The 109,981-nt window shown below is 72.4% G+C and carries 116 protein-coding genes and 3 tRNA genes (2 of these 119 only partly in view); 59 read left to right on the forward strand and 60 right to left on the reverse strand.

The window, feature by feature from the left end; translation table 11 throughout:
• Both ARTHRO9V_RS14290 and ARTHRO9V_RS14295 read left to right on the forward strand, forming a co-directional pair.
• Positions 1-414, forward strand: the end of a protein-coding gene (locus ARTHRO9V_RS14290) for a hypothetical protein (RefSeq protein WP_159828134.1). Its footprint begins 648 nt before the window's first position; only the last 414 of its 1,062 coding nucleotides appear in the window; its start codon lies off the left edge, out of view; its stop codon occupies positions 412-414.
• 125 nt (positions 415-539) lie between these two features.
• Positions 540-833, forward strand: coding sequence for a hypothetical protein (locus tag ARTHRO9V_RS14295; RefSeq protein ID WP_159828137.1), 294 nt, complete (start codon positions 540-542; stop codon positions 831-833).
• 210 nt (positions 834-1,043) lie between these two features.
• Here the strand turns inward: ARTHRO9V_RS14295 and ARTHRO9V_RS14300 are convergent.
• Positions 1,044-1,134 (reverse strand) — tRNA-Ser (locus ARTHRO9V_RS14300).
• 137 nt (positions 1,135-1,271) lie between these two features.
• Between ARTHRO9V_RS14300 and ARTHRO9V_RS14305 the strand changes: the two genes are divergently transcribed.
• From ARTHRO9V_RS14305 to ARTHRO9V_RS14340, 8 genes are all read left to right on the forward strand, one after another.
• The gene (locus ARTHRO9V_RS14305) at positions 1,272-2,198 is read left to right on the forward strand and encodes an SGNH/GDSL hydrolase family protein (protein ID WP_159828140.1); all 927 of its coding nucleotides are present in this window, start codon (positions 1,272-1,274) and stop codon (positions 2,196-2,198) included.
• Positions 2,199-2,207: 9 nt separating this feature from the next.
• Positions 2,208-3,572, forward strand: a complete 1,365-nt coding sequence (radA, locus tag ARTHRO9V_RS14310; protein WP_159828143.1) for a DNA repair protein RadA — start codon at positions 2,208-2,210, stop codon at positions 3,570-3,572.
• 633 nt (positions 3,573-4,205) lie between these two features.
• A complete protein-coding gene (locus tag ARTHRO9V_RS14315; protein ID WP_159828146.1) occupies positions 4,206-5,342 on the forward strand; it encodes an ABC transporter substrate-binding protein in 1,137 nt (378 codons plus the stop codon).
• On the forward strand, positions 5,342-6,316 hold the full coding sequence (locus ARTHRO9V_RS14320; RefSeq protein WP_159828149.1) for an ABC transporter permease subunit: 975 nt from the start codon (positions 5,342-5,344) through the stop codon (positions 6,314-6,316). Before ARTHRO9V_RS14315 ends, ARTHRO9V_RS14320 begins: the two co-directional genes overlap by 1 nt.
• Positions 6,313-7,200 (forward strand): ABC transporter permease subunit, encoded by an 888-nt coding sequence (locus tag ARTHRO9V_RS14325; RefSeq protein WP_159828152.1) that lies wholly within the window; start codon positions 6,313-6,315, stop codon positions 7,198-7,200. Before ARTHRO9V_RS14320 ends, ARTHRO9V_RS14325 begins: the two co-directional genes overlap by 4 nt.
• The gene (locus tag ARTHRO9V_RS14330) at positions 7,197-8,288 is read left to right on the forward strand and encodes an ABC transporter ATP-binding protein (protein WP_123570997.1); all 1,092 of its coding nucleotides are present in this window, start codon (positions 7,197-7,199) and stop codon (positions 8,286-8,288) included. The genes ARTHRO9V_RS14325 and ARTHRO9V_RS14330 overlap by 4 nt, the downstream gene beginning before the upstream one ends.
• 70 nt (positions 8,289-8,358) lie before the next feature.
• Positions 8,359-8,676 carry a hypothetical protein gene (locus ARTHRO9V_RS14335; protein WP_159828154.1) on the forward strand — a complete coding sequence of 106 codons (318 nt, stop codon included), beginning with the start codon at positions 8,359-8,361 and terminating at the stop codon, positions 8,674-8,676.
• Positions 8,677-8,756: 80 nt separating this feature from the next.
• Positions 8,757-9,776, forward strand: coding sequence for a DUF418 domain-containing protein (locus ARTHRO9V_RS14340; RefSeq protein ID WP_159828157.1), 1,020 nt, complete (start codon positions 8,757-8,759; stop codon positions 9,774-9,776).
• A 66-nt stretch (positions 9,777-9,842) separates the two neighbouring features.
• On the opposite strand, the gene ARTHRO9V_RS14345 is transcribed toward ARTHRO9V_RS14340, so the two are convergent.
• Positions 9,843-10,127 carry a hypothetical protein gene (locus tag ARTHRO9V_RS14345; RefSeq protein WP_056044422.1) on the reverse strand — a complete coding sequence of 95 codons (285 nt, stop codon included), beginning with the start codon at positions 10,125-10,127 and terminating at the stop codon, positions 9,843-9,845.
• Positions 10,128-10,305: 178 nt separating this feature from the next.
• Here ARTHRO9V_RS14345 and glsA point away from each other — a divergent pair, with 178 nt between their 5' ends.
• Entirely contained in the window at positions 10,306-11,244 is a 939-nt protein-coding gene (gene glsA, locus ARTHRO9V_RS14350) for a glutaminase A (protein ID WP_159828163.1), read from the forward strand.
• A gap of 72 nt (positions 11,245-11,316) precedes the next feature.
• Here the strand turns inward: glsA and ARTHRO9V_RS14355 are convergent, their stop codons facing one another.
• The 14 genes from ARTHRO9V_RS14355 to ARTHRO9V_RS14420 all read right to left on the reverse strand — a co-directional run bounded on the left by ARTHRO9V_RS14355 (position 11,317) and on the right by ARTHRO9V_RS14420 (position 20,704).
• A complete protein-coding gene (locus ARTHRO9V_RS14355; protein ID WP_056044418.1) occupies positions 11,317-11,772 on the reverse strand; it encodes an SRPBCC family protein in 456 nt (151 codons plus the stop codon).
• 316 nt (positions 11,773-12,088) lie between these two features.
• On the reverse strand, positions 12,089-12,544 hold the full coding sequence (locus ARTHRO9V_RS14360; protein WP_159828166.1) for an Hsp20/alpha crystallin family protein: 456 nt from the start codon (positions 12,542-12,544) through the stop codon (positions 12,089-12,091).
• Between the two features lie 126 nt (positions 12,545-12,670).
• On the reverse strand, positions 12,671-12,982 hold the full coding sequence (locus ARTHRO9V_RS14365) for a hypothetical protein (protein WP_159828169.1): 312 nt from the start codon (positions 12,980-12,982) through the stop codon (positions 12,671-12,673).
• Positions 12,979-13,572: a hypothetical protein gene (locus ARTHRO9V_RS14370; protein ID WP_159828172.1), complete on the reverse strand. Its 594-nt coding sequence runs from the start codon at positions 13,570-13,572 to the stop codon at positions 12,979-12,981. Before ARTHRO9V_RS14370 ends, ARTHRO9V_RS14365 begins: the two co-directional genes overlap by 4 nt.
• A 1-nt stretch (position 13,573) precedes the next feature.
• The gene (locus ARTHRO9V_RS14375) at positions 13,574-13,909 is read right to left on the reverse strand and encodes a hypothetical protein (protein WP_159828175.1); all 336 of its coding nucleotides are present in this window, start codon (positions 13,907-13,909) and stop codon (positions 13,574-13,576) included.
• Between the two features lie 118 nt (positions 13,910-14,027).
• Positions 14,028-14,327: a hypothetical protein gene (locus tag ARTHRO9V_RS14380; RefSeq protein WP_159828178.1), complete on the reverse strand. Its 300-nt coding sequence runs from the start codon at positions 14,325-14,327 to the stop codon at positions 14,028-14,030.
• Entirely contained in the window at positions 14,324-16,570 is a 2,247-nt protein-coding gene (locus ARTHRO9V_RS14385; RefSeq protein ID WP_159828196.1) for a TNT domain-containing protein, read from the reverse strand. The genes ARTHRO9V_RS14380 and ARTHRO9V_RS14385 overlap by 4 nt, the downstream gene beginning before the upstream one ends.
• On the reverse strand, positions 16,567-16,959 hold the full coding sequence (locus ARTHRO9V_RS14390) for a DUF6507 family protein (RefSeq protein ID WP_159828199.1): 393 nt from the start codon (positions 16,957-16,959) through the stop codon (positions 16,567-16,569). Before ARTHRO9V_RS14390 ends, ARTHRO9V_RS14385 begins: the two co-directional genes overlap by 4 nt.
• Positions 16,956-17,363 carry a hypothetical protein gene (locus ARTHRO9V_RS14395; RefSeq protein WP_159828202.1) on the reverse strand — a complete coding sequence of 136 codons (408 nt, stop codon included), beginning with the start codon at positions 17,361-17,363 and terminating at the stop codon, positions 16,956-16,958. The genes ARTHRO9V_RS14390 and ARTHRO9V_RS14395 overlap by 4 nt, the downstream gene beginning before the upstream one ends.
• On the reverse strand, positions 17,353-18,486 hold the full coding sequence (locus ARTHRO9V_RS14400) for a DUF6177 family protein (protein WP_159828205.1): 1,134 nt from the start codon (positions 18,484-18,486) through the stop codon (positions 17,353-17,355). Before ARTHRO9V_RS14400 ends, ARTHRO9V_RS14395 begins: the two co-directional genes overlap by 11 nt.
• Before the next feature lie 165 nt (positions 18,487-18,651).
• Positions 18,652-18,722, reverse strand: a tRNA-Gly gene (locus ARTHRO9V_RS14405).
• A gap of 166 nt (positions 18,723-18,888) precedes the next feature.
• Entirely contained in the window at positions 18,889-19,401 is a 513-nt protein-coding gene (locus ARTHRO9V_RS14410; RefSeq protein ID WP_159828208.1) for a hypothetical protein, read from the reverse strand.
• Positions 19,398-20,153 carry an Asp23/Gls24 family envelope stress response protein gene (locus ARTHRO9V_RS14415; protein WP_159828211.1) on the reverse strand — a complete coding sequence of 252 codons (756 nt, stop codon included), beginning with the start codon at positions 20,151-20,153 and terminating at the stop codon, positions 19,398-19,400. Before ARTHRO9V_RS14415 ends, ARTHRO9V_RS14410 begins: the two co-directional genes overlap by 4 nt.
• On the reverse strand, positions 20,150-20,704 hold the full coding sequence (locus ARTHRO9V_RS14420) for an RNA polymerase sigma factor (RefSeq protein ID WP_056044391.1): 555 nt from the start codon (positions 20,702-20,704) through the stop codon (positions 20,150-20,152). Before ARTHRO9V_RS14420 ends, ARTHRO9V_RS14415 begins: the two co-directional genes overlap by 4 nt.
• Positions 20,705-20,964: 260 nt before the next feature.
• Here ARTHRO9V_RS14420 and ARTHRO9V_RS14425 point away from each other — a divergent pair, with 260 nt between their 5' ends.
• The 5 genes from ARTHRO9V_RS14425 to ARTHRO9V_RS14445 are packed head-to-tail and all read left to right on the forward strand — an operon-like array spanning position 20,965 to position 23,141.
• On the forward strand, positions 20,965-21,399 hold the full coding sequence (locus ARTHRO9V_RS14425) for an Asp23/Gls24 family envelope stress response protein (protein ID WP_159828214.1): 435 nt from the start codon (positions 20,965-20,967) through the stop codon (positions 21,397-21,399).
• Complete coding sequence (locus ARTHRO9V_RS14430) at positions 21,396-21,587, forward strand: DUF2273 domain-containing protein (protein WP_159828217.1); 192 nt, start codon at positions 21,396-21,398, stop codon at positions 21,585-21,587. Before ARTHRO9V_RS14425 ends, ARTHRO9V_RS14430 begins: the two co-directional genes overlap by 4 nt.
• Entirely contained in the window at positions 21,584-21,952 is a 369-nt protein-coding gene (locus ARTHRO9V_RS14435; RefSeq protein ID WP_159828220.1) for a hypothetical protein, read from the forward strand. The genes ARTHRO9V_RS14430 and ARTHRO9V_RS14435 overlap by 4 nt, the downstream gene beginning before the upstream one ends.
• Positions 21,949-22,539, forward strand: a complete 591-nt coding sequence (locus tag ARTHRO9V_RS14440; RefSeq protein WP_123571015.1) for a DUF6286 domain-containing protein — start codon at positions 21,949-21,951, stop codon at positions 22,537-22,539. The genes ARTHRO9V_RS14435 and ARTHRO9V_RS14440 overlap by 4 nt, the downstream gene beginning before the upstream one ends.
• Entirely contained in the window at positions 22,536-23,141 is a 606-nt protein-coding gene (locus ARTHRO9V_RS14445; RefSeq protein ID WP_159828223.1) for a hypothetical protein, read from the forward strand. Before ARTHRO9V_RS14440 ends, ARTHRO9V_RS14445 begins: the two co-directional genes overlap by 4 nt.
• A 94-nt stretch (positions 23,142-23,235) precedes the next feature.
• Here the strand turns inward: ARTHRO9V_RS14445 and ARTHRO9V_RS14450 are convergent, their stop codons facing one another.
• The gene (locus tag ARTHRO9V_RS14450; protein WP_159828227.1) at positions 23,236-24,216 is read right to left on the reverse strand and encodes an NAD(P)H-quinone oxidoreductase; all 981 of its coding nucleotides are present in this window, start codon (positions 24,214-24,216) and stop codon (positions 23,236-23,238) included.
• Positions 24,217-24,265: 49 nt separating this feature from the next.
• Here ARTHRO9V_RS14450 and dcd point away from each other — a divergent pair, with 49 nt between their 5' ends.
• Positions 24,266-24,853 (forward strand): dCTP deaminase, encoded by a 588-nt coding sequence (dcd, locus tag ARTHRO9V_RS14455; protein ID WP_159828230.1) that lies wholly within the window; start codon positions 24,266-24,268, stop codon positions 24,851-24,853.
• Between the two features lie 370 nt (positions 24,854-25,223).
• Here the strand turns inward: dcd and ARTHRO9V_RS14460 are convergent, their stop codons facing one another.
• Entirely contained in the window at positions 25,224-26,363 is a 1,140-nt protein-coding gene (locus tag ARTHRO9V_RS14460) for an AraC family transcriptional regulator (RefSeq protein ID WP_159828233.1), read from the reverse strand.
• Between the two features lie 176 nt (positions 26,364-26,539).
• Between ARTHRO9V_RS14460 and ARTHRO9V_RS14465 the strand changes: the two genes are divergently transcribed.
• The 3 genes from ARTHRO9V_RS14465 to ARTHRO9V_RS14475 all read left to right on the forward strand — a co-directional run bounded on the left by ARTHRO9V_RS14465 (position 26,540) and on the right by ARTHRO9V_RS14475 (position 29,223).
• On the forward strand, positions 26,540-27,577 hold the full coding sequence (locus ARTHRO9V_RS14465) for an aldo/keto reductase (protein WP_123571020.1): 1,038 nt from the start codon (positions 26,540-26,542) through the stop codon (positions 27,575-27,577).
• Positions 27,578-28,028: 451 nt separating this feature from the next.
• Positions 28,029-28,709 carry a hypothetical protein gene (locus ARTHRO9V_RS14470; protein ID WP_159828236.1) on the forward strand — a complete coding sequence of 227 codons (681 nt, stop codon included), beginning with the start codon at positions 28,029-28,031 and terminating at the stop codon, positions 28,707-28,709.
• Between the two features lie 13 nt (positions 28,710-28,722).
• On the forward strand, positions 28,723-29,223 hold the full coding sequence (locus ARTHRO9V_RS14475; protein WP_052505199.1) for a hypothetical protein: 501 nt from the start codon (positions 28,723-28,725) through the stop codon (positions 29,221-29,223).
• Between the two features lie 136 nt (positions 29,224-29,359).
• Here ARTHRO9V_RS14475 and ARTHRO9V_RS14480 read toward each other — a convergent pair whose 3' ends face one another.
• Positions 29,360-29,965: an amino-acid N-acetyltransferase gene (locus tag ARTHRO9V_RS14480; protein ID WP_159828239.1), complete on the reverse strand. Its 606-nt coding sequence runs from the start codon at positions 29,963-29,965 to the stop codon at positions 29,360-29,362.
• Positions 29,966-30,156: 191 nt separating this feature from the next.
• On the reverse strand, positions 30,157-32,646 hold the full coding sequence (locus tag ARTHRO9V_RS14485) for an ATP-dependent Clp protease ATP-binding subunit (RefSeq protein WP_159828242.1): 2,490 nt from the start codon (positions 32,644-32,646) through the stop codon (positions 30,157-30,159).
• Between the two features lie 195 nt (positions 32,647-32,841).
• On the opposite strand from ARTHRO9V_RS14485, the gene ARTHRO9V_RS14490 reads away from it, so the two are divergent.
• The gene (locus ARTHRO9V_RS14490) at positions 32,842-33,840 is read left to right on the forward strand and encodes an NAD(+)/NADH kinase (protein WP_159828245.1); all 999 of its coding nucleotides are present in this window, start codon (positions 32,842-32,844) and stop codon (positions 33,838-33,840) included.
• A 295-nt stretch (positions 33,841-34,135) separates the two neighbouring features.
• Here ARTHRO9V_RS14490 and ARTHRO9V_RS14495 read toward each other — a convergent pair whose 3' ends face one another.
• The 5 genes from ARTHRO9V_RS14495 to lysS form a co-directional block, all read right to left on the reverse strand.
• Complete coding sequence (locus tag ARTHRO9V_RS14495) at positions 34,136-34,987, reverse strand: serine protein kinase RIO (protein ID WP_123571158.1); 852 nt, start codon at positions 34,985-34,987, stop codon at positions 34,136-34,138.
• A gap of 303 nt (positions 34,988-35,290) precedes the next feature.
• Positions 35,291-36,301 carry a hypothetical protein gene (locus ARTHRO9V_RS14500; RefSeq protein WP_159828248.1) on the reverse strand — a complete coding sequence of 337 codons (1,011 nt, stop codon included), beginning with the start codon at positions 36,299-36,301 and terminating at the stop codon, positions 35,291-35,293.
• A 393-nt stretch (positions 36,302-36,694) separates the two neighbouring features.
• Complete coding sequence (locus ARTHRO9V_RS14505; protein ID WP_056044073.1) at positions 36,695-37,717, reverse strand: sigma-70 family RNA polymerase sigma factor; 1,023 nt, start codon at positions 37,715-37,717, stop codon at positions 36,695-36,697.
• Positions 37,718-38,135: 418 nt separating this feature from the next.
• Positions 38,136-38,426, reverse strand: coding sequence for a hypothetical protein (locus tag ARTHRO9V_RS14510; RefSeq protein ID WP_159828251.1), 291 nt, complete (start codon positions 38,424-38,426; stop codon positions 38,136-38,138).
• A gap of 163 nt (positions 38,427-38,589) precedes the next feature.
• Positions 38,590-40,110 carry a lysine--tRNA ligase gene (lysS, locus tag ARTHRO9V_RS14515; RefSeq protein WP_056044078.1) on the reverse strand — a complete coding sequence of 507 codons (1,521 nt, stop codon included), beginning with the start codon at positions 40,108-40,110 and terminating at the stop codon, positions 38,590-38,592.
• A 222-nt stretch (positions 40,111-40,332) separates the two neighbouring features.
• On the opposite strand from lysS, the gene ARTHRO9V_RS14520 reads away from it, so the two are divergent.
• Positions 40,333-41,058, forward strand: a complete 726-nt coding sequence (locus ARTHRO9V_RS14520) for a sulfite exporter TauE/SafE family protein (protein ID WP_159828254.1) — start codon at positions 40,333-40,335, stop codon at positions 41,056-41,058.
• Between the two features lie 67 nt (positions 41,059-41,125).
• Positions 41,126-42,310 carry a 23S rRNA (uracil(747)-C(5))-methyltransferase RlmC gene (gene rlmC, locus ARTHRO9V_RS14525; RefSeq protein WP_159828257.1) on the forward strand — a complete coding sequence of 395 codons (1,185 nt, stop codon included), beginning with the start codon at positions 41,126-41,128 and terminating at the stop codon, positions 42,308-42,310.
• Positions 42,311-42,419: 109 nt separating this feature from the next.
• On the opposite strand, the gene ARTHRO9V_RS14530 is transcribed toward rlmC, so the two are convergent.
• The 4 genes from ARTHRO9V_RS14530 to ARTHRO9V_RS14545 all read right to left on the reverse strand — a co-directional run bounded on the left by ARTHRO9V_RS14530 (position 42,420) and on the right by ARTHRO9V_RS14545 (position 46,225).
• Entirely contained in the window at positions 42,420-43,241 is an 822-nt protein-coding gene (locus tag ARTHRO9V_RS14530; protein ID WP_159828260.1) for a hypothetical protein, read from the reverse strand.
• Between the two features lie 131 nt (positions 43,242-43,372).
• Positions 43,373-44,725 (reverse strand): alpha-amylase family glycosyl hydrolase, encoded by a 1,353-nt coding sequence (locus ARTHRO9V_RS14535; protein ID WP_159828262.1) that lies wholly within the window; start codon positions 44,723-44,725, stop codon positions 43,373-43,375.
• Positions 44,726-44,816: 91 nt separating this feature from the next.
• Positions 44,817-45,176, reverse strand: a complete 360-nt coding sequence (locus ARTHRO9V_RS14540) for a hypothetical protein (RefSeq protein ID WP_056044444.1) — start codon at positions 45,174-45,176, stop codon at positions 44,817-44,819.
• 50 nt (positions 45,177-45,226) lie between these two features.
• Positions 45,227-46,225 (reverse strand): iron-siderophore ABC transporter substrate-binding protein, encoded by a 999-nt coding sequence (locus tag ARTHRO9V_RS14545; RefSeq protein WP_159828265.1) that lies wholly within the window; start codon positions 46,223-46,225, stop codon positions 45,227-45,229.
• Between the two features lie 132 nt (positions 46,226-46,357).
• Between ARTHRO9V_RS14545 and ARTHRO9V_RS14550 the strand changes: the two genes are divergently transcribed.
• The 4 genes from ARTHRO9V_RS14550 to ARTHRO9V_RS14565 are packed head-to-tail and all read left to right on the forward strand — an operon-like array spanning position 46,358 to position 50,186.
• Positions 46,358-47,419: an iron ABC transporter permease gene (locus ARTHRO9V_RS14550; protein WP_159828268.1), complete on the forward strand. Its 1,062-nt coding sequence runs from the start codon at positions 46,358-46,360 to the stop codon at positions 47,417-47,419.
• Positions 47,416-48,516: an iron chelate uptake ABC transporter family permease subunit gene (locus tag ARTHRO9V_RS14555; RefSeq protein WP_236557061.1), complete on the forward strand. Its 1,101-nt coding sequence runs from the start codon at positions 47,416-47,418 to the stop codon at positions 48,514-48,516. The genes ARTHRO9V_RS14550 and ARTHRO9V_RS14555 overlap by 4 nt, the downstream gene beginning before the upstream one ends.
• The gene (locus ARTHRO9V_RS14560; RefSeq protein ID WP_056044437.1) at positions 48,513-49,310 is read left to right on the forward strand and encodes an ABC transporter ATP-binding protein; all 798 of its coding nucleotides are present in this window, start codon (positions 48,513-48,515) and stop codon (positions 49,308-49,310) included. Before ARTHRO9V_RS14555 ends, ARTHRO9V_RS14560 begins: the two co-directional genes overlap by 4 nt.
• A gap of 42 nt (positions 49,311-49,352) precedes the next feature.
• Positions 49,353-50,186, forward strand: a complete 834-nt coding sequence (locus ARTHRO9V_RS14565; RefSeq protein ID WP_159828271.1) for an SDR family NAD(P)-dependent oxidoreductase — start codon at positions 49,353-49,355, stop codon at positions 50,184-50,186.
• Between the two features lie 106 nt (positions 50,187-50,292).
• Here the strand turns inward: ARTHRO9V_RS14565 and ARTHRO9V_RS14570 are convergent, their stop codons facing one another.
• Both ARTHRO9V_RS14570 and ARTHRO9V_RS14575 read right to left on the reverse strand, forming a co-directional pair.
• The gene (locus ARTHRO9V_RS14570; RefSeq protein ID WP_123570990.1) at positions 50,293-50,637 is read right to left on the reverse strand and encodes a ribonuclease E inhibitor RraB; all 345 of its coding nucleotides are present in this window, start codon (positions 50,635-50,637) and stop codon (positions 50,293-50,295) included.
• 20 nt (positions 50,638-50,657) lie between these two features.
• Entirely contained in the window at positions 50,658-50,810 is a 153-nt protein-coding gene (locus ARTHRO9V_RS14575) for a hypothetical protein (protein ID WP_157485223.1), read from the reverse strand.
• A gap of 240 nt (positions 50,811-51,050) precedes the next feature.
• Between ARTHRO9V_RS14575 and ARTHRO9V_RS14580 the strand changes: the two genes are divergently transcribed.
• The 4 genes from ARTHRO9V_RS14580 to ARTHRO9V_RS14595 all read left to right on the forward strand — a co-directional run bounded on the left by ARTHRO9V_RS14580 (position 51,051) and on the right by ARTHRO9V_RS14595 (position 56,092).
• On the forward strand, positions 51,051-52,538 hold the full coding sequence (locus ARTHRO9V_RS14580; protein ID WP_159828275.1) for an alpha/beta hydrolase: 1,488 nt from the start codon (positions 51,051-51,053) through the stop codon (positions 52,536-52,538).
• On the forward strand, positions 52,535-54,145 hold the full coding sequence (locus ARTHRO9V_RS14585) for a GMC family oxidoreductase (protein WP_159828278.1): 1,611 nt from the start codon (positions 52,535-52,537) through the stop codon (positions 54,143-54,145). Before ARTHRO9V_RS14580 ends, ARTHRO9V_RS14585 begins: the two co-directional genes overlap by 4 nt.
• A 145-nt stretch (positions 54,146-54,290) precedes the next feature.
• Entirely contained in the window at positions 54,291-55,592 is a 1,302-nt protein-coding gene (locus ARTHRO9V_RS14590) for a hypothetical protein (protein ID WP_159828281.1), read from the forward strand.
• Positions 55,593-55,630: 38 nt separating this feature from the next.
• Complete coding sequence (locus ARTHRO9V_RS14595; RefSeq protein WP_159828284.1) at positions 55,631-56,092, forward strand: DUF2809 domain-containing protein; 462 nt, start codon at positions 55,631-55,633, stop codon at positions 56,090-56,092.
• A 141-nt stretch (positions 56,093-56,233) separates the two neighbouring features.
• Here ARTHRO9V_RS14595 and ARTHRO9V_RS14600 read toward each other — a convergent pair whose 3' ends face one another.
• Genes ARTHRO9V_RS14600 through ARTHRO9V_RS14610 form a run of 3 tightly spaced genes read right to left on the reverse strand, consistent with a single transcriptional unit; the run spans position 56,234 to position 60,428 of the window.
• Entirely contained in the window at positions 56,234-58,387 is a 2,154-nt protein-coding gene (locus tag ARTHRO9V_RS14600; RefSeq protein WP_305038408.1) for an iron ABC transporter permease, read from the reverse strand.
• Between the two features lie 8 nt (positions 58,388-58,395).
• On the reverse strand, positions 58,396-59,445 hold the full coding sequence (locus ARTHRO9V_RS14605) for an iron-siderophore ABC transporter substrate-binding protein (protein ID WP_305038409.1): 1,050 nt from the start codon (positions 59,443-59,445) through the stop codon (positions 58,396-58,398).
• Positions 59,446-59,459: 14 nt separating this feature from the next.
• Positions 59,460-60,428 carry an ABC transporter ATP-binding protein gene (locus tag ARTHRO9V_RS14610; RefSeq protein ID WP_201298953.1) on the reverse strand — a complete coding sequence of 323 codons (969 nt, stop codon included), beginning with the start codon at positions 60,426-60,428 and terminating at the stop codon, positions 59,460-59,462.
• A 95-nt stretch (positions 60,429-60,523) separates the two neighbouring features.
• Here ARTHRO9V_RS14610 and bla point away from each other — a divergent pair, with 95 nt between their 5' ends.
• Entirely contained in the window at positions 60,524-61,486 is a 963-nt protein-coding gene (bla, locus tag ARTHRO9V_RS14615; protein ID WP_159828287.1) for a class A beta-lactamase, read from the forward strand.
• A gap of 41 nt (positions 61,487-61,527) precedes the next feature.
• Here bla and ARTHRO9V_RS14620 read toward each other — a convergent pair whose 3' ends face one another.
• The 10 genes from ARTHRO9V_RS14620 to ARTHRO9V_RS14665 form a co-directional block, all read right to left on the reverse strand.
• Positions 61,528-62,319, reverse strand: coding sequence for a uroporphyrinogen-III synthase (locus ARTHRO9V_RS14620; protein WP_043595220.1), 792 nt, complete (start codon positions 62,317-62,319; stop codon positions 61,528-61,530).
• The gene (gene hemC / locus ARTHRO9V_RS14625; RefSeq protein ID WP_159828290.1) at positions 62,316-63,302 is read right to left on the reverse strand and encodes a hydroxymethylbilane synthase; all 987 of its coding nucleotides are present in this window, start codon (positions 63,300-63,302) and stop codon (positions 62,316-62,318) included. The genes ARTHRO9V_RS14620 and hemC overlap by 4 nt, the downstream gene beginning before the upstream one ends.
• Positions 63,303-63,306: 4 nt before the next feature.
• The gene (locus tag ARTHRO9V_RS14630; protein ID WP_159828293.1) at positions 63,307-64,530 is read right to left on the reverse strand and encodes a ferrochelatase; all 1,224 of its coding nucleotides are present in this window, start codon (positions 64,528-64,530) and stop codon (positions 63,307-63,309) included.
• Entirely contained in the window at positions 64,527-65,300 is a 774-nt protein-coding gene (hemQ, locus tag ARTHRO9V_RS14635; RefSeq protein ID WP_082460100.1) for a hydrogen peroxide-dependent heme synthase, read from the reverse strand. The genes ARTHRO9V_RS14630 and hemQ overlap by 4 nt, the downstream gene beginning before the upstream one ends.
• 112 nt (positions 65,301-65,412) lie before the next feature.
• Entirely contained in the window at positions 65,413-65,640 is a 228-nt protein-coding gene (locus ARTHRO9V_RS14640) for a DUF3618 domain-containing protein (protein WP_158612897.1), read from the reverse strand.
• A 47-nt stretch (positions 65,641-65,687) separates the two neighbouring features.
• Entirely contained in the window at positions 65,688-66,137 is a 450-nt protein-coding gene (locus ARTHRO9V_RS14645) for a phage holin family protein (protein WP_054147459.1), read from the reverse strand.
• Positions 66,134-66,382, reverse strand: coding sequence for a hypothetical protein (locus ARTHRO9V_RS14650; protein WP_043595360.1), 249 nt, complete (start codon positions 66,380-66,382; stop codon positions 66,134-66,136). The genes ARTHRO9V_RS14645 and ARTHRO9V_RS14650 overlap by 4 nt, the downstream gene beginning before the upstream one ends.
• 117 nt (positions 66,383-66,499) lie before the next feature.
• Positions 66,500-67,864, reverse strand: coding sequence for an NAD(P)/FAD-dependent oxidoreductase (locus ARTHRO9V_RS14655; RefSeq protein ID WP_236557062.1), 1,365 nt, complete (start codon positions 67,862-67,864; stop codon positions 66,500-66,502).
• A complete protein-coding gene (gene hemE / locus ARTHRO9V_RS14660; RefSeq protein WP_236557063.1) occupies positions 67,861-68,928 on the reverse strand; it encodes a uroporphyrinogen decarboxylase in 1,068 nt (355 codons plus the stop codon). Before hemE ends, ARTHRO9V_RS14655 begins: the two co-directional genes overlap by 4 nt.
• A 121-nt stretch (positions 68,929-69,049) precedes the next feature.
• Positions 69,050-70,063 (reverse strand): NADP-dependent oxidoreductase, encoded by a 1,014-nt coding sequence (locus tag ARTHRO9V_RS14665; protein ID WP_159828296.1) that lies wholly within the window; start codon positions 70,061-70,063, stop codon positions 69,050-69,052.
• Positions 70,064-70,216: 153 nt separating this feature from the next.
• On the opposite strand from ARTHRO9V_RS14665, the gene ARTHRO9V_RS14670 reads away from it, so the two are divergent.
• Together ARTHRO9V_RS14670 and ARTHRO9V_RS14675 are read left to right on the forward strand one after the other, a co-directional pair.
• Entirely contained in the window at positions 70,217-71,503 is a 1,287-nt protein-coding gene (locus tag ARTHRO9V_RS14670) for a glutamyl-tRNA reductase (RefSeq protein WP_159828299.1), read from the forward strand.
• Between the two features lie 55 nt (positions 71,504-71,558).
• Positions 71,559-71,966 (forward strand): NUDIX domain-containing protein, encoded by a 408-nt coding sequence (locus ARTHRO9V_RS14675; RefSeq protein WP_056044139.1) that lies wholly within the window; start codon positions 71,559-71,561, stop codon positions 71,964-71,966.
• 81 nt (positions 71,967-72,047) lie between these two features.
• Here ARTHRO9V_RS14675 and ARTHRO9V_RS14680 read toward each other — a convergent pair whose 3' ends face one another.
• Complete coding sequence (locus ARTHRO9V_RS14680) at positions 72,048-72,953, reverse strand: serine hydrolase (protein ID WP_159828302.1); 906 nt, start codon at positions 72,951-72,953, stop codon at positions 72,048-72,050.
• A gap of 5 nt (positions 72,954-72,958) precedes the next feature.
• Positions 72,959-74,923: a M13 family metallopeptidase gene (locus ARTHRO9V_RS14685; protein WP_159828305.1), complete on the reverse strand. Its 1,965-nt coding sequence runs from the start codon at positions 74,921-74,923 to the stop codon at positions 72,959-72,961.
• Positions 74,924-75,041: 118 nt separating this feature from the next.
• Here ARTHRO9V_RS14685 and ARTHRO9V_RS14690 point away from each other — a divergent pair, with 118 nt between their 5' ends.
• Together ARTHRO9V_RS14690 and ARTHRO9V_RS14695 are read left to right on the forward strand one after the other, a co-directional pair.
• Positions 75,042-76,307: a uracil-xanthine permease family protein gene (locus tag ARTHRO9V_RS14690; RefSeq protein ID WP_159828308.1), complete on the forward strand. Its 1,266-nt coding sequence runs from the start codon at positions 75,042-75,044 to the stop codon at positions 76,305-76,307.
• 32 nt (positions 76,308-76,339) lie between these two features.
• Positions 76,340-77,674, forward strand: coding sequence for an MATE family efflux transporter (locus tag ARTHRO9V_RS14695; protein ID WP_159828311.1), 1,335 nt, complete (start codon positions 76,340-76,342; stop codon positions 77,672-77,674).
• A 48-nt stretch (positions 77,675-77,722) separates the two neighbouring features.
• On the opposite strand, the gene ARTHRO9V_RS14700 is transcribed toward ARTHRO9V_RS14695, so the two are convergent.
• Together ARTHRO9V_RS14700 and ARTHRO9V_RS14705 are read right to left on the reverse strand one after the other, a co-directional pair.
• Positions 77,723-78,802: a LacI family DNA-binding transcriptional regulator gene (locus tag ARTHRO9V_RS14700; protein ID WP_123571134.1), complete on the reverse strand. Its 1,080-nt coding sequence runs from the start codon at positions 78,800-78,802 to the stop codon at positions 77,723-77,725.
• Between the two features lie 64 nt (positions 78,803-78,866).
• Positions 78,867-79,529, reverse strand: a complete 663-nt coding sequence (locus tag ARTHRO9V_RS14705; protein ID WP_159828314.1) for a hypothetical protein — start codon at positions 79,527-79,529, stop codon at positions 78,867-78,869.
• A gap of 135 nt (positions 79,530-79,664) precedes the next feature.
• On the opposite strand from ARTHRO9V_RS14705, the gene nucS reads away from it, so the two are divergent.
• The 4 genes from nucS to ARTHRO9V_RS14725 all read left to right on the forward strand — a co-directional run bounded on the left by nucS (position 79,665) and on the right by ARTHRO9V_RS14725 (position 82,741).
• Complete coding sequence (nucS, locus tag ARTHRO9V_RS14710; protein WP_056044151.1) at positions 79,665-80,360, forward strand: endonuclease NucS; 696 nt, start codon at positions 79,665-79,667, stop codon at positions 80,358-80,360.
• A 129-nt stretch (positions 80,361-80,489) separates the two neighbouring features.
• Complete coding sequence (locus tag ARTHRO9V_RS14715) at positions 80,490-80,741, forward strand: hypothetical protein (RefSeq protein WP_159828317.1); 252 nt, start codon at positions 80,490-80,492, stop codon at positions 80,739-80,741.
• Positions 80,742-80,765: 24 nt separating this feature from the next.
• Complete coding sequence (locus tag ARTHRO9V_RS14720; RefSeq protein ID WP_056044155.1) at positions 80,766-81,443, forward strand: HAD hydrolase-like protein; 678 nt, start codon at positions 80,766-80,768, stop codon at positions 81,441-81,443.
• On the forward strand, positions 81,440-82,741 hold the full coding sequence (locus ARTHRO9V_RS14725) for a CynX/NimT family MFS transporter (protein WP_236557064.1): 1,302 nt from the start codon (positions 81,440-81,442) through the stop codon (positions 82,739-82,741). The genes ARTHRO9V_RS14720 and ARTHRO9V_RS14725 overlap by 4 nt, the downstream gene beginning before the upstream one ends.
• Before the next feature lie 51 nt (positions 82,742-82,792).
• Here the strand turns inward: ARTHRO9V_RS14725 and ARTHRO9V_RS14730 are convergent, their stop codons facing one another.
• On the reverse strand, positions 82,793-83,701 hold the full coding sequence (locus ARTHRO9V_RS14730; protein WP_159828320.1) for an SDR family oxidoreductase: 909 nt from the start codon (positions 83,699-83,701) through the stop codon (positions 82,793-82,795).
• Positions 83,702-83,964: 263 nt separating this feature from the next.
• On the opposite strand from ARTHRO9V_RS14730, the gene ARTHRO9V_RS14735 reads away from it, so the two are divergent.
• On the forward strand, positions 83,965-84,879 hold the full coding sequence (locus tag ARTHRO9V_RS14735) for a cation diffusion facilitator family transporter (RefSeq protein ID WP_159828323.1): 915 nt from the start codon (positions 83,965-83,967) through the stop codon (positions 84,877-84,879).
• A 113-nt stretch (positions 84,880-84,992) separates the two neighbouring features.
• Here ARTHRO9V_RS14735 and crcB read toward each other — a convergent pair whose 3' ends face one another.
• From crcB to ARTHRO9V_RS14750, 3 genes are read right to left on the reverse strand one after another with little or no spacing between them, the layout of a single operon-like run.
• A complete protein-coding gene (gene crcB, locus ARTHRO9V_RS14740; protein WP_159828326.1) occupies positions 84,993-85,370 on the reverse strand; it encodes a fluoride efflux transporter CrcB in 378 nt (125 codons plus the stop codon).
• On the reverse strand, positions 85,367-85,804 hold the full coding sequence (locus ARTHRO9V_RS14745) for a CrcB family protein (protein ID WP_159828329.1): 438 nt from the start codon (positions 85,802-85,804) through the stop codon (positions 85,367-85,369). Before ARTHRO9V_RS14745 ends, crcB begins: the two co-directional genes overlap by 4 nt.
• A 13-nt stretch (positions 85,805-85,817) precedes the next feature.
• Positions 85,818-86,336 carry a universal stress protein gene (locus ARTHRO9V_RS14750; RefSeq protein ID WP_056229464.1) on the reverse strand — a complete coding sequence of 173 codons (519 nt, stop codon included), beginning with the start codon at positions 86,334-86,336 and terminating at the stop codon, positions 85,818-85,820.
• A gap of 94 nt (positions 86,337-86,430) precedes the next feature.
• Here ARTHRO9V_RS14750 and ARTHRO9V_RS14755 point away from each other — a divergent pair, with 94 nt between their 5' ends.
• Entirely contained in the window at positions 86,431-87,114 is a 684-nt protein-coding gene (locus ARTHRO9V_RS14755; protein ID WP_159828332.1) for an SOS response-associated peptidase, read from the forward strand.
• A gap of 105 nt (positions 87,115-87,219) precedes the next feature.
• Here the strand turns inward: ARTHRO9V_RS14755 and ARTHRO9V_RS14760 are convergent, their stop codons facing one another.
• From ARTHRO9V_RS14760 to ARTHRO9V_RS14785, 6 genes are read right to left on the reverse strand one after another with little or no spacing between them, the layout of a single operon-like run.
• Positions 87,220-87,801, reverse strand: a complete 582-nt coding sequence (locus ARTHRO9V_RS14760; protein WP_056044171.1) for a hypothetical protein — start codon at positions 87,799-87,801, stop codon at positions 87,220-87,222.
• Entirely contained in the window at positions 87,798-91,745 is a 3,948-nt protein-coding gene (gene eccCa / locus ARTHRO9V_RS14765; protein WP_159828335.1) for a type VII secretion protein EccCa, read from the reverse strand. Before eccCa ends, ARTHRO9V_RS14760 begins: the two co-directional genes overlap by 4 nt.
• Positions 91,742-92,728: a hypothetical protein gene (locus ARTHRO9V_RS14770; RefSeq protein ID WP_159828338.1), complete on the reverse strand. Its 987-nt coding sequence runs from the start codon at positions 92,726-92,728 to the stop codon at positions 91,742-91,744. Before ARTHRO9V_RS14770 ends, eccCa begins: the two co-directional genes overlap by 4 nt.
• Positions 92,725-94,047, reverse strand: a complete 1,323-nt coding sequence (locus tag ARTHRO9V_RS14775) for an EsaB/YukD family protein (RefSeq protein WP_159828341.1) — start codon at positions 94,045-94,047, stop codon at positions 92,725-92,727. Before ARTHRO9V_RS14775 ends, ARTHRO9V_RS14770 begins: the two co-directional genes overlap by 4 nt.
• Positions 94,044-94,373, reverse strand: a complete 330-nt coding sequence (locus ARTHRO9V_RS14780; protein WP_055975719.1) for a hypothetical protein — start codon at positions 94,371-94,373, stop codon at positions 94,044-94,046. The genes ARTHRO9V_RS14775 and ARTHRO9V_RS14780 overlap by 4 nt, the downstream gene beginning before the upstream one ends.
• Positions 94,370-95,293, reverse strand: coding sequence for an FHA domain-containing protein (locus tag ARTHRO9V_RS14785; protein ID WP_159828344.1), 924 nt, complete (start codon positions 95,291-95,293; stop codon positions 94,370-94,372). The genes ARTHRO9V_RS14780 and ARTHRO9V_RS14785 overlap by 4 nt, the downstream gene beginning before the upstream one ends.
• Positions 95,294-95,649: 356 nt before the next feature.
• On the opposite strand from ARTHRO9V_RS14785, the gene ARTHRO9V_RS14790 reads away from it, so the two are divergent.
• From ARTHRO9V_RS14790 to ARTHRO9V_RS14840, 11 genes are all read left to right on the forward strand, one after another.
• Positions 95,650-95,991, forward strand: a complete 342-nt coding sequence (locus tag ARTHRO9V_RS14790; protein ID WP_307785006.1) for a WXG100 family type VII secretion target — start codon at positions 95,650-95,652, stop codon at positions 95,989-95,991.
• Between the two features lie 12 nt (positions 95,992-96,003).
• Positions 96,004-96,312, forward strand: coding sequence for a pore-forming ESAT-6 family protein (locus ARTHRO9V_RS14795; protein WP_043595262.1), 309 nt, complete (start codon positions 96,004-96,006; stop codon positions 96,310-96,312).
• 9 nt (positions 96,313-96,321) lie between these two features.
• Positions 96,322-97,413: a DUF6177 family protein gene (locus tag ARTHRO9V_RS14800; protein ID WP_159828347.1), complete on the forward strand. Its 1,092-nt coding sequence runs from the start codon at positions 96,322-96,324 to the stop codon at positions 97,411-97,413.
• Complete coding sequence (locus ARTHRO9V_RS14805) at positions 97,403-97,792, forward strand: hypothetical protein (protein ID WP_056228040.1); 390 nt, start codon at positions 97,403-97,405, stop codon at positions 97,790-97,792. Before ARTHRO9V_RS14800 ends, ARTHRO9V_RS14805 begins: the two co-directional genes overlap by 11 nt.
• Positions 97,789-98,145: a DUF6507 family protein gene (locus ARTHRO9V_RS14810; RefSeq protein WP_055975732.1), complete on the forward strand. Its 357-nt coding sequence runs from the start codon at positions 97,789-97,791 to the stop codon at positions 98,143-98,145. The genes ARTHRO9V_RS14805 and ARTHRO9V_RS14810 overlap by 4 nt, the downstream gene beginning before the upstream one ends.
• Entirely contained in the window at positions 98,145-100,586 is a 2,442-nt protein-coding gene (locus ARTHRO9V_RS14815) for a DNA/RNA non-specific endonuclease (RefSeq protein ID WP_159828350.1), read from the forward strand. Before ARTHRO9V_RS14810 ends, ARTHRO9V_RS14815 begins: the two co-directional genes overlap by 1 nt.
• Positions 100,576-101,058, forward strand: a complete 483-nt coding sequence (locus ARTHRO9V_RS14820) for a hypothetical protein (protein WP_159828353.1) — start codon at positions 100,576-100,578, stop codon at positions 101,056-101,058. The genes ARTHRO9V_RS14815 and ARTHRO9V_RS14820 overlap by 11 nt, the downstream gene beginning before the upstream one ends.
• A gap of 54 nt (positions 101,059-101,112) precedes the next feature.
• Positions 101,113-101,637 (forward strand): T6SS immunity protein Tdi1 domain-containing protein, encoded by a 525-nt coding sequence (locus ARTHRO9V_RS14825; RefSeq protein WP_148053679.1) that lies wholly within the window; start codon positions 101,113-101,115, stop codon positions 101,635-101,637.
• A gap of 431 nt (positions 101,638-102,068) precedes the next feature.
• The gene (locus tag ARTHRO9V_RS14830) at positions 102,069-102,293 is read left to right on the forward strand and encodes a hypothetical protein (RefSeq protein WP_159828356.1); all 225 of its coding nucleotides are present in this window, start codon (positions 102,069-102,071) and stop codon (positions 102,291-102,293) included.
• 23 nt (positions 102,294-102,316) lie between these two features.
• On the forward strand, positions 102,317-102,808 hold the full coding sequence (locus ARTHRO9V_RS14835; RefSeq protein WP_052505276.1) for a hypothetical protein: 492 nt from the start codon (positions 102,317-102,319) through the stop codon (positions 102,806-102,808).
• Positions 102,805-103,263, forward strand: coding sequence for a hypothetical protein (locus ARTHRO9V_RS14840; protein WP_056228025.1), 459 nt, complete (start codon positions 102,805-102,807; stop codon positions 103,261-103,263). The genes ARTHRO9V_RS14835 and ARTHRO9V_RS14840 overlap by 4 nt, the downstream gene beginning before the upstream one ends.
• Positions 103,264-103,295: 32 nt before the next feature.
• Here the strand turns inward: ARTHRO9V_RS14840 and ARTHRO9V_RS14845 are convergent, their stop codons facing one another.
• Complete coding sequence (locus ARTHRO9V_RS14845; protein ID WP_159828358.1) at positions 103,296-103,895, reverse strand: hypothetical protein; 600 nt, start codon at positions 103,893-103,895, stop codon at positions 103,296-103,298.
• A gap of 94 nt (positions 103,896-103,989) precedes the next feature.
• Positions 103,990-104,073, reverse strand: a tRNA-Leu gene (locus tag ARTHRO9V_RS14850).
• Positions 104,074-104,181: 108 nt separating this feature from the next.
• On the opposite strand from ARTHRO9V_RS14850, the gene ARTHRO9V_RS14855 reads away from it, so the two are divergent.
• The 6 genes from ARTHRO9V_RS14855 to ARTHRO9V_RS14880 all read left to right on the forward strand — a co-directional run.
• The gene (locus tag ARTHRO9V_RS14855) at positions 104,182-104,895 is read left to right on the forward strand and encodes a DUF3662 and FHA domain-containing protein (protein WP_043595272.1); all 714 of its coding nucleotides are present in this window, start codon (positions 104,182-104,184) and stop codon (positions 104,893-104,895) included.
• Positions 104,892-105,413: an FHA domain-containing protein gene (locus tag ARTHRO9V_RS14860; RefSeq protein ID WP_159828360.1), complete on the forward strand. Its 522-nt coding sequence runs from the start codon at positions 104,892-104,894 to the stop codon at positions 105,411-105,413. The genes ARTHRO9V_RS14855 and ARTHRO9V_RS14860 overlap by 4 nt, the downstream gene beginning before the upstream one ends.
• Positions 105,414-105,419: 6 nt before the next feature.
• Positions 105,420-106,667: a PP2C family serine/threonine-protein phosphatase gene (locus ARTHRO9V_RS14865; RefSeq protein ID WP_056044202.1), complete on the forward strand. Its 1,248-nt coding sequence runs from the start codon at positions 105,420-105,422 to the stop codon at positions 106,665-106,667.
• A gap of 85 nt (positions 106,668-106,752) precedes the next feature.
• The gene (locus ARTHRO9V_RS14870; protein ID WP_043595278.1) at positions 106,753-108,108 is read left to right on the forward strand and encodes an FtsW/RodA/SpoVE family cell cycle protein; all 1,356 of its coding nucleotides are present in this window, start codon (positions 106,753-106,755) and stop codon (positions 108,106-108,108) included.
• Positions 108,108-109,583, forward strand: coding sequence for a penicillin-binding protein 2 (locus ARTHRO9V_RS14875; protein ID WP_159828363.1), 1,476 nt, complete (start codon positions 108,108-108,110; stop codon positions 109,581-109,583). The genes ARTHRO9V_RS14870 and ARTHRO9V_RS14875 overlap by 1 nt, the downstream gene beginning before the upstream one ends.
• Positions 109,580-109,981: the 5' portion of a protein kinase domain-containing protein gene (locus ARTHRO9V_RS14880; RefSeq protein WP_056044207.1), read on the forward strand. The gene runs 1,377 nt beyond the window's last position; the window shows 402 of its 1,779 coding nt (coding positions 1-402); the start codon lies at positions 109,580-109,582; the stop codon falls past the right edge of the window. The genes ARTHRO9V_RS14875 and ARTHRO9V_RS14880 overlap by 4 nt, the downstream gene beginning before the upstream one ends.

The raw sequence follows: 109,981 nt of genomic DNA on the forward strand, positions 1-109,981 counted from the left end.
TCGGATGACCGCCGCCAGCTAGCCGTGGACGCCAAGCACGCACCCACCGGGCAGGAGACCGCACACTTGTTCAGCGTCCTGCTTCATTGTATAAAAACACTTGCCGACTTCAATCGGAATCGTCGGAGCATGCCGCACGAGGGTGCGCACTTAGACGACATTCCCCGAGCCAAGGAAGTGGTCTGGGGCCTGTGGCACGCTACGAGGCAAGCCACTGGCCTGGACTTAGTTGAACTGGCGGAGCTCGTCCGCGCCGGGAGCGCAGCGCTGTCCACCTCTGACGTACCGGGACATCGCGAGAGATGGCCCGCGGAGTACCTTCTCCAACGCCTCATTGATGGCGATGCTCTGCAGGACCTCATGACTCGTGCGTTAGAGGCAGCGCTCATCGAGAAGAAGACAGACAGCTACTGATCGGTCGGGTAGCGGTGCAGCCAACGCTCCGGATCGTATGGCTCGGCTGCAGCGCATTCGTACGCTGCCGAAAAAGCTGGACGTGCAGCGGCAGACGGGTGTCGCCCGGGGGGACGCAGGACTCAATGGCGTCGTTCGTCCTGGTGGTCAGCCGGCAGTGGTTCAAGACATACCGCTCCGACCGCAGCAGCAGCAGCGAATCCACCAACGACTCGCTGCAGCGCGACCACAAGCTCCACGTCACAACAAATTGGCCGGTACGAGGCTTGGCCGCCCAACAGTTCGCCCTCGCCCTGATGGCGGTCAAGTCCAACATGACCCGCACCACCAACTTCGAAGCGGAGCAGCGGAGCAGCGGAGCAGCGGAGGCAGGAACTACGACAAGCAGTCGGCCGACGCCGTGTCCCTCGAAAGCGTGAAGGCGAGTACCTCCAGCGTTCCCGCGACCACCGCAATGAAAGCCGCCACATGCGGAACCCGCCACCCCGCAAACTCGTCCCGTTCGACGAGCAGGCAATGCCTACACCGCCCGTGCAACGGAAGCAAAAAAACCCCCAGTATGAGCTGGGGGCTTTTCTGCTTAGGTCAGACCTGCAAAGTTCGGCAAGCCAGACTTACGAGTGACCCTTTGGCGGTACCGGTGGGATTTGAACCCACGGTGGAGTTAACCCCCACACATGTTTTCGAGACATGATCCTTCGGCCGCTCGGACACGGTACCGAGGATGAGTTTAGTACATCCGGCGACAGGGACGAAACCGGGGGATCGCTCGTCCACCGCACCGCGCCTCCTCGGGGTTGTGCACAGGGTGCACGGACGCCCGGCGCGGGCATCGGAGCCCGGCGTAGCCTCGGGCCATGCCCTCACGCCACACCGTCACCGCCTTCCTCTCGGGCGTCGGCGTCACCCTCGCCACCACGGCCGCCGCCGGCGCCGGCGTCAGCCGCTTCATACAGCGCCGCAACGCGGCCGCCGCCGACCTGAACGCCCTGCTACCCGTCCACTCCGCCTGGTGGCGCGACCGCTTCGACCGCAAGGGCAAGCTGCTCTACGTCGCGATGGGCGACTCCGCCGCCCAGGGCATCGGAGCCTCGAGCCCGGCCCGCAGCTACGTCGGCCGCCTCTCCGCGTACATGCGCCGCCAGAGCCACACCTCGCTGCGCGTCGTCAACCTCAGCGTCAGCGGCTCCACCACCTGGCTCTGCCGCAAAGACCAGCTGCCCAAGTTCGAGAAGTACGAACCCGACATCGTCACCGTTGCCATCGGCGCCAACGACATCATCCAGTTCAACCCCGAGTCGTTCGAGAAGAACCTCCGCGTCATCTACGGCGCCCTGCCCTCACACGCCATCGTCGGCGACCTACCCGCCATGTGGATTCCCGACCGCGAGAAGAAGCTCGTCGAGGCCAACGCCATCGTCCGCCGCGTCGCTGGCGAGTTCGGCCTCACCGTCGTCCCGCTCTACGAGACCACCCGCAGCCAAGGGTTCTTCCGCACCTACCGCAACTCGGCCGGAGACCTCTTCCACCCCAACGACCGCGGCTACCGCGTCTGGGCCTCCGCATTCGAACCCGCCATCGCCGCCCGCCTCGCCCGCATCGCCGCCGACGACGCCGCCACCACCCACGAGGCCCGCGAGGCCGAAGCCGTCGCGGCGCACACGGCCGCGGCAGCCGCCGCCCCGACTGCCGGCACCAGCAGCGACACCCCGACGACGGACACCGCAGGAGGCGCGACCACGTCCCCGACGGACGCCTCCGCCGATGTCGGGGGCGCCTCCTAGGCTGACGGCATGGCTCGCACCACCACTCCCCCGTTCCGCTGCACCGAGTGCGGGTGGACGTCGCTCAAGTGGGCCGGGCGCTGCGGCGAGTGCCAGAAGTGGGGCACCGTCGTCGACGTCACCTCGGCCCTCGTCAGCGCCCGCGGCACCGCCTCGGTCCGCGTCGAAGGCGACCGCGTCGCACGACCCATCACCCAGGTCGAAGCCAACAGCGTCGCCTACTGGCCCAGCGGCATCGCGGAGTTCGACCGCGTCCTCGGCGGCGGCATCGTCCCCGGCGCCGCCATCCTGCTCAGCGGCGAACCCGGCGTCGGCAAGTCGACCCTGCTGCTCGAGGTCGCCTCCCGCGCCGCCGCCACCGGCGCCCGCGTCCTCTACGTCACCGCCGAAGAGAGCGCCTCGCAGGTCCGCCTCCGCGCCCAACGCACCGGCGCCATGCACGACAACCTCTTTCTCGCCGCCGAGGTCGACCTCTCGGTCATCCTCGGCCAGATCGACCAGGTCGACCCCCAGCTCGTCATCGTCGACTCGGTGCAGACCGTCTCGTCCTCGACCATCGACGGCATCGCGGGTGGCACCTCCCAGGTGCGCGAGGTCGCCTCCACCCTCATCCGCGTCAGCAAAGACCGCAACCTGCCCGTCCTGCTCGTCGGCCACGTCACCAAGGACGGCACCATCGCCGGCCCCCGCCTGCTCGAACACCTCGTCGACGTCGTCTGCCAGTTCGAAGGCGACCGGCAGACCGCGCTCCGCTTCATCCGCGCCCACAAGAACCGCTTCGGCCCCACCGACGAGGTCGGCTGCTTCGAGATGACCGGCGACGGCATCGCCGAGGTCGCCGACCCCAGCGGCCTCTTCATGTCGCGCAACGGCACCCCCGTCAGCGGCACCTGCATCACCGTCGCCATGGAAGGCCGCCGTGCCCTGCCCGTCGAGGTCCAGGCGCTCATCGTCGCCAGCTCGACACCCCAGCCCCGCCGCGTCGTCAACGGCGTCGACTCCTCCCGCGTCGCCATGCTGCTCGCCGTGCTCGAACGCCGCGCCGGCATCCGCCTCGGCGACGCCGACGTCTACGTCAGCACCGTCGGCGGCATCAAGATCACCGAACCCGGCGCCGACCTCGCCATCGCACTCGCCCTCGCCAGCGCCAGCCGCGAGAAACCCTTTCCCCAGACCATGGCCGCCGTCGGCGAGATCAGCCTCGCCGGCGAGATCCGCCCCGTCTCCTCCCCCAAGCAGCGCGCCTCCGAAGCCCGACGCCTCGGCTTCACCCAACTCGTCGACGCCGAGTCGGGCAACCTGCGCGAAGCGCTCCGCCGGGCGTTCAGCGCCGCGGACTCCGAACGCGACCGCGAGCTCGACCGGGCCTTCTGAGCCGGCCCGACCCGCGCCTCCTTACCCGAGACACCCGCGTCTCTCGGCCCGACCCGCGCCTCGTGACCCGAGGCCGACTCGGGTGTGCTGACGCGTCCCGTGATTCCTGACCCGGGCCCCGGGCCGGGCTGGTCCCGGCCGGCGGACGTACGGTCCCGCACGTCCGACACCAGGTGCGAGTGGGCAGAAGGTGCTGCTCCCACCAACCTGACGAGCACTTTCCGCCCACTCGACGGCCGCACCCACACCCGCACCTTCGCGCCCACGAACACACCTGCCGAGTGGTCCCGAACCGTCCTTCCGACGCACCCGGCGGACGATCCGCGACCACTCGACCCGCGCCTCCGGAACGAGAGCTGCCCAAGCCGGCCCGACCCGCACGAGGCCAGGGCACGAGTGGGCAGAAGATGCTCCTCCCGCGGTGACGAGCAGCATCTTCTGCCCATTCGTCGCCGACTGTCCGTGCGGCGACGCCCCCGTCGGCACGCCCACCCCGCCACCACCTGTTCGCCCCTCGTTCACGCGGCCTCCCCCGGGACGTCGTCGCGCCTCCTTAGCGTGCCCAGCGGGCCGTCCGGTCCCCCGTCGCCGTCCCCGGCGAACCCCGGCCCCGCACCCGAAGGACTCCACCGCATGATCGACAAGCGCCTGCTCGTCTCGGCCGCCACCCTCGGCATCGCCGCCCTCGCCCTGACCGGCTGCTCGGCGAGCGCCGACGCCGACAGCTCGGGAGGCGCGGCGAACGGCACCGACGCCGCCACCGCCACCAGCGCCGAGGACTTCGGCGGCATGGACGCCCTGGTCAGCGCCGCGCAGGCCGAGGGCGAGCTCAACGTGATCGCCCTGCCCGACACCTGGGCGAACTACGGGAAGATCATCGACGGGTTCGAGGAGAAGTACGACATCACCGTCAACTCGGACAGCCCCGACGTCTCGAGCGCCGAGGAGATCACCGCCGCCCAGAACCTGAAGGGGCAGGACACCGCCCCCGACGTGTTCGACCTCGGCTCGGCCGTGACGCTCGCCAACCTCGACCAGTTCGCGCCGTACGAGGTGTCGACCTGGGACGACATCGCCGACGACCACAAGGACGCCGACGGCAGATGGGTCTACGACTACACCGGCCTGATGTCGGTCGGCTACGACGCCGACGCCGTGCCGGCCCCCGAGAGCCTCGACGACCTGCTCGGTGGCGACTACAAGGGCAAGGTCGCGATCAACGGCGACCCGACCCAGGCCGGTGCCGCCGCCGCGGCCGTCGAGTGGGCCGCGCTGCAGTCCGGCGGCAGCGCCGACGACGTCAGCACGGGCGTCGACTGGTTCTCGCAGCTGGCCGACGCCGGCAACTTCCTGCCCACCGACCCGACCCCGGCGACGATCGCCTCGGGCGAGACCCCGGTCGTCTTCGACTGGAGTTACAACAACCTGGCCGCCGCGGCCGACGCCGGCGGACGCGACTGGAAGACGGCCGTCCTCCCCGGAACCGCCCTCGGCAGTTACTACAACCAGGCGATCAACGTCGACGCCCCGCACCCCGCCGCGGCCCGCCTGTGGCAGGAGTACGTCATGGGCGACGACGCGCAGAACCTGTACCTCGCGGCCGGCGCCTACCCCGTGCGCCTCGCGGCGATGACCGAGGCCGGCACCGTCGACCAGGACGCTCTCGAGAAGGTCGGCGAGCAGCCCTCCGACACCGTCCAGTTCACGGCGGAGCAGACCGAGGCCGCTTCGAAGGTCCTGGCCGACACCTGGGCCACGGCGATCGGCTGATGGTGACGACGTCGACCCGCGCGGCGGACACGACCGCCGATGTGCGGTCGGCGCACGAGGGGGACGGCGGCGGCCTGCCGACCCGCGCCTCCTCGTCCTCCGACGGCGTCGGCCCCTCACGGGGTCGGCGCCGTCCGGCGGCCTGGTGGGGGCTGACCCCGTTCGCCGTCTGGGTGCTCGCCTTCTTGATCGTGCCGTGCCTGCTCGCGCTCGGGACGGGCTTCGTCGACGGCGACGGAGCCCTCACCCTCGACAACCTGGCCGCGCTCGGCGACCCGCTGATCGTCCGTGCCTTCGCCAGTTCGGCCGCCGTCTCGGCCGTCACGGCCGTGGCCGGGGCCGTCGTCGGCGCCGTCGTCTGCTGGGGCCTCACCTCGCTGCGCCCCGACGGAGCCGTCCGCAACGCCATCGACGCCGCGTCGAGCGTGCTCGCCCAGTTCGGCGGCGTCATGCTGGCGTTCGCCTTCATCGCGACGATCGGCATCCAGGGCGTCGTCACGCGGTTGCTGATCGACGTCGCCGGCGTCGACCTCTACGCGGACGGGGTCTGGTTCTACCAGGTGCCCGGGCTCCTGCTGCCCTACCTGTACTTCCAGGTGCCCCTCATGGTGATCACCTTCATGCCCGCCGTCAGCGGCCTCCGCCCGCAGTGGAGCGAGGCCGTGGCCACGCTCGGCGGCACCCGGTGGCAGCACCTCGTCCGCGTGGTCGTCCCGGTGCTCGCCCCGGCGTTCGTCGGCAGCCTGCTGCTGCTCTTCGCCAACGCCTTCTCGTCGTACGCGACCGCCGCCGCCCTGATCAGCCAGGGCGCCCAGATCGTGCCGCTGCAGATCCGCGCCGCACTGATCAGCGAGACGGTGCTCGGCCGCGAGAACGTCGCCGGCGCGCTCGCGCTCGGCATGGCCGTCGTCATGGCCGTGCTGATGACGGGTTACTCGCTGCTGCAGCGCCGCACCGAGCGGTGGCAGCGATGAGCGCCCGGACGACGGAGCCGACGCGCACGACGCGCACGCCCCGGACGACGAGCGCTCCGCGGTCGACGAGCGCAGGAGGCGCGGGCACGGTCGCGCGCCGCACCGCCCTGGTCGTCGTGGGGGCCCTCTTCGCGGCGCCGATCGCGGCGATGGTCGCGTTCTCGCTGCGCAGCGCCGACGGCACGGGTCACGACCTGAACCACTGGCTGGCGATCGTCGACCCCGAGAACGAGCGGATGTACCGCAACCTCGTCGAGGGGGTCACGAACTCGCTGCTGCTCGCCGTCGTCTCGGCCCTGCTCGTGCTCGTGCTGCTGGTGCCGGCGATGGTGCTCGTGCACCTCCGCCACCCGCGCCTCGTCCGGCCCCTCGAGTTCGTCTGCCTCGTGCCGATCACGGTGCCCGCGATCGTGCTCGTGGTCGGGCTGGCGCCGGTCTACTCGGTCGTCTCGCGGGTGGCCGGTTCGGGCGCCTGGACGCTCGCGCTCGCGTACGGCGTCACCGTGCTGCCCTACGCCTACCGTGCGGTGCAGTCCGACCTCGCGGCCACCGACCTCCGCACGCTGACCGAGGCCGCGCGCACGCTCGGCTCGAGCTGGCCGCGCACGATGGCCCTCGTCGTCGTGCCGAGCCTCCGCCGGGGACTGCTCGCGGCGGCGTTCATCACCGTGGCCGTGGTGCTCGGCGAGTTCACCATCGCCTCGCTGCTCAACCGCGTGAACCTGCAGACCGCCCTGGTGCAGGTGTCCCGTTCCGACCCCTATGCCGCCGTCGTCCTCGCCCTGATCTCGTTGGCCGTCGCCTTCGTGCTGCTGCTCGTGATCGGGCGGGTCGGAGCCCTCGGGGCCGCCCGCCCGATCCCCACCCGGAAGGCCCTCTCGTGACCGCCACGCTCCCCCGCCCCTCCGTCACGAGTCCGACCGCCGCCGGTGCGGGCGCGGGCGCCGCCGTCGCGTTCCACGACGTGACGAAGCAATTCGCCGGGCACCGGGCGCTGACCGGGCTCGACCTCGAGCTGCAGCCCGGCGAGCTCGTCGCCGTGCTCGGCCCCTCGGGCTGCGGCAAGACCACCGCGCTGCGCAGCCTCGCCGGGCTCGAGGACGTCACGGGCGGCAGCATCACGATCGACGGCCGCGACGTGGTCGGCGTGCCGACGCACCGCCGCGACGTCGGCATGGTGTTCCAGGCGTACTCGCTGTTCCCGCACCTGACCGTGCGGCAGAACGTGGAGTTCGGGCTGCGCATGCGTCGGGTCGACAAGGCCGCCCGCGCCACCCGGGCGGGCGAGATGCTCGACCTGGTCGGGCTCGGCGACCTGGGCGAGCGCTACGCCCACCAGCTGTCGGGCGGCCAGCAGCAGCGCGTCGCGCTGGCCCGGGCGCTGGTCACGCGACCCCGCGTGCTGCTGCTCGACGAGCCGCTCAGCGCCCTCGACGCCAAGGTGCGGGTGCAACTGCGGGACGAGATCCGGCGCATCCAGCGCGAGCTGTCGATCACCACGCTCTTCGTCACCCACGACCAGGAGGAGGCCCTCGCCGTCGCCGACCGCGTCGCCGTCATGCGCGCCGGGTCGATCGAGCAGGTGGGAACGCCCGAAGAGCTCTACTCGGCACCCGCGACGGCGTTCGTGGCCGAGTTCGTCGGGACGAGCAACCGGGTCTCCGGCGAGGTCATCGGCGGTCTCGTGCGGCTGGCGGGCTGCCCCGAGGTGCCGGTCGTGGGGACGCCGGCCGAGGGACCGGTCTGGGCGTACGTGCGTCCAGAGGACGTGTCGTTCGTCGCGCAGGGCGGGCTCGCGGGCGTCGTCGAGTCGGTGTCGTTCCTGGGGGCCGTGTGCCGCACCCGCGTGCGCGTGGACCGCGAGACGCTGCTCGTGCTGGACCACCGGGCCGACGAACGGCGCGAGCCGGGGTCGTCGGTGCGCGTCTCGTTCACGCCCGCCCGCGTGGCCGTGACGAGCCGCGCCTCCTGACCCACCCGACGGCACCGGGTCACCCGGGCGACGGAGGCGGCCCGCACGGTCCCGCCGTTAGCCTCGGGGCATGCCCCCGGTGACCGGTCCCGACGACGTGCCCCGCGCCTCCTCGGTGTGGCAGGCCGAGATCGTCACGACCCGGCGGCCGAGGCCAGTCGTCGCCGGGCGATGGCTCGTCTCGGTCGTCGTCGGGTTCTTCCTCGGCTCGTTCGAGGGCGAGTGGCCGGGCTTCGACGTCGTGGTCCGCGAGCGCTCGACCGGTCGCGAGATCCACCGTCTGCCGCCCCAGGGCCTCACCGGCGCCGACGAATCCAAGGTCGAGATCGAGGCGGACCTCGACCGGCTCACCTGCGACGAGTTCCGCGCCGAGTGGGCGCTCGCCTGACCCACATCTGATACTTCAGACGGAGGCGCACCATCACCACGGGGGACGACCGGGAGGCGCGGGTCGGCTTGGCTGGGCACATGACCTCCGCTGCGCCCGCCGTCGACTCCCCACCCACCACCGGCACCCGCTGGAGGTTCGTCGACTCCCTGCGCGGCTTCGCGCTGTTCGGCATCCTGCTGGTCAACACGCTCGACATCACCCGCCTCGGCATCGACCTGGCGATCGAGAACGCCGGCCCGGTCGACGACCCGGTGCGCGACCTGCTGTACCTCACGGTGCAGACCCGGTTCGTGCCGATCTTCGTGTTCCTCTTCGGCATGAGCCTCTGGTTCGTGCTCGCCGGTGCCCGGGCGCGCGCTCCCCGGCCCGGACTCGTCATGGTGCGCCGGCTGATCGGGCTCGTCGCGATCGGGGGGCTGCTCATGCTCGTCTACCCCGGCAACGTGCTGCTCGAGTACGGCGTCGTCGGCCTCGTCGTGCTGCCGATCATCGTCTTCGCCCCCCGCTGGGCGACCCTGACCCTCGGTGCCGCGCTGACCGTCGCGGCCTATGCCCTGACCGGTGGCGGCCTCGCCTCGACCCCCGGCCTCATGCTGCTCGGTGCCGCAGCCGCGGCGTACGGTCTGCCCCGCGTGCTCGAGTCGGCCGGGCGCGGCGTCGCCCTGATCTTCGCCGCGGCCGCGGTGCTCACGGTGCCGGCCCTGCTCTGGCAGGCCACGACCCCGGGCGACCCGCGCTTCTCGACGCCAGGCGGCATCGCCGGGCTCGTCATGGCCGTCGCCTACGCCACCGCCCTCGCGCTGCTCTGGCGCACCCCCGCCCGCCGCGTCGTCGCCGCGGTGTTCGAGCCGCTCGGCCGCATGGCACTGACCAACTACGTCGTCGCGGCGATCGTCGTGGCAGGTCTCGCCCTCGTGATCGACTTCGGGCACCTGACGAGCGTCGTCCCGGGGCTGGCGATCAGCGTCGCCCTGATCGCCGTGCAGTCCGTGCTGAGCCGCCTCTGGCTCGCCCGGTTCGTCTACGGCCCGGTCGAGTGGGCCTGGCGGAGCGTCACCTGGTGGCGGCCGGCCGCGCTGGTGCGCCGGGCGTCCTGACCGACGGGAGCCGCGCCTCCTCGGGTCGGCGGCGGTCCCGACCGATCGGAGCCGCGCCTCCTCGGGTCAGCGGCGGTTCCAGGAGGCCCGTACGACGGTGTCGAGGGCGCTCGAGAGGTCGGTGCACCAGAGGCGGCGACCAGGGGTCGCGGCGAGGGTGAGCTCGTAGCCCGCTTCGGTCTGTGCGACCGATCCGATGACCACCGGGGCTCCGCGCTCCGACCGCCGGACGTCGACGATGCGCCAGCGGCCGCGGCCGATCACGTCGAGCCTCAGGTCGAGAGCACTGGCGAGCGGGCCCCGTCCCGGCCAGGCCGTGCCCGACCGGCGTCCCCCACCGTCGTTCAGCATGGTCGCCCCTTCTCGCGGTCCGCCCCGATGCGGCCCGACGAGGTGCACGTTAGACACGCGACCTGACAACGGGAGGGGTTGACTCCGAGGGCCCGGCGTGATCCTTGTACCCCGCCCCGGGCCCCAGTCGCCTCCTGCAGGCCCGGACGCACGGGCCCCGGCCTGTCAGGGTGGAACGATGCCGTCCCCCATCCCGTCGTCCGACGCCGCGTCCCTGGAGGCCCTGCGCGCCTCCGTCCTCCCGACCCGAGGAGGCGCGGTGGACGACAGCATCCCCCAGCTCGCCGAGGCCGACCCCGAGCTGTTCGGGGTCGCCGTGGTGCGGTCCACCGGCGAGGCGGTCGCGTCCGGCGACTCGGGCCACGCGTTCTCGATCCAGTCGGCGGTGAAGCCGTTCCTCTTCGCGCTCGCCCTCGCCGACACCGACGGAGCGGCCCTCGACGCGGTCGGCATCGAGCCGACCGGCGAGGCGTTCGACGCGATCAAGCTCGAGGGCGGCACCGGCCGACCGCCGAACCCGATGGTCAACGCCGGAGCCCTGCTCACGGCCGCCCTGGTCGACGGCGACACCTGCGACGCCCGCACGACGCGCATCCTGGCGGGCCTCGGGGCCTTCGCGGGGCGCGAGCTCGACTACGACCGCGAGGTCAGCGAGTCCGAGCAGCTGCACGGCGACCGCAACCACGCGCTGGCGCACCTGATGCGGTCCGAGGGCAGCCTCGAGCACACGGCCGACGACGCGGTCGCGCTCTACGCCCGGGCCTGCTCGGTGCTGGTCGACACCGAGGCCCTGGCCGTGATGGGCGCGACGCTCGCGTTCGGCGGCCGCAACCCGGTGACGGGCGAGCAGGTCGTGGACGCCCGCGTCGCCCGCGACGTGGTGTCGGTCATGGCGACCTGCGGCGTCTACGACGGGTCGGGCCGCTGGATGCGCGGCGTCGGGGTGCCCGCGAAGTCGAGCGTCTCGGGGGCGATCGTCCTGTCGGCGCCGAACCGGCTGGGTGCGGCGGTGTTCAGCCCGCCCATCGACGAGCAGGGGACGAGCGTCCGCGGTGCCGAGTGGAGCCGCCGACTGAGCGAGGAGCACGGGCTGCACTCGTTCGGCTTCGGCGGCTGACACGGACGAGGCCCCCGGTGGGCGTCCTGCGAACAGGAGCCGACCGGGGGCCTCGTCGGGTGGAGCCGGGGCTCAGGCCTGGACGTCTCCGCGCCAGGCGCCGTCGACGTTGCCCTCGCGCTCGATGAACTCCTTGAAGTTCTTGAGGTCCTTCTTGATGGCGTGGTTGTCGGCGCCGAGCGTGTTGCCGACCTTCTCGAGGAAGCCCTCGGGGGTCCAGTCGATCTGCACCGTGAGGCGCGTCACGTCGTCGCTCAGCTTGTGGAACGTGATGACGCCGGCGTGGTCGACCTCGCCGCCCGTGCTGTTCCAGGCGACGCGCTCGTCGGGGTGCTGCTCGGTGATCTCGGCCTCGAAGGTCTTCTCGACCGGTCCGACCTTGACCTTCCACACCGTGAGGGTGGGGGTGGTCTGGGTGATGGACTCGACCTCGTCGAGGAACTTCGGGAACGACTCGAACTGGGTCCACTGGTTGTAGGCGACGCTGACGGGGACGTTGACGTCGATGGTCTCGATGGCCTGTGCCATGGTGCACTCCTTGCTGACGGTGTTCAGAATTGTCGGGCGACGCCGTGTCGACGTCGTGCCCTGCCGTGAACGGTAGGAGGCGCGGGTCGGCTTCGCCCACGTGCGGAGGCAACGGTCAGGTGCCGGGTGACACGGCCGACCGGGGCACCGCACAGTACATGTGCGCCCGCGGCCGAGTACGTGCGCGCCCGCGACCAACGACGGGGCGGTCGAGCGCCGGCGTCCCCGGAACGACGACCACCCCGCCACGACGGATCGTGACGGGGTGGTGGGGCCGACGGCGTGGCCGGGGTCGACGGCCAGACCGCCTGAGGGGTCAGCTCGTCGTGTCGCGGGCGGGTGAGGCGTTGATCGCGTCGACGGTCTCGTGCGCCTGGCCGGAGACGACCTCGATCTTGCGCGGCTTCGCCCTCTCGCTGACCGGGATGACGAGTGACAACACGCCGTTGTCGTAGTGGGCCGTGATGCGGCTCGAATCGATGCCCTCGCCCACGCTGAACTGGCGGAGGTACGAGCCGTGCGGCCGCTCCTGCGCGAGCCACTTGACGCCGTCACGGGTGTCGGGCGTGCGGTTGGCCCGGATGGTCAGCAGCTGACCGTCGACGTCGACGTCGACCGACCCCGGATCGATGCCCGGCATGTCGGCGTTGAGCACGTAGCGGTCGCCGTCGCGGTAGAGGTCGACCGGCATGACCCTGGGCCCCTGTCGCAGGCCCGTGAGGGCGCCGGTGAGACGGTCGAGCTCGGTGAAAGGATCGAAAGACATGGCCATGATGAAGAGTCCCCTTTCGGTTGATCGGTGTGACCCGGGACCCCGTGGCCCCGGCTCGTTGACGACACGAATGTACCTCTGACCAGCGTTTCGTACCTCAAACGCAGCTTGAACGCTGCCGAGAGATCACTGAGGACGCTGCACCTGTCGGCGGGCGGCCAGCTCGGCATCGATCTCTTCGATGCGGGCCAGGTTGCCCAGCAACCGGAGGAAGTCGGCTGCGGCTGCCTCGACGTCGTCATAGGTGCGGATGCTCTGCTCCTCGACGAGACCTCGCTCGTCGAGGAAGTAGGTGCTCCACACCTCGTCCCGTCGAGCGAGGACGAGCGCGAAGGGCTTCCCCGTCGTCGCGTCCCCGATGACGGCGTTCAGGTGGCCGAGTCCACGGGCGTCCACCTGGGTTCGGAGGTCGGCCAGGGTGCGCGCGACCATCGTCATGACGGTTCTCCTGCTCGTCGGCGTCGGTCACGGAGTTCGTCCTGGATCTCGAGCTTGCGATGCTGGGACCTCAGACGGTCGAGGAAGTCGGCCACGGCCGAGACCTCGTCGGGGAACGTGTGCAGGCTCCGTTCCTCCACGGCAGCTCGTTCGTCGACGTAGAAAGTGCTCCACACGCCGTCACGTCGCGCCACGGCGAGACAGTCCGGGCGCCTGAGGTAATCGTCACCGAGAGCGACACGAATGCGGTTCACGTCCTCCGCCTCCATCTGCGCAGGCAACGACGCGAGGCTCATCGCCGCCCCCTCAACGCGCTCGAGGTCGCGCTCCCGTTGCAGGTCGCGGAGGAGCTTCTTCAGCCGGAGCAGGACGAGGAAGTCCTCCAGGGCCTCGGACTCGCTCGGGTAGGTGCGCATGCTCTCGTCGACGACCGCAGCACGCTCGTCGGTGGAAAAGGTCACCCAGGCATCGTCGCGTCGGGTGACGACGAGGCAGTCCGTCCTGTTCGCGTGGTCACCGACGAGGACGTGCGCCAGGTCATCGAGTCCCTCTGCCGCCATGACGACGCGCACCGATTCGATCGTCGCCATGTCAGGCCTTCCCCGGTCGGTCGTCTCGTGACGCCTGCCACGTCTCGTGGGCGAGCCTGTTCTTCTCCCTGATGCGCGACATGAGTGCGTCCTCGTCGGCCCTCAGCCTCATGAGACGCAGGAAGTCGTCCAGAGCGTCGGAGAGTTCCTCGTACGTGCGAACGCTGGTCTCCTCGACACCGGCACGTTCATTGGTCGAGAAGGACGTCCAGACGCCGTCCCGTCGGGTCAGGACCAGGGCGTCCGCCGAGCCGGCGTGATCATCACCGATCACGTAGGCGAACCTGTCGAGCCCCTCGGCCTCGATCGTGGCGACCGTTTCTTGGAGCGTCGTCATGAGTTGCTCCTCCCCGTGTAGTCGCCGTCGATGACGTGGTCGTAACGAAGGAGGGCTTCATCCCTGAGGACGGCCAGGGTCTCGTCAAGCGTCGGCACGACACCCTCGCGGTCGGCAATCAGTCATCGGGGTCCAAGCCTGCATCGAGGAGGGCCCGCAGTTCCTCCAACCGGGCGAGGTTCTGTAACTGGAACATGAACTCTGTGACGGCAGAGCGCTCATCCGGATGCTCGACGAGTGTCAGCTCTTCGACGAGACCACGTTCGTCGCGCAAGAACGTCACCCACACCCCGTCGATCTGCCCGATCACCTGCGCGCCCGGGAGGTGTAACGACGTGTCACCGATCAGAAAATTTAGATGACCGAAACCGGCCGCTTCCACTTCTGCTCGGAGTCCGTTCACATCAGTCGCGCTCATGTTGCCTTTCCGATTTCCTCGATGAGACCAATGTCCATCAAGTCTTGGACGCTCATGGGTAGGAGAATCTGCTCTCCGCCGCCTGGCAAGCCGAACGCACGAGCAATAGGCCCCTGCCGAGCATGCATCCGATCCCAGGTCATCTTGTGCTTGATCATCGATCGATCGAAGATTTCTTTGCGGAGGGCAGAACTACGGTCGTACGCGCCTCTGATGTCCCCGAGGTCCCCCGTCGTTCGGTAGACGTGTTCGAGTCCCTCGTCCCGCACCCAAGGTGTGGCCCGCTGCTCATGCGTGTAGGGCACCCCGTCATGAGGAACGGGTGAAACGAAGACACCATCCGGTGACCCCGCTCGATCCAGGAGAGTGCCCGCCGGAAGGTGTGGGTTCTCGTCGATGATGGACGCGCCGCTATCGTTCAGCGCGAAGCCCTTGTAGGGAATGTCCTCCCAGTCGACGAGACCGTCCTCGCCGAGGAAGCTGGCATCAGCGGGAATCCGCTGGTCTTCCGGCCACTTGCCTTCGTCCCGGAACACCGCACCCGCCTTGGGGTCCTTCACGTCCAGGTAGTCGGCCAACTGGTTACGGGTCATCGAGCTAGCGTCGATGATCGGGGTGAGGTCCCTCGTCCCCGTGACGTCGGTGATCGGACCCGTCGGGGCGTCCTTGACCGGGGCTGGCTGAGCAGGGCCGTCGCCGTGGCCGCCGCCCGAGCCACCCGTTCCGGCATCGCCGTCGGCGTGACCGGGCTGGTCGGCCGCGGGGGCGTCGTCGGCGTGACCCGCGCCTCCTGCGTCCTCGCGGACCGGCGGGGCCGACGCGTCCTCGCGGACGGGAGGGGCGGACGCGTCGTCGCGGACGGGAGGGGCGGACGCGTCGTCGCGGACGGGAGGGGCGGACGCGTCGTCACCACGGACCGGCCCGGGCGTCGTGTCGGGGCCGTCGACGCGCGTGGGCGGTGGCGCGAGACCGTCGGCGCGGACGCCGACGACGTCGTCGAGGCGGGTGAGTTGCTCGTCGAACCGCGAGGGCGCGGCGTCCGGCCCGCGACCGGCCGAGCCGTGCCCTCCGGTCAGGAGACGCGTGGTCTCCGACATGGCGTTCAGGGCGTGACCCGCGTGCGTCAGGCCGATCCGCGACAGGGAACCTTCGGGGGCACGAAGCGCAGCTCGTTCCGCGGCGCCACCGAGCCGTGCGAGGCCCGTCGCCGCCTTCGTCCCGCCGACGGCTGCGCCTCCGACCGGGACGAAGAACGAGGCCACGCCGAGGGTGGCGTAGGTGCCGGCCGCGACCGGGTCCTCGTCGTACATCTCGGGCGTGCCCACGATGCCCTGCGTGACGCCCTCGATCGTGGTGCGGTACCAGTCGACGGCGGGCTGGGCGGCCGCCGGCACCGTGCCGGGAGGTGCGTACGCCAGCGCGATCGTCGCCGGACTCGTGATCGCGATGGCCCCGAGCCCCTGGAGCAGGCCGCCCCAGGCCTTGAGGCCGAACTCCTTGGTGACGCCCGTGCCGCCCTGGATGTCCCAACCCACCAGGGCACCGGCGCCGTAGGCCGCCTCGGCGATGAACATGCCGAGACCCGTGCCCATCGACTCGGAACAGGTCTTGTGCGGGTCGCCCGGGGCGCCGTAGGGCAGGTCCTTCATCGAGTCGAGCTGCTCGGCCGACAGGCCGACCTGCTCGGGGAAGCACATCGGGTCGGTGCGCAACGCGTTGATGCCGTTCTCGCACTCGGCTCGGGCCGCGTCGATCTTGGCGACCTCGGCGTTCACCTCGCCGAGCAACTCGTCGTTGCGGTTGCGCGAGGGGATGTGGTCGTACCACTCGACCGTGGTCTCGTCGGGCCCGCTCGAGATGTACGAGTTGTAGCTCTCGGTGCTGTAGGTGACGCCGCCGGACACCTCGGCGGTGAAGGCCTCGGCCTCGGTGACGAGCTCCTTGAGCCGGGCGACGGGCGCGGCGACGGCCGTGGCGAGGTCGTCGAGCAACGTCGCGACCTGGCCGAACGTGTCGCCGAGGGTCTGCGTGCTCGTGCCGACCGGGTCCATGGCGACGAACAACTGCTCGGCCTCGGGCGCCGCGTAGACGCCCGACAGCCCGGACCAGGAGGTGACGACGCCCGCACCCTTCTCGGCGATGGCGGTCGCCGTGCTGCGGAAGGTGGCGGCGGACGTCGAGATCGCCGCCGGGTCGATGGTGACGCCGGGGATCGCACCGGGGACGATCAGCGAGGGGCTCATCGGGGCACCCCCGGGGTCGAGACGGGCGGGATGCCGGCGGCGCTCTGCTCGCTCGCCAGAGCGGGTGCCTCGGCGGCCGCCGTCACGGCGGCGGATTGGGCGTTCGCCGCCATCTCCTCGTCGCCGGCGACGTAGGCGATGGTCGCCTCGGCGGCACCGGTGCCGCACGACTCGATGCGGTTCACCACCGACGTGAGGGTCGTCGCCTCGGACTCGATCAACCCGAGCACCGCGTTGGCCACGCCCACGAGGAGGTCGCCGACACCACCGCTCAGCTCTTCGTGACCGGTCTCCAGGCCTCCGGCCGCGGTGCCGAGGTCGCCGGCCGAGACCTGGACCTCGGCCAGGACCGACTGCACCCCGCTGGGCGAGATCGACCACGAGCTCATGAGCGTGCTCCTTCGTCGGTCGGCGCGGGCGCAGTCGTCGCGGGCGCAGCCGTCGCGGGCCTCGGCCCACCCGGGACCGCCTCGACCACGACGCGCCCCCCGGTGTTGCGGACGAGCGCCTGCACGACCGCATCGGACACCGGGTCGGTCCCCGGCGCGTACGCCTCGGTCAGCCAGCTGCCCGCCTCGACGTCGACCCCGAGCAGGACGGAGGCGTCGGCCGGGTCCTCGACGTAGGTGCTGCGCACGATCGCCAGCACGAGCCCGTCGTCGGTCGCGATCTGCAGCCCGCCGCCGTTCCAGAGCTTGCCCAGCCCGAGGTACGGGTCGATCTCGGCGGCTGCGCGGGCACCATCGACGGCGGTCACGGGCTCGGGCGTCACCACGGTGTACTCACGAGGCACGGTGCACCCCCGGCGGGGTCATCGCGGCGAGGATCTCGTCGGCGCCGACGGCCTCGACAGCATCGGCGAAGCGGTGCCAACGGGCTGCGGCCGCGGCACCGTCGACAGCACCAGCACCAGCACCGACCTCGGCGTCACCGGCCAGCCCCTCGTGGAACGACACGAGCACCGACGGCGTCCGCGACGACCCGAGCACCCGTCCACCCACCCGGCGGACGAGACCCTCGACGTCCAGTTGCATGCCCCGGACGCTCCGCGCCCCGACGACGGCGGCGAGCGGTTGCGGTGCGACCCGGTCGTGGGCGGACACGGTCCCGTCGGCCCGGCCGGACATCGACCACGCCGTGGCGAGCAGGACCTGCTGTCGACCGGCCACGTCGGCGAGGGCGTCCGCGACGACGCCCGGCGCGACGGCTCCGGTCACGACGATGCGGGTCTCCTCGATCACCCCGTCGTCGCTGCGCGCGATGCGCACCCAGCCCCGATACCTCGGCCCGGAGGCGTCACCGCCGGCCACGTGGAACCGCGTCTCGGACGGCATGCGGCTGCGCGCGGCGGCCGTGAAGAAGTCCCGGTCCCAGACCGTGGTGGCCGGCTCGGTCGTCCCCCATAGGGTGCGCGTGCCAGGCGCGAGCGCCTCGACGAGTCGTTCGAGCGTGCCACCGAGTCGGGCCTCGGCCCGCGCCCGGTGGTGGGTGACGACGGCGAGCTGCGTCCACGGGACGGCGTCGGGGTCGACGGTGCGTCCCTCGTCGAGCCGGACCGACGACGGCGCCTCGTCCTGCGGCAGGGGGTAGCCGTCCTCGGTCACCCCGAGGCCGTGGGCCGGTGAGCGCACCGGCTCGAGCGTGACCGCCCGACGCAGCGAACCGTCGGAGGCGCGGGTCAGCCAGACCCCGCCGAGCACGTCGAGCAGGTGGAACAGCGAGTACGTGAGCCGCGATGCGGGATCGGTGACGAGGGCGACGCGGGTCCCCGGCCCGGCACAGTCGACGAAGAGGGCCGAGAGGCCACTGGACACCCCGACGACGGGCTTGCTCGACCGCGACTCGACCCAGCCGGGCCCGTGCGTGTCGAGCATCGGGTGCAGCAACGAGACGGTCGTCGTGGCATCGTCGGTCATGGCTTCCCCCCGGTAGCGGCGACGACCATCGTACGGGGGCGGCGCTCCCGGCCGCCGTCGGCCGAACGCCCCACGAGCCCGTACCCCGATGACGTGGGAAGAGACCTGACGGCGGTGGTGACCAGGCCGTCAGCCCGGCCGTCACGTCACCTCAGAGAAGAAGAGAGCGAGTGACGGGAATCGAACCCGCGCTATCAGCTTGGGAAGCTGAAGTTCTACCATTGAACTACACTCGCGTGGCGCCTCGGAGGCGCGTCAGACCACTATAGCGGCCCGCGCCTCCCGTGCTCCCTCCACCCTGCCGAGCGTGTGGCACCGCCGAACGGACATCGCACCGCCGCGTTCCGCGGTGCGACGTCAATCAGGCGGTGCGACTCCGCGCACCACCGGCAGGAGGCGCGCTCAGCCTCCCGTCGCGACCGAGACGATGCGCAGGTCGACCGATGCCGGCGGAACGGGCTCCCCGCTCACGCGGTCGAGCAGCGCCTGGGCGACCGCACGGGCCACGAGCGGGCCGGAGCCGCTCTCGTCGACCGCGATGTCGAGGGTGATGCGGGTCTCGAGGTCGGCCACGGCGATGCCGACGAGGGGCACGGGTCGACCGGGGGCGGCGGCCTCGGCGGAGGCCGGGTCGGCGCGCTCGGCGTCGGGGATGTCGGAGGCGGGGACGCCCGGGTCGGCCGACGTGGCTCCGGCGATCGAGGCGTCGCTCTGCACGGTCGAGCTCACGACCCCTCCGCCACCGACGACGGCGCTCAACCCCTGGAGGGCCGAGCGGACGACGCTGCCGAATCCGGGCCGGGCCCGGACGTGCACGACGCCGTCGACCGACGCCGCGATCTCGCCGAGCTCGGCGGCGAGCAGGGACAGGTCGGCCGGGCTGATCGGGGCCCGCAGGCCGTCGTCGTCGCTCACGCCGCGCCTCCTTCGCTCTGCAGGTGGACGTCGTCGACGACCACGTCGACGCTCTCGAGGGTCAGTTCGGTCTGACGGGACAGGCTCGACGACACCGCCGACTTGACCGCCTCGGCGAGCGCGGGCAGCGGTTCGCCGAAGAGGCCGCTGACGACGACCTCGACCCGGACGAGCGCCCCGGGCACGCTGACGTCGCCGTGGATCGTGCACGAGATGACCATGGCGCCCTCGACGCCGTCGCCCGCCTCGCGGATGAGTGACCGCACGGCGCCCTCGGTGATGTGCAGGGTGGAACGCTCGTCGATCGAGGCGAGCGGGATCTGCCTCCCGGCCCGCGACTCGAGGCGCACGCGGTCCATCACGCCCGAGATCCAGCTCGGGTCCGGTGCGGGGCTCGCCGCGGCGTCGGACTCGAGCAGTCGGGCCCCCATCGCCCGGAGGCGTTCGAGGGCGGCGAGCTGGGCCCGGGCCTCGGGCGACTCCTCGATCTCGGGGTCGTAGGGCTGCCGACCGGCGTCGAGGTAGTCGACGAGACGCTCGGGCGAGACCCCGTCCTCGGCACCGTCGACGGGCTCGTCGGGCGACGGGCCGGCGTCGCCCGGCGCACCCGGCTCGACGGGCGCAGCCGGGTCGACGGGCCCACCCGGGTCGACGGACCCACCCGGGTCGACGGACTCGCCCAGGGCGACGGGCACGTCGGGTGGGGTCGGGTCTTCGTGGGCGTGGTCGGTGCCGTGAGGACGGTCACTCATCGCCAGGCCTCCATCTCGCGGGTCAGGGTCTCTCGGGCCCGGGCCAGTTGCCCCCGGACCGCGGTCACGGTGGTGCCGGTCCGTTCGGCGATCTCGGTGTACGACTCGCCACCGACCTCGCGCAGCGCCCACACCTGCCGTTGGCTGGCCGGGAGCCGCGCGAGCGCCGCACGCAGCGCCTCCATGGCGTCGTTCGAGGACGCCCGGCGTTCCGGATCGGTCGTGGGCGTCGCCGCCGGCAGCTCGAGGTCGTCGACGTCGTCGGTGAGGCGTCGCGACCGGATCAGGTCAAAGGCCTTGCGCGACACGATGCGCATCATCCAGCCCTTGACCGCCGCGGGCGTCTGCAGCGTCGGGAGTTCGCGCCAGATCGTGATGGACGCCTCCTGCACCGCGTCGGTCGCGTCGGCTCGTGAGCCGGTCAGCCGGGTGGCGTACGCCGTCATCAGCCCCAGATGGCGTCGGAGCAGCACCTCGAAGGCCCGCTCGTCGCCCTCGGCGGCACGCGACGCGAGCACGGCGTCGGTGGCCTCGGTCAGGTCCGCCGCCATGTCCGCCTCCTCTGCTGCTGCTGCGTCCGCCCGGGCCCCCAGGACGAGGAGGCGCGGGTCACGACCCGTGGATGAGTCACGACCCGTGGATGAATGGTGACGCATTCCGTGACGTTCGGGCCACGGAAGGCGTCTCATCCCTGGATACACCGGAATCGCTGCGCGCGGGAGACCGTGACCGGACCCGTCGGCGGCGCGTCCGGTAAGACCGAAGGGCGACGCCGACCCATCGCACATCGTCCGATCAGAAGGAGACACCGATGGCCACCACCGACGAGACCCCGAAGAGCACCGTCCCGAGAGGCACCGTCGGGGTGCCCGGCAGGACGGTGGTCGCCGACGGCGTCGTCGCCACGATCGCCGGCATCGCCGCCCGCGAGGTGCCCGGCGTCTTCGCCCTCGGTGGCGGCACCGCGCGGGCGTTCGGCGCCCTGCGGGACGTGATCGGCACGACCGACCTCGGTCAGGGCGTGCGCGTCGAGGTCGGCGAGACCCAGGTCGCCGCCGACGTCACGATCGTCGTCGGGTACCCGGCCCCCCTGCACACGGTCGCCGAACAGGTGCGTGCCGCGGTGGCCGGGGCGATCGAGCAGCTCGTCGGCATGGAGGTCGCCGAGGTGAACGTCGCGATCGTCGACGTCAACATCCCCGGTGACGACGACGTCGACTCCACCAGCGAGAGCCGCGTCTCGTGACCGCCACCACCACGGGCATGGCCGTCGGCGCCGTGCTCGCCGTCTCGGCCCTGACCTTCGGGTTCTGGGGCTTCGTGCTCGTCGCGGTCTTCATCGCCGTCGGCGCGCTCGTCGGGCGCATCGTCTCGGGCAGGACCGACGTGGCCGGGCTGCTGGACGCCTTGCGCGGACGGCGCTCGTCGTCATGACCACCGTCGGCACGGATCTCGCCGAGACGGGACGCGTCGTCGCGGGGCACGTCGGCATCCCCGCCAAGGTGCTGCAGAAGGTGGCGGTGGCCGTCGTCGCCGAGACCCTCCACGTGCGTCGGGCCGACGTCCGCGTCCTGGCCGAGGACGACGCCGGCCAGCTCGCGCTGCGCGTCTCGACGCCGGTCCGCGTCCCGATGCTCTCCGAGGCCGTGACCATGCCCGAGGGCGGGGTCCTCGCCGTCGTCCGCGACCTCCAGTCCACCCTGACCCGTCGGCTCTCCGAACTCGCGGGACGCACCGTGTCCCGCGTCGACGTCACCGTCAGCGGCAGCCGCACCGACCGGACGGGGCGCACCTCGTGAGCGGGATCGACCCCGGCCTGTACCGCCGCGTCCTCCGACGCGAGCAGCACTCCTCGCGCTCGGGCAGCGCCGTCGTCGTGCTCGTGCTGCTCACGCTCCTCGTCGGGTACGTCGGGGTGGAGGCCGTCTACGCCGCGCTCGGTCGACGGGCCCTGCTCTTCTCCCCGGTCGACGTCCTCGCGACGCTGACGTCGTCGGTCGACGGCGGCGGCACCTCGGGCCTCGTGCTCGGCGCCGGCGTCGTCGCGGCGATCGTGGGCCTCGTCCTGATCGGCCTCGCCGTGACGCCCGGCCGTCGCGGACGCCACACCGTCGACGACGACCGCGTGGCGGTGGTCGTCGACGACCGGGTCATCGCGTCCTCGCTCGCCCGGGCCGCCCGTGTCTCGGGGCGCCTCTCGGACCAGCAGGTCTCGGCGTGGGTGTCCCGTCGTCGGGCCCAGATCGACCTGACGCCCGCGTCCGGCCTCGCGGTCGACGAGCAGTCGGTCGAGGCCGCCACCCGCTCCGAACTCGAGTCGGTCGCCTACCGGCCCGAGCTCACGGCTCGCGTCCGCACGACCGACACGGGGAGGGTCGGCGCATGACCTCGAGCAACCGGTTCGCGAACCGCCTCCTCTTGTTCGTCGTCGGCCTCGTCGCCCTGACCGTCGGAGCGTTCCTCGTGATCGTCGCCCTGCCCGGCGGCGGCGTCCTGCGCGACCTGCTGTCACCCGCGTCGTCGGCCCTCGACGACGCCGTGGCGGCGACGCCGATCGACCCGTCCGGTGCGACGGGCGGCAGCTGGCTGCCGGTGGCCCTCGCCCTGCTCTGCCTGTTGCTCGTCATCGTCTTCGTCATCGCGATCCCCGCCCACGGGCACGGTCGCACCGACAGCGTCGTCGTCCAGGACGACCCGGCCGGCTCGGTCGCCGTGTCGAGCTCGTTCGCCGACACCGCGATCACGGACGCGCTCCGCGACCGCCGCGACGTGGCCTCGGTGGGCGTCTCGGCGTGGACGGTCGCGGGTCGGCCCGCCCTCAAGGTGCGGGTGCGGCTGACCGCGGGATCGTCCCCGGCACCCGTGGTCGCGGCGGCGTCCGACGTCGCCCGCGGGCTCGACCGCGTGCTGGGCGAGACGGTGCCCGTGCTCGTCGAGATCACCGGCGCCTCGGCCGTGCGCAAGGGGTCCGACAGCCGCGTGTCCTGACGACCCGCGCCTCCTCGGCTCCGCGACCGGCGCCTCCTCGGCTCCGCGACCCGCGCCTCCTCGGCTCCGCGAGCCGCGCCTCCTCGGCTCGGCCTCAGCGGACGGCGAGCAGGATCTTGCCGCTGTGCCCGCCGGACTCCATGCGCTTGTGGGCCGTGGCGACGAACTCGAGCGGGTAGACGCTGTCGAGCACCGGTCTCACCGACCCGGCCTCGACCAGCGGCCAGACGTGCTCGCGCACCTCGGCCATGATCGCGCGGCGTTCGTCGAGGGGGCGGGCGCGCAGCGTGGTGGCCCAGACCCGACCGCGCTTGGCCATCAGGCGCGACAGGTCGATCGTGGCCGACGGGCCGCCCTGCACGGCGATCACCATGATCCGGCCGTTCACGGCGAGCGCCTCGACGTCGCGGGCGATGTAGTCGCCACCGACCAGGTCGAGCACGACGTCGACGCCGCGGCCCTCGGTCAGCTCGTCGACGACCGCGACGAAGTCCTCGGTCTTGTAGTCGATGCCGCGCGCGGCGCCGAGCTGTTCGCAGAACGACGTCTTGTCGGCCGTCCCGGCGGTGGCGTACACGGTCGAGCCGAGCGCCACGGCGATCTGGATCGCGATCGAGCCGACGCCGCTGGCGCCGCCGTGCACGAGCAGGGTCTCGCCCGGCTTCAGCCCGGCGCTCATGAAGACGTTCGACCAGACGGTGGCGACGGCCTCGGGCAGGCCCGCCGCCTCGACGAGGTCGACGCCGCGCGGCAGGGACAGCACCAGGCCCTCGTCGACCTGCACGCGGTCGGCGTAACCACCGCCCGGCAGCAGGGCCACGACGTAGTCGCCGACGGCCGCGGCGGTGACGTGCTCGCCGGTCGCGACGACGGTGCCGCTGACCTCGAGCCCGGGCCAGCCGGGCGCCCCGGCGGGCGACGGGTAGTGCCCCTCCCGCTGGTTGACGTCGGCGCGGTTGACGCCCGCGGCGGCGACGTCGATCACGACCTCGCGGGGGCCGGGCACCGGCTCGGCGACCTCGGAGACGACGAGGGCGGAGGGCCCTCCGGGCACGGGGACGGTGATGGCACGCATGCGTCCATCCTCCCCCCGTGGCCCGGCGCGCGCTGACTAGTCTTGTCGCGTGCTGCTCTCCGACCGCGACATCAAGCTCGAACTCGACGCCGGCCGAATCGGCCTCGACCCCTACGACCCGACGCTGATCCAGCCGTCGAGCATCGACGTGCGGCTCGACCGGTTGTTCCGGCTCTTCGACAACCACAAGTACCCGTTCATCGACCCGGCCGCGGACCAGCCCGAGCTGACCCGCCTGGTCGAGGCGAAGGCCGACGAGCCGTTCATCCTGCACCCGGGCGAGTTCGTGCTGGGCAGCACCTACGAGTTCGTCACCCTGCCCGACGACGTCGCGGCCCGCCTCGAGGGCAAGAGCTCGCTCGGGCGCCTCGGCCTGCTGACCCACTCGACCGCGGGCTTCATCGACCCCGGCTTCGGCGGGCACGTCACGCTCGAGCTGTCGAACGTCGCCACCCTGCCGATCAAGCTCTGGCCCGGCATGAAGATCGGCCAGCTCTGCTTCTTCAAGCTCAGCTCACCCGCCGAGCACCCGTACGGCTCCTCCGAGTACGGCTCGCGCTACCAGGGTCAGCGTGGTCCGACCGCCAGCCGGTCCTTCCAGGGCTTCGTGCACACGGACGTCTCCGCCCGCGACTGACCGCTGCGCGCTCGCGCCGCATCGGCGCCGCGCGTTCGCGCCGCTCTCGTCGAGAACGCAGGAGGCGCGGGCCGCGTTGGCCCCGCGCGTTCGCGCCGCGCTCGTCGAGAACGCAGGAGGCGCGGGCCGCGTCCCCGACGGTCGCCCCCTCCGGAGACGAGAAAGGGGTGCGGAAGGAACCCGACTCCCTCCGCACCCCGGCGACACGAGAGAAACCCGACGTCGATCTCGTGCGCTGTGACTCGCGGTCCTGAACCTTTCACCGCGAGGCCACTTCATTCTGCGGCTCTCCGCTCCTCGGGCAAACCCGGCAATGTCCGAAAAACGAAATGAAAGCTCAGCTTGCGAAGCGGTGGCAAAAAGTCACCCGTCACCCTTCGAGGGTGTCGCGGGGTGACCGCCCGAACTCGGCCGTGTACTGGGCCGCGAAGCGGCCCGCGTGGGCGAAACCCCAGCTGAGCGCCACGCCCGCGACGGTGTGGCCGAGGGTCGGATCGGCCATGACGAGGTCCCCGTGCGCGCCGCGCAGCCGCGCCCGCCGCAGTTCGGCCATGGGCGTCGAGTCGAGGTGGCGACGGAACGCCAGCTGCAGGGCGCGGGGGGTCACCCGAGCCGCCTCGGCGATCTCGACGACGCCGATGTCGTCGTGCGCGTGCTGCTCGATGTAGTCGCGAGCCCGACGCACGGTCGACGGGAGGGGCGTGAGGCCGTCGGCACCGCCGACGCCGACCACGTTCGTCTCGAAGGCCTCGAGGTAGGCGGCCACGAGCGACCGGAACGCCGAGCCCCGCACCAGCTGACTGGCCATGGCGGCGTCGTTGCGGATGACGTGCTCGTGCACGTGCCGGACGAGGTCGGACCAGTAGCGGCCGAGCGAGGGCGAGACCGCCTCGGCCGCGGTCGACCGGAGCCCCCCGGGGGCGGTGAGCCGCATGGCCTCCAGCTCGCGTTCGACGGCGGTGCGGTCGAGCATCACCTGCCCGAGCACGAGGTCGTACGACAGCATGACCTTGGCGTCGTGCGACGGGAACGAGAACGGTGCGCCCGGCTCGACCCTGAGCTCGTGGTCGCGGGTCCGCAGCGACAACCGGCCGGCCATCACGCCGCCGGCGACGAGGAACCCGGTCGGATCGCTCTCGGACAGCAGGCGTCCCCGCCGGTACTCGAAGCGACAGAGGGCGAAGCGCGTGTCGCCGGACACGGCGCGACTGTAGGTGAACGGCTCGGGGCCCTCGCCTTCGAGTCGCGTGATCTTGTAGTTCTTGCGGATCAGCGCGTGCGCGACCTCGCGATCCGTGGTCGAGACGCTGCGGACCCGCGGGTCGACGAGCGCCTCGAAGGTCTGCGCCCTGGGGGGCGCCGCGGTCGGATCGGTGGTGGCGTCGGTCGGCGCGGTGTCCGTGGGCGTGGTGTCCGTGGGCGCGGTGTCCGTCGGCGCGGTGTTCGTGGGCGTGGTGCGGAGTGCAGCTGATCCGGCGACTGGTGAGGCCGCCTGCGGTGTGGACGTCACGGTCGTTCCCCTCGGGTGGGACGGTGATCCGGGGTGGTTGGTCCCGGGTGGTCCTCCCGACGTCGGTGTCGAGTGACCTACCCGAGAGTATCCAACAGACGAACTGGACGCGCGCCGCATCCTGGGGCAGGGCACCGCCCGGTCGGGTGCGGTCGCAGTCCGCGTAGCGTCGGGTCATGGACTACAGAACCCTCGGAAACAGTGGAGCCTCGGTGTCGGAGCTGACCCTCGGCACCATGACCTTCGGCGCCGAAGCCGACGAACCGACCTCGCACGCCATCCTCGACGCCTTCGTGGCCGGAGGCGGCACGCTCGTCGACACCGCCGACGTCTACAGCGCCGGCACCAGCGAGACCATCATCGGCCGGTGGCTGGCGAGCCACCCCACGGACGCCGACCAGGTGGTGCTCGCGACCAAGGGACGCTTCCCCATGGGCGACGGGCCCAACGACGTCGGGCTGTCGCGTCGTCACCTCGCGAAGGCCCTCGACGCCTCGCTGACCCGGCTCGGCGTGGAGCACGTCGACCTCTACCAGATGCACGCCTGGGACCACCTCACCCCGATCGACGAGACGCTGAGGTTCCTCGACGACGCGATCAGCGCGGGCAAGATCGGCTACTACGGCTTCTCGAACTACCTCGGGTGGCAGGTGACGAAGGCCGTCGGCCGCGCCGAGGCCCTCGGTTTCGCCCCGCCCGTCACGCTGCAGCCGCAGTACAACCTGCTCGTCCGCGACATCGAGCACGAGGTCGTCCCGGCCTCGCTCGACGCCGGCATCGGGCTGCTGCCCTGGTCGCCGCTGGCCGGCGGCTGGTTGAGCGGCAAGTACGTCCGCGACCAGGCGCCCACCGGGGCCACCCGCCTCGGCGAGGACCCGAAACGCGGCATGGAGGCCTGGGAGGCGCGCAACGCGGACGAGCGCACCTGGACCGTCCTCGACGCGGTCACCTCGATCGCCTCGGCACACGACGCCTCGGCCTCGCAGGTCGCGCTGGCCTGGTTGCTGCGTCAGCCCGCGGTCACCTCGGTGATCCTCGGCGCCCGCACGGTCGAGCAGCTCGACGACAACCTGGGTTCGTCGGCGCTGGCCGCGGCCCTCACCGACGACGAGGTCGCCCGCCTCACCGCGGCGAGCGCACCCCGGGTCGACGACTACCCCTACGGCACGGCAGGGGTCGCCCAGCGCGACCGGAAGATCACCGGCGGCCGCTGACCAGGACGCGGCGCGCCTCCTGCGGGCACCGCGCCTCCCCCACGCTGTTCATCCCGCACGACACCGCGAGATGGTCACCGCGCCAGGTTTTCTCCTGGCGCCGTGACCATTTCGCGGTGCTGTGCGGTAGAGCGGCACGCGTGACCCAGCATCCCGCCACGAAGTAAACGTCCCGCCACGCAATCCTGTGGCGGGACGTTTACTTCGTGGCGGGATGCTGGGTCACGCGTGCCGCTCTACCGCACAGCACCGCGAAATGGTCACCGCGCCAGGTTTTCTCCTACGAGATTACTACGCGTCTCGTGGGCTCGGAGATGTGTATAAAGAGACAGCCGGGGTACACCCGGGTCGGCGGCCTCACCAGGCACCTGCACCCCGCTCCACGCGGATTCTCAGCCCACACGCCGCGCTGGTCCCGGCCAACCCCCTGACCGGCCCTTAACCTGTGCCCATGTCGACGTTCAAGAACCCGGTCGGGCCGCAACCGCCCTCGGTCTACTGGCGTCGTCGCGCGGTGCTCGCGCTCGGTCTGATCGCGGTCGTGGTCATCATCGTGTTGATCGTCGTCCGCCCCGGGTCCGGCTCGGCAGAACCCGGTGCCGCCGCGACGACCTCCTCGCCCCCGGCCGATGCCGCCCCCAGCGAACCGGCCGCCACCGAGACCGCCCCTGCGGCTGACGCCACCGCCGACCCGGCCGACACCTCGACCGAGGGCGCCTCCGACGCCGCAACCTGCTCGACCCGCGACATCGAACTCAAGCCCGTCACCGACAAGACGAGCTACGCCGCGACCGAGCTGCCGCAGATCTCGATGTCGATCACCAACTCGGGCCGCGCCGACTGCTCGATCGACCTCGGCTCGGCTCAGCAGACGCTCGTCATCACGAGCGGCGAAGAGCAGTACTGGTCGTCGAAGGACTGCCAGGTCAACGGCACCAACCAGGTCGTCACGCTCACCGCCGGCCAGACCCTCAGCACTCCCCCCATCGCCTGGGACCGCACGCGCTCGTCCGCCGACACCTGCGAATCGACCTCGCGTGAGCCCGTCACCGCCGGCGGCGCGACCTACCGCCTCGCCGTCTCGGTCGGCGACATCACCTCCGCCGACACCGCCCAGATGATCCTGAACTGACAGTGACCCACCCGTGAACGCAGCCACCCCCTCCTCCGAGCCCGTCGACCCCCGCGAGCCCGTCGACCCGGCCGACCGCAACGGCACCTTCCGCTCCGAGTCGCTCGAGCTGGCCCTCGCCGCCCAGGACGCCGCCGCCGTCGCCTTCGCCCTGCGTCACGACGTGGTCGTCGTCCCGAAGCTCGTGCTGCCGACCGACGCGAGCGCCGCCGCCGGCTCCGCACCCTCCACCGGTGGCCCCGACGACGGAGCCCTCCCCGACGAAGGCGACCAGGTCCGCGTCTTCGGCCGCGAGAACACCGACAAGCGCATCCTGCTGCTCTTCTCGTCGGACGACACCTACGCCGCGATGGTCCCCGACGACCCGAACCGCCAGGTCATGCTCTACGACGCGCTCTCGCTGCGCGCCTTCCTCGAGGCCCACCTCGACGTCATCGAGCAGGTCTTCTTCGACATCGCCGGCCCGCACACCATGGCCGCCAACCCGGAGGACCTCCTCAAGGCCCTCGGCTAGCGCCGGACCCCCAGAGCCCAGGAGGCGCGGGTCGAGTGGTCCCGAATCGTCCTCCCCAGCGCGACGAGGGACGATTCGCGACCACTCGACCGGCCACGGTGAACGCGAACTCGTGCGCGAGTTCGCGCGCGGACGACTACAGCGCGGGCAGCGCCTTCAGCATCCGCGAGTTGCCGAGCGTGTTCGGCTTCACCCGAGCCAGGTCGAGGAACTCCGCGACACCTTCGTCGGTCGAGCGGACGAGCTCGCCGTAGACGTCCGGCGGCACGAGCCCCTCGTCGCCGACGTTGAGGTAGCCGTGCTTCTCGAAGAAGTCCACCTCGAACGTCAGGCAGAACAGTCGGCCGATCTCGAGCCGACGGGCCGCCCCTTCGAGCGACTCGAGGAGGCGGTGGCCGACCCCCTTGCGGATCCATGCGGCATCGAGGGCGAGCGTGCGCACCTCGGCCAGGTCGTCCCACATGACGTGCAGCGCACCGCAGCCGATCGGCACCCCGTCGGGCCCGACCGCGATCTGGAACTCCTGGACGTCGCCGTACAGCGTCACGAGGTCCTTGCCGAGCAGGATGCGCTTCTGCACGAACGGCTCGCACAGTCGCTGGATGTGCGGCACGTCGCTGACGACCGCGTTCCGCACCGTGATGCCGTGCCGGTCGGCACCCCCGAGCGCGTCGGCGCCACCGAGCCGGTCGGCACCGCCGAGTCCGTCGGCACCGGTGGGCGCGTCTGCCGCGTCTGACATGGGACTCCCTCGAAGACCACGACCCGAGGAGGCGCGGGCCGCCGCCCAGCCTAGCGACGCGTTCGCGACCCGGCCCCGGGTACGCCGAAGGGCGGCCTCCACAGTGGAAGACCGCCCCGGGCGTCGAAGGCGACCCGCGCCTCCTTCGGTAGTGCTGTCGTGCCGGTGTTGCCGTCGTGCTGGTGTCGCGCCTAGCTCTCGAGCTCGGGGGCGTCGCCCACGAGGACCTCTTCGCGACCCGGCTGACGCGAGGTGGCGAAGGTGAACTCCCCGTCGACGAAGTCGACCTGCACGTGGTCGCCCGCGTTGAGCTCACCCTGCAGGATGCGCTCGGACAGACGGTCCTCGACCTCGTGCTGGATCGCACGACGCAGCGGCCGGGCACCGAGCGACGGGTCGAACCCGATCTCGATGAGACGCTCCTTCGCGGACTGCGACAGCACGGCCGTCATGTCGCGGTCGAGCAGACGGTCGGACAGGCGCTTGACGAACAGGTCGACGATCTGCAGCAGCTCTTCTTGGTTGAGCTGCGGGAACACGATCGTCTCGTCGACGCGGTTCAGGAACTCGGGCTTGAAGTGCTTCTTGAGCTCTTCGGTGACCTTCGAACGCATGCGCTCGTAGGAGGTCGCCGTGTCGCCCTCGATCTGGAAGCCGACGGGGCCGCCGGTGATGTCCTTCGTGCCGAGGTTGGTCGTCATGATGATGACCGTGTTCTTGAAGTCGACGACACGACCCTGACCGTCGGTGAGACGACCCTCTTCGAGCACCTGCAACAGCGAGTTGAAGATGTCGGGGTGGGCCTTCTCGATCTCGTCGAACAGCACCACGGAGAACGGCTTGCGGCGGACCTTCTCGGTCAGCTGCCCGCCCTCTTCGAAGCCGACGAATCCGGGAGGGGCGCCGAACAGACGCGAGACGGTGTGCTTCTCGCCGTACTCGGACATGTCGAGCGAGATCAGCGCGCCCTCGTCGTCGAACAGGAACTCGGCGAGCGCCTTGGCCAGCTCGGTCTTGCCGACACCGGTGGGCCCGGCGAAGATGAACGAACCGGAGGGACGCTTGGGGTCCTTCAGGCCGGCACGCGTGCGGCGGATGGTCTTCGAGAGGGCCGCGATGGCCTGCTCCTGACCGATGACGCGCTGGTGCAGGGCCTTCTCCATGAAGACGAGACGCGAGGTCTCTTCTTCGGTGAGCTTGAAGACCGGGATGCCCGTGGCCTGGGCCAGGACCTCGGCGATGATGCCCTCGTCGACGGTTCCGCCGGCTCCGGCCTCGCCCGAACGCCACGTCTTCTCGAGACGGAGGCGCTCACCGAGCAGCTTCTTCTCCTCGTCGCGCAGCGAGGCGGCCTTCTCGAAGTCCTGGTCCTCGATCGCGCCCTCTTTCTGGCCGCGGACACCGGCGATGCGCTCGTCGAACTCGCGCAGCTCGGGCGGTGCCGACAGGATCGACAGACGCAGGCGGGCGCCGGCCTCGTCGATCAGGTCGATGGCCTTGTCGGGCAGGAAGCGGTCGCTGACGTAGCGGTCGGCGAGGTTCGCCGCCGCGACGATGGCACCGTCGGTGATGGACACCTTGTGGAAGGCCTCGTACTTGTCGCGCAGCCCCTTGAGGATGTTGATCGCGTGGGGCAGCGAGGGCTCGTTGACCTGCACCGGCTGGAAGCGGCGCTCGAGGGCGGCGTCCTTCTCGAAGTGCTTGCGGTACTCGTCGAGCGTGGTCGCACCGATCGTCTGCAGCTCGCCACGGGCGAGCAGCGGCTTGAGGATCGACGCGGCGTCGATGGCGCCCTCGGCGGCACCCGCACCCACGAGGGTGTGGATCTCGTCGATGAAGACGATGATGTCGCCGCGCGTGCGGATCTCTTTGGTGACCTTCTTCAGGCGCTCCTCGAAGTCACCGCGGTAGCGGCTGCCGGCGATGAGCGAGCCGAGGTCGAGCGAGTAGAGCTGCTTGTCCTTCAGGGTCTCGGGGACCTCGCCCTTGACGATCGCCTGGGCCAGGCCCTCGACGACGGCGGTCTTGCCGACGCCGGGCTCACCGATCAGGACGGGGTTGTTCTTGGAGCGACGGGAGAGGATCTGCATGACCCGCTCCATCTCTTTCTCGCGCCCGATGACCGGGTCGAGCTTGTTGTCGCGCGCGGCCTGCGTCAGGTTGCGACCGAACTGGTCGAGCACCTGGCTGCCGCCCTGCGCGCCCTGGGTCTGTTCGCCGCCCACGGCCACCGCCTCTTTCCCCTGGTAGCCGGAGAGGAGCTGGATGACCTGCTGGCGGACCCGGTTGAGGTCGGCGCCGAGCTTCACGAGCACCTGGGCGGCGACTCCTTCACCCTCGCGGATGAGGCCGAGCAGGATGTGCTCGGTGCCGATGTAGTTGTGGCCGAGCTGCAGCGCCTCGCGCAGGCTCAGCTCGAGGACCTTCTTGGCACGAGGCGTGAAGGGGATGTGGCCGGTCGGCTGCTGCTGGCCCTGGCCGATGATGTCTTGCACCTGCTCGCGCACGGCGTCGAGCGAGATGCCCAGCGACTCGAGGGCCTTGGCGGCGACGCCTTCGCCCTCGTGGATCAGACCGAGCAGGATGTGCTCGGTGCCGATGTAGTTGTGGTTCAGCATCTTCGCCTCTTCTTGGGCGAGGACGACGACGCGACGGGCACGGTCGGTGAATCTCTCGAACATCTTCTTTGCTCCCTAGGTGGCGGGGTGGTTGTCGCCACCGAATGTGCATCTGGCGCCCGCAGGGTTCGGCACCGGTTTACAGAGAGAGTAACCAGGCCCCGCGGCTTAATCTGCCCCTGTTCGCTGGGGGCATAGAGCAGTGCGCAGGCGGGCTGACGGGGCGCGCTGACAGGGGTGGCGGCTAGCCTCGCGTCCATGGGCAAGTTCACGGTCGGCCTCGTTCCGCACCCCACGAAGTCGGTGCTCGACAGCGTCGAGATCATCCGCGGCTGGACGACCCGCTCACAGGCGCACCTCGTCGCCATGACCTCCGACGCGGCACGGGTCGGCGACGGCGTCGAGCTGGTCGACGAGCGCACCTTCCGCGAGCGCGTCACCGTCGTGGTGGCCCTCGGCGGCGACGGCACGATGCTCGGCGCGATGCGGCTCGTCGCCGAACGTCCCGTACCCGTGCTCGGGGTCAACTACGGCAACGTGGGGTTCCTGGTCGAGGTCGAGCCGCACGAACTGCCCGAGGCGCTCGACCGCGTCGGCCAGAAGCAGTTCTCGCTCGAGGCGCACCACGCCCTCGAGGTCACGCACTCAGCATCCGGCTTCGAGAACACCTACCTGGCCTTCAACGACGTCTCGGTGGCCCGCCGTCCGGGCGAGGGCGTCGTCTCGGCCGACCTCGTCCTCGACGAGACGCCCTACGGCTACTACAAGGCCGACGCGATCGTCGCGGCCACCCCCGCCGGGTCGACCGCCTACAACTACGCCGCGGGCGGGCCGATCCTGTCCCCCGCGATCGCGGCCGTCGTGGTCACCCCGGTGGCGCCGATGTCGGGCATCGACCGCTCGGTCGTCCTCGGCCCGCGAGAGAAGTTGCGCTTCGAGATCGGCGACGGCACGCACTCGGCCGCGCTCGAGGTCGACGGTCGCGTGGTCGCCGACGTCAGCGAGGGCTGCGTCATCAGGCTCGTGCTGCGGCGCGACGCCGGCCAGGTCATCCGGCTCGACGCCGACCGACACGGTCGCAAGGGCCGCCTGAAGCTCAGCCTGCTCGACCTGCCGTTGCGTGAGGACCAGCTGCTCGAGCTCGTCCCCACCGACGTCCGGGCCCGCTTCCGCGAGCGAGCCGAACGCGCCGGCGGCCTCGCCGGTGTCACCCACGACGACGACACCGCCGTCACCGGCATCAGCCCCCTGCACTGACGCGGCCGCTGCCGCTGCCGCTGCCCAGGGGCATCAGCCCCGGGCGCCGACGCGCTCGCCTTCAGGAGGTGCGGTGCGCGGTGATCGCGCGCCGCGCCTCCTGCGCTCTGCCGCCGTCGTGCGACCGGGGCAGCCGCCGCGGACCCGGGCAGGTTCGGCCACGGCGGGCGGCCGCGGACGCCCGAATCCCACGAACACGCCCACCCTGCCGCCGCCCGGACCCGGCCCCGGCCCCGGCTCGGCCGTCCAGCCCGGCCCGGCCGTCCAGCCCGGCCCGGCCCGGCCCCGGCCCGGCCTAGTACACCTCGCCCAGCGCCTCGGCGAAGACCTGCTCGGGGTCGCGGACGAACCCGCGCCGGGCGAACCAGGCGCAGACGTTGCGGCAGTCGCGTTCGAGCAGCTCGACGCCGGTCGGGTTGCTCGCCACGTCGACCAGCTGGGGCACGTCGATGGCGACCACGCGCCCGTCGTGCACGAGCAGGTTGTACGGCGAGAGGTCACCATGGGCGAAGCCGGCCCGGGCGAAGCCGATCACGATCTCGTGCACCTGCTCGAACAGCGGCCACAGCATGGCGCCGTCGTCCTTGACCTGGGCGAGGCGTGGGGCGGCCTCGGCCCCGTGCCCGACGAACTCCATCAGGATCTCGGTGCCGCTGATCTGCACCGGGTACGGCACGGCGACGCCGAGGGAGTGCATGCGGCAGAGCGCGTCGAACTCGGCCGCGGCCCAGAGCCCGGCCTGCACGCGGCGGCCGTGCGCCGAGCCGCGTGCCATCGCCCGGCCGTCGCGGGTGTTGCGCACGCGACGGCCCTCGCGGTACTCGGACGAACGGTGGAAGTCGCTCTGCTCAGGCCCGCGGTACCGCTTCGCGGCCAGCAAGGAGGCGCGGGCTCCGTCACCGGCGCCCAGCACGACGTCCGTCGGCACGGCTCGGTCGATCAGGTGGACGTCGGCCTCCTTGCCGGTCTTGACGACGCCGAGCTCGGTGTCGATCGCGGCCGCGGAGGTCACGACCCAGGCGGGCCAGGGCCGAGGTCCGCGTTCGGTGGGGGTGGCGGCCGGCCAGGTGGACCAGCGCTGGTCGGCGTCGGAGTCGGGGTCGACGGTGGAGAAGGTGGGGACGACGAAATCGTCGGAGAAGGACAAGCGGTGCTCCAGGGGAGGCGTGAGACCGGCCCGGCGGGCGCGACGAGGGTCGCGCGGCTGTCGCTACGGGCGGAGGGTCTCGGGGTGAGTGGGGTACGCGTGGCATGCGTCGACGGCAGTAATGCTCATCACCCCTCTCGTGGAGCGTCTCGTGGCCCGGCCATCTCGTGGCCCTGGTCCGCTCACGGTACCGCCCCGCGCCTCCCCTGTCGACGGTCGTTTCTCTCGATCCCCTGCCGGTCGAGTGGGCAGAAGATGCTCTTCGGACGGAAACGAAGCGCATCTTCTGCCCACTCGGCCGAGTCACGACAGCAGGCGACGCACGCGGGCGACGAGTTCGTCGGCCCGTCGCCCGTGGAGATCGTCGTCCGTGCACCGGACGGTGCGCCAACCGGCATCGGCGAACCTCTCGCGGCGCAGGATGTCCTGTCGGAAGCGCCCGGGGTCGCGGCGGTGCTCGTCACCCTCGTACTCGACGGCCACCCCGCACCACGCGTACCGGAGGTCGGGCTTGCCGAGGTAGCGCCCACGGTCGTCGTACGTGCGCACGTTAATCTCGGGCTCCGGGAGTCCCGCCCGGGTCAGGAGCAGGCGGAGCTCGGTCTCCTTCGGCGACTCGACCCCGGGTCGGACGAGTGCGAAGGCCTCTCGGACACGGGCGACGCCACGCCGACCCCGGGCGTCGTGGAGCGCACGCTCGAGTTGCGCGACCGGTCGTTCCCGAGCAGCCACGTGGGGGGACCAGCAGCCGGCCAACGCATCTCCGGCCCGGACGAGGTCGGTGAGCGACAGCAGCGACCCGCACTCCACCCACGCCGTGACCGGCTCGTCGACCGGCAGACCGTCGACCCGCGACATCGGGGGCCGGTCGGACGGACCGAGTCCTGCACGACGGTCCGTCGGGTCGGCCCGGGAGGCGGCCGCCCCTGCCCGATGCGTGGCGACACCAGGCCGTCGCGGGCCACGCCCCTCGATCGAGGTGACGTGGAGTGGTTCTCTGCCGTCGCGGACCCACCACGGCACGGGAAGACCCCACAGGCCCAGAGCCGTCACCCGGGAGAAACGCCAGTCGTCGAGCATCACCGGAAGCAACGCCCGGGCACTCGCCAGCAGGGCGGTCTGCGGGTCGTGCGGGTCGTGCGGGTCGTCCGGGTCGTGCGGTTCGGAGCCCCGGCCGACGAGGCGCCGGACGCCGCGGTGCGGAGCCTCGAGGTCGGCACCCCGGAGACGCCCGACCCTGAGACCCGCACGGTGGGCCTCGTCGACGGCGAAGGGGCGATCGGCGAGCGGGAGGGGGACGACGATGCGCGGCACTCGTCGAGAGTGCCCGCCGGAACGCGACCCGCACCTCCTGATGTCGTCGCCTCGGGATCGGTGCGAACGCGTCGCCTCTGGGGACCAGACGCCGCACGGCCCAAACGGGCAGAAGATGCTGCTCCCGACCCCGCGAAGGGCAAGATCTGCCCAGTCGGCGGAAGTGGCCTCCGGCTGACGAGACCGATCGGCGGCGAGTGGGCAGAAGATGCTGCTCGGGGAATCGCGAAGAGCATGTTCTGCCCACTCGCGGCTCCGAGGAGGCGCGGTGCGGGGCGCCACGGCACGGCACGAGACACGACGCGACCCCCGGACACGACGAAGGGCCGCCGCCCAGGGTGACCCGGGCGATGGCCCTCGCGTGGTGCAGCGTGCGGCGTGACCGCATACGACCTACTGCAGGTAGAGCTGGAGGTCCTGGCTCACGGCCTTCGCGAACATGCGGAGGCGGGCACGGCTCTCGACGCGCGAGACGGCCTGGCGCGACGAGTGGACGCGCTTCGAGATCTCGTCGAGGGTCATCGGCTGGTCGTCGTCGAGGCCGAAGCGCATGCGGATGACGCGCGCCTCGTCTTCAGGCAGCGTTGCCACGAGGGCGTGCATGTCGCGGTTGAGCAGCGAGCTCTCGGTGGCCTGCGTGGGCGACGGGGTCTCTTCGTCCTCGATGAAGTCGCCCAGTTCACTGTCTTCTGCGTCGCCGACGACGGTGTGGATCGACACCGGCTCGTGCGAACGGGACTTCAGCTCGATGAGGTCGGCGACGTCCATGGCGACCTCTTCGGCCACCTCGTCGACGGTGGGCGCACGGCCCAGGTCGACGGTCAGGTCACGCTCGGCCCGCGAGATGCGGTTGATGCGCTCGACCGTGTGCACCGGGATGCGGATGGCGCGCGCCTTGTCGGCGAGGCCGCGGGCGATGGCCTGACGGATCCACCAGGTGGCGTAGGTCGAGAACTTGTAGCCCTGCGTGTAGTCGAACTTCTCGACGGCACGGACGAGGCCGAGGTTGCCCTCCTGGATGACGTCCATGAAGGGCAGGCCGCGCTGCGTGTAGCGCTTGGCGATGCTGACGACGAGGCGGAGGTTCGCGGTGATCATGCGGTCCTTCGCACGCTCGCCGTCGTGCTGCAGCCAGCGGAGGTCGCGGAGCATCTCGGCGTGGGCCTTGGTGCGGTTCTTCTTGACCGCGTCGGCGGCCTGCAGCTCTTTGAGCTTCTCGCCGGCGAACAGGCCGACCTCGATGCGGCGGGCGATCTCGGTCTCTTCCGCTGCGTCGAGCAGCGGCATGCGGCCGATGTGGCGGAGGTAGTCGCCGACCTGGTCGGTGGAGGCCCCTCGGACCTGCGACAGGACCTCGACCTCGGTGTCGTCGGTTGCTGTGGTGGTGTTGCGCGTGGTGACGGAAGTGGTCGTCATCGTTCTCTCCCTGCTCGAGTACTGACCTGGTGTCGCGTCGATTAGTTCGTGAAGCTCGTCGGCGTACTTCGAGTCTGGCGTGCGGGGGCGTGCGGAAAAAAGCTGGTGCAGGCCCTGACGGGACTACTCCGAGCGCACGTCCAGAGTTTCGACGTCGACGGGGTACGAAGGCGAACGACGTTTGACAGCAGCCCGAATCGGGTATAGGCGGTCGCTATCACGCCGGGGGTACACATTCCCAGGTCGCTCACCGGAAACTCGGCGGCCGATCTGTCGGGGTACGACGAACGACACCGCGAGCCCAGGAGGCGCGGTGCCGTGACCCGAGGACGCGCGCGTCACCGGCGCGCCCGTCACCGGCGCACCCGTGTCACCGGCGCACCCGTCGGCGACCCACCCGGCGGCGGGAGAGGCCGGACTAGACCGTGCGGCGGCCCGAGCGGTCGGACAGGTCGGAGCGGTCGGACAGATCCGAGCGGTCGGACAGGCCCGAGGTGCCGGTAGCGCCGGCGCGGCCGGACAGCTCACGCGACTCGGCGCGCTCTTCCGCCTCGGCCCGGGCGCGCTCTTCGGCCTCGACCTTGGCGTAGGCGGCCCGCTCGGTGCGGTCGGAGCGCAGCAGTGCCCGGACGATGAACCAGAAGATGAGGCCCACGAGGATGGTGGGCGTCACGGAGAAGACGATGGCTCCGGCAAGGGACTCAGGCACCCGACCAGGGTACGTCGCCCTCCCGGGGAAAACCACGTGCACCTCTCGACGCCGAGACGACGGAGGCGCGGTGCCCGACCGGCACCGCGCCTCCTGCACCCGACGCGCGAGCGTCCGCACCCCCGCGCGAACGCGAACACGAGCGCGAGCGCGGGCGCGGGCGCTACTTGACCAGCGGGAAGAGGATCGTCTCGCGGATGCCGAGGCCCGTGATCGCCATCAGGAGGCGGTCGATGCCCATGCCCATGCCGCCGCTCGGCGGCATGCCGTGCTCGAGTGCGGTGAGGAAGTCGTCGTCGAGGCGCATGGCCTCGGCGTCGCCGCGGGCCGAGAGGGCGGCCTGCTCGACGAAGCGCTCGCGCTGGATCACCGGGTCGACCAGCTCGGAGTACGCGGTGGCGAGCTCGAAGCCGCGGACGTAGAGGTCCCACTTCTCGACGACGCCGGGCTTCGAGCGGTGCTGGCGGACGAGCGGGCTCGTGTCGACCGGGAAGTCGACCACGAAGGTCGGGCGGTCGAGCGACGGCTTGACGAAGTGCTCCCAGAGCTCTTCGACGAGCTTGCCGTGGGTCTCGTGCGGCACGACCAGGTCGACGGTGGCGGCGAGCGCCTGCAGGTCGGCGACGGTGGTCGACGGCGTGATCTCGACTCCGGCGGCCTCGCTGAGCGACTCGTACATCGGCACGCGGGCCCACTCGCCGCCGAGGTCGTACTCGGTGCCGTCGGCGAGGGTGACGAGGTGCGAGCCGGAGACGGCCATGGCGGCGTTCTGCACGAGCTCTTGCGTGAGGCGGGCCATCTGGTCGTAGTCGCCGTAGGCCTGGTACGCCTCGACCATCGCGAACTCGGGCGAGTGCGTCGAGTCGGCGCCCTCGTTGCGGAAGTTGCGGTTGATCTCGAAGACGCGGTCGATGCCGCCGACGACGGCCCTCTTGAGGAACAGCTCGGGCGCGATGCGCAGGTACAGCTCGGTGTCGAAGGCGTTGCTGTGCGTCTGGAACGGTCGGGCCGCGGCGCCGCCGTGCATGGTCTGCAGCATGGGCGTCTCGACCTCGAGGTACTCGTACGAGTCGAAGGTGCGGCGCAGCGACGAGACCGCGGCGGCCCGGGCGCGGACGGTGGCGCGGGCCTGGTCGCGCACGATCAGGTCGAGGTAGCGCTGACGCACGCGCGTCTCCTCGCTGAGCTCGGAGTGCAGGTTCGGCAGCGGCAGGATCGCCTTGGCCGCGATCGACCACTCGCCGACCATGATCGACAGCTCGCCGCGACGGGACGAGATGACCTCGCCCTTCACGAAGACGTGGTCGCCCAGGTCGACGAGCTCTTTCCAGTCGGCGAGGCGCTGCTCGCCGACCTCGGCGAGCGAGACCATGGCCTGGATGCGGCTGCCGTCGCCCGCCTGGAGCGCGGCGAAGCAGAGCTTGCCCGTGTTGCGGGCGTGCACGACGCGACCGGCCAGCCCGACGACGTCACCCGAGCGGCTGTCGGTCTCGAGCTCGGCGTACCGGGCGCGGACCGCACCGATCGTGTCGGTGATCGGCACGCCGACCGGGTACGCCTCGACGCCGGCCTCGAGCAGGCGGGCGCGCTTGTCGAGCCGCACCTGCTTCTGCTCCGACGCCTCGCGCGCGGCGGTGGCCGCCTCGTCGTCGGGGGTGGTGGTCGGGTCGGGCGCGGCGGTCATGTGTCAGGTGCTCCTGGGGTGGTGGAGGGGGCCCCTGCCTCAGCCCCGCCCGCGCCCCGGCCCCAGCACCAGCACCAGCACCACAGCACCACGAGATGGCCACCGCACCACGACTAGTCCTGGCGCTGTGACCATCTCCTGGCGCCATGCCGACCCGGCACGCACGCCCGGCACAGCCCGGCACGGCGCAGCCCGGCCCGGCACGCCGGGTAGCGTGGCGGCGTGACCCCGCTGACGCTCGCCCTCGTCGCCGCGGCCATCGTGGTCGGCGCCCTCACGCAGCGCATGGCGGGCATCGGCTTCGCGCTCACCGCCGCACCCCTCCTCGTGGTGGTGCTCGGCCCCGAGGCCGGCGTCTCGGTCGGCAACGCCCTCGCCGCCGTGCTCGCGCTGGTCGTGCTGGCGAGCACCTGGCGCACGGTGCGGTGGCGGACGGCGGCCCTCCTCGTCCTGCCCGCCCTCGTGACGATCCCGATCGGCGCGTGGGTCGTGCAGACCGCCCCGACCGGTCCGCTGACCATCGCGGTGGGCGCCCTGGCCCTGGTCGGGGTGCTCGTGATGGCGTTCTCGAGCCGCGCGCGCCTCCTGCCCGGCCGCGTCGGCGCCGTGGCCGCGGGCGCCCTCGGCGGCTTCATGAACGTCACGGCCGGCGTCGGCGGTCCGGCGCTGACGGTGCACGCCACCAGCGACCGCTGGCCCCGGGAGGTCTTCGTCGGCACCGGCCAGGTGTTCCTGCTGGCGATCAACCTGACCTCGGTGCTGACGAAGGGCATCCCGTCCGAGCCGGTCCCCGTCTGGGCGGGAGCCCTCGGCCTGCTGTTCGTCGGCGCCTTCGTCGGACACCACCTCAGCAAGGTCGTCCCGGCCCGGGTCGGCCGCATCCTCGTCCTGACGCTCGCGGCCGTCGGCAGCGCCCTCGCCCTCGTGCGCGGCATCACCCAGCTCTGACCCGGCCGCACCCAGCCGAGGAGGCGCGGGTCGCCACCCCACGCCCCTCGCCTAGACTCGGCCCGCCATGCAGTGCGACTACTTCGACGCGGGGCTGTGCCGTTCGTGCACGCTCCTCGACCGCCCCTACCCGGTCCAGGTCGCCGAGAAGGAGGCGCGCGTCCGCGACCTCCTCGGCGAGAGCCATGCGCCCTCGGCCTGGCTGCCGACGCTGACCGGCCCCGAGTCGGGGTTCCGCAACAAGGCGAAGATGGTCGTCGGCGGCACGATCGACGAGCCGACGCTCGGCATCCTCGACGGCCGCGGGCAGGGCGTCGACCTGCGCGGCTGCGGGCTGCACACGTCAGGAATCCAGGAGGCGCTGCCGACGCTGGCGGCGTTCGTGACCCGGGCGCGCCTCCTGCCCTACGACGTCCCGCGACGCCGCGGCGAGGCGAAGTACGTGCACGTCACCGAGTCGCCCTCGGGCGAGCTGATGGTGCGCTTCGTGCTGCGCAGCGAGCAGGCCCTGCCCCGGCTGCGGTCCGAACTGCCCTGGCTGCTCGAGGCCCTGCCCCGGGTCGCGGTCGTGTCGGTCAACCTGCTGCCCGAGCACAAGGCCGTGCTCGAGGGCACCGACGAGATCGTGCTGACCGACCGCGAGACGCTCACCATGCACCTCGGCGGGGTCGACCTCGAGCTGCGCCCCCAGAGCTTCTTCCAGACGAACACGGCGATCGCGGCCGGGCTGTACGCGCAGGCCGCCGAATGGGTCGACGCGATCGACCCGGCCACCGTGTGGGACCTCTACTGCGGCGTCGGAGGCTTCGCCCTGCACGTCGCGCGCCCGGGCGCCGGCCGCTCGAGTCGACACGCGCACCGCGAGGTCGTCGGCATCGAGACCAGCGAGGAGGCGGTGGCCAGCGCCCGGGGCAGCGCCCGTCGCGCAGGCCTCGAGCACGTGCGCTTCGCGGCGGACGACGCGACCCGGTTCGCGACGGGCGCGTCCGCGGGGGCGGGGCCCTCGGGTACCGGCACCGCGCCTCCGGAGCTCGTGATCGTCAACCCGCCGCGACGCGGCATCGGGGCGACGCTGGCCGGCTGGCTCGAGGGGTCGGACGTCGAGCACGTCGTCTACTCGAGCTGCAACCCCGTCACCCTGGCGAGCGATCTCGACGCGATGCCGTCGTTCGACGTGGTCGCCGCGCGCGTGTTCGACATGTTCCCGCAGACGCCGCACCTCGAGGCGATGGCCCTGCTGCGCCGCCGCTGAGCGCTCCCCGCCTCCCGACGACGAACCCCGTTCACGAAGATGAACCCTGCTTGAACGGGGTTCGTCTTCGTGAACGGGGTTCGCGGCGGACGCCCTGCCGGGCCGGGGCTCAGAGCACGACGGTGCTGCTGCGCCAGCCGAGCGAGTCGTCGCCCGTCTGCCACACGACGGTGAGGCCGCGGCCGGCCCCGCTCGACTCGCCGACCTCGGTCGTGAAGCGCTTGCCCGAGCCGGCCGACACGGCCTCGATCGACGGCAGCTGCTGACCGTCGAGGAAGGCCCAGAGCGTGTCGGGGTAGCCGACGACGCTCGGCTCGGTCTGGTCCTGGCTCAACGGGCTGGCGAACGAGATCGACGCGGGGGCCGTGGTGTCGTACACCGCGCCTCCTGCGCTCTGGTCCTCGGCCCCGACGGCCGGGTTGTCCCACTCGTAGACCGAGTCGCCGGTCGGCGGCACGCCGGCGTCGTCGACGCGCAGGCCGTCGGCCGTCTCGTGCACGATCCAGGCGTCGGCGAGGTCGTCGGTCGTGGCGCTCACCAGCGTGAACGCGCCCTCGGGCCCCTCGGCCACGGCCAGGTCGGCGTCGACCAGGACCGACGCCTCGTCGGGCGTCACCGTGCCGTCCACCGGCGAGTACTCGGCAAAGGTCCGCTCGGCGCCGTAGAACTGCTGCGCCTCGGGGGTCAACAGGGCCCAGGCCGCCGCCGTGTCGCCGCCCGAGATCGCGTCGAGGTAGCGGACGACGATCGCCTGCTCGGCCGAGTCCTGTTCGGAACCGGCGGGGGTCGCGCTCGTCGCGGGGGCGCTCGGCACGCCGGTCGCCGCGGCGGTCGGGGCCGTCACGGCGGGGTCGGAGGTGCATCCGGTGGCGGCGACCAGCGCACCGACGGCGAGGGTCGAGGTCATGAGTAGCTCTCGTGTCTTAGCCATGCGTGGCACGGTAGCGACGGCCCGCCCGGGTTCGTCGCGACTCCCAGGGGATGCCCACGAGCGTCGGAGGGACCCCGGAGGCGCGGGCCGGGTCAGGCGCGCGCGACGACCACCCAGCCGTGCGGGCCGGGTCAGGCGCGCGCGACGACCGCCCAGCCGTGCGGCCCCACCGACAGGACGTCGCCGTCGAGGCCCGCGTCCCGACCGGCCACCCACTCGCCCGGGGCCGGGTCGGCCACGCGCAGCTCGTCGTCGCCGAGGTTCAGCGCGACGACGAGCGACCGGCCCGCCCCGGCGCCCGTGACCTCGAGCACGAGCGACTCGTTCGCGACCGACACGGTGCGGCTGCGGGCGGTGTGCAGCCACGGGTGCCGACGTCGCACGCCGATCAGCTCCTGGTGCAGGGCGAGGACCTCGGGGAGGGCGTCCGGGACGCCGGCACCCGGAGCCTCGGCAGGCGTCGAGGGGAACGCCGGACGCACCGCGTCGTCGCCGCCGACCCTCGCCTCCTTGACGGCCCGCAGGCCGAACTCGTCCCCGTAGTAGACCGAGGGCGTGCCGCCGAGGGTGAAGAGCAGCACGATCGCGTGGGCGTGGTGGCGGTCGTCGTCGATCTGGCTGGCGATGCGCGTGACGTCGTGGTTGCCGACGAAGGTCAGCGGCACGAAGTCGTCGAGGAACCCGTCGTGGCGCTGCAGCGCCCACTCGAGCTCGAACAGGTTGACCTCGGCCAGGGCGTGCCAGACGCCCTGCCACAGTTCGTACTGGGTCACCGAGTCGAGGCCTCCGTCACGGACGGCCGCCGCGTAGTCGCCGTGCAGCACCTCGCCCACGACGTACACGTCGGGGTGCCGTTCGCGGAGCGGCGGCAGCACGGTCGCCCAGAACGACGACGGCACCGAGTAGGCGGCGTCGAGCCGCCAGGCGTCGGCACCGCGGTCGGCCCAGTACGTCAGGACGTCCATGACCGTGCGGGCGACCTCGGGCGACGAGTGGTCGAGGGCGATGAGCCCGCCGTGCCCCTCGAAGGTGCCCAGGCTGCCGTCGTCCTCGCGCCGGAACAGGGAGGCCGCGCTCGAGTCGGGGTCGCGACGTGCCTCGACCAGCGCGGGGAACTCGGGGCCGACGTGGTTGAAGACGCCGTCGAGCATGACCTTGACGCCCTTCGCGTGGGCGGCCTCGATCAGGGTGACGAGGTCGGCCTCGGTGCCGAGGCGCGGGTCGACCGCGAACCAGTCGATGGTGTCGTAGCCGTGGGTCGAGGACGCGAAGACCGGCCCGAGGGCGAGCCCGTTGGCGCCGAGGGCCAGCAGGTGGTCGAGCCACGGCACGAGATCGAGGAGGCGCGGTGCCGGCGAGCGGTCCGCTCCCGTCGTGTCCGCCCCGACGAACCCGAGGGGGTACACGTGCCACCACACGACGTGCTCGGTCCAGGAGGGGCCCGGCAGGGCGGTGGCCGTCGTCGGGGACTCGTGTTCGCTCATTCGCGCCACCCTAGTGACGGGCGGTCGTGAGGTGTCCCCCGCCCAGCTCGCGGGGCGCAGCTCGCGGGGCGCAGCTCGCGGGGCGTCGGCGTCAGCTCGCGGGGCCGAGCAGGACGGCGAGCAGGGCGGCCGCCCCGCCGACGATGAACAGCATCGTGCCGGCCTGCATCGTGCGGGTCTTGTTGCGGTCGGCCGTGGGGACGTCGACCTCGAGGATCGGGCAGCCCGACCACCCGATGAGCCCGACGCTCAGGGCGACCAGCGCGGCACCGACCCAGAACAACGTCGCGAGCCCGGCCGAGAGGAGGGCCGGCCGCCAGCCGGTCGCGAGCAGCAGCCCCATGGCCACCGCCACGCTGCCGACCGCGGCGACGAACCAGATCGTGCCGGTCCACATGATGCGTTGGACGTTCTTCTCGGGGGTCATCAGGTCGTGCAGCTCGTGGGTCACCAGAACATCTTTCACCCTCTGCAGCGATTCGGCCCGCACGGGTGCAGCGACTACTCCGTGGCGCCCTCGAGCAGCGGCACCAGCTGGTCGAGCGCGTACTGACGCGAGAGCGCCGAACCGAGCGAGTACGCCGCGGCGACGTCGCCGTCGATGACGACGGCGTGGCCGTCCTGCACCGCCGACAGGGCCTTCCACTGCGGGTCGTCGGTGATCTCAGTGGTGTCGATGTAGATCGGGAAGGCCACGATGACGTCCGCGTCGATCTGGTCGAGCTGCTCGCTCGAGATCGACACCGAGAAGCCACCGGCGTTCGGGGACAGCGCCGAGATGGCGGGGTTCTGCTCGAAGCCGAGCTCCTCGAGCTGCTCTACCCGCTCGCTGTCCTCGACGTAGGCACCCCAGCCCTCGCTGGTCTTCGTGGCGGCGGTGATCGTCTTGCCCTTCCACTCGGGGTGGGCGTCGGCGACGGCCTCGACGGCCTTCTCGTTCTCGTCGACGAGCTGCTCACCCTTGGCCTCTTCACCGAGTGCCTTCGAGACGAGCTCCATCTGGTCCTCGAAGTCGGTCAGGTAGCTGTCGCCTCCCTCGGGCACGCCCACGGTCGGGGCGATGCTCGACAGTCGGTCGTAGCGCTCCTGGTCGCCCGAGCTCTTCGTGTCGAGGATGACGTCGGGCTCGAGGGCCGCGATGGCCTCGTAGGAGGGCTCGAGGGTGCCGATGATCTCGGGGGCCTGGTCGTAGAGACCCTGTGCCCAGGGGCCGACGCCGTCGGCCTCGTCACCGAAGGCGAGCCAGTCCGAGGCCCCCACGGGCTGCACGCCCAGCGCGAGCGCCGTCTCGGCGTCGCCCCAGCCGAGCGCGACGACGCGCGTCGGCTTCTGGTCGATGGTGACCTCGCCGAACTTCGTGTCGATCGAGACGGGGAACGCGCCCGATCCGCCCGAGGCTCCGCCGCCGGCGGCGTCGTCCGGGTCGGCGTCGGCCGAGCAGCCAGCCAGGGCGAGGGTGGCGACCGCGACGGCGGCGGCGATCGAGAGTGTCTTGCGCATGTGTTCCTCAGGGCTGTGACGTCGGTGCTGTGACGTGGTGTCGGGCGGAAGGTCGGGTGCGGGGGTCGGTTCCGGGCGACGACGTGCGCCACCCGGCCGGACTCCAAGTGAGGGTAGCCTAAGCTAATCATCATGGCGATGCCCCGAGCGCTCACGGTCGGCCGTGCCCCGCGACCGACGCGGGGCTCCCGGCGCACCCGCACGCGCCTCCTCGCCCTCGTGGCCGCCCTGGCCCTGTTGGCCCTCGCCGTCGTGTTGGGACTCGCCGTCGGCGCGCGGCCGGTCGCGTTCGACGAGGTGCTGCGCATCCTCACCGGCGCCGCGAGCCGCGACACCGCCGACGCCACCGCCGTGCTCGACCTCCGCCTGCCGCGGACGGTCGCCGCGATCGTGGCCGGCGCCGGGCTCGGGGTCGCCGGGGCCGTCGTGCAGGCCGTGACGCGCAACCCGCTGGCCGACCCGGGCATCCTCGGCGTCACCTCGGGCAGCGCCTTCGCCGTCGCCCTCGCGGTCGGCTTCGCCGGGGTCACCTCGGCGAGCGGCTGGGTCTGGTTCTCGTTCGTCGGCGCGGGCGTCGCGACGGTCGCCGTCGCCCTGATCGGCGGCGCCGGACGAGGAGGCGGTGGTCCCGCCCGCCTGACCCTCGCCGGCCTCGCGCTCGGGTCGGTGCTCGCGGGGATCACCTCGTCGATCGTGCTGGCCGATCCCCGCCGCTTCGACGCCGTCCGCGCGTGGGAGGTCGGCTCGCTCGCCGACCGCGGCTGGGAGCCCGTGCTCACGGTGCTGCCCTTCGTGGCGGCCGGGGTCGTCGTCGCCCTGATCGCCTCGCGCCCGCTCGACGCCGTCGCGCTCGGCGACGAGCACGCCGCGTCGGTCGGCGTCTCGGTGCCGGCCGTGCGCGTCGTCTCGTTGGTCGTCGTCACCCTGCTGGCCGGAGGCGCGACCGCGGTGGTCGGGCCCATCGCGTTCGTGGGGCTCATGGTCGCGCACGCCGCCCGCGGCGTCGTCGGGCCCAGCCAGCCGTGGACCACCGCCCTCTCGGCCGTGCTCGGGCCGGTGCTGCTGCTGCTCGCGGACGTCCTCGGCCGCGTGGTCGCTCCCCCGGGCGAGCTGGCCGCGGGCCTCGTCACGGCCGCCGTCGGCGCCCCCGTGCTCATCGCGATCGCCCGACGCCGACGGGTGGGTGGCGCGTGACCCGGGGCACGGGGCCGGACACGCGCCCGACCCGGGGCACGGGCACGTCGTCGGGTACGCGGACGACGTCGACCTCCCCGGGTGTCGGCCCGCGCCTCCTGCGCTCGTGGCGCTCGACCGGCGGCCGGCGACGCACGGCGACGCTGACGCTGGTCGTGGTGGCCGTCGTCGTCGCGATCGTCGCCCTCGGCATCGGCGACTACCCGCTCAGCCCGCCCCAGGTCGTGCGGGCGCTGTTCGGCGGCGACGGGTTCGCCTCGACCATCGTGCTGAACTGGCGGCTGCCGCGCGTCCTCGCGGCCCTCGTCTTCGGCGCCGCACTCGGCGTCTCGGGCGCCGTCTTCCAGTCCTTGACCCGCAACCCGCTGGGCTCGCCCGACGTGATCGGCTTCTCGACCGGCGCCTACACCGGGGCGATCGTCGTCATCGTGTCGGGTGCGGCCTCGACGATCGGCACGGCGGCCGGCGCCCTGATCGGCGGGCTCGTCACCGCGCTGGTCGTCTACCTGCTGGCCTACCGTCGCGGCGTGCACGGGCTGCGGCTGATCATCGTGGGCATCGGCGTCACGGCCCTGCTGCACTCGGTCAACAGCTGGTTGCTGCTGACCGCGCAGAACGAGGTCGCCCTGACCGCGTCGTTCTGGGGGGCGGGCTCGCTCGCGCTGGTCGGCTGGAAGCAGCTCGTCCCGGCGCTGGTGCTGCTCGTCGTGCTGACCCCGCTGGTCATGGCGTTGTCGCGTCCCCTCCGGCAGCTCGAGCTCGGCGACGACGCCGCCCGGTCGCACGGCCTCGGCGCCGAGCGGTCGCGCCTGGCGCTCGTCGTCGTCGGCGTCGCGCTGACCGCCGTGGTGACCGCCAGCACCGGGCCGATCGCGTTCGTGGCCCTGGCCGCACCGCAGCTGGCCCGACGCCTGGTGCGGTCGGCCGGGGTGCCGCTCGTCGCCGGCGGACTCGTCGGCGGGGTGCTCCTGCTCGTCGCCGACCTCGTCGCCCAGCACGTGGCCGCCAACCCGGTGCCGGTCGGCCTCGTCACCCTCGTGATCGGCGGGGTCTACCTGATCACCCTGCTCGTCTCGGAATCCCGGAGGTCCGCGTGAACGCCGACGACACCCGCCCCTCCCGCCTCGTGGCCCGCGGCGCGCACCTCGCCTACGACCGACGGACGGTGAGCGAGGCCGTCGACGCCGACGTGCGCGACGGCTCGTTCACCGTCATCGTCGGGCCGAACGCCTGCGGGAAGTCGACCCTCCTGAGGGCCTTCGCGCGCCTCCTGAAGCCCCGGTCGGGGTCGGTCCTGCTCGACGGACGCGAGCTCGCGGGCGTGCCGGCGAAGGAGGTGGCCCGCATCGTCGGCCTGCTGCCCCAGACCTCGACCGCACCCGACGGCATCACGGTCGCCGAGCTCGTCGCGCGCGGCCGCTACCCGCACCAGGGTCTCTTCCGGCAGTGGACCGGCACCGACCGCGAGGCCGTCGACGCGGCCCTGGCCGAGACCGACCTCACCGAGCTGGTCGACGTGCCCGTCGACGAGCTGTCGGGCGGGCAGCGCCAGCGGGTGTGGGTCGCGATGGCGCTCGCACAGCAGACGCCGGTGCTGTTGCTCGACGAGCCGACGACCTACCTCGACATCGCCCACCAGTACGACCTGCTCGACCTGTTCGCCCGGCTGCACGGGCAGGGCACGACCGTGGTCGCGGTGCTGCACGACCTGAACCAGGCCGCGCGGTACGCGACCGACCTGATCGTGATGGCCGACGGCGACGTCGTGGCGACGGGCACCCCGGCCGAAGTACTGACCGAGCAACTCGTCACCGACGTGTTCGACCTGCCCTGCGTCGTCGTGCCGGACCCCGTGACCGGGTCGCCGATGGTCGTGCCGCGCCGCCGCTGAGTTCGGGTGGGCCCCCGGGGCTCCTGCGAGCAGGATGGTCCCATGAAGATCGAACTCGACGGCACCACCGCACTCGTCACCGGCTCGACCCAGGGCATCGGCTTCGCGATCGCCCGGGGGCTCGCCGCCGCCGGGGCCCGCGTCATCGTGAACGGACGCTCGACGGAGACCACGGGGGCGGCCCGAGCGCGCCTCCTCGACTCGCTGGCCGGCGACGCCGCCTTCGCGGCCCTCGACGCCGGGACCCGGGAGGCGCGGGTCGTCACGCTCGCGGCCGACCTGGCCAACGAGGCGGGCGCGCAGGCGGCGGTCGAGGCCTTCCCCGAGGTCGACCTGCTGGTGAACAACCTCGGCGTCTTCGGCTCGGCCGACGCGTTGAGCATCGACGACGACGAGTGGCGCCGCTACTTCGAGACGAACGTGCTGTCGGCCGTGCGCCTGACGCGGGCCTACCTGCCCGGCATGATGGAGCGCGGCTGGGGCCGGGTGCAGTACATCGCGAGCGACTCGGCGATCGTGACGCCGGTCGAGATGATCCACTACGGGGTGTCGAAGACGGCCCTGCTCGGGGTGTCGCGGGGGTTCGCGAAGGCGGCCGCGGGTTCGGGCGTGACGGTCAACAGCGTCATCGCCGGGCCGACGCACACGGGTGGCGTCGAGGAGTTCGTGCGCGAGCTGGTCGGCGACGACCTGCCCTGGGACGAGGCCCAGCACGAGTTCATGCTGAAGCACCGGCCGCAGTCGCTCATCCAGCGACTGATCGAGCCGGAGGAGATCGCCAACATGGTGGTCTACCTCAGCTCGCGCTTCGCCTCGGCGACGACGGGCGGGGCGCTGCGGGTCGACGGCGGCTACGTCGACGCGATCGTCCCGTAGGGCGAGAGGCGATGTCGAACCACCGACGTGGTGTCGAACCATGCACATCGGCGGTTCGACACCACCTCGGTGGTGCGACCCGGGGGCACAGGCGGGTGCAGGCGGGTCAGGCCTGGGCTTCGGCGATGACCTCGGCGCTCCAGCCGTCGTACCGACCGCCGGATCGCTGCACGACGTCGAACACCTCTCGGGTGAAGGTCACGGCGCGGTCGTCGTCGAGCGCGTCCTCCCGGCTGGCCCGGAGATCTGCCCCCAGCAGACCGTGCCGGGTGACGGTCGCGTCGTAGCCCGCCGTGCGGAGTTCGTCGGCCGCGCGTTCGGCAGCCGATCGGCGCGAGAAGTCGGCCGCGTGCGTGACGGTCCGTGCGAGGTCGAACCGATCACGGAGCTCGTCGCGGGTGACCAGCTGGGCGGCACACCGCTGGAGGTGGACGACGAGTCCCTCGTCCATCGTCGTACCCCGGGCCCCGACTAGCGGGTGCGGGCGGCGGGACGTCCGCCGCGGCCCCGGCGGTCGGCACGGGGCGCACGGGTGGGCAACACCGCCGCGACCAGGAAGAAGACGATGCCGAAGATGACGACGATCGACCCGATGACCATGAGGGCGATGATGACGGTTTCCATCCGCCCATCCTCCCGGGCGGGCGGGGCGGGCACAAGGCGCGACTCCTGAGCATCCGCCGCCCGCGCCTCCTCGGGGTACGCCTCCCAGCGTCGGGACCACCCGCGGTGGGCAGTCAGTCGTACCACCGGCACGGTCCGCACGCCCTCATTCGGCCCGATGACGGTGGCGCGCCGTAGCGTCGAGTCCGCCGGGACGACGGGGAACGTCACCCGGCCCCACGTCTTCTCCGAGGAGTCCGAGTGACCAGCGACACCACCACACGCCCCACCCTGTTCTGCCTGCACGCGCTCGGCATGAGCCGGCTCGAGTACGGTCCCGTCACCGAGGCACTCGGCGACGACGTCGAGGTGGTCGCCCTCGACCTGCCCGGCTTCGGCGACGCCACCACGGCCGACGGGGTGACCGTCGACGACATGGTCCGTCAGGTCACCCGGCAGATCCGCCGGCACGGCGCCACCCGCTGGCTGCTCGTCGGTCACAGCATGGGTGGCAAGATCGCGTCGATCGTCGCCGCGCGCACGCTCGCCGGGCAGGGCGGGCTCTTCGGCCTCGCCGGGGTCGTGCTGCTCGCGGCGTCCCCGCCGTCACCCGAGCCCATGAGCGAGGCGAACCGCGAGCAGATGATCGCCGCGGCCGCCGACGGCCCGCTCGACGCCGACACGGCCCGCAGCTTCGTCGACGACAACGTCGGCGCTCCCCTGGCCACGCCGCTCGACGACCAGGCCCTCGCCGACCTGCACCGCACCTCCCCCGAGGCGTGGACCGCGTGGTTCGACCGCGGCAGCCGCGAGGACTGGTCGGCCGAGGTCGGCACCCTCGACGTGCCCGCCCTGATCGTCGCCGGGGGCGCCGACGGGCCGTTGGGCGAGGACGCCCAGCGTCGCCTGAACGGCGCCGTCTACCCGCGTGCCACGCACCTCACCCTGGACGGCGCGGGGCACCTGTTGCCGCTCGAGCGCCCGACCGAGGTCGCTTCGGCCATCCTCGACTTCTGGCGCGACGACGCGGGGCGGGCTCCCGTCATGTCGGACGACTTCGCCCGCGTCATCGCCTCGAGCCGCACCGCCTCGAACACCCGCGGCATCCTCGCCCGGCGCGCCGTCGCCGACGACCCGCGCTACGTCCCGCAGGTGCTGACCGAGGCGCAGCTGACCACGTTGCGTGCCGTGGCCTCCCGCGTCGTGCCGCAGGACGACCCCGACCACTCGGTCGACCTCGCCGCGCGGGTCGACGCCCAGCTCGCCGCCGGCTACGGCGACGGCTGGCGCAACGCCGACCTGCCGAGCGACCCCGAGGCCTACGCGCTGGGCCTCGACGCCCTCGCCGACTTCACCGGCCTGACCTACGAGCAGCAGGACGAGCGGCTCGCCGCGATCGTCGCGGGCGATCCCGACGACGCCCTCGGCACGGTCGGCGACAGCGGTGGCGGCGACTCGCACCACGGCGGCGACCAGGACGACGCCGGGATGACCGGCGGCACCCCCGGGCGCACGGGGCAACCCAGCCCCGACGAGGCACACCCCTTCTCGGTCGAGCAGCTCACCGCGTGGTTCGAGGACTGCCGCGTCGACTTGGTCAAGCTCTGGCTCGCCCACCCCGCGACGATGGAACGCATCGGCTTCGACGGTTTCGCGAACGGCCGTGCCGGTCGCGCCCTGCAAGGATTCAGCCGGCTCGGTGCCGGCCAACGAGAGGGCTGGGAACCAGCCATGGAGGTCACCCGATGAAGCTCGACGGACAACGCACCTACGACGAGTCCGAGGTCGTCGACGCGGTCGTGATCGGCACCGGAGCCGGTGGCGCCCCGATCCTGGCGAAGCTCGCCCTGCAGGGCCTCTCGGTCGTCGCCCTCGAGGCCGGCCGCAACTTCGAGCCCGACGAGTACACGCAGGACGAGATCGAGGCCGTCAAGATCAACTGGATGGACGAGCGCCTCAGCGGCGGCGAGACCCCGACCGCCTTCGGCCAGAACAACAGCGGCAAGGGCGTCGGCGGTTCGACCCTGCACTGGGGCGCCTTCACCCCCCGTCCCGACGAGCGCGACCTCAAGCTCAAGTCGCTCACCGGCAAGGGCGAGGACTGGCCGGTCGACCACGCCGAGCTGATCGGGTACATCGAAGAGGTCGAGCACTTCGTCGGCGTCTCCGGCCCGGCGGACTACCCGTGGGACCCGTCGCGGTCGTACCTGATGCCGCCGCCCGCGCGCAACGCGTCGAGCGACATGATGATCCGCGGGTGCGAGGCGCTGGGCATCCGCGCGACGGACGCCCCGGCGGCCCTGGTCAGCCGTGACTGGCGCCAGGAGCACGTCGGCACCCGCCCGGCCTGCGTCGGCTGCGGCAGCTGCCACCAGGGGTGCCGCAGCGGCGCCAAGGTCAGCATGGACACCAGCTACCTGCCGATGGCCGTTGCGAACGGGGCCGAGATCCGCCCCGAGTCGATGGTCACGGGCATCGAGCTCGACGAGGCCGGCGAGGTGTCGGCCGTGGTCTACGTCCGCGACGGCGTCGAGCACCGCCAGCGCACCGCCGCGCTCTTCCTCTGCGCGGGCGGCGTCGAGACCCCGCGCCTGCTCTTGCACGCCGGCATCGCCAACAGCAGCGACCAGGTCGGTCGCAACTTCATGGCCCACGGCGCGACGCAGGTCTGGGGCACCTTCGACACCGAGATGCGCGGCTACCGCGGGTACCCGTCGTCGATCATCACCGAAGACACGATGCGGCCCGAGGGCGTCGACTTCGTCGGCGGCTACCTGATCCAGAGCCTCGGCGCCATGCCGTTGACGCTCGCGACGACCCTGGCCCGCGGTGCCGGCCTCTGGGGCCCCGAACTCGTGGAGGCGCTCGACGACTACCGCTTCATGGCCGGCGTCGGCATCAACGCCGAATGCCTGCCGAGCGAACAGAACCGCCTGACGCTGTCCGACGAGGTCGACGAGTTCGGCATGCCCAAGGTCGTCGTCACCTTCACGCCCGGCGACAACGAGAAGGCGATCGACGACCACGCCGTCGAGACGATGACCGCGATCGTCGAGGCGGCCGGGGGCCGCGACATCCGCGTCCTGGCCCGCACCGCGCACACGATCGGCACCTGCCGCATGGGCACCGACCCGGCGACGGCCGTGGTCGACCCCGACGGGCGCAGCTTCGACGTGCCGAACCTCTGGGTCGCCGACAACTCGGTCTTCCCGAGTGCCGTCGTCGCGAACCCCGCCCTGACGATCATGGCCCTCGGCCTGCGCACCGCCGACCGCTTCCTGGCGAGCGCGTCGGCGCGGACGTCTCGCGCGTCGTCGACGCGGCCTGACCTGCAGCACGCGACCCGCGCCTCCTGAGCTCCACCGCCCAGGAGGCGCGGGTCGCGTCGGCGAGGAACGCCCCCGTGGCGCCGTCGTTCGGCTGGTCGGAGTCGTCCTCCCGGCGCGCGGCGTGGTCCCCGAGACGGACGCGACCCGGCTCGCCCGTTCGTAGGCTCGAGAGATGGCCTCTCCCACGCTGCACCGGGCGATCGCGGCATCGGTGGCGACCGTCGTCGTCGCGTGCGGCCTCACGTCGTGCTTCTTCGCCGAACCACCGCCCGAGGGGTCCGAGCAGTCCCTGGCCGAGCTCGCCGATCGGATCGCAGCCGTCGACGGTGTCGCCTCGGTCGAGACCCGCCTGCAGCAGCGTGACGCGAAGGACGACCCCTTCACCTGGGACGCCTACGTCGAGGTCACCGCGGACGGCCCCGACCTGGCGGTCGCCGCCCTCGTCGACGGCGTGGTGGGCGACGGCGTCACGGGTACCACCCTCGACATCGACCTCGACGTCCCCGGCGGCCCGGGCCTCGCCCCGGTCACCGTCGATCCGACGTCGGAGGTCCAGGTCGGACTGGCGGGCGACCTGCGCGGCGAGAGCACCCTGGCCTCCGTCGACACCACCCGCTACGCCTACTCGGCGGTCGTCGCACCCGGGAACTCGTTCGCGGACGCTGCGGCGGCGGTCCAGCCGCACCTCGGCACGGCTGGCCCGACCTTCTCCCTCCACCTCGGCCAGGCGACGACCACGACGTCCGTCCCTTCGTCGGTGGCCCTGAGCCCCACCTCGCCGGCACCGACGATGCTCGCGACGATCGACGCGGTGCTCGCGCTCGACGGCGTCACCGGACTGGCCTTCACCCCTGGTGACGTCACCGCGAGCAGTCGACCTTCGCTCGACGTCTCGACCTACGAGCCCGATCCGGTGCTCGCCGTCCTGCGGGGTGCGGCCGACGAGCAGGCCGATGCCGGGGTCGCCCGCCGCACCGAGTTCTGGGTGCGGAAGCCTCGGGCGACCACCCCGGAGACCGGCTGGATCGGCCTGCCGCTGGGCGCACCCGAGCCCGACGACGGTCCGGAGCCCCAGCCGGGCGACATCGGTGAGAGCCCGTTCGTCAACGAGGGCCCGCTCGCCGAACTGCCCGAGCAGGAGGCCGCCGTGCGCGCCTACGTCGAGGCATCCGTGGCGGCGACGGGCGTGCCGGCCGAGGTCGAGACCAGGCGCGAACTGTGCGAGACCGAGTACGGCACCCGGGTGGTCGGCTCGGTGGTCGTGCCGGTGTTCACCGTCCACGACGACGCCCAGGGCCCGTTCGACGCCGTCGTCGACGGTTGGTCGGCCGACGGGTTCCACCAGGCCGGTCGCGCCATGGGCCGGGACTACTGGTCCGCGCCTCCCGGCCGTCCAGACGGCATCGAGTCGGCGAGCATCCGCGGCACGGCCGACGGCCTGTCGTTCGGCGTCCAGACCGGGTGCCTCTCGTGACGCCGCCCGTCGAGTGGTCGCGAAGCGTCCCTCCCGCTGTGCGGAAGGACGATTCGGGACCACTCGACCCGCGGGCCGCAGATCCGGGGGATGCTCGACGACTGCGGCCGCGGGCGCGGCGGCGGCGGCTGCTGACGGCGGTCGCGGCGGCGGCGACCGTCGCCCTCGGCGTCGTCGCGAAGCTCGCCGTCCCCGGGCTGACGGGCGACCTGCTCGGCTCGGCGCTCTACACGGTTCTGCTCGCCCTGCTGCTCGCACTCGTCGCCCCACGCCTCGTCGCCCCAAGCCTCGTCGCCCCCGTCGCGGCCGGGGCCGCCACCGCGGCGTCGGTCGGCATCGAGCTGCTCCAGCTGACCGGACTGCCCGCCGCCGCCGCCGACGCGTTCCCGCCCGTCGCGTGGGTGCTCGGCTCCACCTTCGTGGCGACCGACCTGCTCGGGTACCTGGCGGGGGGCGTCGCGGGGCTGGTGCTGCTCCGGGTGCTGCGCCGCGCCTCCTGACGTCCCGACCCCGGGAGGCGCGGGTCGACTGGGCAGAAAACGTCCTTCGTCGAGGCGGGAAGGACACCTTCTGCCCACTCGACCGGCCAGGGGGCCAGCGCGTCGGGGCCCCAGGGCGCCGGGCGTCAGCGCGCCGGGGCGTCAGCTCGCGGAGGCCCGCCCGCGCCAGAGCAGCCAGACGAAGTACGGCGTGCCGATGACGGCGGTCAGCAGGCCGGCGCCGAGCTGCGCCGGGGCGATCAGCGTGCGGCCGAGCACGTCGGCGGCGCAGACCAGCACCGCGCCGAGCAGCACGGCCACGGGCAGCACCCGCGCGTGCCGCCGTCCGACCAGCGACCGGGCGGCGTGCGGGGCGACGAGTCCGACGAATCCGACCACGCCCACGGCGGCCACGGCCGTCGCCGTGAGCAGCACGGCGAGCGACAGGAAGACCAGGCGCGACCGCGAGAGCGAGACCCCGAGGAGGCGCGGGGTGTCGTCGTCCACCCCGAGCAGGTCGAGGCGACGGCGCAGCAGCACGACCACCACGAGCGCGGCCACGAGCACCAGCGACACCGGCAGCGCATCGTCCAGCGTGCGGCCGTAGGTCGAACCCGACAGCCAGGTCAGCGCCTTCGCGCCGTTGAACGGGTCGGTCAGGACGATCAGCAGGCTGATCGCGGCCGCCGTCGCCGTCGAGACGCCGATGCCGATCAGCACGAGCCGGTTCTGCGGGAAGCCACCGCGGGAGGCGAGGCCGAACACGACGACGGCCGCCACGACGGCTCCGGCGAACGCCGCGCCGGCGATGCCCCAGCCGGTCGCGAGCGGCACGCTGGTGACGAGCAGCACGGCCCCGAGGCCGGCTCCGCCCGTCACGCCGAGGATGCCCGGCTCGGCGAGCGGGTTGCGCGTGACGGCCTGCACGAGCGTGCCGGCGAGCGCCAGCGCCGCCCCCGCGGCGAGGGCGGCCACGACCCGGGGGACGCGGGTGTCGAGCACGTAGGTGACGACGCGGCCGGACCGACCGGCCACCCAGTTGGCGACGTCGCCGAGCAGCAGCTTGGCGTCGCCGAGCAGCACCGAGCCGAGGACGACGGCGACGAGGGCGGCGAGCACGACCACGACGACGACCACGAACCGCAGGCGGGAGACCACGGGGTGCCGGTCGGTCGGGGTGACGCCGCCGTGGTCGCGGGCACGGAAGGCCAGCACGACGAGGACGACCGCCCCGAGCAGCGAGGTCACGACGCCGGTCGGCACCTGGACCGACGTCTCGGCACCGACCAGGGCGCGCAGCAGCACGTCGGCGCCGAGCACGAGGGCGGCGCCCGCCAGGGCCGCGAGGGGCAGGAAGACGAGGAAGCGGCGGACGGAGGGCACGGCCCGACGCAGCAGGCGGACGAGGGCGGGGGCGCAGAGGCCGACGAAACCGATCGGCCCCGCGAGGGTGACGGCGGCGGCCGAGAGCAGCACGGCGGCGAGGACGGTCACCACGCGGGTCGTGCGGACGTCGACGCCGACGCTGCGGGCGGCGTCGTCCCCGAGCGCGAGGGCGTCCACGCGGACGTTCATCGCGACGAGCACGAGCAGCCCCACGACGATCACCGGGGCGAGCTGGACGACGCCGTCGAAGCCGTTCTGCGAGATGCTGCCCTGGCCCCAGGCGTAGAGCCCGGCGGTCTGCTGTGGGAAGAGCAGCAGCAGGGCGCTCGTCACCGAGGCCAGGCCGAGGGCGAGGGCGCTGCCGGCGAGCACGAGCCGCACGGTGCCGGCGCCCAGCCCGGACACCGCGAGCACGAGGCCCGCGGCGAGCAGCCCGCCGACGAACGCGACGCCGGACGAGGCGAGCAGGGGCAGGCTGAGCCCCGTGACGGCCGCGACCGCGAGCGCCGCGTAGGCGCCGGCGTTGACGGCGAGGGTGTCGGGCGAGGCGAGCACGTTGCGGCTCATCTGTTGCAGGGCCGCACCGGCGGCTCCGAGGGCGACGCCGACCAGCAGACCGGCGACCATCCGGGGGAGGCGCGAGGCCACGACCACGGACGCGTCGCCTGCCGTCGCGGTGCCGGTCAGCGCCTGCCAGACCTGCCGGGCGCCGACGTCGGCGGTGCCCTGCGTGACGTCCACGAGGGCGAGCACCACGACGACGGCGACCAGCGCGACCGTCACGCCCACCGACCCGAGCGTGACCCGGCGGGGGGCGGCGAGCCGCGCCTCCTGGGCTCGCGCCGCGCGGAGCGCCCGCTCGTCGCGCCCGGCGGCGGGCTCGCCGAGCCGGGGCGGCACGGGGTCGGTGGGGGTGACGGTCGTGCTCACGGTGCCGGTTACTTCGTCAGGGTCGACACCAGCGAGTCGACGTAGGCGGTCATCGCGGCGGGGCCGCCGAACATCCAGATGCCGTCGTCGAGACGGTGCACGTCACCGGACTGCACGAAGGGCAGCGACGTCCAGACGGCGTTCGAGGCGAGCGACACCGCGAACGGGTCGTCGGCACCGGCGGCGGTGTTGTCGATGTACAGGAACTGCACGTCGGCCGGCAGCTGCGTGAGGCCCTCGACGTCGGTCGTGGCGAGGCCGTACGCCTCGTCGCCCTCGACGGTCCAGGCGTTCGTCAGACCGAGCTCCTCGGTGACGTCGGACACGAGCGAGCCCTTGGCGTAGGGGCGGATGCTCACCTGGCCGGCGTCGACGTAGGCGTCGGCGAAGGCGAAGGGCTGACCGGCGAGACCGGCGTCGGCGAGGGCCTGCTTGCCCGCCTCGACGGCGTCGGTGAACTCCTTCTTCACCTCGGTCGCCTTCTCCTCGGTGCCGGTGGCCTTGGCGATGAGGTCGAGGTTGTCCATGCTGTGCTCGATCTGGCGCGAGGCGTCGGCCGAGGTGATCTGCAGCACGGGAGCGATCTCCTTCAGCTGCTCGACGGCGTCGGCGCTCAGGCCGTCGGTCGCGACGATCAGGTCGGGTGCGAGCGACGCGACGGTGTCGAGGCTCGGCTCGCCGCGGGTGCCGATGTCGGTCGGCTCGTTGGTGAGCGGCACGGCGGCGTCCCACTCGTTGTACCCCTTCACGTCGGCGACGCCCACGGGTTCGACGCCGAGGGCGACGAGGTCCTCGACGACGTTCCACTCGGTGCCGACGACCTTCGTCGCGGGACCGTCGAGGGTGATCTCGGCCCCCGTGCCGTCGGTCAGGGTGATCTGCTCGCCGCTGCCCGAGGTCGAGCCGGCGTCGGCCGACTCGGTGGTGCCGCAGCCGGCGAGGGTCAGGGCCGCGGCCGCGGCGACGGCGGTGACCGTCAGCAGTCGGCGGGCGGGGCGGCGGGCGGCGCCGCCGGTGGTCGGGGTGTGGCGGGGCGTCGTCATCAGGCGCTGGGTCACGGGTGGTGTCTCTCTCATCGGACGGGCGTCTCGGCCCGGGTGTGGTGTCGGCCGATCGCGCGGGTGCGCAGGTGGCCGGTGGTGGGGTCGGTGTCAACGTCGATGCGGATGCCCCAGACGTCGGTCAGGAGGCGCGGTGTCAGCACGTTCCCGGGGTCGCCCTCGGCGACGATGCGGCCTTCGCTCAGCACGACGATGCGGTCGGCGAGCGCGGCGGCCTGGTCGAGGTCGTGCAGCACGACTCCGACCGCGATGCGGCCCGAGTCGGCCAGGTCGCGCACGAGGTCGAGCAGCTCGACCTGGTAGCGCAGGTCGAGGTAGGTGGTGGGCTCGTCGAGCAGCAGCACCCCGGTGTCCTGCGCGAGGCAGCTGGCCAGCCAGACGCGCTGCAGCTGACCGCCCGAGAGCTGGTCGACGCCTCGGTCGGCGAGGTCGGCGACACCGGTGAGCCCGAGCGCGCGGTCGACGGCGGCGGGGCCGTCGGGGTCGGAACGCCCCCAGCGGCCGCGGTGCGGGTAGCGGCCGAACTCGACGACGTCGCGCACGCTGAGGCCGCCGGGGGTCGGGCGCCCCTGCGTCAGCAGCGCCACGCGCCGCGCGAACTGCCGCAGCGACAGCTCGAACCCGTCGACCGTCTCGTCGCCCGCGTCCGCGCTCGCACTCGTGCTCGCGCTCGCGCGGTCGAGTGGTCGCGAATCGTCCTTCCCCGAGGCGCGGACGACGTTCTCGGACCACTCGACCCCCGCAGGAGGCGCGGCGAGGGTCAGCGAGCCCGTGCGCGGCTTCTGCAGCCGGGCGAGGGTGCGCAGCAACGTCGACTTGCCGCTGCCGTTCGGGCCGACGAGGGCGGTGACGCAGCCGGGGCGCAGCTCGAGGCGGGCTCCGCGGACGACGTCGACGCCGTCGTAGGCGACCGAGACGTCGTCGGCACGGAGGGTGGCCGAGGCGGGTGCGGTGGCCGCGAGGGGCAGGTCGGTGGTCACGCGCTTAGGTTAGCCTAACCTCACCCCGGTGCCGCAACCCGACCTCTCGACGTCGAGCCGACCCGCGCCTCCGGGGCGTCGGCGAGACTGGACCGATGACCTCCCGGACGACGAAGACGACGACCCTTCTGACGGCCAGCGCCCTGGGCCTGGGACTCGCGCTGACCGGCTGCTCGACGCCCGGGCCCTCGGCACCCGCCCCGAGCCCGACCGCGACGCCGGTCCCCCTGCCCAGCCCGATCGTCGCGCCCGACCTCGCGACCCCCGGGGTCGAGGCCGCGCTGACCGACCTCGAGGCCAGGTACGACGCGCGCGTCGGCCTCTCCGTGCTCGACACCGGCTCGGGCGCGACCCTCGACCACCGCGCCGACGAGCGCTTCGGGTACGCGTCGAGCCTCAAGGCGTTCGCCGTGGCGGCCCTGCTCGACGCGACCGACGACGCCGACCTGGATCGCGTCGTCACCTGGACCCAGGCCGAGGTCGACGCCGCGGGGTACTCGCCGCTGACCAGCGAGCACGTCGCCGACGGGCTCCCGCTGCGGCAGCTCGCCGAGGCGGCCGTCCGGCAGAGCGACAACACGGCGCTGAACCTGGTGCTCGCCGAGCTCGGCGGCCCGGCCGGGCTCGACGCCGCCCTCGCCGCGCAGGGCGACGACGTGACCGACGTCGTCCACGGCGAGCCCGAGCTCAACCGGCTCACCCCGGGCAGCACGGCCGACACGACCACGCCCGCCGCCTTCACCGCCACCCTCGCCCGCATCACCGACGGCGACTGGCTCGCCGCCGACGACCGCGCCACCCTGCTCGAGTGGATGTCGGGCAACGCGACCGGCGACACCCTGATCCGGGCCGGCGCTCCCGACGGCTGGCAGGTCGCCGACAAGTCAGGAGGCGCGGGCGGCATCCGCAACGACGTCGCGATCGCCACGCCCCCGTCGGGCGCCCCCGTGGTGATCTCGGTGCTCACCACACGCAACGACCCGGCCGCCGAGTACGACGATTCCCTCGTCGCCGCCGTGGCCGAGGTCGCCCTCACCGCCGTCGCCGCCGCCCGCTGACCCGGCCGGCCCGGATCAGGGTACTCGGGGGAATTCGGACATCAGTCCTTCTCGGTGGGGGGCGTTCCGGCGGACGGGCCGTCGAGGGCGTGGTCCACCACGGCCTCGACGAGGGCGGCCGCCGATCGGGTCTCGGCGATCAGGTGCACGGGCAGCCCCGCGGCACGGGCGTCGAAGGCGGTGCGCGGGCCGATGCACGCGACGAGGGTCTGCGGGGGCAGGGGCGCCAGCTGGGCGGCGATCTGGCGGGCGACGCTGCCCGAGGTCACGAGGAGGACGCCGATCGAGCCGTCGGCGACTCCGTCGCGCACCTCGGCCGAGACGGGAACGCCCACCGTGCGGTACGCCGAGACGAACTCGGCGTCGAACCCGCGGGCCGACAGTCCGGCGACGAGTGTCGGCTCGGCGAGGTCGGACTGCGGGACGAGCACGCGACCGGTGACCTCGTCGGCCGGCCACTCCTTCACGAGTCCGCGGGCCGAGTTGTCGCCCTCGGGGACGAAGTCGACGCGGATGCCCGCCAGGCTCAGGGCGGCGGCGGTGGTCTCGCCGACCGCGGCGACCCGGGTCGAGGCAGGGGGCCGGATGCCGTTGCCGACCAGGACGTCGACCGTGGTGGCACTCGTGACGACGAGCCACTCGTAGACGCCGGACTCGAGGCGGGCCAGGGCCGCGGCGAGCAGCTCGGGCGTCTCGGCCGGGGCGAAGTTGATGAGGGGGGCGATCACCGGGGCGGCACCGCGCGACCGGAGCGAGGCCGCGACCCCGTCGCCCCACTTGCCACCGCGCGGCACCAGGACGCGCACGCCCTTGAGCGGCTTGTCGGCGGTCACGTGGCGCTGCCCAGGGGGTCACCGCCGGCCGGTCCGCCGCCCAACGGGGCGAACTCGGCCGCACCGGAGTCGAGCAGCTCGTCGACGACACGGCCGGCGACCTCGTGGACGTCGGCGAGGCGCGCGACGAGGGGACCGTCGTCGAGGGAGACGGCGTGCGACGAGCTGAGGCGACGGCCGCCGTCGGGGCTGTAGACGGTCGCGCTGAGCAGCAGCAACCCGGCGTCGACGACGGCACTGGCACCGACGGGTGCCGCGCAACCGGCCTCGAGCCCGGCCAGCACGGCCCGCTCGGCCGTCACCACGAGGCGGGTCTCTTCGTCCTCGATGGCGGCCAGTCCGCGGGCGAGTGCCTCGTCGGGGTCGCCTTCGCGGACCTCGACGGCGAGCGAGCCCTGGCCGGGCGCACTGGGCCAGAAGCCGAGCCCCAGCAGTTCGGTCGCGGCGTCGAGGCGTCCCAGGCGGCCGAGACCCGCCGCGCTGAGCAGGACGGCGTCGAGGTCGACGCCGACGCGACCGAGCCGCGTGTCGACGTTGCCGCGGATGTCGACGACCTCGAGGTCGGGACGTCGCGAGAGCAGCTGGGCAGCACGACGCGGCGATCCCGTGCCGACGCGGGCACCCTGGGGCAGTCCTTCGAGGGTCAGCCCGTCGCGCGCGCAGAGGGCGTCGCGGGCATCCGCCCGACCGGGCGTCGCCCCGATGACGAGACCGGGGTGCGTGGCGGTGGGGAGGTCTTTGAGCGAGTGCACGAGGGCGTCGCACTCGTCCGCGAGGAGCGCCTCGCGCAGGGCGCTGGCGAACACGCCGGTGCCCCCGAGCGACGCCAGCGACTCGCCGGTGCCCTGCGAGCGGTCCCCCTCGGTCTTGATGCGGACGAGTTCGACGTCGTGGCCGGTCGCGGCCGCCATGCGGTCGGCGACGGTGGTCGACTGGGCGACGGCCAGCGCGCTGCCCCGAGTTCCGATGCGGATGGTCGCCACGGGGTCAGGGGACCAGGCCGGACAGGGCGGGCTTGAAGCCCAGTCGCACGTTCTCGCAGCAGCCGGGACGGCAGACGTCGTACCAGGGCCCGAGGTCGGTCACATGGGGGCGATCCTCGGCGGGGACGCCGTCACGACGCTCGAGCACGAGGTCGACGAGCCCGGTGACGTAGTTCGGGTCGATGCCCGGCGTCGGGGTGCGCGTCGCCCAGAAACCGTTCTTCTCGCTGGTCTCCATCGCCTCGTTGTCGAGGTCCCACATGACCTCCATGTGGTCGCTCACGAACCCGAGCGGCACGATGACGACGGCGCGGGTCGGACCGCCGGCCAGGTCGTCGATGGCGTCGTTGATGTCGGGCTCGAGCCACGGCATCGAGGGCGGGCCGCTGCGCGACTGGTAGACGAGCTGCCAGGGGACGGTGGTGCCACCCCCTTCGGGCAGGTCGAGGTCGAGGGCGGCCTCGGCCGCGGCCATGACGACCTCGGCGACGGCCTTGTGCTGGGCGGCGTAGGCACCGTCGGCGTCGAAGCCGCGCGCCTCGGGGCCGCTCTTGGCCGCGTCGGTCGACGGGATCGAGTGCGTGGCGAAGAGCACCTGGACCTCGGTCGCGAGGTCGAGCCCCTCGTTCTCGGCGCGAGCCGCGACGAGCGCGTCGCGCACGCCGTCGATGAACGGCTGGACGAAACCGGGGTGGTCGAAGAACTGGCGGACCTTGTCGATCTGCATGGTGCCCTCGAGGCCGGTGGCGTCGAGCGCCATGGCGAAGTCCTCGCGGTACTGGCGGCACGAGCTGTAGGACGAGTAGGCGCTGGTCGCGACCGCGATGAGCTTGCGGAACCCGCGCTCGTCGGCCTCGCGCACGGCGTCGGCCATGTAGGGCTGCCAGTTGCGGTTGCCCCAGATGACCGGCAGGTCGATGCCGCGACGCTCGAGCTCGGCCTCGAGGGCGGCCTTGAGCTCGCGGTTGTGCTCGTTGATCGGGCTGACGCCGCCGAAGTGGCGGTAGTGCGTCGCGACCTCTTCGAGCCGCTCTTCGGGGATGCCCCGACCGCGCGTGACGTTGCGCAGGAACGGGATGACGTCGTCCTGCCCCTCGGGCCCGCCGAAGCCGGCCAGCAGGATGGCGTCGTAGTCGGTCGGCTCGGAGACGTGCTCGGGGCCGGAGGCCGCGGCGGGGGTGGCGTTGCGGACGAGCTGCCCGTTGGTGATGTTGCTGGTGTCGGTCACGACAAGACCTCGATGATGTCGGTGGTGGGGATGCGTCGGCCCGTGAAGAACGGGATCTCTTCGCGGACGTGGCGGCGGGCCTCGGTGTAGCGCAGGTCGCGCATGAGGTCGACCAGTTGGACGAGCTCGGGAGCCTCGAGGGCGAGGATCCACTCGTAGTCGCCGAGCGAGAAGCTGGCGACGGTGTTCGTCAGCACCGCGCGGTGCTCGGAGCCCTGCTTGCCGTGCTCGGCGAGCATCTGACGGCGCTCGGCCTCGGGCAGCAGGTACCACTCGTAGCTGCGCACGAACGGGTACACCGTCAACCAGGTCTCGGGTGCCTTGCCCCGCATGAAGGCCGGGCTGTGGTTGCGCGAGAACTCGGCCTCGCGGTGCATGCCCATGGCGTTCCAGGTGGGCAGCAGGCCGCCCAGCACGTCGGTGCGCAACAGCTGCCGGTAGGCCGACTGGACGGCCTCGGGCACCTCGCCGTGCAGCCAGATCATGATGTCGGCGTCGGCCCGCAGGGCGCTGACGTCGTAGAAGCCACGGACGGTCACGCCGAGACCCGCCAGGGCGTCGACGACCGCGTCGAGCTGCGGGACGTCGTCGAGCTCGGGGGCGTAGGGGTTCTGCGGGTCGCGTCGCAGCACGGCCCAGAGTGTGTAGCCGAGGCGTTCGACGGGTGGCGGTGTGCTCGCCGCGGCGTCGTCGGACTCGGTCTGGACGGGTGCTGCGGATGAATCGGACGTCGGCAGTACGGGCGCTGCCGCGTCGGCGCTGGAACTCATGCAGCCATTCTCCCTCTCGGCACGCTGGGAGCCCAACCAGGTTGCTCCCGGTCGAGCGAACGGCACCCGGTGCCCGCCGGCGGTCGAGCCGACCGGCGAGCCGGGCGAGCGGTCAGCGGCGCTTGACGACCGCGACGACGACGCCCGCGAGGGCCAACGCACCCGCCCCGGCGGCGGCGAGCCACGGGGTCTTGTCGCGGTCGAACGAGGCCTTGGCGCGGTGCCCGGCGATGCCCAACTGCTTGGGCACGTTCAGCTTGTCCTCGAGTTCGTTGAGGGTCGCGGCGAGCTCGGCGCGCGTGCGGTCGATGTGGGCCTGGATGTCGCTGCTGTCGCTCACGGTGCTCCTGTCGGGAACGGGAAGGGTGGGGGTGTCGAGGAGGCGCGTCAGCGCTCGTCGAGGCGGGCGCCGGGGATCGACCCCACGCCCTTGACGGCCTTGAGGTCGGCCTTGAGGCTCGCGATGGTCTTCTCGGGGACCGCCGGGAGCCCCTTCTTGATCGCCTTGTACCCGAGGAACGCGAGCAGGGCGGCGACGAGCAACAGCACGCCGGCGACGATGAGGGCCGACGCCCAGCCGGGAAGCCAGATGGCGAGCAGCAGGACGATGCCGGTCAGGAGGACGCCGAGCATCGCGAAGACGAAGACCAGGGCCCCGACCAGGAAGCCGGCACCGATGCCGAAGGCCTTGAGCGTGCCGATGACCTCGTACTTGAGCAGGGCCAACTCGCCCTTGACCAGGTCGGTGACCAGCGTCGGGACGTCCTGCACCAGGGCGAAGAGCGACCGCGGCCTGGTCTTGTGCCGCACCTTGTCGCTGCGCGTCGAGTCGGTCATTTCTTTCGGCCGCCGCCGAAGGCCTTGGAGATGCCCCGGGTGATGCCGGTGACGACGGCGTCCACGCCGTCGGCCGTCTTGGCACCGGCGAAGTCCTGGCCCTTGGCGACCTGGCGCTGCACGGCCCGGCTGTTCCAGACCTTGGACGCCCTCTCGGTGATCTGCTCGTACCGGTCGTGGCCGGCGCGGGCGCCCAGCACGAATCCGACAGCGGCTCCGGCGACGAAGATCAGTTTGCCTCGCACGGGGGACTCCATTCGTGGTCGTACGCGCGACGGCATGTGCCGCACACGTCCCTCCAATGTAGCCCGAGGCGGGTGCCCGACGCCCGCGCCGGACCGAAGCGGTCCGACCCCGGGGCCTCAGTCGCGGGACGGGGGCGCCGACAGCGCCGCCACGAGGGTGGCGGCCTGACGACGCGAGTGGGCGATGATCGCGGCCAGCCCCCGTCCCGCCACCGCGCCTCCTGCCTGGACGACCTCGACCACGGGCTCGGTGACGACCGCCGCCTCGGCCCGGCGCGGGGCGTCCCAGGTGGCCCGGCCGAAGCCGACCAGGTGGCGCGCGGCGAGGTCGACGCCGAGCAGGGTCGAGGCGTCGGCGAGCGCCGCGTCGCGCACCTCGGCGTCGGGTGTGTCGCGGTCGACGACGGGCGAGTCGAAGCTGAGCCGGAGCACGTGGCGTCCCCCGGCGAGCTCGGCCAGCCAGCTCCATTTGACGGTCGCGTGGGTGAGGGCCTTGGCCCGGAGTCCGGTCGAGCCGGGGGCGACGAGGACGCCCGTGCCCCGGGGCGCCGCGTCGAGCTCCGGCCGGTCGACGACGAGGGTCGCGAGGGTGATCGCTCCGGGCGGCACCGAGGAGGCGCGGGTCGTCAGGGCCACCGCGTCGTGGTCCCCGACGGCCAGCACGACCTGTCTCGCCCGGACGTGCTCACCGCCCGCGGTCTCGACGCCGGTCTCGTCGATCGAGCGGACGCGGGTGCCGAGGCGGACGTCGACGCCGTGCCGCTGGAGGTCGGCGACGATCGGGTCGACCAGCCGGGCGAGGCCGCCGCGGATGCCCGCCACCGCCGAGCCGGCCGGGGCGAGGGCGCGTAGTCCGAGCACGGCGGCGGCGAGGCTGCCCTCGCGCTGGAGGGCCGAGCGCAGCCCGGGGGCCACGCGATCGACGGCGAGCAGGTCGGGGTGGAGCGAGTGGACGCCCGAGACGATGGGACTGACGAGCCGGTCGACGACCTCGTCACCCATGCGCGCCCGGACGAGACCCCCCAGGGTGGTTTCTTCGGCCCCGATCTCGGCGGGCAGGTCGGCGTCCGCGAGCGCGCGGGTCACGCCGGCCTCGCCGACGACGGCTCGCACGTCGGCGGCGGACGGGTCGCCGGGGATGCCGAGCAGCCCCGTTCGCGGGATGGGGAAGGACTCGCCGTCGGCTTCGTGCAGCCAGGCCCCGCGGGGATCGGGCAGGACGATGTCGTCGCCGAGGCCGAGTTCGGTGGCGAAACCGGCGACCGTGCCGCCCCGGGTCGCGAAGCTCTCGGCCCCGGCGTCGAGTGCGATGCCGGCGACCACGTGTCGCGAGACCTCGCCGCCCAGTCGGTCGGATGCCTCGAACAGCACGACGCCCAACCCGGCGGCGGCCAGGTCACGGGCGAGCACGATGCCGCCCATGCCGCCGCCCACCACGGCGACGTCGACGACGCCGCTCGGGGTGACGACGGGCGGGGTCACAGCGTGTGCGCGAGCTCGACGATGCGGGTGAGCACGTCGGGGTCGGTGTCGGGGCTGACGCCGTGGCCGAGGTTGAGCACGTGCGCCGGGGCCGCCCGACCACGCTCGACCACGTCGCGGACGTGCGCCTCGAGCACGGCCCACGGCGCCTGGAGCATGGCGGGGTCGATGTTGCCCTGCACCGGGGTGGAGCCACCGAGGCGACGCGAGGCCTCGTCGAGCGGGATGCGCCAGTCGACCCCGACGGCGTCGGTGCCGACGTCGCGCATGGCGGCCAGCACCTCGCCGCTGCCCACTCCGAAGTGGATGCGGGGCACGTCGAGGTCGGCGACGTGCGAGAGGGCACGGGCCGAATGGCGGGCGACGTGCGCGGTGTAGTCGGCCAGCGAGAGCGACCCGACCCACGAGTCGAACAACTGGGCGGCGCTCGCCCCGGCGAGCACCTGCGCCCGCAGGAAGGCGCCGGTCACGTCCGCGGCCCAGGTGAGCAGGGCGTCCCATGTCTCGGGATCGCCGTGCATGAGGGCACGGGCGCGGATATGGTCCTTCGACGGCCCGCCCTCGACGAGGTAGGCGGCGAGGGTGAAAGGGGCGCCGGCGAACCCGATCAGTGGCGTGCTGCCCAGCTGCGCGACGGTCTGGGCGACGCCCGCGGCGATCGGGGCCAGCGCCTCCGGGTCGATCGGCCGCAGGGCCGCGACGTCGGCCGCCGTGCGGATCGGCGTCTCGAGCACCGGACCACGACCCGGGACGATGTCGACCGAGACGCCGGCCAGCTTGATCGGCACGACGATGTCGCTGAAGAAGATGCCCGCGTCGACGCCGTGACGGCGGACCGGCTGCAGCGTGATCTCGCTCGCCAGCTCGGGCGTGAGGCAGGCGTCGAGCATGGCGGTGCCGACGCGCAGCTCGCGGTACTCGGGAAGCGAGCGCCCCGCCTGGCGCATGAACCACACCGGCAGCGTCTCGGGCCGGTCGCCGCGCAGGGCACGGACCAGCGGTGAACGCGTCGTGAGGCCGGCGGCCAGCGGGTGCTGCTCGGGCAGGGCGGAGGTCTGGGTCACGTGGTCGATTGTCCCATCGCCCGCTGGACGTCGCGTCGAGGCGACCCGCGGCCGGCCCCGCCACGGCGGGACCGTCCCGGTCGGATCGCCTCGAACGCGCGAGCGGACGAGGAGGCGCGGGTCAGGAGACCGCGACGACCATCTTCCCGACGTTGTCGCCGCGCATCAGCCCGGTGAAGGCGTCGAACGCGTTGTCGACGCCCTCGACGACGGTCTCGTCGTACACGACGTCGCCGGCGGAGAGCCAGGGGCCCATCTCGGCCTGGAACGCGGGTGCGAGGTGGCGGTAGTCGCCCAACGTGAAGCCCTTCATCGTCAGACCGCGGGTGACCATGTTGGTCATGCCCGTGATGCCGACCGGGGCGCCGGTGGAGTTGTAGTTCGCGATCGAGCCGCAGAGTGCGGCACGACCGCCGGTGCGGAACGAGGCGAGGGCGGCCGACAGGTGGTCGCCGCCGACGTTGTCGAAGTAGAGGTCGATGCCGTCGGGCGCGGCCTCGGCGAGCAGCTCGGAGACGTCGCCGTCCTTGTAGTTGAACGCGGCGTCGAAGCCGTACTTCGAGGTCAGCAGCTCGACCTTCTCGGCCGAACCGGCGCTGCCGATCACGCGCGAGGCTCCCTTGAGGCGCGCGATCTGGCCGACCATGGTGCCGACGGCCCCGGCGGCACCCGACACGAAGACGACGTCGCCCTCGCGGATGCCGGCGATCTCGGTGAGGCCGACGTACGCCGTCAGGCCGGTGAGGCCGAGCACGCCCAGGTACGCCGACAGGGGCACGCCGTCGACGGGCTGCACGGCACGGAACATGGCCGCGCCTCCCTGGGCCACGTCGCGCCAGCCCTGCTCGTGCAGCACGACGGTGCCGACCGGCAGGTCGTCCGAACGCGACTCGACGATGCGGCCGACGGCCCCGCCGGTCATGGTCTCGCCGAGGGCGAAGGGCGGGACGTACGACTTCACGTCGTTCATGCGACCGCGCATGTAGGGGTCGACCGACAGGAACTCGTTCTGCACGCGGACCTCGCCGTCGCCGAGCTCGGGCAGGGTCACCTCGACGCGGGCGACGTCGTCGGGGGTGGGCTCGCCGTGCGGGCGGGCGACGAGCTGCCACTGGATGCTGGTGGTCGAGGTCATGGTGTCTCCTTGGTTCGATGCGGTGCGGGCCGGCGGTCGGAATGCGGCCCCGGGCTCCGTTGTTGCAAGCTGCAACCGTCGTGTGGCATTCCCGGCCACTCGACGTCGAGTCAACGCCCAGCCGAAAACGCCGATCAGAGTTAGGATCACTCAGTGCTCATCTGCCTCACGGCGTCCCACCAGAACGCCAGCTTCGACCTCCTCGAGAGGCTGAGCATCGGCGCACCCTCGGCGGCGGGCACCCTGGTCGACGGCAGCGACTTCGTCAGCGGCGCGGTCGTGCTCGCGACCTGCAACCGGTTCGAGGCCTACCTCGACGTCGACGAGCCCCTTACCGCCGGCAGCGCCCTGGCCGTCGAGGCCACGATCGAGACCATGAGCACCGCCAGCGGCGTCGAGCCCGACGACCTGCGCGACAGCGTCCGGGTCATCACGGGCGACGAGGTCGTCGAGCACCTGTTCGCCGTCAGCTCGGGCCTCGAGTCCGTCGTCGTCGGCGAGGACGAGATCTCGGGCCAGGTGCGCCGATCGCTCGAGCGCGCCCGCCACGACGGCACGACCTCGCGCGACCTCGAGCGCCTCTTCCAGAAGGCGTCTCAGACCTCCCGGGGCATCAAGAACCAGACCAACGTCGGAGGCGCGGGTCGGTCACTCGTGCGCCTCGCGCTCGAGCTGGCGTCCTCACGGGTGACCGACTGGTCCGAGGCGCGCGTCCTCATCGTGGGCACCGGCCAGTACGCGGCCACCACCGTCGCCGCTCTCCGCGACCGTGGCGCCGACCAGCTCGCCGTCTACTCGGGTTCGGGCCGCGCCGAGTGGTTCGGCCTCAAGCACGCCGCGACGCCGTACGACGACCTCGCCACCGCCGTCGCCTGGAGCGACGTGCTGATCACCTGCACCTCGACCACCGAGCCGGTCGTCACCCGCGACGTCGTCCTCCCCGGCGGCCGCCGGCTCGTGATCGACCTCGGGCTGCCCCGCAACGTCGACCCGCTCGTCGCCGGCGTCGAGGGCGTCGAGCTGCTCGACCTCGAGACCATCAGCCTGCACGCGCCGCTTCCCCAGCTCAGCGCGGCCGACGACGCCCGCGCCCTCGTCTCGTCCGCGGCCGCCGAGTTCCAGGCCGTCGCCGCCGAACAGTCGCTCACGCCGTCCGTCGTCGCGCTGCGCAAGCACGTCTTCGACCTGCTCGACGCCGAGATCGAGCGCGCACGGTCGCGCGGGGATTCGTCCGACCGCACCGAATCGGCCCTGCGACACCTCGCCGGCGTGCTGCTGCACACCCCCTCCGTCCGGGCGCGCGAGCTCGCCCGAGAGGGCCGGGGCGACGAGTTCCGCGACGCCCTCGAGGCGCTCTTCGGCGTGACCGACGGGCGCCGCGCCTCCTCGTCGTCGCCGTTGCGCGCGGTCGACGACGAGCGACAGGCCTCGGCGGGCTGATCGCCCCCGGACGCCGGCGCACCGGGCCGACGTCGTCGTGCCCGAGGATGGCCTGATGGACACCATCGTCGTCAGCGCGCTCGCCCTCGTCCGTGACCGTCGGATGCTGATGGTGACCGCCCGCGGCCGTGACGTGCTGTACCTGCCCGGCGGCAAGCTCGAGGCCGGCGAGACCGCGGCCGAGGCGCTGGTCCGGGAGTCGCGCGAAGAGGTCGGCGTCGAACTCGACCCGACGACCGTGGCCGAGCTCTTCACCGTCGTGACGCAGGCGCACGGCGAGCCCGAGGGTCGGCAGGTCGCCATGACGGTCTTCGCGGCCGAGCTCTCGGCTACGAGCCCCGAGCCGGCGCCCGCCGCCGAGGTCGGCGCGGTCCACTGGGTCACCTCGGCCGACGCGGGCCGGTGCCCGCCGGCCGGTGTCGCGACGCTCGAGCGCCTCCGGGGGCTCGACCTGGTCGACTGAGTCGGCGCGGGGGCACGGCCGGGCCGCGGCTCGGCGCGGCTCTCGACTCAGTGCGGCAGCCGGCTCGGTGCGGCACCCGGCTCAGTGCACGTACTCGAGGGCGTCGATGCCCACGGCCCGCAGGGCCTCGAGCGCCCGGAGACGGTGGGCGAGGGTCAGGTCGTCGAACGTGACGATCACGCAGTACGCGACGCTGCGGCGCGGCCCGCGGAGCACCCCGAGCTCGGAGCGCACCCCCGGGTCGCCACCGGTCGTGTGGACGATCTGCAGGTCGTGGTCGAGCCGCCGGTGCCCGAGCGGATCGAGACCGAACGGTGCCGCGACGAGCGACGTGTCGGCGCCCAGCGACAGCCAGCCGAGCACCCGGTTCGACACGGCCCGGTCGACGACCTCGCCGCGGGCGAGGGACACCATGAGGCCGACGAGTTCGTGAGCCGTGCCCACGGCGAGCGCGGGCGCGTCGTCGGGGCCACGGGACGACCGGGTGACGTCGAGGAGGGCGGTCTTCGTGAGACCGAGCGACTCGCCTCGTGCCCGCACGGCGGCCAGGCCCACCCGAGCGATGAGCGCGTCGATCGCCGCCCCGTCGCGGAAGGCCCCGACGAGCGTCGCCGCGTCGGTCACCGGGAGGCTCGTCCGGCGGAGGTAGGGCCAGAGGCCACCGGGCCCCTGGTCGCCGGGGTCGCCCAGCCGGTCGAGTTCGTCGAGGGGGCGGAGCGTGCCGTCCTCGATGCGGGCCGACACCTCGACCAAGAGCAGGACGGCACCGAGCTGCCCCACCGGCAGCGCCACGTGCTCGTCGACGCTCAGCAGGTCGGCCCCCGCGTCGAGGTCCCTGACCGAGGCCGAGACCTGCCCACCCGCGAGCGCCAGGTCGCCCAGGGCGGCGAAGGACGCGGAGAACGACTCGAGCGCGCGCCCGCCACCGTGGCGCGGCTCGTGGTCGGCGCCGTCGCCGTTCTCCCGTCGGGCCCGACGGCCGGGCACCTGACCTACCAAATGGTGACGCGCTCCTCGGCCGGCAGCCACAGCGCGTCGCTCTCGGTGACGCCGAACGTCTCGTAGAACTCGTCGATGTTGCGCACGATCTGGTTGCACCGGAACTCGTTCGGCGAGTGCGGGTCGATCGAGACGAGACGGATCGCCTCTTCGTCGCGCAGCTTGATCTGCCAGGCCTGGGCCCAGCTCAGGAAGAACCGCTCGGCGCCGGTCAGGCCGTCGATCACGGGCGGCTCGCTGCCGTCGAGCGAGATGAGGTAGGCCTTCCAGGCGATCGAGAGCCCGCCGAGGTCGCCGATGTTCTCGCCGATGGTGAGGGCGCCGTTGACGTGGTGGTCGGGCACCTGCTTCGGGGCGAGGGCGTCGTACTGCGCGATGAGCGACGAGGTCAGCTTCTCGAACGCCTCGCGGTCGGCGGGGGTCCACCAGTCGGTCAGCTTGCCGTCGCCGTCGTACTTCGAGCCCTGGTCGTCGAAGCCGTGGCCGATCTCGTGGCCGATGACGGCGCCGATGGCTCCGTAGTTGGCGGCGGCGTCGCGCGTCTCGTCGAAGAATGGGAACTGCAGGATCGCCGCGGGGAACACGATCTCGTTCATGCCCGGGTTGTAGTACGCATTGATGGTCTGCGGCGTCATGAACCACTCGTCGCGGTCGAGCGGCTGGCCGATCTTGCCCAGCTCGCGGTCGAAGCCGAAGGCGGCGGTGGCCCGCACGTTGCCGACCAGGTCGGCGGGGTCGATCGACAGGGCCGAGTAGTCGCGCCATTTCTCGGGGAAACCGATCTTGGGCGTGAACTTCTCGAGCTTGTCGAGGGCCCGGGCTCGGGTCTCGTCGGTCATCCACTCGAGGCCCGTGATGCTCTGTCGGTAGGCCTCGACCAGGTGGCCGACGAGGACGTCCATCGCGGTCTTTGCCTCGGGCGCGAAGTGCCGCTCGACGTAGATGCGCCCGACGGCCTCGCCGAGGGCGCCCTCGACCAGCGAGACGCCGCGCTTCCAGCGGGCGCGCTGCACGGGGGTGCCGGTGAGGGTGCGACCGTAGAAGCCGAAGTTCGCCTCGACGAAGGGCGTCGACAGGTAGGCGGCCATGGAGCGGACGATCTGCCAGCGCAGCCAGTCGCTCCAGGCGTCGAGGCGGTCGTCGGTCAGCAGCGAGGCCAGTCCGGTCACGAACGACGGCTCGCGCACGACGAGCTCGTCGAAGACGCCGGCCGGGCCGCCCACGGCGTCCCGCCAGGCCGTGAGGTCGACGCCCTCGGCGAGCGCGTCGAACTCGGCCCAGGCCAGCAGGTTGTAGGTCTTGTCGCTGTCGCGGGTGGCGACGTTGCTCCAGTGGTGCGTGGCGAGGGCGGTCTCGAGCTCGACCACGCGGTCGGCGCGGGCCGAGGCGTCGTCGAGGCCGGCGAGCCCGAGCATCTGCTCGACGAACGCCCGGTAGGCGGTCCGCACCGACTCGAACTTCTCGTCGCGGTAGTAGGACTCGTCGGGCAGGCCGAGGCCGCCCTGCTCGACGAAGACGACGTACCGCTCGGGGTCGCCCGGGTCGTTGTCGACGAAGAGCTGGACGAAGCTCGGCATGCCCTGCTTCTCGAGCGAGCCCAGGAGGCGCGTGAACGAGGTCACGTCGGTGACCGTCTCGACCTCGGCCAGGAGCGGTTCGAGGGGTGCGGCGCCGAGCGCCTCGATGCGCTCCTCGTCGGTGAAGCTGGTGAAGAGGTCGCCGACCTTGCGGGCCTCGGTGCCGGGTTCGGCGGACTGGGACTCGACCACGATCTCGCGGACGGCCTTCTCGGCCTCCTCGGCGAGCAGGTAGAAGGAGCCGTAGCGCGCCTTGTCGTCGGGGATCTCGGTGCGGTCGATCCACGCGCCGTTGACGTGCCGGAAGAGGTCGTCCTGCGGGCGGACCGCCGGGTCGAGTTCGTCGGTCTGGATTCCGCTGCTCAGTGCGTCGCTGGTCATGCCCGTCAGCCTAGGTGAGGCCCCCGACGACGGGCCGGGCCGGACCCGCTGCGGCCCGGGCTGACGAGGCCGTCCCAGGAAACACGGAGGAAACGGCACCCCCAGTACAGTTCTCGACATGGCACTCCCCTGGGCACTGCACGGCGACGGCAAGACGGTCGACCCGATCGAGATCGTGGCCCCGGAGGAGCGGCTCAGCTGGCCGCGCACCATCGGCCTCGGCGGCCAGCACGTCGTCGCGATGTTCGGCGCGACCTTCCTCGTGCCGATCATCACCGGGTTCCCGCCGAGTACGACGCTGTTCTTCTCCGGCATCGGCACCCTGCTCTTCCTCGTCATCACGAAGAACCGCCTGCCCAGCTACCTGGGCTCGTCGTTCGCCTTCCTCGCCCCGATCGCGGCCGCCACCGACGTGGGCGGCATCCCCCTCGCGCTCAGCGGCATCATCGTCGTCGGCGCCCTGCTCGCGGTGATCGGCCTGGTCGTGAACCTCGCGGGCACCCGCTGGATCGACGCCCTGCTGCCCCCGGTGGTCAGCGGCTCGATCGTCGCCCTCATCGGCTTCAACCTGGCCCCGGCCGCCCGCGACAACTTCGCGCTCTCGCCGGGCATCGCCCTGATCACGCTCGCCGCGGTCGTGCTGAGCGCCGTGCTCTTCAAGGGCCTGCTCGGCCGCCTGTCGATCTTCGTCGGCGTCGTCGTCGGCTACGTCGCCGCCGTGATCGCGGGCGCCGTCGACTACAGCGCCGTCGCGGCCGCGCCGTGGGTGGGCCTGCCGACCTTCACGGCCCCCGCCTTCGACCTCGGGCAGCTGCCGATCTACCTCGGCTTCCTGCCCGTCGTGCTCGCCCTGATCGCCGAGAACGTCGGCCACGTCAAGGGCGTCGGCCAGCTCACGAAGCGCAACCTCGACCCGCTGACCGGCCGGGCACTCTTCGCCGACGGCCTCAGCACGGTGCTCGCCGGCCTCGGCGGCGGCTCGGCGACGACCACCTACGGCGAGAACATCGGCGTGATGAGCGCCACCCGCATCTTCTCGACGGCCGCGTACTGGGTCGCCGGCGTCGTGGCGATCCTGCTCGGGCTGTCGCCCAAGATCGGCGCCGTCATCTTCACCATCCCGCCGGGGGTGCTCGGCGGCGTCACGACGGCGCTCTACGGACTCATCGGCGTGATCGGCATCCGCATCTGGGTCGAGAACAGGGTCGACTTCAGCCGCCCGAAGAACCAGCTGACCGCCGGCGTCGCGCTCATCATGGGCATCGCCGACTTCACCCTGGCCCTCGGGGGCGCGAGCTTCGGCGGCATCATCCTCGGCACGGTCGCGGCCATCGTCGTGTACCACCTCATGTCGGCCGTGGGTCGGGCCCGGGGCACCGACTGACGGTGGGACGCCGCCGTGGCGAGCCGTCCCCGGTGACGACCTCGCGCCTCCGTTCGCCCTGGGACCGACGCATCGTCGCCCTCGCGGCGCCGGCGCTCGGCGCGCTGGTCGCCGAACCGCTCTTCCTCCTTACCGACACCGCGATGGTCGGGCACCTGGGCACGGTGCCCCTCGCCGGGCTCGGCATCGCGAGCGTCGTGCTGCAGACCGCCCTCGGCCTGCTGATCTTCCTGGCCTACGCCACGACACCGACCGTGGCCCGACGGCTCGGCGCGGGTGACCGGCCCGGAGCGATCCGCGCCGGCGTCGACGGGCTCTGGTTCGCGCTGCTGGTCGGGGTGGTGCTCGCCGGGGTCGGGGCACTCGTCGCCCGCCCCCTCGTCGGCCTGTTCGGCACCGACCCGGCCGTCGTCGACGCCGCGGCGACCTACCTGACCGTGTCGATGCTCGGCCTGCCCGGCATGCTGCTCGTGATCGCGGCGACCGGACTGCTGGGCGGCCTGCAGGACACCAGGACGCCACTGGTCGTCGCCACGGTCGGCTTCGCGGCGAACGCGGGCCTGAACGCGCTCTTCCTCTACGGCTTCGGCTGGGGGATCGCCGGCTCGGCCGCGGGGACCGTCGTCGCGCAGTGGGGCATGGCCGCCGTGTACGTGGTGATCGCCGTCCGTGCCGCGCGGGCCGTCGGGGCTCCGCTGCGTCCGGGTCTGGCCGGCGTCGGTCGCACGGCACGCTCCGGCGCGTGGCTGCTCGTGCGCAACGCGTCCCTGCGGATCGCGATGATCGCGACCGTCTGGGCCGCCGCCTCCTCGGGGGTGACCGGGCTCGCGACGATCCAGGTCGCGCTCACCCTGTTCAGCACGCTGGCGTTCGCCCTCGACGCGCTGGCCATCGCCGGCCAGGCCCTCGTCGGCCACGCGCTCGGTCAGGGCGATCGCGAGGCGGTGCGCGCCGTCACCCGCCGGCTGATGCTGTTCGGGGTCGGCGGCGGTCTGCTGCTCGGCGTGCTGCTGGCCGCGGTCTCGCCGCTGCTCGCACCCGTCTTCAGCGGCGACGACGCGGTGCGCGACCTGCTGCCCCGGGTCGTGCTGGCGATGGCCGTGGGCATCCCGCTGGCCGGCTTCGTCTTCGTGCTCGACGGCGTGCTCCTCGGCGCCGGCGACGCCCGCTACCTCGCCCTCGCCGGCGTGGTCAACACGGTCGTCTACCTCGCGATCCTGATCCCGCTGGAGGCGCGGGTCGGGCCGGACGCGCGGGGCACGGTCGCCCTGTGGCTGGCCTTCGGCCTGGGCTACATCGGCATCCGCGCCGTGACGCTGGGCCTCCGGGCGCGGTCGGACCGCTGGATGGTCGTCGGCGCCGGCTGAACCCGGGGTCGTGGGTCGGCGTCGGCGAGGAGGCGTCGGGGTCGGGCGTCAGCGCGCGGGCGGACCCGTGGTCGAGCCGGGGCGGAAGACGCTCGTGAACGTCGTGCCCTCGACGGGGTCGCCGGCGAGGAGTGCGAGCACCGCACGACCGGCCGCGCGGCCCTTCTCGACGGCGGGCTGGACGACCGTCGTGAGGTCGGCGGCGCGCGGGTCGTCGAGGCGCACGCCGTCGTAGCCGACGACGCTCAGGTCGCCCGGCACCGACAGCCCCAGGTCGTCCGCCGCCGCGATGACGCCCGACGCGAGCAGGTCGCTCTGGGCGATGATCGCCGTCGGCCGCTCGGCCTCGGGCACGTCGAGCAGGCGCAGGCCGGCGCGGTGCCCCTCGCTCGTCCAGCTGCCGCGGGTGGCCAGGCCGCCCACGCCCGGGAAGACCTCGCGGGTGCCGCGCAGCCGCTCGAGGGTCGGCCAGGAGGTGCCCCGGGCCACGCGCGCGTCGGTGAGCTCGTCGTCCCCGTCGCCGCTCGACCGGCCGGGGCCGAGCTCGAGCGCGACGACGGCGACCCGTCGGTGGCCGAGGTCGTGCAGGTGCTGCGCCAACAGGCGGGACGAGCCCACGTTGTCCTCGGCGATGTCGAGCACGCCCTCGGTCGGCGGGGCCTCGATCGAGACCACCGGGATGCCGCGCCGACGCATGATCGACACGGACTGGTCGAGGCGGGTGCTGCAGCCGAACAGCACGACGGCGTCCACCGGGGCGTCCAGCAGGCGGGAGCGCTCGCCCGCGGTCTCGGTCAGCAGCAGCAGCGAGTTGTCGGCCGGCCCCGTGACGTCGGCGATGCCGTCGAGCATGGCCACGTTGATCGGGTCGCGGAAGGCCGTGCTGAGGGTGGACTCGAGGACGGCGCCGACGATGCCGGAACGCCCACGCCGCAGCGACCTCGCGCGGGGGTCGGGCCCTGCGTAGCCGAGTTCGTCGGCGGCGGCGAGCACCCGCGCGCGGGTCTCGTCCGAGACGGGGCCGGTCCCGCTGAAGGCCAAGGAGGCGGTGCTCGCGCTCACCCCGGCGACCCGCGCCACCGACGCGAGGGTCGGCCTCGCGGCGACGTCGCCCTCTGCCCGGCTCATGCTGCCGCAGCCTAGCCGACGGGGCCGGACGGCCTCCGGGTGAGCGGTGACGGTCGGTGCGGTGTCAGTCGACGGGTCGCACGGGCGGTTCGTCGACGCCCAGGGCCGTGACGTAGTCGGACGCGAGACCGGGCAGCTGTGTCCAGTCGCCGTAGTGCGCGGCGGCCTCCATCAGGTCGACGATCGCGCCGCGGACGGTCTCGCCGAGGGCGGGCCGCATGTCGTGCACCGCGACGGCCCTCGCGCTGCAGAGGATCTCGAGCGGCAGCAGCAGGTCGTCGCGCACGTGCTGACGGGCCGCCGGCGAGAGCACCTGCACGATCGCCCGGACGAGGTCGAGGAAGTGGGCGACGTCCGCGGGCAGGGCCAGCCCGTGGGCCGTGCAGGCCGGTCGGCGCACGGCGGGCTCGGGGACGTCCTCGAGCGACGTCGCCGTCGTCGACGCCACGGAGACCATGCGGACCAGGTCGCGCAGCAGCACCTCGTTGAACCGCCGGTGCCAGACGACGACGTGGGCACCGCTGAACGGGGCGCGCACCACGACCTTCATGCGCCTCAGCTCGAAGAGGGCGAGGTGCACCTCGCCGGGGGTGACCCGGTGCTCGCGCACGATGGTGTCGACGTCGAGGGAGTCGCCGGGCGCGTAGCGCGCCGTCGCCAGGTCGACGAGCAGCAGCTCGGCCGTGTCGTGGGTCGTCGTCCGCAGCGGCCGGGTCGTGGCGGGCATCGGGTGGGGCATCGTTCCTCCTGGAGGCGTCTCGGTGGCCGTCCTGCCGACCATCTGTCATGAATGTATTTCACATATGCATACTTGTCAACGAGGGGCCCGAGCCGTGTTCGCGTCGCCCCGTAGGATCGTCGGGTGCGCCTCGTCATTGCCCGTTGCTCGGTCGACTACGCCGGTCGACTGTCCGCCCACCTGCCCCTGGCCACGCGCCTCCTGATGGTCAAGAGCGACGGCAGCCTGCTCGTCCACTCCGACGGGGGCAGCTACAAGCCCCTGAACTGGATGAGCCCGCCCTGCACCATCCGCACGGTCGAACCCGACGACGACCAACGCGAGGCCGGCGTCGTCGAGCTGTGGAAGGTGACCCAGGCCAAGACGGCCGACCTCCTGGTGGTGTCGATCCACGAGGTGTTGCACGACTCGTCCCACGAGATGGGCGTCGATCCGGGGTTGACCAAGGACGGCGTCGAGGCCGACCTGCAGAAGTTGCTGGCCGAACAGATCGAACTGCTCGGCGAGGGCCACACCCTCGTCCGCCGCGAGTACATGACCGCCATCGGGCCGGTCGACATCCTGGCCCGCGACGCGAAGGGCGCCGCGGTGGCCGTCGAGCTGAAGCGGCGAGGCGACATCGACGGGGTCGAGCAGCTCACGAGGTACCTCGAGCTGATGAACCGCGACCCACACCTCGCCCCCGTGACCGGGGTGTTCGCCGCGCAAGAGATCAAACCGCAGGCCCGCACGCTGGCCCACGACCGGGGCATCCGCACCCTCCTGCTCGACTACGACGCCATGCGCGGGCTGGACGACTCGCACTCCCGCCTCTTCTGACGCCGAGCGCCGTGGGGGCGGGGCCGCGCGGGTACGGGCCCACGCGGGCGCAGGGCCACGAACCCTTGTGATACTCACATTTCAGGGTTATATTTCTGCTAGGACCCCCCTCGACCGCAGGAGCAACCCGTGACCTCACCGATCTTCGACACCCTGGCCGCCGAACGCGAGGCGACCCCCGTCTTCCGGTCCCTCGCGAGCAGGCCCGACGCCCCCCAGCGCCCGTTCGACGCGTCGCGACGGAGCCCGACCCCGCACGCGACCGCGACCGCGAACGCGAACGCGAAGACGAGCACGACGAGTGCGGGTGCGAACGCGACGGCGATCCGGGACGCCGTGTCGGCCGTCGCGTCCTGGCCGCTCCGAGCGGTCCCCTGCTGACCCCCGATCCGTAAGCTGGGGGTGATGACTCTCCCCTACACGGCCGTCCTCTACGACCTCGACGGCACCATCGCCGACTCGGCGCCCGCGATCACCGCCAGCCTCGCCCACACGATCGGCGAACTCGGCCTGCCGGTGCCCTCGCCCGCCGACCTCATGGCCTGGGTCGGACCGCCCCTGCCGCAGAGCTTCGAGGTGCGCCTCGGCCTCGACGGCGAGCGCCTCGTCGACGCCATGCGGCTCTACCGCGCGCACTACCTGGCCCACGGCGCCCTCGAGGGCGAGGTGTTCCCGGGGGTGCCCGACCTCATGGCGGCCGTGCACGCGGCCGGCATCCCCACCTCGACCGCGACCTCGAAGCCCGAGACCCCGGCCACGGCCATCCTCCGGGCCCACGGCCTCGACCGCTACCTCGACGTCATCACCGGCGCGTCCGACGACGAGGTGCGCAACACCAAGGCCGACGTCGTCGAGGAGGCCCTGAAGCGCCTGCGCGCCCGCGGGGCCGACCTCTCGCGGCCCGTCCTGCTCGGCGACCGCCACCACGACGTCGAGGGCGCGGCCGTGCACGGCGTGCCCACCATCCTCGTCGGCTGGGGCTACGGCGAGCCCGAGGAGTACGTCGGCGCGGTCGCCGTGGCGGCGGACGTCGACGAGGTGGCCGACCTGTTGGGCGTCTCCCTGCTGCGCGGCGCCGCGTGACCCGGGCCGCGGCCGCGGTGCGGTCGCCCGCCGCCTGGTTGCTCACCCTCGCGATCGTGCTGATCGCCCTCAACATGCGCGGGCCGATCGTGGCCCCGGCCCCCGTGCTCGACCAGATGAGCGCCGACCTCGGCCTCACGGCGGTCGTCGCCGGGCTGCTCACCAGCATCCCCGTGCTCTGCTTCGCCGTGGCGAGCCCGTTCGCCTCGGCCCTGATCGGCCGGATCGGCGCCGAGCGCGCCGTCACGCTGGGGCTCGCCGGCGTGCTCCTCGGCACGCTGCTGCGCACGGCCGGCGGCACGGTCTGGCTCTACGTGGGCACGATCGTGATCGGCGTCGCCATCACGATCGGCAACGTCGTGCTGCCCGTCGTCATCCGTCGTGACTTCAGCCCCGAGCGGGCCGGCTTCGTGACCGGCATCTACACCTCGGCCCTCAACGTCGGGTCGATGATCACCTCGCTCGCGACGGCCCCGATCGCCTCGGTCGTCGGCTGGCCCCTCGCCCTCGTGACCTGGGGGCTGCTCGCCGTCCTGGCCGCCGTCGTCTGGTCGATCGCCGTCGGCCCCCGCGTCGCGGTGCGGGGCGGCAGCGTGGCCGTGGTGCCGGGGTCGCAGGCCGACGTCGACGACCGGCACCGCGCCTCCTCGGCGGCCGACGTCTTCACGGGCGGCATCGACGTCGTCGAGCCCGGCGAGGCCGAGGTCGACGCGCGCGAGCGCCGACGCAGCGCGACCCCGCTGCTGCGTCGGTGGACGACCTGGGGCCTGACGCTGGCCTTCTCGGGGCAGGCGTTCGGCTACTACGGGCTCACGGCCTGGATGCCCACGCTGCTGCGCGACGAGGTCGGCCTCACCCGCGAGGCGGCCGGGGCGAGTTCGTCGGTCTTCCAGATCCTCGCGGTCGTGGGTGCGCTCGGGGTGCCGTTCCTCGCCCTGCGCGTGCGGCCGGCGGTCGTCATCGGGCTGATCGCCGTCTTCTGGTCGGCCATGCCGCTCGGCCTGCTCTTCGCTCCCGAGCACTGGCTGCTCTGGTCGATCTTCGGTGGGGCCGCGCAGGGCGGCGGCATCACGATCATCTTCATCGTCATCGTGCGCATGGCGTCGACCGACGTCGAGGCACGACGGCTGTCGGCCCTGGTGCAGGGCGGCGGTTACGCGATCGCCGCGCTCGGGCCGCTCGCGATCGGCGGACTGCACGACGTCAGCGGCAACTGGCAGATCCCGATGATCGGCGTCGCCGCGGCGGTCGTCGTGCTCGGCGTCAGCGGCGTGCTGTCGTCACGACGCGTGCCCTGAGCCGGCCGGGCCGCCGGCCGGGCCGACGACCGGGCGGCCTCCCGGGTCGAATCAGTGCTGGACGCCTCCGGCGAAGAGCACCTCGAGCGTCAACGGGTCGCGTCCGGTCAGGTCGCGCACGGACGACGTCACCTGCGCCACCTCGCTCGAGGCCATGGACGTGTAGGTGCTGACCCAGGCGTCCGCCTGAAAGGGCTCGGGTTCGAAGACGCGGCGGGACTCGTAGGCCTCGTCGACCGTCTCGTCCACGAACGTGAACGACCGTCCGCCGAGGGCGGTGAGACGTGCAGCCGCCTCGGTCAGGGTGAACGCCTCCGACCCGGTGAGGTCGTAGGTCGCCCCGGCGTGCGACTCGTGGTCGAGCAGCACGACGGCCGCCACCGCCGCGACGTCGGCCCGGGCCACCGCCGCCACGCGCCCGTCACCGGCCGGGCCGCGGATCACGCCCTGCTCGTCCGCGAACAGCGGGATGAAGTCCAGGTAGAAGTTGTCCCGCAGGAACGTGAAGGCCAGCCCCGACTCGCGGATGTGCTGCTCGGTCGCGAAGTGGTCCCGCCCGAGCGTGAAGACCGAGTCCGCCGACGCACCGGCGAACGACGTGTAGACCACGTGGCGCACGCCCGCCTCGACGGCGGCGTCGACGAACGAGCGGTGCTGGTCGACGCGGTCGGGGGCCTCGGCCGCCGACACCATGAACAGCGTCTCGACCCCGCGCAGGGCCTCGACGGAGGCCGCCCGGTCGCCGTACGTGGCGACGGCGACCTCGGCCTCGGCCCCGTCGAGTCGGGGTGCCCGGGTGGCGTCGCGCACGACGAGCCGCAGCGGGACGCCCCGCTCGGACAGGTGCGCGGCCACGATGCCGCCCACGGCACCCGTCGCACCCGTCACGGCGACGAGGGACGAGGAGGCGCGGGCGGGTTCCCCGAGGGAGGCGGAGGAGGTCTCGGTCGAGTCGGTCATGCCTCACTGAACCATGCGCGGTGGGGGCGGCTCCCAGGCGGGGCCGACCCGCGCCTCCTCGTCCGCCCGGCGCGCCCCGATCGGCGTCGTTGCAGGGATCGAGACTCGTTATCGACTGCCCGGATCGATGGCCGTCGCCGACGGGCGCCGGTAGATTCGACGCCGGCCCGGAACGCCGGCGGACCGACCCGCCGGGCCGATCCGCCGGACGGATACCCACCCCGATCCGCCACCCCCGACCCTCATCCCGACGAGAGGCGCCCATGGGCCACGACCACGGACACGGACACGTCGCCGCCGACGGACGACGGCTCCGCCTCGCGATCGCGATCATCGCCCTCGGTCTCGTCGCCCAGCTGGTCGGCGCCTGGCTCTCGGGCTCTCTGGCGCTGTTGGCCGACTCGGGGCACATGCTCTCCGACCTGGCCGGGTTGGTCATCGCCCTCGTGGCCACGATCGTCGCCGCCCGACCCGCGAGCGGCCGACAGACCTACGGCTACCGCCGGGCCGAGGTCTTCGCCGCCTTCGTCAACGGCCTCGTGCTGCTCGCCGTGTCGCTCTCGGTCGCCGTCGCCGCCGTCTCCCGTCTCGTGGCGGTCGACGGGCACGAGGTGCTCGGGCTGCCGATGCTGGTCGTCGGCCTGGTCGGCGGGGCGACGAACGTCGCGGCACTGCTCGTGCTGCGGGGCGGGGCGACGCACTCGATCAACATGCGCGGCGCCTACCTCGAGGTGCTCGGCGACCTGCTCGGCTCGGCGGCCGTCGTCGTGGCCGCCGTCGTCGTGCTGACCACGGGCTTCACGCAGGCCGATTCGGTCGGGTCGCTGATCATCGCGGCGATGATCGTGCCGAGGGCCTGGTCGCTGCTGCGCGAGGCGATCCGGGTGCTGTTCGGCTCGGCTCCGGGCGACATCGACCTCGAGTCGGTCCGCACGCACATCGGCGACACCCCGGGCGTCGTCTCGGCACACGACGTCCACGCCTGGCAGATCACCAGCGGGGCGACCGTCTTCTCGGCGCACGTCGTCGTCGAACGCGAGGTGTTCTGCGACATGAAGGTCGACGAGACCCTGGACGCCCTCGACCGGTGCCTCGCCGCCCACTTCTCGGTCGAGCACGCGACGTTCCAGCTCGAGCCGGCCGACCACGCCGGGCACGAGCGCGAGACGCACGCCTGACCGGGCCCCTCCCCCCGGAGGCGCGGGTCGAGTGGGCAGAACGGGTCCCTCACCAGCCGCGGAAGGACGAGATCTGCCCACTCGGCGCGCCTGAGGCCCGGGCGACGAGCCCGTCAGGCGAGCGAGCCGAGCCACAGCCCGAGGGAGGCGACGCCCACGCACGCGACGAGCATGCCGAGGCCGTTCGCGACCGCGGCCCCGCGTCGTCCGGCCGCCAGCAGTCGCACCGTCTCGACGCTCGCGGTGCTGAACGTCGTGTACCCGCCGAGCAGCCCGGTGCCGAGCACGGCCTTCCACTCGGGCGTGACGACCGCCTGCAGGGCCAGGCCGGTCAGCAGCCCCAGCGCGAACGAGCCCGACACGTTGATGACGGTCGTGCCCCACGGGTAGGCGGAGCCGAGGCGGTCCTTGACGAGCCCGTCGACGACGAACCGGGTGGCGGCACCGACCCCGCCGGCCACCGCGACGGCGACGACGAGCAACGGGCTCACGAGGCGCGCCCCGCGAGACGTGCGCCGACCCGGATGCCGGCCGCGGCGGCGAGCACCCCGAGCACCAGGCTCAGCAGCCCGTAGAGCACGGCGACGGCGAGGTCGCCCCCGCCCGCCCCGGCGAGCGCCGCGGTCTCGGTCGCGAGCGAGCTGTAGGTCGTGAACCCGCCGAGGACGCCCGTCCCCACGAGCAGTCGGAGCCGGCGACGCCCGCCCTCGTCGGGCCCGGAGCGCAGCAGCCGCTCGAGCAGGACGCCGAGCACGAACGCCCCGACCACGTTGATCGCGAAGATCGCCGTGTCGAACGCCCCCCACGACGGCACCACGAGCGTGATCCCGACCCGTGCGGCCGTCCCGAGGGCACCGCCCAGCGCGACGAGGGCGATCAGGGACGGACGGAGGTGCGGGGCACGAGGGCGCGCGGCACCCGTCACCGGCGGCCTCGCGTCACAGTTCGTCCTCCCACGGCAGCGTCTGGCTGCGGGGGACGGGGGCGAGCGGCACGACGACGACCGGCCGGTGCTGACGGTGGCTGAGGTGCAGGGCGACCGAGCCGGCGAAGAACTCTCGGACGCTGCCCCGCAGGCCGGCCTCGCGGCTGCCGACGACGATCAGCGGGGCGTCGAGCTGCTCGGCCAGGTGCGACAGGCACCGGGCGGGGTCGCCGGCGACGATCGAGGTGCGCAGCTCGACGCCGCGAGCCGAGGCGACCGGCCGCAGCCGCGCCTCCAGGTCGGCGTCGAAGGACAGCGTCTCGGTGTAGTCGTCGGGGTCGAGGGGGTACGACAGGACGGTGCCGTCGATGCCCTCGGCGAAGGCGAGCCGGTCGGGCTCGACCGAGACGCAGAGCAGACCGGTGCCGTACCGTGCCGCCAGGTCGGCCGCGGTCGCCACGACGGCCTCGCCCGAGTTGGGCACGACGCCCGCGACGACGAAGCCGCGCGCGGGGTTCTGCTCGTCGGACATGGTCACCACCCTCTCACCGTGTCGCCGTCCCACGCGGCGCCACGGCCACAGTGAACCACCGACACGCCCCTCCGCGGAAGAGCAGACTGTCGGCATGTGCGGTCGCTACGTCGTTGCCCGGGCCACGTCCGATCTGCTGCCGAGCCTGCTCGACGGCCTGGGGCCCCTGCCCGACGACTTCAACGTCGCGCCGACGACCGTCGTGCCGGTCGTCCGGGAGCGGCACGGCGAGAGGCAGCTGCCCGGTGCCCGGTGGGGGTTCGTGCCGTCGTGGTACCCCGACCTGAAGAAGCGTCCGCAGCCGATCAACGCCCGCATCGAGACCGTGGCGACCAGCGGCATGTTCCGCCGGGCGTTCGCGAGCAGCCGGTGCATCGTCCCCGCACAGGGGTACTACGAGTGGGTCGTGACCGAGACCGGCAAGCAGCCGCACTACGTGCACCAGCCCGACGCGGGGCTCGCCATGGCCGGCCTCGTCACCGCGTGGCCCGATCCCGCGAAGGACGAGGACGACCCCGACCGTTGGGTGCTCTCGACGACGATCATCACGCGCGACGCCCACGTGGCACCGGGCGAGGTGCACGACCGGATGCCGGCCTGCCTCACCCCCGACTCGTACGACGACTGGCTGGGCGACGGCCTCGACGCCGACGAGCTGCTCTCGCTGCTCGACCGGGACTCGTTCGAGGTCGCCCACGACCTCGTGCAGCACGAGGTGAGCCGCGACGCGAACAACGTCCGCAACAACGGCCCTCACCTCGTCGAGCCCCTGCGCTGACGCCCCTCGGACGAGGAGGCACGGCTCGCGTCCCGGCCGGAGGCGCGACTCGCGTCCCGGCCGGAGGCGCGACTCGCGTCCCGGCCGGAGGCGCGGACCGGCGCCTCAGCGCGCGTCGCGGTGGCTCGCCAGGCGTTCGCGCAGGTACGACACGAGTTCGCCCTGGGCCCGTCGGGACTCCCGCGTCAGCCGGTTGAGCGGAACGCGCCCGCCCGCCGCGAGGGCGGGGTCGCGCGGGACGACGACGAGCGATCGACGGCCGAACTCGTTCTGCAGCGCCTCGCTCGAGCGCGTGGTCCGATGCTCGCCGAAGACGCCGACGACCACGAGCATCACCCGGCGCAGGCCGCCGACCCCGTGCCGCTCGCGGATGCGGGCGAGGACCCGTTGGGCGTCGGCGAAGCCGACCGGGGTCGTCGGGGCCACGACGACCCCGAAGACGCTCGCGTCGTCGAGCAGGTCGAGGAGTGCGCCGTCGGCGTGGGCGCCGAGGTCGTGCAGGGTCAGCTCGTGGTCGACCCGCGGCGCGTCGTCGCCCCCGGTCAGCCGGGTCCCGAGGTCCCCGCCCGAGTGGTCGATCAGCCGGGGCACCGACTCCCCCGAGAGCTGGGTGAAGAGCAGGGCCGTGACCGTCGTGGTCCCGACGCCCCCGGCGACGCCCGCGACGACGACCGTCCGGCCGGTCACGAGCCCGCTCCGGCGACGTCGGCTCGTCCGTCGGCCTCGAACCGGGCCACCTGGACGATGCGCGGCGCCTGGCCGCGACGGACCAGGCGGCCTCGACCGGCGGTCATCTGCTCGGCGTAGACCTGCGGCACGATCGGTCCCTCGCTGCGTTCGCCCGACATGATGAACGACGACCCACCCGTGTCGCGCAGCGTCTGCAGCGCCGGGTCGTAGAGCGCCCGCGCCGAGCCGGCGACCGGCCTGCTGATCAACACGTGCAGCCGGAGGTCGCGGGCCGAGGGCAGGAAGGGCAGCAGCGGCTTGAGGGGCTCGGTGCCCCCCGAGGCGACGATGTCGTAGTCGTCGATCACCACGACGATGCGCGGACCGGCGTCGCGGTCGCCGGCCTGGCGCTTGGCGAGCTCGTCGGCCACGGCGACGGCGAGCGCGCGGGCGTCCGTGCTGGTCGAGGCATGACCGCCGAGGTAGTCGTCCGGCACCTCGGCGACCAGGTCGCCGCGGAGGTCCATCAGGGCCACGACGAGCTCGTCCGGGGTCGCCCGGTCGACGAAGCCGCGGACCAGTCCGCGCAGCAGGGTCGACTTGCCGGCCTTCGAGTCGCCGAACACGAGCAGGTGCTGGTCGGCACCCGGATCGAGGGCGACCGGCTGCATCGTGTCCTGCCGCAGGCCGAACGGGATCGCCTCGGGCTCGTCCAGCGCGTCGGGCAGCTCGTCCGGCGAGAGCTCGGTGGGCAGGAGGCGGATCGGTGCCGCCGCGGGGCCGTTCCAGCTCGACGCCGACCGGCGGGCGAGGGCCTCGAGGGCGTCGCCGACCTCGTCGTCGTCCGTGTCGTCCAGCACCGGCAGCGCCACCTGCGCGAACAGGTTGTCGTCGGTCAGGGCTCGACCGGCCTGGTCGGCCCGGATGGTCTGGGCCAGCTTGCGACCGATCACCGAGTCCGCGGGATCGTTCAGGTGCAACTCGACCCGGGTGCCGACCAGCGGTTGCTGCGCCATCCGCAGTTCGTTCCACCGGGTCATCCCGAGCACGACGTGCAGTCCGTAGCTGCCGCCGCGCAGCAGCAGGTCGCCGAACGCCGTCTCGAGCTCGGCGAAGTCCCCACGCAGCTGGCCGGTGCCGTCGACGACGAGGACCACGTCGGCCGAGATCAGCTCGGGCACCTCGCCCGCGGCGTGCAATCGACGCAGCATGGCCAGCGAGTCGATGCCGTGGTCGCGGAACACGCGCTCCCGGGTCGTCAGCATGGCCGCCAGTTCTTCGAGCAGGCGCAGGAGGCGGTCCTTGCTCGCCCGCGTGGCCACGCCGCCGACGTGCGGGAACCCCTCGATCCGGCCAAGCCCCCCGCCCGTGAGGTCCATGCCGTAGATGCCGACCTCCTGCGGGGTGTGGGTCAGGGCCAGCGAGGCGACGAGGGTGCGGAGGAACGTGCTGCGTCCGGTCTGCGGCGCCCCGATCACGGCGACGTGCCCACCGGCCCGGGCGAGGTCGAGCAGCCACGGGTCCTGCCGCTGCCGCGCCGGGTCGTCGAGCAGTCCCATCGGCACCCGCAGGCCGCCGGCCTGGTCCGCTCCGACCACCCGCGAGAGCGCGAGCCGGTCGGGCAGGGGTGGCAACCAGACCGGGTCGACGTCCGTGCCGCCGCCCATCAGGCGGTCGACGGCCTCGTCGATGACGGCGCGACCGACGTCGGGCCGCGAGAGCTCGTCCTCGCCGCCGTCGTCGTCGCCGCCCGCGATGCCGTTGAAGGTCGGCAGCAGGAGCGCGGTCGGCCGCACGTCGTCGCCCGCCAGCGAGCGGGCGGCCTCGGTCGGCAGGGGGCCCGACACGTAACCCGCGCGGAACCTCCGGTACACCGAGGTGTCGACCTTGAGGAAGCCGAACCCCGGGACCGCGGGGAGGTGGAACGCGTCCGGCCGGTCGAGCACGATCGAGCTCTCGGCCTCGGAGAAGGTCCGCAGGCCGATCCGGTACGAGAGGTAGGTGTCGAGGCCCCGCAGCTTGCCCGCCTCGATGCGCTGGCTCGAGAGCAGCAGGTGCACGCCGATCGACCGCCCGATGCGACCGATGGTGAGCAGCAGGTCGACGAACTCGGGCTCCGCCGTGAGCAGCTCGCCGAACTCGTCGATGACGACGAACAGGTGCGGCATCGGCGGCAGCTCCGGGCGACCGACGCGCATCTCGCGGTAGTGGCTGATGGACGACGCGCCCCCGGCGTCGCGCAGCTGCTCCTGACGCCGGACGACCTCGCCCTGGATGCTGACCCGGGCACGTTCGGTGAGCTGCGCGTCGTCGGCCAGGTTGTCGATCAGCCCGGCGACGTGCGGCAACCCCGCGAACGGAGCGAACGCCGCGCCTCCTTTGTAGTCGACGAGGACCATGCTGAGGTCGTCGGGCGAGTGCGACAGGGCGAGGCCGAGCACGAGCGTGCGCAGCAGCTCGCTCTTGCCCGAACCGGTCGCGCCGATGCAGATGCCGTGCGGGCCCATGCCGAGTTGCGCGGACTCCTTGAGGTCGAGCAGGACCGGCGCCCCGAAGTCGTCGATGCCGATCGGCACGCGCAGGAAGTCCCGCGGCGAGCGCGGCGTCCACGCGGTCGCCGGCGTCAGCGTCGTCACGTCGTCGATGCCGAGCAGGTCGGTGATCTCGACGGCCTGGGCCGAGTCGACCTCGTCCTGCCTGCTCAGGCTGAGCCGGAGGGGGGTGAGCGTGCGGGCGACGGCCTCGAACAGCTGCGGGGTCGTGGCGTCGATCGTCGCCGTCTGCACGCGGACCTGGCCGTCGTCCTCGACGCGGGCGTCCGTCACGACCGCCTCGTCGCCCTCGACGGTGATGCGCAGCGTGACGTCGGACGGCTCGTGCAGGCGGTCGCTCAGCAGGTGGACGGTGGTCACGCCGAGGTCGGTCAGCGAGAGGTCGGCGTCGGGCACCGGGATGCTCGAGGCGACGTGCCCCCAGTCGTCGACGAAGACGACGAGGCGCGATCCCTCGGTGCGCGCCGTGGTGCCGATCGAGCGCTTCGTCGTGGCGGCCTCTTGTGCCCGGTCGCCCAGTTCGCCGCCGATGACCGAGAGCAACGAGGAGGCGCTGGTCGCGACCCGTCGCGCCGGCACCGGTCCGTCGTACAACGAGTCGTCCACGGCGTGCGGGACGAGGTCGAATCCGCGCCAGTCGTCGGCCGCGCTCTCGGGGAACGCCGCGGCCAGGTGCACGTCGTCAGGCGAGTGCAGGGCGGCGAGCTGCAGGATCATCGAGCGGGCGACCCGCAGCGCGGACTCGCGGTCGCCCAGCACGGCGACCGATCCGGCTCGGTCGAGGTCGACCGTGATGGGCATGCCCCGCACGGTCGAGAGGTGCTCGACCACGGACTCGGCCTCGCTGGCCATGATCGGGTCGAACGGCTGCACGGGGTTCGGGTCCTCGGGGACGGACATCGGGAACCAGGTCAGGTCGCCCTCGCCGATCCGCACCGAGAGGAAGTCGTCGTGCTGGCGGCGGCGTTCCCAGAGTCGCGCGGGGTCGCGCACCAGCTCGAGCAGGGCGGCGGGTTCGGGGTCGAGCACGGCCGCCGTCGCCCGGACGGCCCGGGCCTTCGTGCGCATCCGGGAGCGCAGGCGCTCGAGGAAGTCGAGGTAACGCTCGCGCTGCAGGCGCCGCTGCCGCGCCGCGTTGCCCCGCTGGCTGAGGGTGACCGCGAGGCCGCCGACCAGGGCGACGATGAGCAGCACGGCGCCGACCAGCAGAAAGAGCGGGTTCGAACTGCCGCGGTAGACGACGATCATCACGACGCTCGAGAGGGCGCCCACGACGGGGAGCAGGGCCTGCACGGGCACGCCGCCGACCTTGCCGTCGGCCAGCTGGGGTGGTGGCGTGATGTCCTCGTGCTCGGCGGGCTGGACGGGTCGCGTGATGCGCGTGGGCCGGTGGACGAGCTTGACGGTCATCGTCGCGCCTCCTGGTCGTCGGCGATCGCCGGGCGGGCGTCCCGCCCGCGGGCCTGGCGGCGTTCCGAGGGGCGACGTTCCGACGGGCCGGGATCGGCCGCGGACGGGGCCGGGCCGGGATCCCCGACGGGCGGGGCTCCCCTCGGGACCGACGGGGCGTCGGGGGGCAGCAGGGCGGCGGCGAGGCGGGCGTAGGCGATGCGGGTGCGCGTGCCCAGTGCGGCGCTCGACACCGGCCGACCCCCGGAACGGGCCGCGTCGTAGGGCACGCGCACGACGGGCACGGTGGGGTCGTCGCCGACCGTGACGGGGGCCGCGCGACCGGCGTCGCCGACGTCGACCAGGGCGATGACCACGTCGGGCCGGTCGGGGTGGTCCTTGATCGCGGGCACGAGGGCCGCGGCCTCCTCGGCGGCGTGGCGATCGGCGCGGGCCACGATGCACACCGTCCGGCTGGCCGACACCACGTCGGTGAGGTCGGCACGCCAGTCGCGCACTCCCCAGTCGGTCACGACGAGGTCGAAGAAACGGCTGATCGGGGTGACCTCGTCGAACCAGCCCGCCGCGGCGGCCACGGCACGGGACTCGCCCCGGGGGTCGAGCGAGAGAGCGTAGAGGCCGGAGGGCGTGCGGGGCAGACCGTCGACGGCGTCGACCGACCGGTGTGCCGTGCGCCTCCGCGAGCTCGGTGCCGCGCTCGAACCGACCGGCGCGCCGGCCTGCCACAGCATGCCGCGGGGGCCGCGCGACGCGTCCACACCGAGGACGAGCCCGGGACGGCGACGGGCGAGCAGGGCGGCGACGTAACCGGCGGTCGCGCTCGCCCCGGCTCCGCCCCGTGCCTGCACGAAGCCGATGCGGCGCGACACCGGCAGCGGCCGCCGGACGATCTCGTCGACCGTCGTCACCTCGTGCACCCGGGCGCTCACGCTGCCGAGCAGGGCCAGCGGCGCCGACCGGACGAACGCGTCGAAGGCGCTCACGAGAAGGCCCCGAGCAGGTCGGCGTAGACGCCGAACACCCCGAGCAGGACGGGGAGCAGGGCCACGACGCCGAGGGCCTCGACGGCGTTGCCCACGCGGCGCAGCGAGGCGCGTTGGTGGGCGACCGGGTCGACGCCGCCGGCCACGACCGCGACCACGACCCCGGCCGCGAACAGGACGACCACGAGCCACCCGGGAGCGAGCGGTTGGACGAGCAGGCCCCCGAGCAGGCCGATCAGGGCGGCGGCCCAGAGCACCCAGCCCTGGGCGGCGATCGGCAGGGCCCGGGTGCGGGCCGCGACGACGAGCACCACGGCGACCCCGAGACCGACCTGCCAGAGATCGGCCGACCCGACGGACGAGACGGCCGTGACGGCCACGGGCCCCGCCACCGCGAAGGTCGACCAGGTCAGGGTGCGGTAGGCGTCGCCGACCGTCAGCAGCACCTCGTCACGGCGACCCCGACGTCCGTCGACCACCTGGTCGTCGAGACCGGTCAGGCCGGAGGCGCTCATGGCGAACCAGGGCAGCAGGCCGCAGACGACGACGGCGAGCACGGCGCCGACGCCGACGGCCCCCGCGTCCTGGACGCCGAGGGACCGCAGCACGATCGGCACGGCCCCGAGCACGACGCCGAGGACGCCGCCCCACCACGCCGACCGGGAGCCGAGACCGGCGCCCGCTCCGAGCGCCAGCGCGACCCAGGCGAGCACGATCACGGCGAGCGCCACGTCGACCGGCGGCAGCTCGAGGGCCGGGACGGCCCCGAGCACGACCGCCAAGGGGGCCGCGCACCCCAGGGCGACCGAGGTCGCGGAGACGGCGAGCCAGCGGCCGCCGAAACGACCGGAGACGAGGGCGACCACGACCGCCAAGCCGTAGACGGTCGCGAGCGTGCCGACGGGCTCGACGTCGGACGCCCTGGCCAGCATCGTCGAAAGCGCCAGCGAGAGCAGGCCGATCGCGACGGCCGCCGTCGCCGTCCGCGACCGTCGCGTCCACAGGCCCGGTCGGCTGGCGAGCGATTCGGCGAGCACGTCGGTGACGTCCGCGACCTCGGGCGGCGGGGGCGCGGCGTCCTCGCGCAGCAGCCGGAGCAGCTCGCCGTCGACGATGCGCTGTTCGGCGACCGACAGAGAGGTGTCGAGCTGCTCCCCCGTCGAGCGGACGAGGGTCAGCGGGCGCGACACGGCACCGGGACGCTCGTCGAGGAGCTCCATGAGGCGCGGGATCAGACCACCGATCGGCTCGTCGGCGGGCACGACCATCTCGGCCTTGCGCGCCGTGCCGACGATGGTCAGCCGGGTGTAGTCGGTCATCGGGGCTCCGTCGTGGGGGTGGGGTCGGGGACGTCGGTCGACGCGGGAGAGGGCGACGGCGAGCCGGTGACCGGCACCGCGCCTCCTGACCCTCCGGTGGTCTGCGACTGGGTCGCGCGCTGGTCGGCCAGCACCGAGAGCACGAAGGACGTGCCGGCGCAGCCCGCGCAGGCGACCGCAGCGATGACCAGGCTGACGATCAGCCGACGGACGTTGTCGTTGACGAGCCGACGCTCGTCGAGTTCGCCGAACAGGAGGGCCGAGACCAGGCGGGCGCGGTGCGTCTTGACGGTCTCGAGCAGGACGACGTCGCGGTCCCCGCTCATGCGTCCACCACCCCGGACGGTTGGACGGTGAGGGTCCGTTCGCCGAGCTCGACGACGTATCCCGGTGCGGCCGGCCCGCGCAGGCCCGCCACGAGCGGCTGCCGCGTCCCGTCGGGCGCGACGAGCGAGGACCCGTTCGTCGACCCGAGGTCGGTCACCCACAGCACGGCCCCCTCCCACGCGAAGAGGGCGTGGGTCTTGGTGAGGCTGCGGGCGAGGTCCGCCCAGGCGAAGACCGGGTGCTCCTCGCCCTCGCGGTTGACCGGGGCGCGGCCGATCAGCAGGGTCGACTCGAGGTCGAGGCGTTCGCCGCTGTCGAGCTCGAGGACGATCGACGGCGCGGTGGTCGTGGGTCGGCCCTGGCCCGTGCGCCCGAAGGTGTTCTCGTCGGGTCGTCCCGCGGCGTCGAGCGGGTCGGTCGGGTGGAGCGGTAGCGGGGCGGAGGCCGCGGCGGGCAGGGCCGGCCTCTGCACAAGCGGGGGCGACGACGTCATGGGATCCCGGCCACGCCGGAGGTCGACCGTCACCGCCTGCCGACGGATGCTGAAGCGTCCGCGGCGGTCGACCCTCAGCACGGCCGGCGGGCGACCGGTCAGGTCGTCCACGGTGCGGAGGGACAGGACCAACCGGCCCACCGAGCGCCCTCCGCGCACGTAGAGCACCACGTCGAGCAGCACGAAGGCCAGGGCGACCACCACCACCGCGACCTCGACGGGCGCGGGGACGAGCGCTCCGCCGGCCGTGGCGGACGAGGCGCCCGTGGCCACGCCGACGACGAGGACGCCGAACAGGACGAGGGGGACGCCCCAGTCGATGGCGACCGCACCGCGACGCCTCGACGGGGTCGCCGTCTGCACGCCCGCGAGCAGTCCCGAGTAGGTGCCGATGGCGCTGCCGGTCGCCGCCGAGACGATCCGCACACCGCACCAGAAGCACCAGGTCGCGCCCGCACCGAGCGGTTGTCCGCAGCGTCCGCAGCTTCGCGCGCCGACCAGTGCGCCCACGGTTCCGCCTCTCGCCTGCGGGGTGCCGGACCAGGTCGTCGAGACCGACGAGGAGCGACCGCCCGCGTCCCCGGAGCGCACGATCGGCCCCAGGCTAGCCGACCCCACGTCCCCCGGTGAGACACCCGTTCCGGGGCCGTCACCCACCCGTCCCCCGCCTCGGTCCCCCGACATGTACCCCGCAGACGGGTGGCGATCGAGACGGAATCGTGATTTCCTCATGAGTCGACCCGTGACGGGTCGCCATCAGATCGAAGCAAGGGGAGAACGACATGATGAAGTTCGCCATGGGGAGCGAGACCCTCACGCAACTGAGCCAGAAGACGAGCGGGGCCGGCGACGACCTCGGCGCGCTCGTCCGCCAGCTCGCCGACGCGGCCGCGCCGCTCGAAGGCCGCTTCAACGGAGCCGGCCGCGCCGCCTTCGACCGCTTCAAGGGCGAGGTCGACGGCATCTCCGTCGAGCTCAACGCCGCCCTGTCCTCGGTGCTGACCGGCATCACGGGCCAGAACCGTGCCTTCGTCGAGGGTGAGCAGCAGATCGCCGACGAGACCACCTCGGCCCAGTCCGGTGCCGGATTCGAGAGCGCCCGCTTCGGCGGATCGCGCGCATAAGGGGGAACGACCATGGCCAACGCAACCGACCGCCGCGACTTCGACCTCGGAGCCTCGGGCAACGCCCAGGACAACTTCAACGCCGTCGCCAGCCGCCTCGAGGCGCTCATCACGCAGCGCGACTCCGACGTCAAGACCGCCATGGCGGACTACCAGGCCGACGGCTCCAGCGAGGAGTACGCAGGCAAGGAGCAGCGCTGGAACCGCGTCGCCACCGAGGTGCGCACGATCATCAACACGCTCCGCCAGTCGCTCGCGTCGAACGACGAGTCGGCCCAGACCGCCATGCAGCGGGCCAAGGCCGCCGTCGACGGCATCTAGGCACGGCCCGTGAGCGACTCACGGGCGACGACCCTCCCCCACCCGCTCGCCGACGCGAGTGGGCCGGGGTGGATCGCGACGATCAGCACCGCCCCCGTCGTCGGCCTGACCTCGGGGCGGCAGGCCCTGCTCACCGACGCGACCCGCGCCGGCGTCCGCGTCGTCGTCGTCACCCACGACGACGCCCGGCTCAGCTGGGCGCTCTACCAGGCCCTGCGCCTCGTCGCCGGGGCCTGGCTGGTGCGGGACGCCGACGGCCACCTGCGCCACGCCATCGGCGGTGCCCGGGTGGCGTCGTACGACGAGGCCCTGCTCGATCCCCTCGGCGACCCGGTCGACGGATCGGCGCGGGCGACCGCGCCCGCCGACGAGTTCGCCCTCCTGCCCCAGCCGGCGGTCGAGACGACGCGTCCGTGGCTGCAGTTCTCCGTGGCCGTGCACCACGCGGCGAGGGCCGAGGCCCTGACCGGCACCACGACGGAGGCGCTGGTCACCGCCGTCGCGGGCGTCGCGCCCACCGTGTGGGGCACCTCCGAACCCCCCGCCACCGTCTGGGACCGCGGTCGCATCACGGCCCTGGCCCGGGCCCGCATGCCGCGGGACTCCCGGGTGCACGTCGCCGGCTCCGCACCCGACGGCACGGTCTGGACCGGCACGATCCGCATCGCGCGCAGCGAGACCGGACTGACCGAGGAGACCCGGCTGCTGTTCGCGCTGCCCGAGGCGACCGGCGGCGACGACGCGACCCGCGCCTCCTCGGCTCTGCGCAGCCTGTCCGAGAAGCAGCAGGTGCTGCTGGCGACGGCGTGGAGCCTGCGGGGCGCGGCCGACGCGACCATCACGCCCTACCGGCCGACGACGCCGCAGCCCCTCGCCGCGGTGGTCGGCGCGCGGGCCGTGCGGCGCCTGGGGCTCGACGCGGCCTCCTTCGCCGCCGAGCACGGCGGGACCACGACCGGCAACGCCCGCACCCCCTCGCTCGTCGTGCCGTTCGGTGCCGACGCGACCCGGTGGCAGCGCTTCGCGGCGGCCCTCGACGCGATCGGCCCGGGTGTCGTCGCCGACGCCCTCCTCCCCCCGGCGGTGCGCCGTGCCCCGTGAGTTCGTGATCCTCTCGGCCGAGCCCGTGACGGCCGTCGAGGTCGTGACCGCGGCCGCGGCCGTCGACGGCGGCCTCGGTGCCGGGCGCCTCTGGCAGGGCGGCGGCATCCAGATCGCGTCCGGCGAGGGCCTGGTCCTGGCCGTGCTGCGCAGCACACAGCTCGAGGACCCCCGGGAGGCGCGGCGCGGCCTCGGCCTGCGGGTGACCGACCCGGCGTCCCAGGACCACCCCGCGGGCCGACCGAACGACCACCCCGCCACCGACCGCTGGTGGACGGAGGCCTACGGCCCCTTCGACGGGCCTCTCACCCAGGCGCTGGCCCGGCGCCTGGCCGACGACGTGCAGGGCACCCTCGTGACGACAGGAGACGACCGATGAGCTCGTGGAGCATCCAGACCGACGGCGTGGTGAGCGTCCTGACCAAGGTGCAGGGCTCGGCCGAGACGTTCGCGGCGACCTTCACCGGCGTCGAGACGGCCCAGACCGAGCTGAACGCCGGCGTGGGCAGCGACATCCTCGTGTCGTCGGCCGTGGCCGTCGTCGACCTGATCTCGTCCGAGACGAACCGCGTGCAGGGCATCAACGCGCGCATCCTCGCCTGCGCGACCGGGGCGGGTGACGCGACGCTGGCCTACGTGAACGGCGACGAGGAGATGGCCGCGCAGACGCAGGCCGCCGCCGTGCAGGCCGCCGAGTCGGGCGACCTCAGCTTCTTCGAGGGGGGTCGCTGATGGCCACGAAGGGGTCGCTGATCGCACCGTCCGAGTTCTACGGTCTCGACATCGTGCCCGAGTCGATCGCGTCGGCGGCGGCGGGCTACAAGACCACGTCGACCGCGGTCACGACGAACGCCGAGGCCGTGATGACCGACTGGTCGGGGCTGTCCGCGTCGTACACCGCACCCGAGGGGCCGCAGTTGTTCGCCTCGATGGACCCGGTGCGCACCGACGCCGAGGCCGTCGCCGGCAAGCTCTCGACGGTGGCCGACCTCCTCGAGACGCTCGCCGAGTCGGTCACGGCACCGGTCGCGCGCATCAAAGAGCTCGTGACCGAGGCGAACGCCTTCCGCGCGTCGGTGGCCGGCGGCGTGACCCTCGACTTCTACGACCCCGACAACCCGCTCTTCCAGGCCAGCCAGATGAGCGGCGGCGGGGTGCCGATCGTGCCCGAGGGCCAGGGCGAGACGACCATCCCGTGGAACGAGCACACACCGTCGGTCGAGCGCAACAACGAGCTGCAGTCGCAGTACAACGCCGAGATCGCGAAGATCGACGCGGCCCGGGTCGAGTTCGAGAACGGCGTCAACGCCCTGCGTGACGACCTCTGCGTGGCTCCGCAGACCGCCGTGACGGGTGAGCAGCTCGACCTCGCCGAGGACAACCCGTGGGGTGCCCAGGGCAAGGGCGAGCGGTCGTGCCAGGAGTCGGTCGGCGACGGACTCGTCGAGTTCGGCACCAGCTTCGTCGAGGGCACCGTGTCGCTCGTCGGCTTCGACGCCGCGAACGGCTGGAAGCACGACTGGTCGTTCGCCGGCGAGGCGTGGACCGGCATGCTGACCGGTCTCGGCGCCCTCGCCATCACGGTGGCCTTCCCGGTGGCGCCCGCCCTCGCGAACCTGCCCGACTCGGCCGTCCCCGAGTCGCTGCGCGGCCTGCGCGACAACTACAAGCAGACGATGGACGGCATGGTCGGCGGAATCGTCGGCACGCCCGAGCAGTGGGAAGAGGACCCGGTCGCGGCCGGCACCTTCGCGGTGGCGAACGTCGCCTCGTTCTTCATCCCGGGCGCGGGCCAGGTCGGAGCGGGCCTCAAGGTCGGGTCGGGCGCGGCCCGGGCGGCGACCCTCACCGGTCGACTGGCCGAGGTAGCGGAGGACGCGTCGCACCTGCCGAAGGGCCTGTCGCGGGTCGAGGACCTCGTCGCCGAGTTCGGCGACCACGCCGGCGGCCTGTCGAAACTCGACGACCTCGACGGTCTGTCCGACACGATGACGGCGCTCGACCGCATGACCGACGTCGAGTTCGAGGGCCTGACCGGCGCCCTCAAGGCGGGCGAGGAGGTCGACTTCGGCTCGCTGTCGAAGCTCGAGGACTTCGCCGACTACGGCGACCTCGGTCGAGCAGCCGAGGAGGCGCGTGCCGCGTCCCCCACGCACGCCGACGCGTCCGCCCACGCGGGTGGTGGCACCGGCTCCGACCCCGCTGCCGGTGCCGCCCGCGCCGCCGACCCCGGGTCGGGCGGCACGACGCTGCTCGAACGTGGCGATGGAGGCGGAGCGGGCGATGCCGGTCGGGCCGACGGTGCCGGATCGAGCGATGCAGGTCGGGCCGACGGCCCTGGGACGAGCGAAGCAGGTCACGCGGACGGCCCTGGGACGGACGAGCCCGGTCGGGCCGACGGTCCCGTCGACGGCGCGGGTGCAACCCCTGACCGGTCAGCCGGTGGCGGCCATGACACGGACATCGGGGAGCTCGACCTGTCGGGCCCTGACCGGACGCCCACCCCGACCGAACCGACGCCGCACGCCACACCGGCCGTCGAGCACCACGTGACGGTCTCGGGCTCCGACCTGCCGACGAAGGAGAAGCCGTTCGCCCACGGTCAGGTCCTCGCCCCGGACACGGCGTACACGGTGCCTGGCCGGGGTGTGTTCTCGACCGACGCGACAGGTCGCATCGTCCACGTCGAGACCGAGTACGGCGGCAAGGGCAACCTGAACTACGACCTCATGCAGCCCGCCGCGGACACGACCTACGTCGTCGGTGGCAAGCACGTCTACGTCACGGACCACGCCAGCCGCACGGTGCTCGCCGAGTTCGACGACCTCCAACTCGGCGATGCCGACCGGTCCGAGTCGGTGCAGAAGCGCATCGGCAAGGAGGGCGGTGTCGGGTACGAGGGAGGCCACCTCCTGGCCAACATGTTCGGCGGCGGCGGCGAGAAGATCAACATCGTGCCGATGCTCCGAGAGGTCAATCGCGGCCGGGGCCACTCCTTCGGTAACCTCGAACGCGAACTCCGGCAAGCCCTGACCGCGTCCGACGGAGGCGCCGCCGACCTCAAAGTGCTTCCGGAGTACGAGGGCACGAACACAGTCCCGACCGGTGTCCAAGTCAAGATCCAGGCTCACGGTCAACCGCTACGACAGGAGTTCTACGACAATGTCCGGTGACGACAAGGTGGAGTCGGGTCTCGAAGCAGAACGTGATGCACTGAGAGAACTGGGTTCGCAGCTCCTTGCACTGATTCCTTCGGGTTCCGACCGCATCCGCATGCAGACAAGCATGGCTCGGGGTGTGATGGCCGGCGAGACGTTGCTCTTCGCAGCCGACGGCTCCCAGGAGTCGGCTGCTCCCGCGCGACGCACGTTCGAAGCGGCTCGTCGACTGAGGCGCCTGATGTACAAGCCAGGGGCAGGCACGTGGTTCACCGCCGTCTTCACCGTGACGGCCGCCGGAAAACTCAGCGCACAGTACGACTACGACAACGAACCCGAACTAGGTCACTTCGGTGCCGAGGAATATCGTGCCGACTTCGAGGATTTTCCCCGGACTGCCGAGAACACGCCCGAGTGGCTCGCCGCGATCCTCGCGGGTGCGCCCACCCGGCACGACCTCGTCGGCCGTGACGAGGGTCCCGTCTGAGAGTCGAGACATGGACTCGCGCAACAGGGCTGGAGTCACGTGACGCAGCCGTTGATGCCAGGGCCTCCACTGTCCTCCGCCAGCCTCGACGCCGCTGTCGAGCGTCTTCCCGACGACGTCGTGGCCCTGTGGCGTGACCACGGGCTGGGCGCGACGGCTGACGGGTACCTGCGCATCGTCGACCCCACCGCGTGGCAGGACGTCCTCGCCGAGGTCGCACCTCGATTCGCGGCGGCCACGCCCCTGATGTCGTCCGCCCTCGGAGACCTGGTCGTCTGGCTCGACGGCCGAGCGCACCTCCTCGAATTTCGACGGGGCACGAGCCGGATCATCGCCAACAGGCTCTCGACGCTCCTCGTCATCCTCGGCTACGAGTCGTTCCTGGCCGACCCCGACTACTTCGACTGGAGCCCCTTCCCGGAGGCGCGGGAGCGTCTCGGGGTGCCCCGCTCCGACGAATGCTTCGGTTTCAGCCCGCTGCTCGCCCTCGGAGGCCGACGATCTGCTGCGTCCCTCGAGGTCGTCGACATGCGCGAGCACGTCCTCCTGATCTCCTCCGTCGCGGGCCCACTGCCGTGACTCACGCCAGCGGCACAGACGCCGCATGCTCGCATCCACTTGCACGTGAGGTGGGGCTGTCGGTCGCGACCGCGCAGTCGACGACGGGCGGGACCCTGATCCTCGTCGGAGGCGGCACATCGCCCGATGCCTACCTCGAGGCATGCCTCACGACCTCGAGAGAACTGGCGGACTCAGGAGTACTCGGGCCCGTGCCGTCCGCTCACGACTCGGAGCCCCACGGCATGCCTGCCGAGAGGGACGCACTCCGCATCCTCGGCAAAGCGCTCCATGCCGTCATCCCGCGCGACCACGATCGAGTGATCGCCCGGATCAGCGTGGTCGGCGGAGTGACAGCCGGCACGATCGAGCTGCATGCCGCAAACGGCAGCTCGACCTCTCTCTCGTCCGGTCGTGGCGTCTTCCGGGCGGCCCGCGATCTCCGGAGGGTCATGAGCAAAGCCGAAGCCGGGACGTGGTTCACGGGCGTGTTCACCGTCACCGCCGGGGGGAAGCTCAGTGCGAGGTACGACTACGACCACGAGCCCGAGCTCGGGTCTTTCGCCGCCGAGGCGTACCGCGCCGACTTCGACGAGTTCCCCCGCACGCCGAAGAACACCCCCGACTGGCTGGCCGCCATCCTCGCCGGTGCCCCGACCCGCCACGACCGCAAGTGATCGATGACCGAAGGGATACACGCATGTCCGACGGCCCACCGACGACCGGCATCGAGGCCGAGCGCACGATCCTCCGAGACATCGGCCGGCAGCTGTACGGCCTGCTCCCGACCGGCTTCGACCGGATCGTCATGAAGACCAGCATCGCTGGGGGCGTCATGGCCGGTGAGACGGTCCTGCCCCGCATCGACGGGAGCGAGGACCACGCGCTGCCCGACGAGACGACCTTCCGGGCGGCACGCGACCTCCGGAAGGCGATGTACCGACCCGGTTCGGGTACCTGGTTCACCGCGGTGTTCACGGTCACGGCGACCGGCAAGATGAGCGCGTCGTACGACTACGACAACGAACCCGAGCTGGGCCACTTCGCCGCCGAGGCCTACCGAGCCGACTTCGACGAGTTCCCCCGCACCCCCGAGAACACCCCCGACTGGCTCGCCGCCATCCTCGCCGGCGCCCCGACCCGCCACGACCTGGCCGGCCGAGCCGACGGTGGCGGCGGGGCCGAGCGATGAGCGAACACGACGACGGCGGTGGCCGCGTGCCGACCGAACGTGATGCCCTCCGTCGGGTGGGTCTCGCCGTCCACCGCATGATGCCTCGAGGCTCCGTCCGGGCGGAGTTCGACTTCTCCGAGGTCGGAGGCGTCCGGGTGGCATCCGTGGGTTTCTTCGACGAGGCCGGCCACGAGTCGTCCACTCCCGACACGGACGAGGCGGGCGCCGCCGCCTCCGACCTCCGACGGCTCATGTACCGAGCCGACGTCGGATCGTGGTTCAGCGCCCGCTTCCGGGTCACCGCCGCCGGCAAGCTCGGCACCTCGTTCGACTTCGACCACCGCGCTCCTCACACCTGGATCGACGACCAGGCCTACCTCGACGATCTCGAGTCGTACCCACGGCCCGCCGAGGCGATCCCTGGCTGGCTCGCCGCCGTCGTCGCCTCGCGATCGGCCGGAGGCTCTCCGTGACCGGCCTCACGGGCTGATCGGGCCGAGACGCCTCAGAGCGGCAGCACGGCCTCGAGGGCGAGCGGGTCGCCGTCGATCGCGATGTCGTTGAGCTGCCGGCCGACGAACTCCGCGGCCTCGACCGTGTCCGTCTCGATCCGGTGCCCCGTGCCCTCGACGACGAGCGCCCAGGTGACCGGCCCCCCGGAGGCGCGGGTCACCTCGAGACGGCAGCGCGTCAGTTCGCGGTCCTGTCCGAATCGCATGTCCGACAGGTCGGCGATGACCATGCACTCGAGGTCGTCGAGGAACCCGTGGAGGGTGGCGTCCCTCGCGATCTCGAGCCGCGCCTCCTCGTCGAGGTCGTCGGCGGACGAGGTGAACCGCGTGCCCTCGACGGTCCGGACGATCCATGAGACGTGGTCGCCGACGGTGACGAAGGACTGCATGCTGCTGATCCTCGGCCCGATGTCGGCGTGCGCGTACACCGGGGGCAGGTCGGTGACGCTGACCACGACGCCGTCGCGGCGACCCACCACGCGGCGGTCGGAGTCGACGACGATGCGCTGGTTGCGGGGCACCCACGGGGCCTTCGGGAACTCGTCGAAGAGCACCTCGTCGAACTCGAACACGACCGCGCCCTGCTGGCTCATCGCACCAGACAACCACTGCACGGGCCGACGGCGACGGGTGGGACCAGAGCCGGGAAAGAGAGAAGGCCCACCCGGAGGTGAGCCTTCACGTTCGTGCGCGAGGGGGGACTTGAACCCCCACGCCCTTTCGAGCACTGGCACCTGAAGCCAGCGCGTCTGCCAATTCCGCCACTCGCGCGAACTCGTAGACTTTAGCATGCGTGGGACGCCCGAAAGAGCACCGGTGAGTCCCTTTCACTCGTTCGGGCTAAGATCGGGCGACCAGAGACCCCGAACCTGGAGACCCATGGGACTGCTCGACAACTTCGAACGCGGGCTGGAGCGCGCCGTCAACGGCGCCTTCGCCAAGACGTTCCGTTCGGGCGTGCAACCACTCGAGATCACGAACGCGCTGCGCCGTGAGCTCGACACCAAGGCCGCGGTGGTCTCGCGTGACCGCATCCTCGTGCCCAACGAGCTCCAGGTGCGCCTCGCCCCCATCGACTACGAGAAGATGTCCGGCATCGGTCCGGCCCTGATCGACGAGCTCACGCAGCTCACCCAGCGGCACGCCACCGCCCAGGGGTACCAGTTCGCCGGGCCCCTCGGCATCCGCCTCCGCGAGGACGACTCGCTGAGCGTCGGCATCATGTCGGTCGACTCGCGCAACCTGCGCGGCGAGGTGCAGTGGAAGCCGTTCGTCGAGATCGACGGCAAGCGCCGTGAGCTCAGCGGTGCCCGCACGATCATCGGCCGCGGCAGCGACGCCGACATCACCGTTCAAGACACCGGTACCTCCCGTCAGCACGTCGAGATCCTGTGGGACGGGTCACGTGCCCAGGTCCGCGACCTCGGCTCGACGAACGGCTCGAAGCTCAACGGCAACCCCCTCACCAAGGCGCCGCTGCAGCCCGATTCGGTGATCCAGATCGGTCGTACGCGTATCGTGTTCCGCGTGCTCCCCCAGTCATCGACGCCCGACCCCTTCGACGGGCCCGACTCCACGGGTGGCCGACGATGACCTCAGCCCTCACCCTGCTGGTGCTCCACTTCGGCTTCCTGGCCGTCCTGTGGCTGTTCGTCTTCGTGATCGTGTTCGCGCTGCGGAGCGACCTCTTCGGGCAGCGGGCGCGCAAGATGCCCGCCGACGCCTCACCCGGCAAGGCGAGCGCGACCGCCACCGCGCCTCCTGCCCCCGCCCCGCGTCCCGCGCCCGCCGCGCCGGCACCGACGCCTCAGGGTGACGGGCGCGCCACGCGCCTGGTCATCACCAAGGGCGCCAAGGCCGGCCTCGAGATGCCCCTCGGCGACGGGCCGCTCACCATCGGGCGGTCCCAAGAGAGCAACCTCGTGATCCGCGACGACTACACCTCGACCCACCACGCGCGCCTCATGCTCTGGAACGGCCGCTGGGTCGTGCAAGACCTCGACTCCACCAACGGCACGTTCCTCGCCGGTGAGCGCGTGTCGGTCCCCACCCCCGTGCCCACGGGCGCGACCGTGACGATCGGGCAGACGAGCTTCGAGCTCCGGCGGTAGGCCCTCATGACGACGCACGCCAAGAGTGCCGCTCTGTCCAACGTGGGCAAGATCCGGTCCAACAACCAAGACAGCGGCTACGCCGGCACGCAGCTCTTCGTCGTCGCCGACGGCATGGGCGGGCACGCGGGCGGCGACGTGGCCTCGGCCATCGCGATCCGACGGATCCGCGAGACCGACCGCGTCTACACCTCGCCGGGTGACGCCGAGTTCGCACTGCAGTCGTCGTTGATCGCCGCGAACCAGTTGCTGGCCGAGACCGTCTTCGAGCACCAAGAACTCACGGGCATGGGCACCACCGTCAGCGCCATGCTGCGCGTCGGTGACAGCATGGCGATCGCCCACATCGGCGACTCGCGCATCTACCTGTTCCGCGAGGGCGAGCTCAGCCAGATCACCGCCGACCACACCTTCGTGCAGCGCCTGGTCGACAGCGGTCGCATCACGCCAGAAGAAGCGGCGGTGCACCCGCGACGCAGCGTGCTGATGCGCGTGCTCGGCGACGTCGACGCGGCACCCGAGATCGACACGGCGACCCTCGGCACGCAGCCCGGCGACCGCTGGCTGATCTGCTCGGACGGCCTCAGCAGCTACCTCGCCGAGGAGCGCATCAAGAAGGCCATGGCCATGGGCCTCGACGCCGAGCAGACGGCCCGGCGCCTCGTGAAGGAGACCCTCGACCACGGCGCCCCCGACAACGTGACCGTCGTCATCGTCGACGTCGACGAGTCGGGCGACTCGGCACTCGACGAACCCGTCACGGTCGGGTCGGCCGCCGCACCCCTCAGCTTCGACAGCGACGTCGGGCGCAAGCAGCTCCGTCTGCCGACGATCCTGCTGCACCCGCTCAAGGTCGCCACGACGCCGGAAGACAGCCACTTCGAGCCCGAGAGCGACGAGTACCTCGCCGAGCTCATCGCCGAAGACAAACGTCGCCGTCGCCGTCGCCGCATCACCTGGCTGACCGCCCTCGTCGTGGCGATCGCCGCGCTCGTCGCCGGGCTCGTGCTGACCTACCAGTGGACGCAAGACCACTACTACGTGGGCGAAGAGCGCGGCACGGTCGTCATCTACAAGGGCGTGCAACAGAGCCTCGGGCCCATCGGCCTCTCGAGCGTCTACGAGACCACCGACGTCCAGGTCGACGACCTGCCGAACTACACGCAGACCACCGTGGAGGACACCATCAACGCCGGTTCCCTCGCGGACGCCAGGGCCATCGTCGAGAGGTTGGCCGATGCCAGCAACCCCTGACGCACCCGGTGGTGACGCGACCGAGGTCATCGGTCGCGTAGGAGGCGCGCGCAAGCCGTCCGCGAAGGCCTCGCGTCCCACGAACATGACGCAGGCGATCTCGCTGCGCCTGCGCGAACCCGCGCGCCTCCGCAACCTCGAACTGCTCATGCTGCTGATCGCCTGCGGCGTCGCCGCCGGAGCGATGGTGCTGGTCCAGCTCGGTGCGACCGGCGAGGTCGACCCGACCGTGCTGATCGCCGGCTCGATGGTGCTCGGCCTGGCCCTGATCTTCCACGTCGTCCTGCGGGTCGTCGCCCGCGAGGCCGACCCGTTCGTCATGCCGATCGCCGTCACCCTGAACGGCATCGGCATCGCGATGATCTACCGCCTCGACCTGGCCGAGGGGCGTGAGGGCTGGGGCGCGCTGGGCATCAAGCAGATGGTCTGGACCGTCCTCGCGATGGTGATCGCCCTCGCCGTGCTTCTCGTGATCCGCAACTACCGGGTGCTCTCGCGGTACCGCTACATCGCGATGTTCGTGTCGATCGTGCTGCTGCTGCTGCCCCTCCTGCCGGGCATCGGCCGCGAGGGGCTGAACGCCCGCGTGTGGATCGACATCGGACCGTTCTCGTTCCAGCCGGGCGAGATCGCCAAGATCACGCTGGCCATCTTCTTCGCCGGCTACCTCGTCACCGCCCGCGACAACCTCTCGCTCATGGGGCCGAAGATCCTGGGCATGCGGTTCCCGCGACCACGCGACCTCGGGCCGATCCTCATCGTCTGGCTCGTCGCCATGGGCGTCCTGATCTTCCAGCGCGACCTCGGCACCTCGTTGCTCTACTTCGGGTTGTTCCTCGTCATGATCTACGTGGGCACGGGGCGCGCGAGCTGGATCGTGCTCGGCGTCGGCCTCTTCCTCGGAGGGGCCCTGATCGCCAGCACCTTCCTGGGGTACGTGCAGGGCCGTTTCGCCGCTTGGCTCAACCCCTTCGCCCAGTCCGAGTACGACGCCGTCGGCGGGTCGTTCCAGCTCGTCCAAGGCCTGTTCGGCCTGGCGAACGGCGGACTGATCGGCACGGGGCTGGGTCAGGGCCGTCCGCAGACCACCCCGCTCGCCGAGAGCGACTACATCTTCGCGTCGCTCGGCGAAGAACTCGGCCTCACCGGGCTCTTCGCCATCTTGGCGCTCTACCTCCTGCTCGTCTCCCGCGGGTTCCGCATCGGCTTCGTGGGTCAGGACGACTTCGGTCGCATGCTCGGGGTCGGCGTCGCCTTCGTCGTGGCCCTGCAGGTCTTCGTGGTCATGGGTGGCGTGACGAGGGTGATCCCGCTCACGGGCCTGACCGCTCCCTTCCTCGCCGCGGGCGGCTCGTCGCTCGTGGCCAACTGGATCATCGTGGCCCTGCTGTTGCGACTGTCCGACTCCGTGCGCAACCAACCGAGGCTGGTGATCGGCTGATGAACAAAGAACTCCGACGCGTGAGCTACGTGGTGCTCGCCATGTTCGTCGCGCTCTTCCTCTCGACGACCTACATCACGGCGTTCCAGGCCGACGCGCTGAACGCCGACTCGCGCAACTCGCGAGCGCTGCTCGCCAGCTACTCGGCGCAGCGCGGCCCCATCCTGGTCGGCGGCCAGGCGATCGCGCAGTCGACCCCCGTCGACGACCAGTACGAGTTCCAGCGCACCTACTCGCAGCCCGACCTCTACGCACCCGTCGCCGGCTACTACACGCTGGGTCAGGGGTCCCGAGGCATCGAGGACGCCATGAACCGGTACCTCACGGGCAACGCGAACTCGCAGTTCTTCGACCAGGTCAACTCGCTGCTCACGGGTCAGGACCCCGAGGGGGCCACGGTCAACCTCACCCTCGACCCCACCGTCCAGCAGGCGGCCTACGACGCCCTCGGCTCGAACTCGGGCTCGGTCGTCGCGATGGACCCGAAGACCGGCAAGATCCTCGCGATGGTCTCGAAGCCAAGCTACGACCCCAACCCGCTCGCCAGCCACGACCGTCAGACCGTCACCGACGCCTACGACTCGCTGATCGCCGACCCCTCGGCTCCGCTGCAGAACCGGGCGATCCAGGGCGACCTGTACGCACCGGGGTCGACCTTCAAGCTGATCACGACGGCGGCTGCGCTCGAGAGCGGCGACTACACGCCCGACAGCGCCTTCCCCAACCCGTCGACCCTGACGCTGCCCGGCACCAGCACGAACATCAACAACGCCGAGGGCGGGAGCTGCGGCGGCGGCGAGACGGCCACCATCGCGACGGCCCTCCGCCTGTCGTGCAACATCCCCATGGCGCAACTCGGCCAGGCCCTCGGTGCCAAGGCCCTGCAAGAGCAGGCCGAGAAGTTCGGCTTCGGCGACGACTCCATCGGCGTCCCCCAGGCCGTCACGCCGAGCCAGTTCCCCATCGAGGACTCCAAGGGCCAGGCCATCAACGACGCCACCCTCATGCTGCAGTCCTTCGGGCAGGGCTCCGACCGCGTGACGCCCCTGCAGATGGCCATGGTCTCGTCCGCCATCGCCAACGGCGGCACCGAGATGAACCCGACCTTGATCGAGAGCGTCCTGAACCCCGACCTGAGCCCTGTCGAGGATTTCTCGCCCTCCGAGTACGGCAAGCCCATCAGCTCCCAGACTGCGGCCACGATGACCGACATGATGGTGCAGGACGTCGCGAACGGTGCGGCGAGCAATGCAAGAATTGACGGCGTCGACGTCGCCGGCAAGACAGGAACGGCCGAGAACGGCCCCGGCGAGCCGTACACCCTCTGGTTCACCGGGTTCGCGCCTGCTGCTGACCCCGAGGTCGCGGTCGCGGTCGTCGTCGAGAACGGCGGCGGACAGGGCCAGTCCGCATTCGGCAACAGTGTCGCGTCACCGATCGCGAAGAAAGTACTAGAGGCGGTGCTGAACAAATGAGACCATCCGGCGGAGTCACCTTCGGTGGGCGTTACCAGCTGTCGACCCGAGTCGCCATCGGCGGCATGGGCGAGGTCTGGGAAGCCACCGACCTCGTCATCGGCCGCACGGTCGCCATCAAGATCCTCAAGGACGAGTACCTGGGTGATCCCGGATTCCTCGAGCGCTTCCGCGCCGAGGCCCGTCACGCGGCCCTGGTCAACCACGAGGGCATCGCGAACGTCTTCGACTACGGCGAAGAAGAGGGCAGCGCCTACCTGGTGATGGAGCTCGTCCCCGGCGAGGCCATGTCGACGGTCCTCGAACGCGACCGCGTCCTGCCGACCGACAAGGTCCTCGACATCGTCGCGCAGACCGCTTCGGCCCTCCAGGCCGCCCACGCCGCAGGTCTCGTGCAC

The sequence above is a fragment of the Frigoribacterium sp. 9N genome (genome assembly GCF_902506305.1).
GTDB lineage: Bacteria > Actinomycetota > Actinomycetes > Actinomycetales > Microbacteriaceae > Frigoribacterium.

Excerpts from the sequence above, each read along its gene's own strand:
- ARTHRO9V_RS14700 (WP_123571134.1), bottom strand. The coding sequence starts at position 78,802 with ATGAGCCGGGCAGAGGGCGACGTCGCCGCGAGGCCGACCCTCGCGTCG.
- ARTHRO9V_RS14505 (WP_056044073.1), bottom strand. The coding sequence starts at position 37,717 with ATGACGACCACTTCCGTCACCACGCGCAACACCACCACAGCAACCGAC.
- eccCa (WP_159828335.1), bottom strand. The coding sequence starts at position 91,745 with ATGACCGTCAAGCTCGTCCACCGGCCCACGCGCATCACGCGACCCGTC.
- rlmC (WP_159828257.1), top strand. The coding sequence starts at position 41,126 with ATGCAGTGCGACTACTTCGACGCGGGGCTGTGCCGTTCGTGCACGCTC.
- ARTHRO9V_RS14825 (WP_148053679.1), top strand. The coding sequence starts at position 101,113 with ATGCCAGGGCCTCCACTGTCCTCCGCCAGCCTCGACGCCGCTGTCGAG.
- ARTHRO9V_RS14435 (WP_159828220.1), top strand. The coding sequence starts at position 21,584 with ATGACCACCGTCGGCACGGATCTCGCCGAGACGGGACGCGTCGTCGCG.
- ARTHRO9V_RS14735 (WP_159828323.1), top strand. The coding sequence starts at position 83,965 with ATGGGCCACGACCACGGACACGGACACGTCGCCGCCGACGGACGACGG.
- ARTHRO9V_RS14445 (WP_159828223.1), top strand. The coding sequence starts at position 22,536 with ATGACCTCGAGCAACCGGTTCGCGAACCGCCTCCTCTTGTTCGTCGTC.
- ARTHRO9V_RS14645 (WP_054147459.1), bottom strand. The coding sequence starts at position 66,137 with ATGACCGACTCGACGCGCAGCGACAAGGTGCGGCACAAGACCAGGCCG.
- ARTHRO9V_RS14860 (WP_159828360.1), top strand. The coding sequence starts at position 104,892 with ATGACCTCAGCCCTCACCCTGCTGGTGCTCCACTTCGGCTTCCTGGCC.
- glsA (WP_159828163.1), top strand. The coding sequence starts at position 10,306 with ATGCCGTCCCCCATCCCGTCGTCCGACGCCGCGTCCCTGGAGGCCCTG.
- ARTHRO9V_RS14365 (WP_159828169.1), bottom strand. The coding sequence starts at position 12,982 with ATGACGATGGTCGCGCGCACCCTGGCCGACCTCCGAACCCAGGTGGAC.
- ARTHRO9V_RS14415 (WP_159828211.1), bottom strand. The coding sequence starts at position 20,153 with ATGAGTGACCGTCCTCACGGCACCGACCACGCCCACGAAGACCCGACC.
- ARTHRO9V_RS14400 (WP_159828205.1), bottom strand. The coding sequence starts at position 18,486 with ATGACCGACGATGCCACGACGACCGTCTCGTTGCTGCACCCGATGCTC.
- ARTHRO9V_RS14585 (WP_159828278.1), top strand. The coding sequence starts at position 52,535 with ATGAAGCTCGACGGACAACGCACCTACGACGAGTCCGAGGTCGTCGAC.
- radA (WP_159828143.1), top strand. The coding sequence starts at position 2,208 with ATGGCTCGCACCACCACTCCCCCGTTCCGCTGCACCGAGTGCGGGTGG.
- ARTHRO9V_RS14780 (WP_055975719.1), bottom strand. The coding sequence starts at position 94,373 with ATGAGCGGGGACCGCGACGTCGTCCTGCTCGAGACCGTCAAGACGCAC.
- ARTHRO9V_RS14810 (WP_055975732.1), top strand. The coding sequence starts at position 97,789 with ATGAGCTCGTGGAGCATCCAGACCGACGGCGTGGTGAGCGTCCTGACC.
- ARTHRO9V_RS14790 (WP_307785006.1), top strand. The coding sequence starts at position 95,650 with ATGATGAAGTTCGCCATGGGGAGCGAGACCCTCACGCAACTGAGCCAG.
- ARTHRO9V_RS14835 (WP_052505276.1), top strand. The coding sequence starts at position 102,317 with ATGTCCGACGGCCCACCGACGACCGGCATCGAGGCCGAGCGCACGATC.
- ARTHRO9V_RS14375 (WP_159828175.1), bottom strand. The coding sequence starts at position 13,909 with ATGACGACGCTCCAAGAAACGGTCGCCACGATCGAGGCCGAGGGGCTC.
- ARTHRO9V_RS14425 (WP_159828214.1), top strand. The coding sequence starts at position 20,965 with ATGGCCACCACCGACGAGACCCCGAAGAGCACCGTCCCGAGAGGCACC.
- ARTHRO9V_RS14685 (WP_159828305.1), bottom strand. The coding sequence starts at position 74,923 with ATGACCAGCGACGCACTGAGCAGCGGAATCCAGACCGACGAACTCGAC.
- ARTHRO9V_RS14360 (WP_159828166.1), bottom strand. The coding sequence starts at position 12,544 with ATGGCCATGTCTTTCGATCCTTTCACCGAGCTCGACCGTCTCACCGGC.
- ARTHRO9V_RS14480 (WP_159828239.1), bottom strand. The coding sequence starts at position 29,965 with ATGTCAGACGCGGCAGACGCGCCCACCGGTGCCGACGGACTCGGCGGT.
- ARTHRO9V_RS14705 (WP_159828314.1), bottom strand. The coding sequence starts at position 79,529 with ATGCCCGCCACGACCCGGCCGCTGCGGACGACGACCCACGACACGGCC.
- ARTHRO9V_RS14665 (WP_159828296.1), bottom strand. The coding sequence starts at position 70,063 with ATGACCTCGACCACCAGCATCCAGTGGCAGCTCGTCGCCCGCCCGCAC.
- hemQ (WP_082460100.1), bottom strand. The coding sequence starts at position 65,300 with ATGAGTTCCAGCGCCGACGCGGCAGCGCCCGTACTGCCGACGTCCGAT.
- ARTHRO9V_RS14325 (WP_159828152.1), top strand. The coding sequence starts at position 6,313 with ATGAGCGCCCGGACGACGGAGCCGACGCGCACGACGCGCACGCCCCGG.
- ARTHRO9V_RS14845 (WP_159828358.1), bottom strand. The coding sequence starts at position 103,895 with ATGAGCCAGCAGGGCGCGGTCGTGTTCGAGTTCGACGAGGTGCTCTTC.
- ARTHRO9V_RS14565 (WP_159828271.1), top strand. The coding sequence starts at position 49,353 with ATGAAGATCGAACTCGACGGCACCACCGCACTCGTCACCGGCTCGACC.
- ARTHRO9V_RS14820 (WP_159828353.1), top strand. The coding sequence starts at position 100,576 with ATGTCCGGTGACGACAAGGTGGAGTCGGGTCTCGAAGCAGAACGTGAT.
- ARTHRO9V_RS14795 (WP_043595262.1), top strand. The coding sequence starts at position 96,004 with ATGGCCAACGCAACCGACCGCCGCGACTTCGACCTCGGAGCCTCGGGC.
- ARTHRO9V_RS14755 (WP_159828332.1), top strand. The coding sequence starts at position 86,431 with ATGTGCGGTCGCTACGTCGTTGCCCGGGCCACGTCCGATCTGCTGCCG.
- ARTHRO9V_RS14750 (WP_056229464.1), bottom strand. The coding sequence starts at position 86,336 with ATGTCCGACGAGCAGAACCCCGCGCGCGGCTTCGTCGTCGCGGGCGTC.
- ARTHRO9V_RS14355 (WP_056044418.1), bottom strand. The coding sequence starts at position 11,772 with ATGGCACAGGCCATCGAGACCATCGACGTCAACGTCCCCGTCAGCGTC.
- ARTHRO9V_RS14690 (WP_159828308.1), top strand. The coding sequence starts at position 75,042 with ATGGCACTCCCCTGGGCACTGCACGGCGACGGCAAGACGGTCGACCCG.
- ARTHRO9V_RS14345 (WP_056044422.1), bottom strand. The coding sequence starts at position 10,127 with ATGCTGAACGACGGTGGGGGACGCCGGTCGGGCACGGCCTGGCCGGGA.
- ARTHRO9V_RS14865 (WP_056044202.1), top strand. The coding sequence starts at position 105,420 with ATGACGACGCACGCCAAGAGTGCCGCTCTGTCCAACGTGGGCAAGATC.
- ARTHRO9V_RS14320 (WP_159828149.1), top strand. The coding sequence starts at position 5,342 with ATGGTGACGACGTCGACCCGCGCGGCGGACACGACCGCCGATGTGCGG.
- ARTHRO9V_RS14590 (WP_159828281.1), top strand. The coding sequence starts at position 54,291 with ATGGCCTCTCCCACGCTGCACCGGGCGATCGCGGCATCGGTGGCGACC.
- ARTHRO9V_RS14830 (WP_159828356.1), top strand. The coding sequence starts at position 102,069 with ATGAGCAAAGCCGAAGCCGGGACGTGGTTCACGGGCGTGTTCACCGTC.
- ARTHRO9V_RS14380 (WP_159828178.1), bottom strand. The coding sequence starts at position 14,327 with ATGAGCGCGACTGATGTGAACGGACTCCGAGCAGAAGTGGAAGCGGCC.
- ARTHRO9V_RS14340 (WP_159828157.1), top strand. The coding sequence starts at position 8,757 with ATGACCTCCGCTGCGCCCGCCGTCGACTCCCCACCCACCACCGGCACC.
- ARTHRO9V_RS14730 (WP_159828320.1), bottom strand. The coding sequence starts at position 83,701 with ATGACCGACTCGACCGAGACCTCCTCCGCCTCCCTCGGGGAACCCGCC.
- ARTHRO9V_RS14720 (WP_056044155.1), top strand. The coding sequence starts at position 80,766 with ATGACTCTCCCCTACACGGCCGTCCTCTACGACCTCGACGGCACCATC.
- ARTHRO9V_RS14530 (WP_159828260.1), bottom strand. The coding sequence starts at position 43,241 with ATGGCTAAGACACGAGAGCTACTCATGACCTCGACCCTCGCCGTCGGT.
- ARTHRO9V_RS14450 (WP_159828227.1), bottom strand. The coding sequence starts at position 24,216 with ATGCGTGCCATCACCGTCCCCGTGCCCGGAGGGCCCTCCGCCCTCGTC.
- ARTHRO9V_RS14840 (WP_056228025.1), top strand. The coding sequence starts at position 102,805 with ATGAGCGAACACGACGACGGCGGTGGCCGCGTGCCGACCGAACGTGAT.
- ARTHRO9V_RS14385 (WP_159828196.1), bottom strand. The coding sequence starts at position 16,570 with ATGAGCCCCTCGCTGATCGTCCCCGGTGCGATCCCCGGCGTCACCATC.
- ARTHRO9V_RS14370 (WP_159828172.1), bottom strand. The coding sequence starts at position 13,572 with ATGGCGACGATCGAATCGGTGCGCGTCGTCATGGCGGCAGAGGGACTC.
- ARTHRO9V_RS14335 (WP_159828154.1), top strand. The coding sequence starts at position 8,359 with ATGCCCCCGGTGACCGGTCCCGACGACGTGCCCCGCGCCTCCTCGGTG.
- ARTHRO9V_RS14855 (WP_043595272.1), top strand. The coding sequence starts at position 104,182 with ATGGGACTGCTCGACAACTTCGAACGCGGGCTGGAGCGCGCCGTCAAC.
- ARTHRO9V_RS14315 (WP_159828146.1), top strand. The coding sequence starts at position 4,206 with ATGATCGACAAGCGCCTGCTCGTCTCGGCCGCCACCCTCGGCATCGCC.
- ARTHRO9V_RS14575 (WP_157485223.1), bottom strand. The coding sequence starts at position 50,810 with ATGGAAACCGTCATCATCGCCCTCATGGTCATCGGGTCGATCGTCGTC.
- ARTHRO9V_RS14870 (WP_043595278.1), top strand. The coding sequence starts at position 106,753 with ATGACGCAGGCGATCTCGCTGCGCCTGCGCGAACCCGCGCGCCTCCGC.
- ARTHRO9V_RS14470 (WP_159828236.1), top strand. The coding sequence starts at position 28,029 with ATGTCGACGTTCAAGAACCCGGTCGGGCCGCAACCGCCCTCGGTCTAC.
- bla (WP_159828287.1), top strand. The coding sequence starts at position 60,524 with ATGACCTCCCGGACGACGAAGACGACGACCCTTCTGACGGCCAGCGCC.
- ARTHRO9V_RS14490 (WP_159828245.1), top strand. The coding sequence starts at position 32,842 with ATGGGCAAGTTCACGGTCGGCCTCGTTCCGCACCCCACGAAGTCGGTG.
- ARTHRO9V_RS14815 (WP_159828350.1), top strand. The coding sequence starts at position 98,145 with ATGGCCACGAAGGGGTCGCTGATCGCACCGTCCGAGTTCTACGGTCTC.
- ARTHRO9V_RS14875 (WP_159828363.1), top strand. The coding sequence starts at position 108,108 with ATGAACAAAGAACTCCGACGCGTGAGCTACGTGGTGCTCGCCATGTTC.
- ARTHRO9V_RS14305 (WP_159828140.1), top strand. The coding sequence starts at position 1,272 with ATGCCCTCACGCCACACCGTCACCGCCTTCCTCTCGGGCGTCGGCGTC.
- ARTHRO9V_RS14485 (WP_159828242.1), bottom strand. The coding sequence starts at position 32,646 with ATGTTCGAGAGATTCACCGACCGTGCCCGTCGCGTCGTCGTCCTCGCC.
- ARTHRO9V_RS14675 (WP_056044139.1), top strand. The coding sequence starts at position 71,559 with ATGGACACCATCGTCGTCAGCGCGCTCGCCCTCGTCCGTGACCGTCGG.
- ARTHRO9V_RS14570 (WP_123570990.1), bottom strand. The coding sequence starts at position 50,637 with ATGGACGAGGGACTCGTCGTCCACCTCCAGCGGTGTGCCGCCCAGCTG.
- ARTHRO9V_RS14465 (WP_123571020.1), top strand. The coding sequence starts at position 26,540 with ATGGACTACAGAACCCTCGGAAACAGTGGAGCCTCGGTGTCGGAGCTG.
- lysS (WP_056044078.1), bottom strand. The coding sequence starts at position 40,110 with ATGACCGCCGCGCCCGACCCGACCACCACCCCCGACGACGAGGCGGCC.
- ARTHRO9V_RS14295 (WP_159828137.1), top strand. The coding sequence starts at position 540 with ATGGCGTCGTTCGTCCTGGTGGTCAGCCGGCAGTGGTTCAAGACATAC.
- ARTHRO9V_RS14390 (WP_159828199.1), bottom strand. The coding sequence starts at position 16,959 with ATGAGCTCGTGGTCGATCTCGCCCAGCGGGGTGCAGTCGGTCCTGGCC.
- ARTHRO9V_RS14535 (WP_159828262.1), bottom strand. The coding sequence starts at position 44,725 with ATGAGCGAACACGAGTCCCCGACGACGGCCACCGCCCTGCCGGGCCCC.
- ARTHRO9V_RS14775 (WP_159828341.1), bottom strand. The coding sequence starts at position 94,047 with ATGACCGACTACACCCGGCTGACCATCGTCGGCACGGCGCGCAAGGCC.
- ARTHRO9V_RS14550 (WP_159828268.1), top strand. The coding sequence starts at position 46,358 with ATGGCGATGCCCCGAGCGCTCACGGTCGGCCGTGCCCCGCGACCGACG.
- ARTHRO9V_RS14545 (WP_159828265.1), bottom strand. The coding sequence starts at position 46,225 with ATGCGCAAGACACTCTCGATCGCCGCCGCCGTCGCGGTCGCCACCCTC.
- ARTHRO9V_RS14420 (WP_056044391.1), bottom strand. The coding sequence starts at position 20,704 with ATGGCGGCGGACCTGACCGAGGCCACCGACGCCGTGCTCGCGTCGCGT.